Annotated in this window: 95 protein-coding genes and 1 pseudogene (1 of these 96 cut by a window edge); 51 read left to right on the forward strand and 45 right to left on the reverse strand. The window is 74.6% G+C overall.

The window, feature by feature from the left end:
• Together JOE68_RS27145 and JOE68_RS27150 are read left to right on the forward strand one after the other, a co-directional pair.
• Positions 1-514 carry the 3' portion of an iron-containing redox enzyme family protein gene (locus JOE68_RS27145; RefSeq protein WP_204845219.1) on the forward strand. It extends 503 nt beyond the left edge of the window, so the window shows 514 of its 1017 coding nt (coding positions 504-1017); its start codon lies beyond the left edge, outside the window; the stop codon is at positions 512-514.
• A gap of 67 nt (positions 515-581) precedes the next feature.
• Positions 582-1787: an MFS transporter gene (locus tag JOE68_RS27150; protein ID WP_204845220.1), complete on the forward strand. Its 1206-nt coding sequence runs from the start codon at positions 582-584 to the stop codon at positions 1785-1787.
• Positions 1788-1907: 120 nt separating this feature from the next.
• Here JOE68_RS27150 and JOE68_RS27155 read toward each other — a convergent pair whose 3' ends face one another.
• The 5 genes from JOE68_RS27155 to JOE68_RS27175 all read right to left on the reverse strand — a co-directional run bounded on the left by JOE68_RS27155 (position 1908) and on the right by JOE68_RS27175 (position 6214).
• Positions 1908-2261, reverse strand: coding sequence for a DsrE/DsrF/TusD sulfur relay family protein (locus JOE68_RS27155; RefSeq protein ID WP_204845221.1), 354 nt, complete (start codon positions 2259-2261; stop codon positions 1908-1910).
• 71 nt (positions 2262-2332) lie between these two features.
• Positions 2333-3244, reverse strand: coding sequence for a phosphonate ABC transporter, permease protein PhnE (gene phnE / locus JOE68_RS27160; protein WP_307819923.1), 912 nt, complete (start codon positions 3242-3244; stop codon positions 2333-2335).
• Positions 3241-3981: a phosphonate ABC transporter ATP-binding protein gene (locus tag JOE68_RS27165; protein ID WP_204845223.1), complete on the reverse strand. Its 741-nt coding sequence runs from the start codon at positions 3979-3981 to the stop codon at positions 3241-3243. Before JOE68_RS27165 ends, phnE begins: the two co-directional genes overlap by 4 nt.
• 57 nt (positions 3982-4038) lie before the next feature.
• Positions 4039-4944, reverse strand: coding sequence for a phosphate/phosphite/phosphonate ABC transporter substrate-binding protein (gene phnD / locus JOE68_RS27170; protein ID WP_204845224.1), 906 nt, complete (start codon positions 4942-4944; stop codon positions 4039-4041).
• A gap of 574 nt (positions 4945-5518) precedes the next feature.
• Positions 5519-6214 (reverse strand): ArsR/SmtB family transcription factor, encoded by a 696-nt coding sequence (locus tag JOE68_RS27175; RefSeq protein WP_307819925.1) that lies wholly within the window; start codon positions 6212-6214, stop codon positions 5519-5521.
• 190 nt (positions 6215-6404) lie between these two features.
• On the opposite strand from JOE68_RS27175, the gene epsC reads away from it, so the two are divergent.
• From epsC to JOE68_RS27190, 3 genes are all read left to right on the forward strand, one after another.
• A complete protein-coding gene (epsC, locus tag JOE68_RS27180) occupies positions 6405-7001 on the forward strand; it encodes a serine O-acetyltransferase EpsC (RefSeq protein WP_307819926.1) in 597 nt (198 codons plus the stop codon).
• Positions 7002-7039: 38 nt separating this feature from the next.
• The gene (gene cysK / locus JOE68_RS27185) at positions 7040-7966 is read left to right on the forward strand and encodes a cysteine synthase A (protein WP_204845225.1); all 927 of its coding nucleotides are present in this window, start codon (positions 7040-7042) and stop codon (positions 7964-7966) included.
• A gap of 351 nt (positions 7967-8317) precedes the next feature.
• Positions 8318-9586, forward strand: a complete 1269-nt coding sequence (locus JOE68_RS27190; protein WP_204845226.1) for an MFS transporter — start codon at positions 8318-8320, stop codon at positions 9584-9586.
• A 205-nt stretch (positions 9587-9791) separates the two neighbouring features.
• Here the strand turns inward: JOE68_RS27190 and JOE68_RS27195 are convergent, their stop codons facing one another.
• Positions 9792-10307: a mycothiol transferase gene (locus JOE68_RS27195; protein WP_204845227.1), complete on the reverse strand. Its 516-nt coding sequence runs from the start codon at positions 10305-10307 to the stop codon at positions 9792-9794.
• Positions 10308-10540: 233 nt separating this feature from the next.
• On the opposite strand from JOE68_RS27195, the gene JOE68_RS27200 reads away from it, so the two are divergent.
• From JOE68_RS27200 to JOE68_RS27210, 3 genes are all read left to right on the forward strand, one after another.
• Positions 10541-10849, forward strand: a complete 309-nt coding sequence (locus JOE68_RS27200) for a DUF3140 domain-containing protein (protein WP_204845228.1) — start codon at positions 10541-10543, stop codon at positions 10847-10849.
• A gap of 124 nt (positions 10850-10973) precedes the next feature.
• Complete coding sequence (locus JOE68_RS27205; protein ID WP_204845229.1) at positions 10974-13301, forward strand: phosphoketolase family protein; 2328 nt, start codon at positions 10974-10976, stop codon at positions 13299-13301.
• A complete protein-coding gene (locus JOE68_RS27210; RefSeq protein ID WP_204845230.1) occupies positions 13298-14389 on the forward strand; it encodes an acetate/propionate family kinase in 1092 nt (363 codons plus the stop codon). The genes JOE68_RS27205 and JOE68_RS27210 overlap by 4 nt, the downstream gene beginning before the upstream one ends.
• A gap of 100 nt (positions 14390-14489) precedes the next feature.
• Here JOE68_RS27210 and JOE68_RS27215 read toward each other — a convergent pair whose 3' ends face one another.
• Positions 14490-15716, reverse strand: coding sequence for a cation:proton antiporter (locus JOE68_RS27215; RefSeq protein WP_307819927.1), 1227 nt, complete (start codon positions 15714-15716; stop codon positions 14490-14492).
• 437 nt (positions 15717-16153) lie between these two features.
• On the opposite strand from JOE68_RS27215, the gene JOE68_RS27220 reads away from it, so the two are divergent.
• Together JOE68_RS27220 and JOE68_RS31990 are read left to right on the forward strand one after the other, a co-directional pair.
• Entirely contained in the window at positions 16154-17224 is a 1071-nt protein-coding gene (locus JOE68_RS27220) for an L-dopachrome tautomerase-related protein (protein WP_307819928.1), read from the forward strand.
• Between the two features lie 224 nt (positions 17225-17448).
• A complete protein-coding gene (locus tag JOE68_RS31990; protein WP_204845231.1) occupies positions 17449-17910 on the forward strand; it encodes an STAS domain-containing protein in 462 nt (153 codons plus the stop codon).
• Here JOE68_RS31990 and JOE68_RS27230 read toward each other — a convergent pair.
• Both JOE68_RS27230 and JOE68_RS27235 read right to left on the reverse strand, forming a co-directional pair.
• Positions 17835-18146: a DUF6766 family protein gene (locus JOE68_RS27230; protein WP_204845232.1), complete on the reverse strand. Its 312-nt coding sequence runs from the start codon at positions 18144-18146 to the stop codon at positions 17835-17837. The genes JOE68_RS31990 and JOE68_RS27230 overlap by 76 nt on opposite strands.
• Positions 18143-18382, reverse strand: coding sequence for a hypothetical protein (locus JOE68_RS27235; protein WP_204845233.1), 240 nt, complete (start codon positions 18380-18382; stop codon positions 18143-18145). Before JOE68_RS27235 ends, JOE68_RS27230 begins: the two co-directional genes overlap by 4 nt.
• Positions 18383-18565: 183 nt before the next feature.
• Here JOE68_RS27235 and JOE68_RS27240 point away from each other — a divergent pair, with 183 nt between their 5' ends.
• Positions 18566-19108: an HPP family protein gene (locus JOE68_RS27240; RefSeq protein ID WP_204845234.1), complete on the forward strand. Its 543-nt coding sequence runs from the start codon at positions 18566-18568 to the stop codon at positions 19106-19108.
• 99 nt (positions 19109-19207) lie between these two features.
• Here the strand turns inward: JOE68_RS27240 and JOE68_RS27245 are convergent, their stop codons facing one another.
• Positions 19208-19753: a copper chaperone PCu(A)C gene (locus JOE68_RS27245; protein ID WP_204845235.1), complete on the reverse strand. Its 546-nt coding sequence runs from the start codon at positions 19751-19753 to the stop codon at positions 19208-19210.
• Between the two features lie 237 nt (positions 19754-19990).
• Entirely contained in the window at positions 19991-21796 is a 1806-nt protein-coding gene (locus tag JOE68_RS27250; protein WP_204845236.1) for a glycoside hydrolase family 15 protein, read from the reverse strand.
• Between the two features lie 385 nt (positions 21797-22181).
• Here JOE68_RS27250 and JOE68_RS27255 point away from each other — a divergent pair, with 385 nt between their 5' ends.
• Together JOE68_RS27255 and JOE68_RS27260 are read left to right on the forward strand one after the other, a co-directional pair.
• Positions 22182-22397 (forward strand): hypothetical protein, encoded by a 216-nt coding sequence (locus JOE68_RS27255; protein WP_204845237.1) that lies wholly within the window; start codon positions 22182-22184, stop codon positions 22395-22397.
• 347 nt (positions 22398-22744) lie between these two features.
• Positions 22745-22969: a hypothetical protein gene (locus tag JOE68_RS27260; protein ID WP_204845238.1), complete on the forward strand. Its 225-nt coding sequence runs from the start codon at positions 22745-22747 to the stop codon at positions 22967-22969.
• 128 nt (positions 22970-23097) lie between these two features.
• On the opposite strand, the gene JOE68_RS27265 is transcribed toward JOE68_RS27260, so the two are convergent.
• Positions 23098-23646 (reverse strand): DUF3040 domain-containing protein, encoded by a 549-nt coding sequence (locus JOE68_RS27265; RefSeq protein ID WP_204845239.1) that lies wholly within the window; start codon positions 23644-23646, stop codon positions 23098-23100.
• Positions 23647-24091: 445 nt separating this feature from the next.
• Between JOE68_RS27265 and JOE68_RS27270 the strand changes: the two genes are divergently transcribed.
• The 6 genes from JOE68_RS27270 (at position 24092) to nhaA (JOE68_RS27295) (ending at position 29908) form a co-directional block, all read left to right on the forward strand.
• Positions 24092-24949: an SAM-dependent methyltransferase gene (locus JOE68_RS27270; RefSeq protein ID WP_307819929.1), complete on the forward strand. Its 858-nt coding sequence runs from the start codon at positions 24092-24094 to the stop codon at positions 24947-24949.
• 66 nt (positions 24950-25015) lie between these two features.
• Complete coding sequence (locus tag JOE68_RS27275; protein WP_204845240.1) at positions 25016-26197, forward strand: PucR family transcriptional regulator; 1182 nt, start codon at positions 25016-25018, stop codon at positions 26195-26197.
• Between the two features lie 146 nt (positions 26198-26343).
• Positions 26344-26793: an NfeD family protein gene (locus JOE68_RS27280; RefSeq protein ID WP_204845241.1), complete on the forward strand. Its 450-nt coding sequence runs from the start codon at positions 26344-26346 to the stop codon at positions 26791-26793.
• Positions 26778-27803 (forward strand): SPFH domain-containing protein, encoded by a 1026-nt coding sequence (locus JOE68_RS27285; RefSeq protein ID WP_204845242.1) that lies wholly within the window; start codon positions 26778-26780, stop codon positions 27801-27803. The genes JOE68_RS27280 and JOE68_RS27285 overlap by 16 nt, the downstream gene beginning before the upstream one ends.
• A gap of 315 nt (positions 27804-28118) precedes the next feature.
• Positions 28119-28664, forward strand: coding sequence for an anti-sigma factor antagonist (locus JOE68_RS27290; protein WP_204845243.1), 546 nt, complete (start codon positions 28119-28121; stop codon positions 28662-28664).
• Between the two features lie 5 nt (positions 28665-28669).
• On the forward strand, positions 28670-29908 hold the full coding sequence (gene nhaA / locus JOE68_RS27295; protein WP_204845244.1) for a Na+/H+ antiporter NhaA: 1239 nt from the start codon (positions 28670-28672) through the stop codon (positions 29906-29908).
• On the opposite strand, the gene JOE68_RS27300 is transcribed toward nhaA (JOE68_RS27295), so the two are convergent.
• The 4 genes from JOE68_RS27300 to JOE68_RS27315 form a co-directional block, all read right to left on the reverse strand.
• Positions 29905-30495 carry an acyl-CoA-like ligand-binding transcription factor gene (locus JOE68_RS27300; RefSeq protein WP_204845245.1) on the reverse strand — a complete coding sequence of 197 codons (591 nt, stop codon included), beginning with the start codon at positions 30493-30495 and terminating at the stop codon, positions 29905-29907. The two genes, nhaA (JOE68_RS27295) and JOE68_RS27300, sit on opposite strands and share 4 nt — an antisense overlap.
• Positions 30492-31886 carry an FAD-dependent oxidoreductase gene (locus JOE68_RS27305; protein ID WP_204845246.1) on the reverse strand — a complete coding sequence of 465 codons (1395 nt, stop codon included), beginning with the start codon at positions 31884-31886 and terminating at the stop codon, positions 30492-30494. The genes JOE68_RS27300 and JOE68_RS27305 overlap by 4 nt, the downstream gene beginning before the upstream one ends.
• 28 nt (positions 31887-31914) lie before the next feature.
• On the reverse strand, positions 31915-33207 hold the full coding sequence (gene nhaA, locus JOE68_RS27310; RefSeq protein WP_307819930.1) for a Na+/H+ antiporter NhaA: 1293 nt from the start codon (positions 33205-33207) through the stop codon (positions 31915-31917).
• A gap of 257 nt (positions 33208-33464) precedes the next feature.
• Positions 33465-34004 carry a hypothetical protein gene (locus tag JOE68_RS27315; protein ID WP_204845248.1) on the reverse strand — a complete coding sequence of 180 codons (540 nt, stop codon included), beginning with the start codon at positions 34002-34004 and terminating at the stop codon, positions 33465-33467.
• Positions 34005-34117: 113 nt separating this feature from the next.
• On the opposite strand from JOE68_RS27315, the gene JOE68_RS27320 reads away from it, so the two are divergent.
• Positions 34118-35164, forward strand: coding sequence for a sensor histidine kinase (locus JOE68_RS27320; protein ID WP_204845249.1), 1047 nt, complete (start codon positions 34118-34120; stop codon positions 35162-35164).
• Positions 35161-35796 carry a response regulator gene (locus tag JOE68_RS27325; protein WP_204845250.1) on the forward strand — a complete coding sequence of 212 codons (636 nt, stop codon included), beginning with the start codon at positions 35161-35163 and terminating at the stop codon, positions 35794-35796. The genes JOE68_RS27320 and JOE68_RS27325 overlap by 4 nt, the downstream gene beginning before the upstream one ends.
• A 32-nt stretch (positions 35797-35828) precedes the next feature.
• Here the strand turns inward: JOE68_RS27325 and JOE68_RS27330 are convergent, their stop codons facing one another.
• Positions 35829-37070, reverse strand: a complete 1242-nt coding sequence (locus JOE68_RS27330) for an acetyl-CoA hydrolase/transferase family protein (protein ID WP_204845251.1) — start codon at positions 37068-37070, stop codon at positions 35829-35831.
• Between the two features lie 504 nt (positions 37071-37574).
• On the opposite strand from JOE68_RS27330, the gene JOE68_RS27335 reads away from it, so the two are divergent.
• Positions 37575-39191: a GAF domain-containing sensor histidine kinase gene (locus JOE68_RS27335; RefSeq protein ID WP_239564890.1), complete on the forward strand. Its 1617-nt coding sequence runs from the start codon at positions 37575-37577 to the stop codon at positions 39189-39191.
• Here the strand turns inward: JOE68_RS27335 and JOE68_RS27340 are convergent, their stop codons facing one another.
• Together JOE68_RS27340 and JOE68_RS27345 are read right to left on the reverse strand one after the other, a co-directional pair.
• Positions 39192-39845, reverse strand: a complete 654-nt coding sequence (locus tag JOE68_RS27340; protein WP_307819931.1) for a response regulator — start codon at positions 39843-39845, stop codon at positions 39192-39194.
• A 116-nt stretch (positions 39846-39961) separates the two neighbouring features.
• The gene (locus tag JOE68_RS27345) at positions 39962-40426 is read right to left on the reverse strand and encodes a hypothetical protein (RefSeq protein ID WP_204845254.1); all 465 of its coding nucleotides are present in this window, start codon (positions 40424-40426) and stop codon (positions 39962-39964) included.
• Between the two features lie 3 nt (positions 40427-40429).
• Between JOE68_RS27345 and JOE68_RS27350 the strand changes: the two genes are divergently transcribed.
• Entirely contained in the window at positions 40430-40990 is a 561-nt protein-coding gene (locus tag JOE68_RS27350) for an adenine nucleotide alpha hydrolase family protein (RefSeq protein ID WP_204845255.1), read from the forward strand.
• A gap of 256 nt (positions 40991-41246) precedes the next feature.
• Here JOE68_RS27350 and JOE68_RS27355 read toward each other — a convergent pair whose 3' ends face one another.
• Positions 41247-42404, reverse strand: a complete 1158-nt coding sequence (locus JOE68_RS27355; RefSeq protein WP_204845256.1) for a cation:proton antiporter — start codon at positions 42402-42404, stop codon at positions 41247-41249.
• A 6-nt stretch (positions 42405-42410) separates the two neighbouring features.
• A complete protein-coding gene (locus JOE68_RS27360) occupies positions 42411-42890 on the reverse strand; it encodes a cation:proton antiporter regulatory subunit (RefSeq protein ID WP_204845257.1) in 480 nt (159 codons plus the stop codon).
• A 184-nt stretch (positions 42891-43074) separates the two neighbouring features.
• On the opposite strand from JOE68_RS27360, the gene JOE68_RS27365 reads away from it, so the two are divergent.
• The 3 genes from JOE68_RS27365 (at position 43075) to JOE68_RS27375 (ending at position 52081) form a co-directional block, all read left to right on the forward strand.
• A complete protein-coding gene (locus JOE68_RS27365; RefSeq protein ID WP_204845258.1) occupies positions 43075-46896 on the forward strand; it encodes a WD40 repeat domain-containing protein in 3822 nt (1273 codons plus the stop codon).
• 62 nt (positions 46897-46958) lie between these two features.
• Complete coding sequence (locus JOE68_RS27370) at positions 46959-48914, forward strand: WD40 repeat domain-containing serine/threonine protein kinase (RefSeq protein WP_204845259.1); 1956 nt, start codon at positions 46959-46961, stop codon at positions 48912-48914.
• Between the two features lie 293 nt (positions 48915-49207).
• Positions 49208-52081, forward strand: coding sequence for a hypothetical protein (locus JOE68_RS27375; RefSeq protein ID WP_204845260.1), 2874 nt, complete (start codon positions 49208-49210; stop codon positions 52079-52081).
• Between the two features lie 57 nt (positions 52082-52138).
• Here the strand turns inward: JOE68_RS27375 and JOE68_RS31995 are convergent, their stop codons facing one another.
• The 5 genes from JOE68_RS31995 to JOE68_RS27400 all read right to left on the reverse strand — a co-directional run bounded on the left by JOE68_RS31995 (position 52139) and on the right by JOE68_RS27400 (position 56361).
• The gene (locus tag JOE68_RS31995) at positions 52139-52762 is read right to left on the reverse strand and encodes a methyltransferase family protein (protein WP_204845261.1); all 624 of its coding nucleotides are present in this window, start codon (positions 52760-52762) and stop codon (positions 52139-52141) included.
• A 108-nt stretch (positions 52763-52870) separates the two neighbouring features.
• On the reverse strand, positions 52871-54136 hold the full coding sequence (locus tag JOE68_RS27385) for an MAB_1171c family putative transporter (protein WP_204845262.1): 1266 nt from the start codon (positions 54134-54136) through the stop codon (positions 52871-52873).
• Positions 54137-54159: 23 nt separating this feature from the next.
• Entirely contained in the window at positions 54160-54687 is a 528-nt protein-coding gene (locus JOE68_RS27390) for a hypothetical protein (RefSeq protein WP_204845263.1), read from the reverse strand.
• A 52-nt stretch (positions 54688-54739) separates the two neighbouring features.
• On the reverse strand, positions 54740-55525 hold the full coding sequence (locus tag JOE68_RS27395; protein ID WP_204845264.1) for a hypothetical protein: 786 nt from the start codon (positions 55523-55525) through the stop codon (positions 54740-54742).
• Between the two features lie 458 nt (positions 55526-55983).
• Positions 55984-56361 carry a hypothetical protein gene (locus tag JOE68_RS27400; protein ID WP_204845265.1) on the reverse strand — a complete coding sequence of 126 codons (378 nt, stop codon included), beginning with the start codon at positions 56359-56361 and terminating at the stop codon, positions 55984-55986.
• A 301-nt stretch (positions 56362-56662) separates the two neighbouring features.
• Between JOE68_RS27400 and JOE68_RS27405 the strand changes: the two genes are divergently transcribed.
• Together JOE68_RS27405 and JOE68_RS27410 are read left to right on the forward strand one after the other, a co-directional pair.
• Positions 56663-57001: a hypothetical protein gene (locus JOE68_RS27405; protein WP_204845266.1), complete on the forward strand. Its 339-nt coding sequence runs from the start codon at positions 56663-56665 to the stop codon at positions 56999-57001.
• Between the two features lie 45 nt (positions 57002-57046).
• Positions 57047-57943, forward strand: coding sequence for an AraC family transcriptional regulator (locus JOE68_RS27410; RefSeq protein WP_204845267.1), 897 nt, complete (start codon positions 57047-57049; stop codon positions 57941-57943).
• Between the two features lie 81 nt (positions 57944-58024).
• Here JOE68_RS27410 and JOE68_RS27415 read toward each other — a convergent pair whose 3' ends face one another.
• Positions 58025-58435 (reverse strand): peptidase inhibitor family I36 protein, encoded by a 411-nt coding sequence (locus tag JOE68_RS27415; RefSeq protein WP_204845268.1) that lies wholly within the window; start codon positions 58433-58435, stop codon positions 58025-58027.
• Between the two features lie 387 nt (positions 58436-58822).
• Here JOE68_RS27415 and JOE68_RS27420 point away from each other — a divergent pair, with 387 nt between their 5' ends.
• The 5 genes from JOE68_RS27420 (at position 58823) to JOE68_RS27440 (ending at position 63884) form a co-directional block, all read left to right on the forward strand.
• The gene (locus JOE68_RS27420) at positions 58823-60106 is read left to right on the forward strand and encodes an ATP-grasp domain-containing protein (protein ID WP_204845269.1); all 1284 of its coding nucleotides are present in this window, start codon (positions 58823-58825) and stop codon (positions 60104-60106) included.
• 18 nt (positions 60107-60124) lie between these two features.
• On the forward strand, positions 60125-61399 hold the full coding sequence (locus tag JOE68_RS27425; RefSeq protein ID WP_204845270.1) for a 3-dehydroquinate synthase family protein: 1275 nt from the start codon (positions 60125-60127) through the stop codon (positions 61397-61399).
• Positions 61399-62163 carry an O-methyltransferase gene (locus JOE68_RS27430; RefSeq protein ID WP_239562369.1) on the forward strand — a complete coding sequence of 255 codons (765 nt, stop codon included), beginning with the start codon at positions 61399-61401 and terminating at the stop codon, positions 62161-62163. The genes JOE68_RS27425 and JOE68_RS27430 overlap by 1 nt, the downstream gene beginning before the upstream one ends.
• 158 nt (positions 62164-62321) lie before the next feature.
• Complete coding sequence (locus JOE68_RS27435) at positions 62322-63209, forward strand: hypothetical protein (RefSeq protein ID WP_204845271.1); 888 nt, start codon at positions 62322-62324, stop codon at positions 63207-63209.
• A 237-nt stretch (positions 63210-63446) separates the two neighbouring features.
• Complete coding sequence (locus JOE68_RS27440) at positions 63447-63884, forward strand: hypothetical protein (protein WP_204845272.1); 438 nt, start codon at positions 63447-63449, stop codon at positions 63882-63884.
• 54 nt (positions 63885-63938) lie between these two features.
• Here the strand turns inward: JOE68_RS27440 and JOE68_RS27445 are convergent, their stop codons facing one another.
• Positions 63939-64790, reverse strand: coding sequence for an ATP-grasp domain-containing protein (locus tag JOE68_RS27445; protein WP_204845273.1), 852 nt, complete (start codon positions 64788-64790; stop codon positions 63939-63941).
• 417 nt (positions 64791-65207) lie between these two features.
• Between JOE68_RS27445 and JOE68_RS27450 the strand changes: the two genes are divergently transcribed.
• Positions 65208-66629, forward strand: coding sequence for a HEAT repeat domain-containing protein (locus JOE68_RS27450; RefSeq protein WP_204845274.1), 1422 nt, complete (start codon positions 65208-65210; stop codon positions 66627-66629).
• A gap of 142 nt (positions 66630-66771) precedes the next feature.
• Here the strand turns inward: JOE68_RS27450 and JOE68_RS27455 are convergent, their stop codons facing one another.
• The gene (locus JOE68_RS27455; protein ID WP_204845275.1) at positions 66772-67476 is read right to left on the reverse strand and encodes a hypothetical protein; all 705 of its coding nucleotides are present in this window, start codon (positions 67474-67476) and stop codon (positions 66772-66774) included.
• Between the two features lie 271 nt (positions 67477-67747).
• Here JOE68_RS27455 and JOE68_RS27460 point away from each other — a divergent pair, with 271 nt between their 5' ends.
• Together JOE68_RS27460 and JOE68_RS27465 are read left to right on the forward strand one after the other, a co-directional pair.
• On the forward strand, positions 67748-68038 hold the full coding sequence (locus JOE68_RS27460) for a DUF6301 family protein (protein WP_204845276.1): 291 nt from the start codon (positions 67748-67750) through the stop codon (positions 68036-68038).
• A 2-nt stretch (positions 68039-68040) separates the two neighbouring features.
• Positions 68041-68520 (forward strand): TY-Chap domain-containing protein, encoded by a 480-nt coding sequence (locus tag JOE68_RS27465; RefSeq protein ID WP_204845277.1) that lies wholly within the window; start codon positions 68041-68043, stop codon positions 68518-68520.
• Positions 68521-68567: 47 nt separating this feature from the next.
• Here the strand turns inward: JOE68_RS27465 and JOE68_RS27470 are convergent, their stop codons facing one another.
• Complete coding sequence (locus JOE68_RS27470) at positions 68568-69671, reverse strand: serine hydrolase domain-containing protein (protein WP_204845278.1); 1104 nt, start codon at positions 69669-69671, stop codon at positions 68568-68570.
• 233 nt (positions 69672-69904) lie between these two features.
• Between JOE68_RS27470 and JOE68_RS27475 the strand changes: the two genes are divergently transcribed.
• From JOE68_RS27475 to JOE68_RS27490, 4 genes are all read left to right on the forward strand, one after another.
• Positions 69905-70702, forward strand: a complete 798-nt coding sequence (locus JOE68_RS27475; RefSeq protein ID WP_204845279.1) for a polysaccharide lyase family 7 protein — start codon at positions 69905-69907, stop codon at positions 70700-70702.
• Between the two features lie 154 nt (positions 70703-70856).
• Positions 70857-72638, forward strand: a complete 1782-nt coding sequence (locus tag JOE68_RS27480; protein ID WP_239562370.1) for a serine/threonine-protein kinase — start codon at positions 70857-70859, stop codon at positions 72636-72638.
• Between the two features lie 50 nt (positions 72639-72688).
• Entirely contained in the window at positions 72689-73444 is a 756-nt protein-coding gene (locus JOE68_RS27485; protein ID WP_204845281.1) for an FHA domain-containing protein, read from the forward strand.
• Positions 73445-73784: 340 nt separating this feature from the next.
• Positions 73785-74525, forward strand: coding sequence for a glycine-rich domain-containing protein (locus tag JOE68_RS27490; protein WP_204845282.1), 741 nt, complete (start codon positions 73785-73787; stop codon positions 74523-74525).
• A 403-nt stretch (positions 74526-74928) separates the two neighbouring features.
• On the opposite strand, the gene JOE68_RS27495 is transcribed toward JOE68_RS27490, so the two are convergent.
• The 4 genes from JOE68_RS27495 to JOE68_RS27510 are packed head-to-tail and all read right to left on the reverse strand — an operon-like array spanning position 74929 to position 80415.
• Positions 74929-75939 carry a C40 family peptidase gene (locus JOE68_RS27495; protein WP_307819932.1) on the reverse strand — a complete coding sequence of 337 codons (1011 nt, stop codon included), beginning with the start codon at positions 75937-75939 and terminating at the stop codon, positions 74929-74931.
• A gap of 23 nt (positions 75940-75962) precedes the next feature.
• The gene (locus JOE68_RS27500; RefSeq protein ID WP_204845284.1) at positions 75963-76448 is read right to left on the reverse strand and encodes a poly-gamma-glutamate biosynthesis protein PgsC/CapC; all 486 of its coding nucleotides are present in this window, start codon (positions 76446-76448) and stop codon (positions 75963-75965) included.
• Positions 76445-78217: a poly-gamma-glutamate synthase PgsB gene (pgsB, locus tag JOE68_RS27505; RefSeq protein WP_204845285.1), complete on the reverse strand. Its 1773-nt coding sequence runs from the start codon at positions 78215-78217 to the stop codon at positions 76445-76447. Before pgsB ends, JOE68_RS27500 begins: the two co-directional genes overlap by 4 nt.
• A complete protein-coding gene (locus tag JOE68_RS27510; protein ID WP_204845286.1) occupies positions 78214-80415 on the reverse strand; it encodes a HAMP domain-containing protein in 2202 nt (733 codons plus the stop codon). The genes pgsB and JOE68_RS27510 overlap by 4 nt, the downstream gene beginning before the upstream one ends.
• Before the next feature lie 237 nt (positions 80416-80652).
• On the opposite strand from JOE68_RS27510, the gene JOE68_RS27515 reads away from it, so the two are divergent.
• The 3 genes from JOE68_RS27515 (at position 80653) to JOE68_RS27525 (ending at position 85726) form a co-directional block, all read left to right on the forward strand.
• The gene (locus JOE68_RS27515; RefSeq protein ID WP_204845287.1) at positions 80653-81504 is read left to right on the forward strand and encodes a hypothetical protein; all 852 of its coding nucleotides are present in this window, start codon (positions 80653-80655) and stop codon (positions 81502-81504) included.
• A gap of 19 nt (positions 81505-81523) precedes the next feature.
• A complete protein-coding gene (locus tag JOE68_RS27520; protein WP_204845288.1) occupies positions 81524-83992 on the forward strand; it encodes a CapA family protein in 2469 nt (822 codons plus the stop codon).
• Positions 83993-84256: 264 nt separating this feature from the next.
• Positions 84257-85726: a hypothetical protein gene (locus JOE68_RS27525; RefSeq protein WP_204845289.1), complete on the forward strand. Its 1470-nt coding sequence runs from the start codon at positions 84257-84259 to the stop codon at positions 85724-85726.
• Here JOE68_RS27525 and pelF read toward each other — a convergent pair.
• From pelF to JOE68_RS27545, 4 genes are all read right to left on the reverse strand, one after another.
• The gene (gene pelF, locus JOE68_RS27530; RefSeq protein ID WP_204845290.1) at positions 85678-87366 is read right to left on the reverse strand and encodes a GT4 family glycosyltransferase PelF; all 1689 of its coding nucleotides are present in this window, start codon (positions 87364-87366) and stop codon (positions 85678-85680) included. The two genes, JOE68_RS27525 and pelF, sit on opposite strands and share 49 nt — an antisense overlap.
• The gene (locus JOE68_RS27535) at positions 87363-89456 is read right to left on the reverse strand and encodes an Agd3-related carbohydrate-binding protein (protein WP_204845291.1); all 2094 of its coding nucleotides are present in this window, start codon (positions 89454-89456) and stop codon (positions 87363-87365) included. Before JOE68_RS27535 ends, pelF begins: the two co-directional genes overlap by 4 nt.
• A 911-nt stretch (positions 89457-90367) precedes the next feature.
• Entirely contained in the window at positions 90368-91198 is an 831-nt protein-coding gene (locus JOE68_RS27540; RefSeq protein WP_204845292.1) for an aminoglycoside adenylyltransferase domain-containing protein, read from the reverse strand.
• A 176-nt stretch (positions 91199-91374) separates the two neighbouring features.
• Complete coding sequence (locus JOE68_RS27545) at positions 91375-92784, reverse strand: M20/M25/M40 family metallo-hydrolase (protein ID WP_307819933.1); 1410 nt, start codon at positions 92782-92784, stop codon at positions 91375-91377.
• A gap of 510 nt (positions 92785-93294) precedes the next feature.
• Here JOE68_RS27545 and JOE68_RS27550 point away from each other — a divergent pair.
• Positions 93295-94317, forward strand: a complete 1023-nt coding sequence (locus JOE68_RS27550) for an LLM class flavin-dependent oxidoreductase (protein ID WP_204845293.1) — start codon at positions 93295-93297, stop codon at positions 94315-94317.
• A gap of 825 nt (positions 94318-95142) precedes the next feature.
• Positions 95143-100977: pseudogene (locus JOE68_RS27555) on the forward strand (type I polyketide synthase); the annotation flags it as partial.
• A gap of 27 nt (positions 100978-101004) precedes the next feature.
• On the opposite strand, the gene JOE68_RS27560 reads toward JOE68_RS27555, so the two are convergent.
• The 3 genes from JOE68_RS27560 to JOE68_RS27570 all read right to left on the reverse strand — a co-directional run bounded on the left by JOE68_RS27560 (position 101005) and on the right by JOE68_RS27570 (position 104409).
• Positions 101005-101496 carry an HDIG domain-containing metalloprotein gene (locus tag JOE68_RS27560; protein ID WP_204845295.1) on the reverse strand — a complete coding sequence of 164 codons (492 nt, stop codon included), beginning with the start codon at positions 101494-101496 and terminating at the stop codon, positions 101005-101007.
• Positions 101497-101732: 236 nt separating this feature from the next.
• Positions 101733-103577 carry an FG-GAP-like repeat-containing protein gene (locus JOE68_RS27565; protein ID WP_204845296.1) on the reverse strand — a complete coding sequence of 615 codons (1845 nt, stop codon included), beginning with the start codon at positions 103575-103577 and terminating at the stop codon, positions 101733-101735.
• A gap of 118 nt (positions 103578-103695) precedes the next feature.
• Positions 103696-104409, reverse strand: coding sequence for a hypothetical protein (locus tag JOE68_RS27570; protein WP_204845297.1), 714 nt, complete (start codon positions 104407-104409; stop codon positions 103696-103698).
• A 494-nt stretch (positions 104410-104903) separates the two neighbouring features.
• Here JOE68_RS27570 and JOE68_RS27575 point away from each other — a divergent pair, with 494 nt between their 5' ends.
• Together JOE68_RS27575 and JOE68_RS27580 are read left to right on the forward strand one after the other, a co-directional pair.
• Positions 104904-105956 carry a hypothetical protein gene (locus JOE68_RS27575; protein ID WP_204845298.1) on the forward strand — a complete coding sequence of 351 codons (1053 nt, stop codon included), beginning with the start codon at positions 104904-104906 and terminating at the stop codon, positions 105954-105956.
• A gap of 36 nt (positions 105957-105992) precedes the next feature.
• Positions 105993-106484 carry a hypothetical protein gene (locus tag JOE68_RS27580; protein WP_204845299.1) on the forward strand — a complete coding sequence of 164 codons (492 nt, stop codon included), beginning with the start codon at positions 105993-105995 and terminating at the stop codon, positions 106482-106484.
• 46 nt (positions 106485-106530) lie between these two features.
• On the opposite strand, the gene JOE68_RS27585 is transcribed toward JOE68_RS27580, so the two are convergent.
• The 4 genes from JOE68_RS27585 to JOE68_RS32490 all read right to left on the reverse strand — a co-directional run bounded on the left by JOE68_RS27585 (position 106531) and on the right by JOE68_RS32490 (position 111043).
• The gene (locus JOE68_RS27585) at positions 106531-108057 is read right to left on the reverse strand and encodes an NHL domain-containing protein (protein WP_204845300.1); all 1527 of its coding nucleotides are present in this window, start codon (positions 108055-108057) and stop codon (positions 106531-106533) included.
• 338 nt (positions 108058-108395) lie between these two features.
• Positions 108396-108989 (reverse strand): hypothetical protein, encoded by a 594-nt coding sequence (locus JOE68_RS27590; RefSeq protein ID WP_204845301.1) that lies wholly within the window; start codon positions 108987-108989, stop codon positions 108396-108398.
• 11 nt (positions 108990-109000) lie between these two features.
• Positions 109001-109684, reverse strand: coding sequence for a DUF7224 domain-containing protein (locus JOE68_RS27595; RefSeq protein ID WP_239562371.1), 684 nt, complete (start codon positions 109682-109684; stop codon positions 109001-109003).
• A gap of 192 nt (positions 109685-109876) precedes the next feature.
• Positions 109877-111043, reverse strand: a complete 1167-nt coding sequence (locus JOE68_RS32490; RefSeq protein WP_372443371.1) for an ATP-binding cassette domain-containing protein — start codon at positions 111041-111043, stop codon at positions 109877-109879.
• A 175-nt stretch (positions 111044-111218) separates the two neighbouring features.
• On the opposite strand from JOE68_RS32490, the gene JOE68_RS27605 reads away from it, so the two are divergent.
• From JOE68_RS27605 to JOE68_RS27620, 4 genes are all read left to right on the forward strand, one after another.
• The gene (locus JOE68_RS27605; RefSeq protein WP_204845302.1) at positions 111219-111998 is read left to right on the forward strand and encodes a PIG-L deacetylase family protein; all 780 of its coding nucleotides are present in this window, start codon (positions 111219-111221) and stop codon (positions 111996-111998) included.
• A gap of 258 nt (positions 111999-112256) precedes the next feature.
• Positions 112257-112949, forward strand: coding sequence for a B3/B4 domain-containing protein (locus tag JOE68_RS27610; protein WP_239562373.1), 693 nt, complete (start codon positions 112257-112259; stop codon positions 112947-112949).
• 18 nt (positions 112950-112967) lie between these two features.
• On the forward strand, positions 112968-113105 hold the full coding sequence (locus tag JOE68_RS27615; protein WP_275584965.1) for a BTAD domain-containing putative transcriptional regulator: 138 nt from the start codon (positions 112968-112970) through the stop codon (positions 113103-113105).
• A 141-nt stretch (positions 113106-113246) separates the two neighbouring features.
• On the forward strand, positions 113247-113636 hold the full coding sequence (locus JOE68_RS27620; RefSeq protein ID WP_204845304.1) for a hypothetical protein: 390 nt from the start codon (positions 113247-113249) through the stop codon (positions 113634-113636).
• The last annotated feature ends 1707 nt before the right edge of the window (positions 113637-115343 follow it).

The raw sequence follows: 115343 nt of genomic DNA on the forward strand, positions 1-115343 counted from the left end.
GAAGCACCTGCTCTCCGAGTACCTCAGCGAGGAGTACAACCACGCGTGGATGGCCCGGGACAGCCTCGTGCGCATGGGGTTGAGCAAGGCCGAGGTCGAGAACGCCCACCCGCTGATCGGCACCTGGTCGCTGGTGAACAACCTGTGCGAGATCGCCCGGCAGGACACCCTGGGCTACCTGGCCTGCACCAAGCTGTTCGAGGCGCGCGGCGCCGAGTCGCTGGAGGGCGCCTCGACGCTGCAACGGCTCGCCGTCGAGTACGGCTACCCCGAGGACTGCCTGCAGCCGCTGGTCTCCCACGTGGAGGAGGACGTCGAGGCCAACCACACCGGTCTGCTGGAAGAGGCGCTGGAGGGCCGCGGCCACGTCGCCGCCGACCGCGCGCACCGGGCCGTGAACAACCTGCACGACCTGAAGCACTCGTTCGACCAGTACAGCGACAACATCATCCTGTACTACTCCGACATCTCCAACTACATCCCCCGGCTGAAGGTCGACTACTTCAGCCTGTGACGCCACCTCCGCCGGTCGGCCCCGCCGCCGGGGAGGCCGACCGGCCCCGCCTCGGTATCGGAGCAGGATGGGAACGCGGTTCTGGCGCGCGTTCGGCGCGTACTCGGTCAACGCGGTGGGCGACGAGTTCTACGCCCTCGCCCTACCGCTGGTGCTGCTGGGGATCGGCTACTCCGCGGCGTCGGCCACCTTCCTCCGCGCGGTCGTCGTGGGGTCCACGGTGGCCGCGGGCTTCCTGATCGGGTACGTGGTGGACCGGCACGCCCCCGACCGGCTGCTCACCGCGTCCTACCTCGGCTCGGCGGCGGCCTTGGGCGCCGCGGTGGCCGCCATCGCCGCGGGGGCCGACGGGTACCTGGTGTGCCTGTTCGCCGGCGGGGCGCTGGGGCTGATGGCCGCGCTGTCCGCGGCGGGGATGGACGCGGGCGTCCCCCGGCTCGTCGGCGCGCCCGACCGGGTGCCGCGGGGCTACTCGCTGGTGGAGTCGGCCCGCACGGCCGCGGTGATCCTCGGTCCGGCCGCCGCCGGCGTGGCGGCGGCCTCGCGCGACCTCGCGGTGGTGGTCGGGATCGCGGCCACCGCGTTCGCGCTGGCCGCGGGACTGGGCTGGAACCGGCGTGCGCCCGCGCCCGCGCGGCGCTCTCCCGCCCCGGCCTGGCAGCAGATCGCGCAGGGACTGCGCGCCGTGGTGCGCCGGCGCAGGCTGCGCCTCGGTATCACGCTGAGCCTGCTGGTCAACGTGACGCTCGGGGCCGAGCAACCGCTGTTCCTCGCCCGCATGGTCCAGGACTTCGCGCTGTCCCCGGCCACGACGTCCGCGGTGGTCGTGACCGCGGGCGTCGTGGCCGTTGCCGCTTCGCTCGTGCTCGCGCGGTGGGCGACCACGACATCGCCGCGGCGCGTGATGCTCGGCGCGGTGGCGGTCATCGCCCTGTGCGCGATCGGCGTCGGGGCCGTCGACCACCCCTGGGTGGTCGCGGCCCTGTACTGCGCCCTGTCGGCCGCGACCGTCTGCTACACCGTGCACTGGCGGACCTACCGCCAGGGCATCGTGGAACCCGAGCTGCTCGGCCGGGTCTCGGCCACTTCGCGGAGCCTCGCCTACTCGGGCGTGGTGGTCGGAGCGGTCGTCGTCGGCGCCCTCCAACAGGGCGGGGCGGCGACCGGCGCCCTGCTCGTCGCCGGAGGCGTCCTGTGCGCTGCCGGCGTCGCCGCCGTCACCGTCGCCGTTCAGCGTGCGGACAGGGCCGTCGCACCGGGCAGTGCGGCATGAACCGGTGGAACGCCGCGGTACGCGGACGACGAGCGCTGCCGGCCCATGACGAGGCGCCCGGGTGACGCGCGGGCGCATCACCCGGGACGGTCTCCGGTCCAGGCCGCGGGCAGGGCGACTTCAGACGCTGATGACCTTGTCCGCCCACAACGTCCACTCGGTCAGCTCCTTCATGGACGACCGGTGGGCGCCTTGCACGATCCGGTCCTCGCCCAGGCCGCGGGCGTCCATGCAGCTGCCACAACACCCGACTTCCCCGCCCTGGCGGACCAGCGCCGTGGTCATGCTGGCGGTGTTGTAGTAGCCGTTCGGCGTCTTCTGGCCATCGGCGACGGTCGAGACCGCGTCACCGAACAAGAAGACCTTGACCTCGGTGCCTTCCCGGCGCGCCACGTGAGTGGCCCACCGGAGTCCGTTGTAGACGCGCTCGGTGCCGTAAGGCGGGTCGTGCAGCACGAAGAGGACCTTCATCATTCTCCTATCCACCGGTGTTCGGGACGATGCGGGGTCGGCGTCGCGTGCGCGGGTCCGAGCAGCGCTCGACCTCAGCGGGTGGCGGCGCCCATGCGGCCGCGCAGGAATCGGGATATCCGGTCCACGCTCAGGACGAGCACGAGCAACGCGATCATCAGCGTGGCCAGCTCCTCGTACCGGAACAAGCGCATGGAGATGCCCAGCGCCTGGCCGATGCCGCCGGCGCCGACGAAGCCGATGATGGCGGAGCCCCGGATGTTGCACTCCCACTGGTAGAGCACCAGGGACGCGATGTTGTTGCGGGCTTGGGGGACGATCGCCAGCACCGCGGTGGCGAGCTTGGTGGCGCCGGTCAGCCGCACCGCCTCGACGGGCGCCGCGTCCACGGCCTCCAGCTGCTCGGAGACCAGCTTCGCCAGCAGGCCGGCGGCGTGCAGCGAGATGGCGTACACGCCCGCGGCGGGCCCCAGCCCCACCGCGGCGACGAAGACCAGTGCCCACAGCAGTTCCGGGACCGAGCGGAAGACGGTGGCGGTCCAGCGCGCGGGCAGCGCGAGCCACGCGGGCGCGCCGATGTTGCCCGCCATCGGCAGGGCGAGGGCCAGCCCCATGGCGGTGCCGAAGAAGAGGGCCGCGATCGAGATCTGCAGCGTCTCGACCACGGCGGCGCCGACCGACCGCAGCAGTTCCCCGTCGGTCCGCGGCGGGAACAGCCCGGCCAGGATCTCCCGGGCGTTGCCCCACCCCTCGACCAGCGAGGCCGCGCTGACGCCCGTGCCGTGCAGGGACCACGCGACCGAGGCGACGGCCAGGACGAGCACCGACCACAGCGTTTTCGAGCGGTGGCGCCGGACCGCGATCCGGTCGACGCCCGCGGGCGATCCGGTGTCGGGGTCGCCGCTCCGGGTGCCGGCGTCCGCGGTGGCCCCCGCCGCGGCATCGGACCCCGAACGCGCGTGGAGGTCACCGGGTCCGGAGTTCACGGCCGCGCCTCCGCCCCCTCGTAGACGGCCTCGGCGTCGCGGTCGGACAACTCGGGGCCGTCGAAGCAGACCCGGCCGTCGCGCAGGGCGATGACGCGGGGGAACTGCCGGGCGATGGCCAGGTCGTGCGTGCTGACCACCACCGTCACCCCGTCGGCCGCCCGCAGCGTGCGGATGGCGGCTCGGGCGGTGGCGGGGTCCAGCCCGGACGTCGGCTCGTCGGCCAGCAGCAGGCGCGGCTCCGAGAGCACCGCCCGCACGAGGGCCACGCGTTGCCGTTGCCCACCGGACAACCTCTCCACCGGGTACCGGAGGAAGGGTCGGATGCCCTGGGCGTCCGCGAGCGCCTGCACGCGCTGCGCGTAGCGCGTGGGCATGCGACCGCGCAGCACGGCGAACCAGTCCCGCACGCCCCAGTCGGCCGACGTGCCCAGAACGGCGTTCGTCTGCGCCGTCAAACCGTGCACCAGGTCGTTGCCCTGCCGCACGACACCGGTGCGGCGGCGGATGAAGCGCAACTCGGAAGCCTTCGCCGGGTCCTTGCCGCCCACGCTCACGGTGCCCGAGGCGGGGGTGACCGCACCGAGGACGGACCGCAGCAAGGTGGTCTTCCCGGAGCCGGAAGGTCCTAAAAGGACGACGTGCTCGGCTTCCCCGATGGTCAGGGTGACGTCGTCGAGCGCCGGGTCCGCGCGGCCGGGGAACGTGGCGGACACGCCGGTGAGTCGGATCTGCATGGCACCGCTACCTCTTCGGGTGGACGACCGACACGGGGAGCATGGGGCGTCCGCGCCTCACGCGGAGAGCAGCCCGAGTTCGACGGCGTTCCTCTCCACCGACGCGTAGTCCGCTTCGGTCACCTGCTGGTAGCCGGTCGTCTGCATCAGGTCGAGCAGGTCCGGCCGCCCCATCTCCAGGAACGCCGCGGTGACGGCGGCAGCGGCCCGCTCGCCCAGCGCCGCCCGCATCGCCCACGGGTAGCCCATGACGCGCTCGCTGCCGACCACCCGCAACCGGTCCTTCGGCAGCTTCCCCTCGTCCTCCAGTCGGTGGAGGATCCGCAACTCGACGCCCCCGGCGTCGGCCGACCCGTTGGCCACGGCCTGCGCGGTCGCATCGTGCCCACCGGTGAAGGCGACCTCGTCGAAGGGCGGGCACCTGTCGACCGCCGACGCCGAGCACTCGGCGCCGGCGGCGTTCAGCATCAGCCGCGGGTACAGGCTGCCGGAGGTCGAGCTGACGTCGCCGAAGGCGAAGGTGCCCCTGCCCGCCACGACGTCGCCGACGCTGCGGTGGGGCGAGTCGCTCCGCACGACGATGCCGGACAGGTACTCCCTGGTGCCGGTCTCGCGGTCGACCTCGGTCACCAGGGGGCGCAGGTCCACTTGGGCCTCGGCCTGCACGTAGGTGAGGCCACCCAGGTACGCGACATCCACCTTCCCCGCCGCGAGCGCGGTGACGACGCCCGCGTAGTCGGTGGCCGCGAACAACTCGACCTCCACGCCGAGCTCCGTCGCCAGGTAGTCCCGCAGCGGCGCGTACCGCGCGCTCTGCTCGTCCGGCGCCGTGTTCGGGATGATGGCCACCCGCAAGGTCTCCGGGACGCCTCGGTCGTCGACGCCCGTCGGCGTGGCCGCCGAACCGCAGGCGGTCGTGCCCAGCAGCGCCAGCAGAACCGCGGAACGGGGAAGTCTTCTCACGGGCTGCACCCTTCACGATTGCGGAAGTGCGGACAGGCGCGACTCCCCGGGCGGTCGGGGCGCGATTCGGCCACCCGGCGGGAATGGGCGCCGGGTGGCCGGAGTTCGGACTCGGGTGCTGCACCCCGGCGGTGTCGTGAACCGGTGGACCGCGTGGCGGGAACTGCGAGCAGGGGCACCGGAACGGTTCTGGTCGTGCCCCCGCACGCGGGTGGCGGGAGGGCTGCGCACGACGTGGTCCCGCTGCCACGGACCGGCTTCAGTCTCAACCCGACATGGCATCCCCCCAGGTCAGCGCGCTTCTCCAAAATTACATTGAACAGTGGTAGAGCGCAAGGTTTCCGGCAGGGGGCGCCGGGCGTGCCGTCTGCTCGACGCGCGGCAGCCCGCCGACCGGTTCCGATTCACGCTTTTGCCACGAGCACAACCGAGACTTCCTCGATTGTTCTCACGCGGGTCGGAAGAACCGATCAGCCCACGTTCGCCCGCGCCGGGTGAACGGCGTCGTCATCGTTTTCCGCAATGCCGAACCGGTGTTCTCGGACGACCGCGCGCCGTGGTCGGCCCGGCCGGCTCACCTCGGCGGTGCGACCTCGTCGCGCTGCTCGGGGATGCTCTGGACGGGCTCGTCCCAGAGGCGCCACTCGATCATGCCGTAGTCGAGGCGGGTGGCTTCCCGCCCGCTCGCGTGGAGCAGCCGCAGGGCCAGCGGCGCCAGCACGCAGTGCTCGTTCCGGCAGTAGGCCACCACGCGCACGTCAGGGGGCAGCTCGGGCAGCCGCAACTCCAGCTCCGCCAAGGGGATCGACACCGCCCCGGGGATGTGCCCGGCGGCGAACTCGTCCCACGGGCGCACGTCGAGCACGACGACCGACCCGGACCGGGCGCGGGCCAGCAGTTCCTCGCGGCTGAGCTCCTCCACGTCGCTGTCGGCGCCCGCGCCGGGGTGCGACTGCGCCCGTTCCCCGTCGACGATGTGGCTGTGGCCGACCTTCTGGAGCAGGACGTACAGCGAGGCGACGTCGTTGCCCGCCAACGCGTAGTAGATGGACGTCTCCACGCGGCGGGTGACGACCAGCCGCGCGCGCTTGAGGACCTGGAGGTGCGCCGAGGTGGTCGACACCCCCATCCCCGTCAGCTCGGCCAGGGTGCCGACCGTGCGCTCCCGCTGGGCGATGAGGTCGATCAGCTCCAACCTCTTCCCGCTGCCCAGGGCCTTGCCGACCAGGGCGAACTGGTCGAGCATCGACCGGCGCTCGTCGTTCGGCACAGACCCTCCTCAAGTGTTCCTTGGAATAGCATAGTAGTGCATGTAGAGTCTGGCGGCGTACCCACCGACGTGGTGCCAGAGCGCTTCCACCTGCGGTATCGACGTTACGCCGCAGGGTCGTGCGGGCCCCCCGGGAGGTGGCATCGGTTTGCGGCGCATCGAGGCGCCGCGGGCACGGGGGTAGCGCATTGTGCTTGACGACGTGATCGTCGCGCGGGAAAAAGACCCCTCCTTGCGCGGCAGGCGAGGTGTCGAAGTCCTCGTCCACCCGGGCGTCTGGGCGCTCTGGGCGTACCGACTCGCCCACCGCCTGCACGAGCGGGGGGTCCCGCTGCTGCCGCGGCTGATCTCCCAACTCGCCAGGGTGCTGACCGGGGTCGAGATCCACCCCGGCGCGGTCATCGGGCGCAGGTGCTTCATCGACCACGGCACGGGGGTCGTGATCGGCGAGACCGCCGAGCTGGGGGACGACGTCACGATCTACCACGGCGTCACCCTGGGCAGCAAGGGCTGGTGGACCGACGGGGACCGGGTGGACAAGCGCCACCCCACGCTCGGCGACCGCGTGGTCGTGGGCACCGGCGCGAGCATCCTCGGACCGGTCACCGTGGGCCGTGACTCGGTCGTCGGCGCGCACGCGCTGGTGCTCCGGGACGTCCCCGCCGGGTCGGTCGTCCGCGCCCCCCGGTCGGAGGTCGACGCGCGGTCGGGGGTCGACGCGCGCTCGGAGGTCGGCGCACGGGTCGGAAGGCCGCCGGAGCACCAGGTGGTGGAGTTCTGCATCTAGCGGGGCCGCACCTTTCCCGACTACCCGAGGAGAACACCGTGAGCGACTTGCACGCCTCTGTGACGGACCTGATCGGGCGCACCCCGATGGTGGAGCTCCACCGGTACGGCCAGGGCGTCCCCGCCCGGCTCATCGGCAAGCTCGAATCCCACAACCCCGGCGGCAGCGTCAAGGACCGCATCGCCTTGGCGATGATCGAGGACGCCGAGGAGCGTGGCGCGCTCAAGCCCGGCCAGCACATCGTCGAGCCCACGAGCGGCAACACCGGGGTCGGCATCGCGATGGTCGCCGCCGCCAAGGGGTACCCCGCGACCTTCACGATGCCGGAGAGCATGAGCGTGGAGCGCAGGGCGCTGTTCCGGGCCTACGGGGCCAACGTCGAGCTGACGCCCGCCGCCGAGGGCATGCGGGGGGCGATCGCGCGCGCCGTGGAACTGGAAGAGCGCAACGGCTGGTTCCGGTTGCGCCAGTTCGAGAACCCGGCCAACCCCGAAGTGCACCGGCGGACCACCGCGCAGGAGATCCTCCAGGCCACCGCGGGGCAGGTCGACGTCTTCGTGTCCGGGGTCGGCACCGGCGGAACGGTGACGGGCGTCGGCCGGGTGCTCAAGGAGAAGAACCCCGACACCACCGTGGTCGCCGTCGAACCGGTCGAGTCCCCGGTGCTGGCCGGTGGCGCGCCGGGGCCGCACGGCATCCAGGGCATCGGCGCGGGTTTCGTGCCCGAGGTCCTCGACACGGCGGTCTACGACCGGGTCCTGGGCGTCTCGGTCGACGACGCCCGCGCCACCGCCCGCCGCCTGGCCAGGACCGAGGGGATCCTCGCCGGGGTGTCCTCGGGAGCCGCCCTCCACGCCGCCACGGCGTTGGCGCGCCTCCCGCAGCACCGGGGCGCGGTGATCGTCGTCATCCTCCCCGACACGGGCGAGCGCTACCTCAGCACCCCGCTGTTCGAGGACCGGTGATCCACCGCCACCGGTCGGCCGGGTCGTCACCGACCCGGCCACCGAAGACCTTTCCCCCGTGCGGCAACGACAACGCCGCCACGAGGGCCGGCCGGCGACGGGCCGCCACCGGTGACACCCGCTGCTCGCGCGCGATCCGGTCGGTCGGGGACCTCCCCCCGAACACCACCGGGACGCCGCGCCGATGCCGTGTCCGCCGCCTGCCCGGCCACGGCGCCTCACCCGCGCAGGGGTGTGACACCTGTGGATGACGCGGTCCGGTCGTCGGCCCGTTCGTCAGTCGCCCCAGGGGTTTTCCGCCGGCTGCCCGGTGGATGACCCCTGGTGCGACCACCACAAGGGAGAAGTCGCGTGCCAGCCAACGCAGTGACCATCGACGTCCCCGCCGTCCAACGGCGCACCATACGAGTGCTGCTCGGCACTCAGGTCATCTTCGCGGTGGTGATGGCGATGGCCTCGCCGGTCACCGCCCTGCTCGTCCAGGACTTCACGTCCTCGCCGGCGCTCGCCGGCCTGGCCCAAGCCGCCACCATCGCGGGCGGGGTCCTCGCCGCCGTGCCGCTGGCGGAGCTGACCGTTCGCCGCGGCCGTCGGGTCGGTGTCGTCTCCGGCTACCTGGTCGCGGGCATCGGCGCCGTGCTCGTGGTCCTCGGCGGCGTGGCCCAGGTGTTCGCCATGGTGCTCGTGGGCACCACCCTGGTCGGCGCCGCGGTCGCGGCCGGCCTCCAGGCCCGCTTCGCGGCCACCGACCTGGCCGAGCCGCGACACCGCGGGCGCGCCATCGGCATCGTCGTCTGGGCGTCGACCTTCGGCGGGGTCGCCGGGCCGCTGCTCGCCGGACCGTCGGACAAGGTCGCGCAGGCGATCGGCCTGCCGGTGTTCACGGGGCCGTTCCTCGTCATCGCCCTCGGGCTCGCGCTCTCCGGCGCGGCCGCGTTCGCGTGGCTGCGCCCCGACCCGCTCCTGCTGGCCCGCTCGCTGGCGAGCGGCGACCCCCAAGCGCACCGGGCGAGTCGGCTGCTGCCCACCCTGCGGCTCCTGGTGCGGACCCCCGAGGCGCGCCGGGCCGTCATCGCCGTGGCGGTCGTCCACGCGGTCATGGTCTCGGGCATGAACATGGCTTCGCTGCACCTGCACCACGGCGGCGGGTCGCTCGACGTCGTCGGCTTCGCCATCAGCGCGCACCTCGCGGGCATGTTCCTGCTGTCACCGCTGTTCGGCTGGCTGGTGGACCGCTTCGGGGCACGGGCGGTCCTGGGCCTGGGACTGGCCATGCTCCTGCTGTCGTGCCTGATCCTCCAGGCGACCCACGGCCACGCCGTGACCGGGATCGTGATCGGCCTGGTGGTCCTCGGGCTCGGGTGGTCGGCGGGCTTCGTCGCGGGCTCGGCGCTGCTCACCGAGTCGGTGGACAAGCCCTCGCGGCCCCACGCCCAAGGTGTGTCGGACCTGCTGATGCAGCTGGCCGCGGCACTGGCCGCCTACCCGTCGGGCGCCGTCCTCGACGCCTGGGGCTACCCGTGGCTGGCCCGCCTCATCGCCGTCCCGGTGGTCCTCGTCGCGGTGCACCTCCTGCTGACCAGCCGGTCCAGGTCGCGGCAGCCGGCCGGGCAGACCTGATCCCGCGGTCCGGGCCCCTCCGGGTGGGGCGGAGCCGGCCCTGCCCCACCCGGAGAGGACGCCATCGGGCAACCGCTGCCCCGGAACGGTTTCCGCCGATCGGCTGTTCCGGGCCGTCCCCGCGGGCCGGAGCCCCGGGAGGGCCCGGGAGCGCGGCGACGGCCGGCGGCCCGCGCCGCCACGCCGCCGTCGGAGCGGGCACGGGTCAGGCGCCGGGCAGGGTTCCGCGGACGAAGGCGGCTTGGCCGACGTGCTGGAGGTCGTCCTCGATGACGCTGAGCAGCCGCACGGCCAGGGTGACGGGCGGGTCCCACGAGTCGTCCACGACCCGGGCCAGGTCCTCGGCGCTCAGACCGCGCACGTACGAGCCGGTGCGCTCGTGCACCGCCCGGTGGTAGCCGAGCAGCAGGTCGGCGGGCGCGGTGACGGCGGCTACCTGGTTGCCGTCGTGCCCGTAGCCGGTGTCGCCGGTGGGCAGCGGCAGGTCGAAGCGCTTGGCCCAGCCGTCGGCGGTCCAGAGCTGCTCGGCGCCGGCGACCTCGGCCACGTGGTCGTCCTGCACGCGGGTGAGGTGCCAGACCAGCCAGGCGATCGGGTTGGCCGTGCCGCCGACCCGGTGGGTCAGCTGTTGGGGCGTCAGGCCGTCCAGCACGCGTTCCGCGGACTCGCGGACCCGCCCGAACCCGTCCAGCAACACGTCGACCGCGGTGACCTCGTCCATGGGCGCCCATTCTCCAGCGATCCGGCCCTCCCCGCCCGCGCAGGCCCGCGCCGGGCGGCTGCGCGGCACGCGGTGGTCGCGACCACCCCGCCGGGTGAACATCGCGCGCGGCGCACCGGATCGGCGGCCCACCGTCGTGCAAGGCCGGCCGTGACGGCACAGACTCCTCGCATGGGTTCAGCGGAAGGGCCGCGACGCCGGGCTCGCGGCGGGGACGTGGCGGGGGAGGGGTCGTGAGCGGCGAGTTCGACGAGGCCGTGAACATGACGGCGGCCGAGCTGGAGCGGTGGCTGGGGACCGACGAGTCGAAGTCGGTGGGCCAGTCCGACGGCGGCGAGTCGGTCGGCCACGAGTCCGGCCGGCGGATCGTGGAGCTGCTGCGCACGAAGAAGGGCGACCTGACCGAGGACGACCAGGCGCACATGCGCAAGGTCGTCGGCTACGTCCACCGGCACCTCGCCCAGCGCCCGGACGGGGACGTCGAGCACACCAAGTGGCGCTACTCGCTGATGAACTGGGGGCACGACCCCCTGAAGGACTGACGCCGCACGGACTTCGCGCAGTCCCCGCCGCATCGCCCGTGGATCCCCGGGCGCTCCCGCTGCGATCCGCGCTCCTTCGCCCTCGCCGTGGTGTGCCACGGGTGACCTCGGGGAATCCGGGCGCATGACGACCACGCAGACCCGCGAAACCGAGGCCGTCCAACGCTACCGGCGGGCGTGCGACTACGCCGCGGCGGCGATGATCTACCTGAAGGACAACGTGCTGCTGCGCGAGCCGCTGCGGCGGGAGCACCTCAAGCCGCGGCTGCTGGGCCACTGGGGCACGTGCCCCGGCATCACCTTCCTCTACGGCGGCCTCAACGGGCTGGTGCGGCGGACCGGGCAGCGGACGCTGCTGGTCACCGGCCCCGGCCACGGCGCGCCCGCCGTGCACGCGAACCTGTGGCTGGAGGGCACGCACGCGCGGCTGGATCCCGCGTTGAGCCGGGACGGGGCGGGGCTGGCCGAGCTGGTGCGCCGGTTCTCCTGGCCCGGCGGCTTCCCCAGCCACCTCTCGCCGGAGGTGCCGGGCGTGCTCCACGAGGGCGGCGAGCTGGGCTACGCGCTGGCCACGGCGTTCGGCGCGGCCCTGGACAAGCCGGACCTGCTGGTGGCGTGCCTGGTCGGCGACGGGGAGGCCGAGACCGGTCCCACGGCCGGTTCGTGGCACGCGAACAAGTACCTGTCCCCGCGCACCGACGGCGCGGTGCTGCCGGTGCTGCACGTCAACGGCTACAAGATCTCCTCGCCCACGGTCTACGGCTGCATGTCCGACGAGGAGCTGGTCGCCTACTTCCGCGGCGCGGGCTGGTCGCCGCACGTGGTGGACGTGACCGCGACGGACGACCCGGACGGGTTGCTGGCGGAGGCGCTGGACCTGGCGCACGGCGGGATCGCCGCGGTGCGGGAGCGGTGGCGGCCCGGTGAGCGGGCGGTGTGGCCGATGCTGGTGCTGCGCTCCCCGAAGGGCTGGGGCGTGCCCGCGCGCGACGCCGGGGGGAAGCCGCTGGAGGGCACGTTCCGCGCGCACCAGGTGCCGCTGGGCGGGGTGCACGAGGACGACGCGGAGTTCGCGCTGCTGGAGCGGTGGCTGCGGTCCTACCGGCCCGAGGAGCTGTTCGACGCCGACGGCCGCCCGCACGAGGACCTGCTCGCCGCGTTGCCGCCGGAGGAGCTGAGGTTGGGGCGGGCGCCCGAGGCCAACGGCGGCCGGCTGCGCCGGGACCTGCCGCTGCCCGACCTCGCGCCGTTCGCGGTGGAGGTGGCCGAGCCGGGCGGCGGCACGGCGAGCCCGACGGGGGTGGCGGGGCGGTGGCTGGCGGAGCTGGTGCGGGCCACCGAGGACCGCCGCGACTTCCGCGTGGTCTGCCCCGACGAGTTGGAGTCCAACAGGCTCGGCGCGCTGCTGGAGGCCACCGACCGCGGGTTCACCTGGCCGCTGCCGGGCACGGCCGAGCACGTCGCGCCGGGCGGGCGGGTGCTGGAGGTGCTGTCGGAGCACCTGTGCCAGGGCTGGTTGCAGGGCTACCTGCTGACCGGGCGGCACGGGCTGTTCCCGTGCTACGAGGCGTTCGCCCCGATCGTGGACAGCATGGTCAACCAGTACGCCAAGTTCCTCAAGGTGTCCGGCGAGGTGGCGTGGCGGGAGCCGGTGGCGAGCATGAACCACCTGCTGACCAGCGAGGGCTGGCGGCAGGAGCACAACGGCTACAGCCACCAGGGCCCGGGGTTCCTCAACAACCTGCTGACCAGGAAGGCGTCGACCGCGCGCGTCTACCTGCCGCCGGACGCGAACACGCTGCTGGTGACGCTGCGGGACTGCCTGGCCTCGACCGACCGCATCAACCTGGTGGTCGCGGGCAAGAACGCGGGCGCGCAGTGGCTGGACCTGGCAGCAGCCGAGCGGCACTGCGCGGCAGGCGCGGGCACGTGGGAGTGGGCGGGCCACGGCGACGGCGACCCGGACGTGGTGCTGGCGTGCGCGGGCGGCATCCCCACCGTCGAGGTGCTGGCGGCGGCGTCGATCCTGCGCGAGCGCGCGCCCGACCTGACCGTGCGCGTGGTCAACGTCGTGGACCTGCTGTCCCTGGCGCCCGCCGACCGGCGCCCGCACGGCCTGGCCGACGAGGACTTCGCCGCGTGCTTCCCCGAGGGCGTCCCGGTGGTGTTCGGCTTCCACGGCTACCCCTCGGCGGTGCACGAGACGCTGCACGGCCGGCCCGACACCGAGCGGTTCCACGTGCACGGCTACCTGGAGGAGGGCACCACCACCACGCCGTTCGACCTGCTGGTCGGCAACGGCATGAGCCGGCACGACCTGGCCGCCGACGCGCTGCGCCGCACCGGCCGCGACGACACCGCGGTGCTGGCCGAGCGCGACGAGCTGCGCGAGGCCGCCCACCGCGACGGCGTGGACTCCCGGGAGATCACCGAGTGGCGGTGGGGCGCGTGACCGCTGTCCTGACCGTCAACGCCGGGTCGAACAGCCTCAAGGCGCACCTGGTCGACGCCGGTTCCGAGGAGGTCGTGGGCTCCGTCGACGTGGAGGGCCCGCCGGACTCCGACGACACCCGCCGCGCCCTGGACGAGCTGTCGGCCGACGCGGACGGCGTCGTCGCGGTCGGCCACCGGCTCGTGCACGGCGGCCCCGACCTGCGCGCGCCGACCGTCGTCGACGACGCCGCGGTCGGGGCGGCCCGGCGCGCCGAGGCGCTGGCGCCGCTGCACGTGCCGCCCGCCCTGCGGCTGCTGGACGTGCTGCGCGGGCGGCTGCCCGACGTGCCGCACGTGCTGTGCCCGGACACCGCCTTCCACGCCGACCTGCCCGAGGTCGCCGCCACCTACCCGCTGCCCGCCCGGTGGCGCGAGCGCCACGGCCTGCGCCGCTACGGCTTCCACGGCCTGTCCTACCGGTGGGCGCTGGACCGGGCGGCGCGGATCCTCGACCGGCCCGCCGACGGGCTGAGCGTGCTGATGACCCACCTGGGCGGCGGCTGCTCGGTGTGCGCGGTGCGCGGGGGCCGCAGCGTGGACACCTCGATGGGCTTCACGCCGCTGGAGGGCGTGGCGATGTCGAAGCGCTCGGGCAGCGTCGATCCCGGGATGCTGCTGTGGTTGCTGCGCAACGGGGTCGACCTGGACGCCCTCGAACACGGCCTCAACCACGAATCCGGCCTGCTGGGGCTGTCCGGCGGCCGGTCGGGCGACACCCGCGACCTGGTCGCCGCCGCCGGGGAGGACCCGGCGGCGGCGCTGGCGCTGCGCGTGTTCGCCCACCGCGCGCGGCGCGAGCTCGCCGCCGCGGCCACCTCGCTGGACCGGCTCGACGCCCTGGTGTTCACCGGCGAGATCGGCTGGGACCAACCGGAGGTCCGCGCCGACGTCGTGGCCGGCCTGTCCCTGCTCGGCGTCCCCGGCGACCTGACCACCCCACCGGACGGCGACGGGCCGGTCAGCCCGCCCGGCGCCGCCGTGCCGGTGCTGGTCGTGAAGCCGCGCGAAGAGCTGCAGCTCTGCCGCGACACCCTGAGCGCGCTGTGAGCACCGGTCCCGGCGCGAGGTCCTGATCGAACCGCCGGAAAGCGTCGTGGCGGTCGCCCGGGGCGGCGGGCACGGCGCCCGGTGGTGATCCGGGGGCCGGTCAGGTCGCGTCCGGCGAGGGCCGGGTCGGGCCGCCCGACCCGCCGGCCGGCAGGTCGTCGGGCGGTTCGATGCGCAGCGCCTTGGCCACCGGGACGTCGGAGGAGGAGTGCAGGACGATCGACAGGGCGATGGTGACGGCGACCAGGTCGAACACGTGCGCGGCCTCGGGCAGCCCGGACTGCAGGACGAGCAGGCCGTAGACGACCGAGGCGAACCCCTTGGGGCCGAACCAGGCCGCCGCGGCGCGTTCCCGCCCGGTCAGCCTGCTGCGCAGCAGGGAGACGGCGATCGACAGCGGTCGCACGAGCAGGATGGCGACCACGGGCACCAGCCAGTCGCCGGGGCTGAGGTGGGAGAGGCGTTCGGGGGTGATCAGGGCGCCGAAGACGAGCAGGGCGGCGAACTTGGTGGTTTCCGACAGCAGGTCGCCGAAGTGCTCGAACCGCTGGGCGGCGGCGGGGGCGAGCGTGGCGATGGTGGAGCCCGCGGCGAACGCGGCGAGGTAGGGGTTGGCGTGGGTCAGGTCGGCCGCGGCGTAGACCACGATGCCCACCGACAGCGGGCCCAGGGCTTGCAGGCGCGGTTCCGCGCCGAGGAGGGGCAGGCGCAGCGCCAGCGCGACCAGCGCCGGGACCGCGACGCCGAGCAGCAGGCCGAGGGCGAGTTCGAGGGCGATGGTGCCGGGGTGGGCGGTCTCGTGGGAGGCGGCGGCGAGGAAGATCAGGACGAAGGGCAGGGCCAGGCCGTCGTTGAGGCCGGACTCGACGTTGAGCAGGCGCCGCAGCCGCAGGGGCACGTCGGCGCGGCCCACGATGGCGGAGGCGAACACCGGGTCGGTGGGGGACAGGATCGCGCCCAGCAGGAAGGCGGTGGGCCAGTCCAGCCCGGCCAGGTAGTGGGCGGGCAGCGCGATGCCGACCATGGCCAGCGGCATCCCGATGCCCAGGGCCTTGCCCGAGCTGCGCCACTCCTGGCGCAACGCGGGCAGCCCGGCGCGCTGCCCGTCGGTGAACAGCACGGTGAACAGCGCCAGGTCGGCCAGCGCGGACACCACGCCGCTGTCGGAGGGGATCTCGACCAGGCCGAACCCGCCCTGGCCCAGCAGCGCGCCGGCGAGCAGCACCATCAGCGCCGTCGACAGCACCGTGCGCGCCGCCAGGCCCGACAGGGCCACGCTGACCAGCATCACCACGCCGAAGGCCAGCACCAGGCTCACTACGGGCACCCCTCCTCACTCGGGACCGACGCCGGCGGAACCGATCCCGGCAGGGGGTCCGACCGCCGTACCCGCCCTCCCTCAGCGGCTGGGGGTGGGCGGTTCGGGCGTGGTCGGGTCGGGCGGGTTGGGCGTCGGCGGAACCGGCGGTTCCGTGCCCGGCGTGGGCTGCGCGGGCTGCGGGGACGTGGGTTGCGGTGGGTTCGGTCGTGCCATCGCTCTCCTCCTCGGGCCGGGCGGGTTCCGTGGGGATACCCGAACGCGGGCGGATCGCACCTGCCGCCACGACCCGCCGGGGTTGGCCCGCTCCTGCCGGGGTAGGTGGGAACCGTGACCGACGACGGGGGCCGGCTGCCCGCCCACGGCGGGCCGGCGAGCGACGCCGCCCACTCGGCGCGGTCGCCCGAACAGTCCCGGCGCCTGCCGGCGCAGTGAGGAGCGTTCCCGTGGAAGAACTGGAAGTGGTGCACGAGTTCACCGGTCCGATGCCCACCGGGGTGAGCGTGTCGCACACCGGGCGGATCTTCGTGAACTTCCCGAAGTGGGGCGACGAGGTCCCCGCGACCGTGGTGGAGCTGCGCGACGGCGCCGAGGCGCCGTTCCCCGACCAGGCGTGGAACTCGCCGTCGTCCGACGACGACCCGCACGCGTTCGTGTCGGTGCAGAGCATCGTGGTCGACCCCGCCGACCGGCTGTGGGTGCTCGACACCGGCAGCCCGCTGTTCCGGCCCACGAAGCCGGGCGGCCCGAAGCTGGTGCGCGTCGACCTGGCCACCGACACCGTCGCCCAGGTGATCACCTTCCCGCGCGAAGTGGCCCTGGAGACGACCTACCTCAACGACGTGCGGTTCGACCTGCGCCGCGGCGAGGCCGGGGTCGCCTACATCACCGACTCGGCCGACTCCGGTCCCAACGGGATCATCGTGGTGGACCTGGGCAGCGGCGAGTCGTGGCGCAGGCTGCACGACCACCCCTCCACCAAGGCCGAGCCCCTGGAGGGCTTCCGCCCGGTCGTGGAAGGCGCGCCGTTCCTGGAGCGCCCCGCCGAGGGCGCGCCGGAACCGGTCACCATGGGCGCGGACGGCATCGCGATCAGCGCCGACGGATCGCGCCTGCACTACTGCCCGCTGGCCTCGCGCCGCTGGTACAGCGTGCCCACCAGCGCTCTGCTGGACCGGTCGCTGCCCGACGACGAGGTGGGCGAGCAGGTCGTGGACGAGGGCGACAAGGGCGGCGGTTCCGACGGCCTGGAGACCGACGACGCCGGCCGGCTCTACCTGACCGACTACGAGCACGACGCCGTGCTGCGCAGGCTCCCGGACGGCACGTTCGAGGCCGTCGCCCACGATCCGCGCCTGCTGTGGCCGGACACGATGTCGGTCGCCGACGGCCACCTCTACGTCACCGCCAACCAGCTCCACCGCCAGGCCAAGTACCAGGGCGGCCAGGACCGCAGGCGCAAGCCGTACCACCTGTTCCGCGTGCCCATCGACGCAGGACCGGTCCGGCTCCGGTAGCCCGCGCCCCGCGGACGGGAAGTGGCCGCCCGACCGCGCGGACGCCTGCCGAACCCCGGGAAAGTCGGATGTGCACGTCCCCGAGCCGTTGGTGTGGTGGGTCACGTGGCGGCGATGGCGGGAATCCCGCGGTGGGAACCGGTCGTTGCCGTGGTCGGTGCGTTCGCGCCGGGGTTGAGCAGCCAGCCCGTCGTCGTGGGATCGGGTCTTCGGAAGGTTGTCCGGTGGGTCAAGACGAATCGGCTGTGAACGTGTCGGTGTCCGCCGGGGCGCGGGGTGGCGTGCCGTTGCTGCGCGTCGCGGGTGAGATCGACATGGCGACCGCGCCCGGTGTGCGCGCCGAGGTGCTGGGGTGGCTGGAGACCGCCGTGCCGGTGGCCGTGCTGGACCTGACCGGGGTGTCGTTCCTGGCGTCCAACGGATTGGCGTTGTTGGCCGAAGCCGCTCAACACGCCCACGAGCGCGGTGCGGTGTTCGCCGTCGCCGCCGACCACCACGCCGTGCTCAAGCCGTTGGACATCACCGGGATGCGCGAGGTGCTCACGGTGCGCCCGGACGTCGACCGCGCCGTGGCGGCGGTGCGCGGCCTGGCAGCGGGCCCGGTCGCCGATCAGCCGTTCTCGTCGGTGTCGGTGTGCGGGCTGCCCACCGGCTTGGACTGGGAGGACCCGCGCCGGCGCAGGTAGACGCTGAAGACCACCATCGAGCCGATGGCCAGGAACTCCGACTGCCAGTTCTCCGCGACGTCGACCGCGAAGTCCGAGGACAGCACGTAGGCCCCCAGGCCGATCGGGTCGCCGCCGTCGGTCAGCCGGCGCTCGTTGAGGTCGGCGTTGCCGGCGAACGCCTGGCCGACCAGCGACGCCGGGAACAGCAGGCCGAAGAACAGGCCCAGGCCGTTGTCGCGCAGGAACCGCTTCACATGCCCACCAACCCGATCACGCCGAAGCACACCAGCAGGACCGACACGCCGACCAGGTAGGCGTGGAACATCCCGCGCTGCGTCACGGCCCGCCCACCCCGCACCTCGACCTGCTCCACCGGGCCGCCCGGGACCCCCAGGGCGGCGCAGTCGGCGTTCTCGCGGGCCTGCTCGGTGAGCAGCCCGCAGGCCCGCGCCCCGTCCCCGTCGGAGACCGCAGAGGTGAAGTCCTGCACGGCCCGCTGCCCCCGGTTACGGTGGGGAACGCGGTGTCGACCGGCCAACGGACCCCGCCCCGCACCCGAACGCGGGTCCGCGCAGGAGGGCTGAACCATGCACCTGGCCACCTACCCGGGACTGCCGCGCACCCGCGTCGGGCAGGCCGCGCCCCCGGCCCCCGGCGCGGCCGGGCGGGCGGCGTGAGCGAAGGACCCGGTGGCGCGCTGGGAGCCGCCGAACGGCGAGCGGGCCGCCTCGGCGCCGCCGGCTACGCCTTCGCGCTGTGCCTGGCGGTCCTGGCCGCCGTGGGCGGGATCGCCCTGCTCGTCGAGCAGCCCTACCTGTTCCCCAGCCTCGGCCCGACCGTCATGCTGTTCTTCGAATCGCCCCGGCAGCGGTCCGCCGCACCCCGCAGCAGCCTGATCGGGCACGGCGTGGCGATCCTCGCGGGCGCCGGGTGCCTGGCCCTGTTCGGCCTGACCGACCACCCACCGGTCACCCAGGAGGGCGTCACGGGCGCCCGCGTCGGCGCCGCCGCCCTCTCGGTCGCCCTGACCGCCCTGGTCCTGCGGCTGCTGGACTGCCCGCACCCGCCGGCCGGGGCGACCACGCTGATCGTCAGCCTGGGCCTGCTCACCTCGACCCGCGAACTGCTCGCCATCGCGGTGGGGGTGCTGCTGGTGACCGTGCTCGGCGTGGCCCTCAACCGCCTGCTCGGCGTGCGGCAACCGCTGTGGCGGTGACGGCGCGCCGAGGGCACGCCACCGCCGGGTCGGCGACCTCGTCGGCGGTCGGCCCACCGCGGCCGCCGGGGCGGTGCCGCGCGGGAAGCGCTCCTGCCGTCAGCTCCCGGTGGCCGTGGCGCAGCGGGTGGGTGGCGGCACGTCGCCGTCGTCGACGGCCTCCACCATCGCCTCCACCGTGACCTCGCCCGCGTTCTCGAAGTCGAAGGTCAGCGGAACGGTGGTGCCGGCCTGGACTTCCTCGGAGAAGTCCACGACGCGCAGGTGGTAGGCCAGGTCCACGCCGCCGGGCTCGCCCACGGCGCCCTCGGCGGGCACGGGGATGCGCGGCACCGTCTCGCTGGAGCCGTCGCAGTCGGCATCGGAGCGCAACTCCACCGCGCCCGCGCTCCGCGAGCGCACGCCCAGCAGCGCGTCCGGCCGGTCCGAATCGCTGAACATCGCCAGCCGCACCACGGCGTCCTCACCGGGCCGGTAGGAGCTGTCGCCGGGCGCTTGGACGAACACGTTGCGCAGCACCACGTCGCCGACCTCGGCGTTGGTGCCCATCGTGCCGCTCTCCAGCACCCGCTGCGGTTCACCGCACGACGCGAGCACCGCGGCCACCGCCGCGGTCGTGATTCCCAGAGTGCCGATCCTGTTCATGCCCCTCGGCTACCCGGCACGCCCACGGCGGAGCACGTGTGACGGCCTCGTCAGGCGATCGCAAGCTCCGGGACGCGCGTGGTGAACGCGACCCCGCCAAGCCGACCCCGCCGTCCTCCTCGCGTGGCGACGCCGCAGCGTCCGAGCAGGCCCGAGGGCACCCGACCTCGGCCGCGACCGGAATCCCGGACGCCGGGAGGGATCCGCCGCCACCGGGTCAGCCGGCGGGCGGCGCCGTCACAGGGCCTGCTCGTCCTTGCCGGCGGAGGTGCGGGTGGAGGCGCCGGCGAGCCGGCGAGCGGTGTTGACCAGACCTTCCATGCTGAACGCCTGGGGTGTGTTGCCCATGTGGCGCCCGGTGGTCGGGTCGTACTCCTCGCTGAGCAGGCCGACGTCGTTGCGCAGGTCGAGCAGGCGTTCGAACAGCTCCCGGGCCTCGGCCGCGCGGCCGGTGCCGTGCAAGGCGTCGGCGAGCCAGAACGTGCAGGCCAGGAACGCGCCCTCGGCCCCGGGCAGGCCGTCCACGCCGCCGTCGGCGTCGGTGCGGTAGCGCAGCACGAACCCGTCGAAGCACAGCTCGCGGCGCACCGCGTCCACCGTGCCCCGCACGCGCGGGTCGTCCCAGGGCAGGAAACCGACGCGCGGGATGAGCAGCAGGGACGCGTCCAGGCCCTGCGAGCCGTAGAACTGGGTGAAGGTGTTGCGCTCGGGGTCGTAGCCCCGGTCGCAGACCTCGGCGTGGATGCGGTCGCGAACCTCCCGCCACCTCCCGATCGGCCCGGGCAGCCCGTGGTGCTCGACCGTGTGCACGGCGCGGTCGAGCCCGGCCCAGGCCATGACCTTGGAGTGGGTGAAGTGGCGGCGCGGGCCGCGCACCTCCCACAGGCCGTTGTCCGGGTCGGACCAGTGGCCCTCCAGGTGGTCCAGCAGCGCCCGCTGGAGGTCCCAGGCGGTGTCGGTGGCCGGCAGACCGGCCTCGCGGGCCAGGTGCAGGCCGTCGAGGACCTCGCCCCACACGTCGAGCTGGAACTGGTCGGCCGCGGCGTTGCCCACCCGGACGGGCGAGGCGCCCTCGTAGCCGGACAGCCAGGGCAGCTCCGCCTCCGGCAGCCGGCGGCTGCCGTCCAGGCCGTACATGATCTGCAGCTTCGCCGGGTCGCCCGCCACCGCGCGCACCAGCCACTCGCGCCAGGCCCGTGCCTCGGCGACGTACCCGGTGCCCAGCAGCGCCTGGAGGGTGAACGTGGCGTCGCGCAGCCAGCAGTAGCGGTAGTCCCAGTTGCGGGGGCCGCCCCACTGCTCGGGCAGCGAGGTGGTGGCCGCGGCGACGATGCCCCCGGTGGGGGCGTAGGTCAGGGCCTTGAGCGTGACCAGGGCCCGCCGCACCGCGTCCCCCCACGGGCCGCGGTAGGTGCAGCGGCCGATCCAGGCGGCCCAGAAGTCCTCGGTGTCGCCGATGGCCCGCGCGGCGTCGACGGCGTGCGGGCGGGGCAGGTGGGAGGCGGTGTGGGTGAGCACGAACGGCACGCGCTGCCCGGCGCGCACCTCGAACTCGGCGGTGGTGGTCAGGTCGTGGCCGTGCACCGGGACGCCCGCCTCCAGCCACACCGCGTCCGGCCCGGCGATCGCGGCCAGCGCCCCGTCGTGGTGGCGGACCCAGGGCACGACGTTGCCGTAGTCGAAGCGCAGCCGCAGGTCCATGCGCATCGGCACGCTGCCCGACACGCCCTCCACCACGCGCACCACGTCGGCGGCCTCGCCGCGCGGCGGCATGCAGTCGACCACGCGCACCGTGCCGTGCGGGGTGTCCCACTCCGACTCCAGCACCAGGGAGTCGCCGCGGTAGCGCCGCCGGGTGGCCGGGCCGCCGGTCGCCGGGGCGAGCTGCCAGCGCCCGGCGTCCACGTCGTCCAGCAGCGCGGCGAAGCAGGCCGGGGAGTCGAACCGGGGCAGGCACAGCCAGTCGACGCTGCCGTCCCGGCCGACCAGGGCGGCGGTCTGCAGGTCTCCGAGCAGGGCGTAGTCCTCGATCGGCGAGGGCATCGGTCAGCGCCTCCCGGCGGGCTCGACGACGACCACCGCGCCGCCGGGTCGAACCCGTCGATCCCGCTCCGGCGCGGGATCGACGGGTTCGACCGACTGCGGTGACCCCGTGGTTGCGGGGACGACGGTTGGCGCGCACATGCCTCGGGACTACCCCCGATGCCCCGTCCCATGTCACGAACCGCACGAACCGCACGAACCGCGCCGCACCGGGCACGGACCCCGGCGGGCCGGAGGAGGGCGCGCGAGCACCCGCCCACCGGCGGGGCCGGCCCGTGAGCGGCACCCGCCCGGGACGGCCGGCTCCATCGTCAGCCAGTCGTCAGGTCGGGCCTGCCACGACGGAGGCATCCTGGGAGCAGACACCACGAGCGTTGGAGGTCCCGTGCCCACCCAGCAGGAGCAGCCGGACCAGTACTGCCTGGAAGCCGTCGGCAGGCTGACCGCCGAGTTCGGCGGCGCCCTGTCCCGGGAGGCGGTGGCCGGCACGGTGCTCGCCGCCCGCCGCGACCTCGAGGGCCAGGTCGTCCGCGAAGCCCTCGCCGAGATGCTGCACCACCTCGCCCGCCACCGCCTCGACCGGCTGCTGGTCGACGCCTGACGCCGCCCGGCACGCGCCGGGCGCGCGGGTGACCGTCACGATCACCCGGCAGGGCGAGGGAACCCGGGCCGAGGTCGTGAACGACGCCGTCGCGGGCCGAGGTCGGCCGGCGGGGCTCCGGGTTCGGGGTCGCCGGGCGGCGGGCGCGGGACGTCGACCGGCCGCGCCCGCACCGGCAGCGGTGACACGGCGGGCGGTGGGTGGTCGGGTGCGCTGCGGTAGCGCGAGGTCGCCGGGGGTGGCCGTCGCAGCGCCTGGTCTGTTCGGGGCATGGGCGGACTAAAGCGGCATATAACCCGATAGGGTGGGGAAGTCCATGATCGACTACCCGTGGAGGGGTACCACCTGTGGCTGTTTCCGTGAACCTGGACAAGCAGCTGGACAAGGCTTACGAGGGCCTGGGCGTGTCCGAGGTGCTCGACGCGCCGGTGGCCGCGCTGGCCGGGGTCAGCGGCGCTGACGCGGAGAAGCTGGAGTCCGCCTTCGGCATCAAGTCCGTCCGCGACCTGGGCACGAGCAAGTACTTCGCACTGGCCGCGGCGCTGGTCGAGTTGGAGAAGGCCGCCGAGTGAGGCCGGCGCCGGTCCGCGGGCGGCAGCCCCGCCCGCGGACCGGCGCCCGCGGCGGTCCGGCCGGGCCGCGGCCACCGGCGCTCGTGGCCGGGCGCCTGCGGCGCCGCGCCTCCCCCGTCGTGGAGCGGTCATACCGGCGCGCCCCGGTCGTGGCCGTGCGGTGGTTCGTCGTCGGGCCCGGACGCCGGGTCCCGGGGTCGTCGCGCGGACAGCAGCAGTCGGACGCCGAAAGCCGACACGGTGATCAGCAGGCCGATCAGGGCCAACGGCGGGTCGGACAGCAGGCCGACCACCACCAGCACCACCCCGAACACGGCCACGGCGGTGAGCCGCCCGTCCGCCCGGTGACCCGGCAGGCCCGGGGTCCTCCGGAGGCGTTCGGCGAACTCGGGGTCCTCGTCCTCCAGCGCCCGCTCGATCGCGCGCAGCCGGCGTCGCTCGTGCGGGCGGAGCCCGGTGGGGTCGGCGCGGGCCGCGGCGTGGACGGCACGTGGCCGGTCCTCGCCCCCGCGGTGGTAGAGCAGCCGGGTCCGACACCGGTGCCGCGCGCCGTACCCGACGCCCAGCAGGCCGACGGCGAGCACGGTGAGCAGCACCAGGTCCCATCGCACGGCAGCGGTGGAACCCGACACCGCCAGCAGCAGGGCGGCCGACACGAGCCACAACAACCATCGCACGCCGACTCCTTCCGTCAACCTCGGGCCGGCGTCGCCACCGGCCGGGTGGGCGGTCCCCGCCATGGTCGCCCGCCGGGCGGCGGGCGACCAGGTGCGGAGCAGGTGGGCAAGAGCCCGGTTGCTTGCCGGAGGTCGGCAAGTCGGGGGCCGGTCGCCGCAGGCGTCCCGGCCCTGCGCACCCGGATGTGCGACCGCCGCCGCCGAGCGGGAGTCCACTCGACACGGATCCGCGCGTCGGGGGCGCTACGATCGTCATCGGTGTGCCGGGAAGCCTGGTCGGCGGGGAATCCGCTGTCGCCCGGGAACGGAGGCCACCCATGGCCGCGCACGTCGCCGCCTGTCGCGGGGCAACCGGTCGTGACCGCTCCCGCACCCCGCCGGAGGGGGATCGGCGGCGCGACACGGGCGCGGGCCGCCCGCGCCCGACCGGTGAGGAGCGCCGGCCGTGGTGAGCGGAGCGGCGGGCACCGCCGCCGGACCCATGGTGATCGCGGCGGTGGAGCAGCACTACCCGCCCGGGCGCCGCCTGCTCGACGACCCGCTGGCGGGTTCGGTGCTGCCCCCGGTGTCGCGGTGGGTGGCGGGGTCGGCCCGCCACCCCGTGCTGCGCGAGTGGCTGATCAGGCTCTTCGAGGGCGCCGCCCCCGGTGTCTGGGGAGGCGTCGCCTGCCGCAAGCGCTACATCGACGAGCAGGTGGTGCGGGCGCTGGGCGACGGCATCGGGTGCGCGGTCGTCCTGGGGTCCGGCCTGGACACCCGTGCGCACCGCCTGGTGGCCCCCGCGGGCGCGTCGGCGTTCGAAGTGGACCTCGCGGCCAACGTCGACCGCAAGCGCAGGCGGCTGGGGGCGTGCGAGCGCGTGACGCTCGTGCCGGTCGACTTCGACACCGGCGACCTGGGCGCCGCGCTGGTCGCCCGCGGCCACCGGGTCGGGCAGCGGTGCCTGTTCGTGTGGGAAGGGGTGACCCAGTACCTGACCGAGGAGGGCTTCCGCCGCACCTTCGACTTCCTGGCCGGCGCGGCGCCGGGCAGCAGGCTGGTGTTCACCTACGTCCGGCACGACTTCATCGACGGCAGCGACGCGCACGGGGCCGCCGCGCCGCACCACCGGTTCGTCACCCGGCAGCGCCTGTGGCGGATCGGGCTGCGCCCGCGCGACGTGGGCGCCCTGCTGGCGCGGTACGGCTGGTGGAAGGTGGAGGACGTCGGGGCCGAGGAGTTCCGGGCGCGCTACGTGCGGCCCACCGGCCGCGAGGTGCCGGTGTCGCCCTGGGAGAGGACGGTGTTGGCCGAGAAGCCGTGAACAACCCACCCCGGCGCGGACCACCCGCTGCGCCGACCCCGACCGACGACTGCGGAAGTGGGACACATGGCACGAGCCAGAAGGCCGGGGCCCGCGCGCGGCGACACCGCTGAGCTGTGGGCCGGTGTTGCCGGGCGGGCGAGCCGGCAGGCGCACGGCGTGCCCGTCGAACTGCTCGACGGCTACCTCGCCGACCTGGACGAGGTCAGCGCGTCCGGTCGCCCGTCCGGACCGGACCGGCTGCGGGTGCGCCACGACGTCGGCGCCCGCGCGGCGGCGCAGGGGGTGCCCCTGCGCGGGGTGATCGACATGTACCTGAGCGCCACGTGGCTGGCCTGGCCGCTGCTGTCCGGCGTGCGGCGGGCGAGGAACCCGGACGTGCTGCGCGAGCTGGGGGAGGCGGTGTTCAAAGCGGCCGACGCGGCGGTCATGGCGGTCGCGGAGGGCTACGAGAAGGCGCAGCGCTGGTCGGTGCGCCAGGAGGAGTCGTTCCGCCGGGAGTTCGTCGACGACCTGCTCGACGGGCGCAACCTGGGGCAGTTGGCCGAGCGGGCGGAGCGCTTCGGGCTGCGGTTGGCGGGCAGCAACGTCGTGGCGGCGGCGCACTGCCCGGAGCCGGTGGTCGACGGCGGCGAGGTGGCCAGGGCGGTGGAGACCTCGCTGCACCTGCGCCTGGACTCCCGCGACGTCCTCATCACCACCAAGGCCGGCCTGCTGGTCTGCGTCGTCCCGGACACCATGGCCGGCGTCCTCGACGAGTTCACGCGGCAGGTGGCCGCGGCCCTGGGGGACGCCTCGACGTGGTGGGTCGGTGTCGGTCGCGCCCAGTCCGGGCCGGGCGGCGTGGTGCGCTCCTTCGAGCAGGCCAGGCACGCGCTGGACATCGCCGAGCGCCTGGCGCTGCCCGGCCGCGTGCACCGGGCCGACGACCTGCTGGTCTACCAGGTCCTGCTGCGCGACAGCGCCGCCCTGGCCGACCTGGTGTCGGTGGTGCTGGAACCCCTGCGCGAGGTGCGGGGAGGGGCCGGCCCGCTGCTGGCCACGCTGTCGGCCTACTTCGCCGCCGGGCAGGTGGCGGCGGCCTGCGCACGGGAGTTGCAGGTGGGCGTCCGGACGGTGACCTACCGCCTGCAGCGCGTCCGGGAACTGACCGGCTACTCGGTGGAGGACCCGTCGCAGGCCCTGTCGCTGCACGTCGCGGTGCTCGGGGCCAAGCTGCTCGACTGGCCGCCGGCCGCGGCGCCGTGACCGACCCCGGTTGCCGGGAACCGGCAACCGGGGCGGTTCCGGGTCGGCCTGGTTCACGCGTTGTCCCCCCAGTCCGGTCGGGAGAGCATAAAGGCAGGTCAAAGGCACGAAGTCGAAGTCGCTGCCAGTCGTGGAGGAGGTGTCGCGTGCACGCTTGGCTCGTGTGGTCCTCGATGGCGTTGTTGCTCGGGGTGGTAGAGCTGTTCAGCCTCACCGGCGCGCTGGGCGTCCTCGGCGGCGCCGCGTTGCTCACCGCCGGGGCCGCCGGGATCGGCCTGCCCGTCGCGGCGCAGTTCGCGGTGTTCGCGCTCGCTTCGGTCCTGGGCCTGGTGCTGCTGCGCCCGCTCGCCCGGCGCCACCGGCGCGCAGCCGCGTCCGCGCGCTTCGGCGTCGACGCGCTCGTGGGCGAGTCCGGTCCCGTGCTGCGCGAGGTGACGCGGCACGGGGGCCGGGTGCGGATCGCGGGGGAGGAGTGGACGGCGCGGCCGTTCGACGACGCCCTGGTGATCCCCGAGGGCGCCACCGCGGAGGTCCTGCGGATCAGCGGCAGCACCGCGTACGTCTACCCGGGGAGTGGGTCGTGGAAGCTTCAGTGATCGTCGGTGTGCTCATCGCGCTGCTGGTGGTGCTGGTGGTGTTGAGCGCGGTGCGGATCGTGCCCCAGGCGCGGGCGCGCAACGTGGAGCGGTTGGGGCGGTTCCAGCGCACGCTGCAACCCGGGCTCAACGTGGTGATCCCGTTCATCGACCGGGTGCACCCGGCGATCGACCTGCGCGAGCAGGTGGTGTCGTTCCAGCCGCAGCCGGTCATCACCGAGGACAACCTCGTGGTGGAGATCGACACGGTGCTGTACTTCCAGGTGACCGACCCGCGGGCGGCGTTCTACGAGATCGCCAGCTACCTGCAGGCCGTCGAGCAGCTGACCGTCACGACGCTGCGCAACGTGGTGGGCTCCATGGACCTGGAGAGCACGCTGACCTCCCGCGACACCATCAACAGCCAGCTGCGGGGCGTGCTCGACGACGCCACCGGCAAGTGGGGGCTGCGGGTCAACCGGGTGGAGATCAAGGCCATCGACCCGCCGCGCACCATCAAGGACGCGATGGAGAAGCAGATGCGCGCCGAGCGGGACAAGCGCGCCGCCATCCTCACCGCGGAAGGGCAGCGGCAGTCGCAGATCCTGACCGCCGAGGGCGACAAGCAGGCCGCCGTGCTGCGCGCCGAGGGCGAGCGGGCGGCGGAGATCCTCAAGGCCGAGGGCCAGTCGCGGGCGATCGACCAGGTGTTCCAGGCCGTGCACCGCAACGACCCCGACCCGAAGCTGCTGGCCTACCAGTACTTGCAGACGCTGCCGCAGTTGGCGCAGGGCGCCGGCAACACCTTCTGGGTCATCCCCAGCGAGGTCACCTCGGCGCTCCAGGGGATCTCCCGCGCCTTCACCGAGACCCTGCCCAGGGTCCCGGCCACCGGACCCGCCGCCGGCCCGGCCGACCACGCCGCGGCCCAGGCCGCCGACGACGCCAACCGCGCCGCGGAAGCCGCGGCCGAGGCCGTCGCCGACGCCGAGATCGCGAGCCGGGCGCCCGCGGCGCCCGCCTCCGCCTGACCCACCCCCGATCAGGGGCGGTCCCCGCACGGGGGCCGATCACCGCACCGGAGCGCTGCCGACCAAGGCGTGCTCCGGTGCGCTCGTCCGCCCCGCGGGCGCGTTCGCCGCTGTGCCGTCACCGCGGGTGGACCGGCCCGGACGGGAAGCCGCGCCCCGGGCCTGTCCCGGCCGCCGCCAGGTGGCGCCGTCCCGGGAGTCCTCACCCGGGAGCCCTCACCCGGGAGTCCTCAATGGACAGCAACCGCCGAACAGCCGCATGTGCCCCGATAACCGGCGACAGGGCGCACACCACGACCATCGGAGCCCACAACCATGCCCACCCGGCACGACACCGCGTACGACGTCCTCGACAGCCGCCCGATCACCACTCGTGAGGCGCCCGCCCTCACCGTCACCGTCACCGACGTGACCGGCCGCCGCATCGACGAACGCGTCGGCGGCGTCGAGGGTCCCCGTGCCGCTCGCGGTCACGACCGCATGCGGCACCCGCCGGCCCGACGTGCGCAACCCGGCGCCCGGCACCGCCCGGCGGGCGCCGCGGTCGTGGTGCGTGCCGTCGGCGAGGTCGACGCGGCCACCGCGCCGGTCCTGGCCGCGGGGCTGCGGACGGGCCGCGCCGCGGCACGCCCACCGTGGCCGCTGGTGGTCGACTTGACCGGCCTGCGGTTCCTCTCCGCCGCCGGCCTGACGGCGTTGGCCGCGACCCTGCGGCGGTGCGACGAGCACCGGGTGCCCCTGCGGGTGGTCGCCGCCCGGCGCGACGTGCTCCGGCCCCTCCGCCTCACCGGCTTGGACGCGCTCCTCGACATCAGGGCCACGCTCGCCGAAGCCCTCGGTCCGGGCGCGGGGCCGCGGTGAGCGCGGTGGGCGCCCGACCGCGGTGGGGCCGTCGCCTGCGCCGGCTCGTCCACGACGAAGCGGCCGGGGGCGTGGTGCTGCTGGTGGCCGCGGTGGCGGCGCTGGTGTGGGCCAACAGCCCCGCGGCGGCCGGCTACGAGGCCCTGTGGCACCTCCGGCTGACCGTCGGGCCGGGCCCGGTGTCGGTGACCGAGGACCTGCGGCACTGGGTCAACGACGGGTTGATGGCGCTGTTCTTCTTCGTCGTCGGCTTGGAGGTCAAACGCGAGCTGGTGGTGGGGGAGCTGCGGGACCGGCGCGCGGCGGCGCTGCCGGCGCTGGCCGCCCTGGGCGGTGTGGTGCTGCCCGCCGTGCTGTTCCTGGCCGTGGTCGGTGGTGGACCGGAGGCGCGCGGGTGGGGCGTCCCGCTGGCCACCGACATCGCGTTCGCCGTGGGCGTGCTGGCGCTGCTGGGGTCGAGGGTGCCGGCCGGGGTGAAGCTGTTCCTGCTGTCGGTGGCGATCGTCGACGACATCATCGCGGTGGGGGTCATCGCGGTGGCCTACACCGACGCGCTGGAACCGGGGTGGCTGCTCGCGGCGGCGGGCGGGCTGATCGCGGTCGCGGTGATGCGCCGGTCCGGCGTGGGCCCGGTCGCCGCGTACGTCCCGGTGGGCGTGTTCGTCTGGTACGCGACGCTGCACTCGGGGCTGCACGCCACGATCGCCGGCGTCGTGCTGGGCCTGATGACCCCGGCGCGCCCCGTGGGCGGGCGCGCCGTCCTCGACGACCTCCAGCGCCGCCTGCACCCGATCACCGCGTTCGCCGTGGTGCCGCTGTTCGCGCTGGCCAACGCCGGGGTGGACCTGCGTGGCGGGGCCGTGGGGGAGGCGGTGGGCAGCCCGGTGGCGTGGGGGGTCGTGCTCGGCCTGCTCGTGGGCAAGGTCGTGGGGATCGGCGGTGCGACGTGGCTGGCGCTGCGCCTGCGGGTCGGCGTGCTGCCCGCCGGGGTGCCGCCGCGGCTGGTGTGGGGGGTGGCGGCGCTGGCCGGGATCGGGTTCACGGTCTCGCTGTTCATCACCGACCTCGCCTACACCGATCCGGCGCTGGTCACCCAGGCCAAGGTCGGCATCTTCACCGCGAGCGCCGTGGCCGCCGCCCTGGGCAGCGCGCTGCTGCTCGCGTCGACCCGGCGCGACCGCCGGGCGCGCGCCGCGCCGGGCGGGCCGGGCGGGCCGGGCGACGGCGCGGACCGGCGCGCCTAGCGCCCCGTGCCCAGCGCCGCGAACGCCTGGTCGACCAGCGAACGGAGGTCGTCGGCCCGCTCGCCCTCGACCCACGCGGTGAGGGCGGTGGTGATCGCCGTGGTGGCCGCCGCGGCGATCACGCGCAGCCGCAGGTCGACCGGTCGCCGTTCGCGGTCGGCGAGGGCGGCGGCGAGCAGGTCGCCGGTGGCGGCGGTGTTGCGCCACTGCCGTGCGTGCAGGGCGGGGGTGGTGACGATGAGCCGGGCGCGGGCGTAGACGGCGTCGTGGTCGGTGTCGAGCACCGCGTCCAGGCCGGCGCGCAGGGCGGCGCGCAGCGCTTCCAGCGGGCTCTCCCCGGCGGGGCGGGCGCGGACCAGGTCGGCGATGAGCGGATCGTAGTCGTCGTCCTCCACCACGGCTTCCTTGGTGGGGAAGTAGCGGAAGAAGGTCATGTGCGACACGCCCGCCGCGGCGGCGATCTGCTCGACCGTGGTCTGCTCGTAGCCCTGGTCGAGGAACAACCGCAGCGCGTGGTCCTGGATCATGCGGCGGGTGCGCGCCTTGCGCTGCTCGCGCACCCCACCCGGCCCTGCCTGGTTCGTCACCGGTCAAGCATGACCGCCAGCGCCCGGCGCAGCGCCGCCGGCTCCGGCTCGCCGCGCCAGGCCAGGTGGCCGTCCGGGCGCACCAGCAGCGCGTCGCCGGCGCGGTGCACGTGCCGGACGTCGCCGAGCGCGTCGCGGGCGACCGCGGCGCAGCCGCCATCGCGCGGTGCGGCGAGGGTCCAGCCGAACCGGTCGGTCGCCGCGAACTCCGGCACCCGGTCGCCGACGCGGGGCCGCCGGCCGAGCGGCGAGCGGGCGTAGCCGGTCCTCAGCTGCGACGCCCGCTCCCAGATGAGCCTCTCCACCGGCGGCAGGCCCAGCAGGGGGAACAGCACGCGGTCGCGCACCAGCCGGGCCGCCGGGGACTCGCCCAGCACGAGCCTGGTGAGGCCGCTGGTGGCGCCCAGCACCTCCTCGGCGACGGGGCGGCGCTCGGCCTGGTAGCCGTCCAGCAGCCGGTCGCCGGCCCGGCCCGAGGCCACCAGGGCCAGCCGCCAGGCCAGGTTCTCGGCGTCACCGAGGCCGGTGTTCATGCCCTGTCCGCCGAACGGGCTGTGGATGTGCGCGGCGTCGCCGGCCAGCAGCACCCGGCCGCTCCGGTAGGTCCCGGCCAGCCGGCGGTGGATGCGGAACACCGAGGTCCACGCCCAGCCGTCGTCCGGCAGGCCGCGCACGCCCGCGTGCCGGTGCGCGGCGCGGGCCAGGAACCCCGCGACGTCCCCCGGCGCGGTGCCCGGGGCGGGGGCCATGAACCGCCACACCCCTCCGGGCAGCGGGAAGGCCGCGAACACCTCCCCGCCGCGCACCCACACCCCGACCGAGTCCCGCGGCAGCGGCAGCTCGGCCCGCACGTCGCCGAGCACGAAACCCTCGACCAGCGGGACGCCGGGGAAGCCGATGCCGGCGGCCTTGCGGACCGCGCTGTGCGCGCCGTCGCAGCCGACCACCCAGTCGGCCGCCACCGGGCCGGCCGCGGTGGACAGCACCACCCCGCGCCCGCCCTGCTCCAGACCGGTGACCTCGGCGCCCCACTCCACCCGGACCCCCAGGTCGGCCAGGCGCGCCCGCAGCCCGGCCTCCACCTCGGCCTGCGACACGAGCAGGCCGGGGCGCCGGACCAGCGCGGTGGGGCGGCCGACCCGCAGCTCACCGCAGCGGCGGCCACCGACGTGGACCACCACCCGGCGGATGCCGACCGAACGGGCCGGCAGGTCGCCCAGGGCCCCGAGCCGGTGCAGCACCTCGCTGCCGCGCGGTTGCAGGCCCAGGGCGCGCGAGGTGGTCGCCGGCCGCGCCGCCGCGTCGACCACCCGCACCCGCACGCCGTGGTGGCGCAGCGCGCACGCCGCTGCCAGACCGGTGGGACCCGCGCCGACGACCACTACGTCCATGAACCGTAGTGTTAGCCACTAACAAGTGTTAGTCAATAACCTTTTTCTGGTGGACGTCCGGGATGCCGTCGTGGTCCTCGTCCCGGGTCTCCTCCTCGTGGATGCGCCGGTAGACGCGGTTGCGCGCGCGCAGGATCGCCGTGGCGACGAGCGCGGACAGCAGCGAGCCGAGCAGGATGCCGATCTTGGCGTCGTCGTAGGGCCGGGTGCCCTCGCCGAAGGCCAGCTCGCCCACCAGCAGCGACACGGTGAACCCGATGCCGCCCAGCACGGCCAGGCCGACCACGTCCACCCAGGCCAGGTCGCCGTCCAGCTCGGCGCGGGTGAACCGCGACACCAGCCAGGTGGCGGCGGTGATGCCCACCAGCTTGCCCAGCAGCAGCCCCACCACGATGCCGATGGTCACCGTGTCGGTCAGCGACGAGGTCAGGCCGTCGAGCCCGCCGATGGCCACCCCGGAGGCGAAGAACGCGAACACCGGCACCGCCACCCCGGTCGACAGCGGCCGGAACCGGTGCTCGAAGTGCTCGGCCAGCCCCGGCCCCTCGCCGGGCGTGCGGCGGATCACCGGCACGGCGAAGCCCAGCAGCACCCCGGCCACGGTCGCGTGCACTCCGGAGGCGTGCATGAAGCCCCAGGTCAGCGCGGCCAGGGGCAGCAGGAGCCACCAGGAGCGCACCCGTCGCTGCACCAGCACGGTGAACAGCGCCAGCGGGACGGCGGTCAGCAGCAGCGGCGTCACCGCCAGGTCGTCGGTGTAGAACAGCGCGATGATCACGATCGCGATCAGGTCGTCCACCACGGCCAGGGTGAGCAGGAACGTCCGCAGCGCCGTCGGCAGGGACCGGCCGATCACGGCGAGCACGGCCAGGGCGAAGGCGATGTCGGTGGCGGTCGGGATCGCCCACCCGGACGTCGCCTCCGGCGAGCCGAGGTTGACCAGCAGGTAGAACACGGCCGGCACCGCGACCCCGCCGAACGCGGCGGCCACCGGCACGGCGGCCCGCCTCGGGTCGCGCAGGTCCCCGGCGACGAACTCGCGCTTGAGCTCCAGGCCCGCGACGAAGAAGAAGATCGCCAGCAGCCCGTCGGAGGCCCAGTGCCCGACGCTGAGCTGCAGGTGCAGCTGGGCGATGCCGAACTCGAAGTCGCGCAGCGCCTCGTAGGTGGGCGCCCACGGCGAGTTGGCCCACACCAGGCCCAGCGTCGCGGCGACGAGCATGATCACCCCGCCGACGGTCTCCAGCCGGAGGATGTCGGCGATCCGCTTGGCCTCGGGCCAAGTGCCCCGGTCGAACAACTTGACGGCACTGCGCTGCACGGGCGGCTCCCTGGGTCGGCGGAACACGACGCCGACCAGGCTTCCCGGCACACCATGCCCGCATGCGGGCAACATCCCGACCGTACCCGGTGGTGGGTGCCGGCGCACGGATCCGGTGATCACATCGTCGTGAACGTCCGGTGCCTTTCGTCACCCGAAGGGGCGTCGCCCGGTAGCGCGAACCCACCGGCCACCCCCCGACGCGCCGTGCGCGGGCTCCAGCGGTCGCACCCGCGGGGGCGGGACCCGCCCGGCGGTCATCGGCGACGCGGGTGCACCGACACGGCGAGCCACACCAGCGCCCCGCCGACCACGACGTGCAGCGCGCTGGTCAGCGGCGTGTCGGGCAGGCGGGCGGCGAGGGTGAACACGGGCAGGGCGACCAGGTAGGCCCACACGGGCGCCTTCGGGTGCACGCCGGCGCGCAACATGCCGATCGCGAACCACACGCACCCCACGGCGAACAGCAGCGCGCCGGCCAGCAGGACGGCCCTGGTCGGGGCGGCGGGGGCGGCGCCGAGCGGGAACAGCACGACGTTCAGCGCGTACGCCGCCGCGCCGAACAGGCCGAGGCCGACGAAGTTGACCGCGTACCCGGTGGTGGCCACGCGGTCGGCGGCGTGGCGCTGGGCGAGGTGCAGCGCGGTGAGCAGCGGGGCGGCCAGGGCGGGGGACACGCCGATGACCAGGCTGGTCGCGAGGGTTTCCCCGGTGAACGCCTCCAGCGCCCCGGGCAGGGCGAGGAACAGGCCGGACAGGGCGCCGCAGACGGCGCCGAAGCGCAGCAGGAAGCTCATGGCCGGGGACGCTAGGAGCGGGCCGGTCACGGCGGTGAGTGCCGGTCGGGCCGGCCGCGGTGGTGCCGATCGGCACCTCGCCCGCGGGCCCGCGGCGGAAGTAGCCTGCGCTCGTGCGCCCGGTCGCGTGGTTGTCGCCCCTGCTCTACGGCGCCGTGCTGCTCGCGGGCGGTTACGCCGGGCTGGCGGGGCTGGGGGAGACCCGGTTCGGCTGGTTCGCCGGCGGGCTGGTCGCGCTGGTGGCGCTGGACCTCGCGGAACCCCGGTTCTCGGCGGCCGGGGTGTTCCTGGTGGCGCGAGCCGCGCTGGTGGTGCTCGTGGCGGCGGCGGACGGCTCGGGCATGGCCCGGGTGCTGTTGCTGCTGCTGCCCTTCGGCGCGTACTTCGCGTTCGGCCGGGTGGTCGCGGTCGCGCTCGGGCTGGGGTGCGCCGGGCTGGTGGTGGTGTCGTTCAGCGTGACCGCGCCGGGCTGGGCGCACGACGTCGAACGGGTGTCGGACCTGCTGATGTTCGCGGTGGGGCTGGTGGTGACGCTCGCGGTGGCCGCCGTGGCGGTGGAGGAGCGGCGCGGGCGGGCGCGGCTGGCGGAGCTGTCCGCCGCCGCGGAGCGCAGCCGGGTCGCGCGCGACATCCACGACGGGCTCGGGCACCACCTCACCGCGGTGTCGGTGCTGCTGGAGAAGGCGTCGGCGTTCCGGGAGCGCGACCCCGAGGCGGCCGACCGGGCGCTGGCGGACGCCCGCGAGTCGGCGCGGCGGGCGTTGGAGGACGTGCGGCGGTCGGTGGGGGCGTTGCGCGAGCCGTTCCGGTTGGCGGCGGCGCTGGCGGAGTCGACCCGGGGGTTGAAGGTGGACGTGCGGTGCGGCGGCGACGAGGACGGGTTCGACCCCGCCGTGCTGCTGGCGGTGTACCGGGCGGCGCAGGAGGGCGTCACCAACGCGCTGCGGCACGCCGACGCCGGTTCGGTGTCCGTCCGGGTCCACTGCGGGCCGGAGGCGGCGGAGCTGGTGGTGCTCGACGACGGGCGCGGGTTCTCCGCGGCGCAGGAGGGTTTCGGGCTGTCGGGGATGCGCGAGCGGGTCGCGGCCCTGGGCGGCGAGGTGGACGTGCGCGGCGCGCCCGGCGCGGGCACCCGGCTGACCGTGCGGATCCCGCGGTGACCGCCGTGCGCGTGCTGGTGGCGGACGACCAGCGGCTGATCCGCGAGGGCATCGCGTCCCTGCTGGACATCCAGGACGGCATCGCGGTCGTCGGCACGGCGGGCGACGGCCGCGAAGCCGTCGACCTCGCCGTGGCGCTCGTGCCGGACGTGGTGCTGATGGATGTGCGGATGCCGGTGGTGGACGGCCTCGACGCGCTGGCGGGGATCCGCGCCCGCGTGCCGTCGTGCCGGGTGGTGATGCTGACGACGTTCGACGACGAGGACTACGTGGTGCGCGCGTTGCGCGGCGGCGCGGGCGGGTACCTGCTCAAGGACCGGCCCGCGCGCGAGCTCGCGGCGGCGGTGCGGCTCGCGCACGACGGCATCGCCCAGTTCGACCCGGCGGCGGCGGCCAGGATCGCCGACGCGCTGTCCGCCGGGCCGCCCGCGGTCGGCGGCCACTCGCTCACCGGGCGCGAGGTCGAGGTGCTGCGGCTGGTCGCGGCCGGCCGCACGAACCGCGAGATCGGCCGCCGCCTGCACCTCGCCGAGGGCACGGTGAAGAACCACCTCTCGCGGGTGCTGGGCAGGCTCGGGCTGCGCGACCGGACGCAGGCCGCGCTGTACGCCCGTGACCACGGGCTCCTCTAGCCGACCCGGGACCCCGCCGGTCGGGGCGCCGATCAGGCCGGTGGCCGCAGCGGGAAGCCCAGGCCGCGGCCGGCCTCGGTGAGCTCGTCGCGGACCCGCGGGTGGGCGACGTGGTCGATGATCTGCTGGGCCTGCTCGCCGGCGTCGTGGCCCCAGATGGTCGCGGCGCCCTGCTCGCTGACGAGGCAGCTGTGCTGGAACGAGGTGACCGGGCCGGTCAGGCGGGGCACCACGGTGGACACGTCGGCCTTGGGGTGCCAGGAGGGCAGGGCCACGATCGCCCGGCCGCCCGGGGAGTGCAGCGCCCCGACCACGAAGTCGGTCTGCCCGCCGAACCCGGAGTAGATGGCCCCGCGCACCCGGCTGGCGTTGGCCTGCGCGTACAGGTCGACCTGCAGCGCGCTGTTGATCGAGACCAGCCGCCGCCGGCGGGCGATCAGCCCCGGGTCGTTGGTCTTCTCGGTGCGCAGCAGCCGCACCCGCGGGTTGCGGTCCACCCAGTCGTACAGCTCCTGGCCGCCGAACACGAACGACGCGGTCACGGGGGTGTCCGGGTCGAGCGCGCCCGCCCGTTCCAGGCCGAGCACGCCGTCGCTGAACATCTCCGACCACACCGCCAGGCCCCGCCGGGCGGTCAGCGCCGCCAGCACCGCGTCCGGGACGGCGCCGATGCCGGTCTGGAGGGTCGCGCCCTCCGGGACGAGCGCCGCCACCCGCTCGGCGATCACCCCCGACACCTCGCCGGTCACGCGGGGCGCGGGGGAGGTCAGCGGCTCGTCGACCTCGATCGCGCAGTCCACCTCGTCGCAGGACAGCACCCCGTCACCGTGCGTGTACGGCATCCGGGGGTTCAGCTGGGCGATCACCAGGCCGCCCCGGGCGCGGACCGCCTCGACCGCCGCGGGCAGGACGTTCACCTCCGTGCCCAGCGAGACGCAGCCGTCCACCGGGGTGGAGGTGTGGACCAGCACGACGTCGGGCGGCAACGCCTGCCGGAGCAGGTGGGGCACCAGCGACAGCCGGGAGGGGAAGTACCGCAGCGCCCGCTTGCCGCGCATGCCCGGCCCGACGAACGGCGTCTCCAGCACCACGCCCTCGCGGTCCGGGATGCCCGGCTGGGCGTTCAACGCGAACAGCCGGTACTCGGCCACCGCCTTGTCCAGCACGTCCAGCGCGCGGTGCGGGGTGGCGTGGTTCCCGCTGACCACCACCCGCGGGCAGGTGGGCACGGCGGACAGCACGGCGGCCAGTTGGGACTCGGACAGGACTCGCATGGGATGGATCACCCGACCGGTTCGGAGGTTGCGGTGCGGCGTTGTCGGGCGCGGCGGGCCCGACGGGACGCGGCCCGGTGGGTACCCGGCGGACCCCGGGGACAACCCCTGTGCCCTTCCGGTCGTCACGTGCGGCTCATCGCGGCTCGTCACGGCCAGGCGCGGTCGGGAACCGGTCCGCCGGCGGCTCGGGCTACGTTGCCGTGCCGGACGAAGCGCCGTCAAGAGCCGGCCCGGGGTGCGCGTGGTCGGCTCGCACATACGCATCGCGGTCGGGAACCGGCCGTGGTCCGCGTCCAGCCCGTGCACGCGCTGCCGGAGGCCGGGTGCGACGCCTGCCCCCTCGTGGTGGGCAGCCACGGTCGGGGCGGCCACCGGGCGGTCGGCGGCCTGGGGTTGGCCCCCGGCAGCCGGGGGTGGAACGCTGGATCCGTGGTTACTTCCGAAGGTGGGACGCCCCATCGCTTGCTGGGCGGTCTGCGCCTGGACGAGCTGCTCGACGAGATGCGTGAGCGGTTGACGGAGATCGGGTCGACGCGGGACAAGATGCAGGGCCTGTTGGACGCGGTGCTGGCCGTCGGTGCGGGTTTGGAGTTGGACTCGACGTTGCAGCGGATCGTGCAGGCGGCTGTCGGGTTGGTGGGCGCGCGTTATGGTGCGCTGGGCGTGCTGGGCGCGCGGGACAACCTGTCGCAATTCGTGTACGTGGGCATCGACGCGGAGACCCGTTCGCGCATGGGGCATCTGCCGGAGGGCAAGGGTCTGCTGGGGTTGTTGATCAGGGATCCGCGGGTGATCCGGTTGCACGACCTGTCCGAGCATCCGGCGTCGGTGGGTTTTCCGGCCAATCACCCGCCGATGCGTGGTTTTCTGGGTGTGCCGGTGCGGGTGCGTGATGAGGTGTTCGGCAACCTGTACATGACGGAGAAGGTCGGTGGTGCGGATTTCACCGCGGATGACGAGGTGGTGTTGACGGCGTTGGCGGCTGCGGCGGGTGTGGCGGTGGAGAACGCCCGGTTGTTCGAGCGGTCGCGGATGCGGGAGCGGTGGTTGGAGGCCACCGCGGAGGTCAACGCGGAGTTGTTGGGCGGGGCGTCCTCCGGTGACGCGCTGCACCTGATCGCCCAGCGGACCAGGGAGCTGTCCGGGGCGTCGCTGTCGCTGATCGTGCTGGCCGAGGGCGTCGGGGAGCGGCGGTTGCGGACGGCGGCCGGCGCCGGTGCGCAGGCGGAGGGTCTGGTCGGCACGGCGTTCGCCGAGGCGGCGTCGTTCGTCGGCGAGGTGCTGGATTCGGGCGCGCCCATGCTCATCGAGGACCTGGACGGCCGGCTGGGCGACGCGTCGGTCGACGTGGGGCCCGGGGTGGCGGTGCCGTTGCGCGCCGGGACGTCGGTGACCGGTGTGCTGTTGGTGGCGCGGGGCAAGGGCGGCGCCCGGTTCGGTGCGGAGCAGGTGCCGCTGTTGGCGTCGTTCGCCGATCAGGCCGCGGTGGCGTTGGAGTTCGCCGAGAACCAGCGGGCGCGGCGGTTGGTCGACGTGCTGGAGGACCGTGACCGCATCGCGCGCGATCTGCACGACCACGTCATCCAGCGGCTGTTCGCCACCGGGATGAGCCTGCAGGGCGCGCTGGGCGCCATCGGGGAGCCGCGGGTGCGCGAGCGGGTGCGGAAGGCGGTGGTCAGCCTGGACGAGACGGTGTTGGAGATCCGCACCTCGATCTTCGACCTCCAGGCGGCCGACGACGCGCCCGGTCTGCGCCGCCGGCTGCTGGACCTGGTCTCCGAGCTCACCGCCGACGTCGCGATCACCCCGACCGTGCGGATGAGCGGCACGGTGGACAACTCCGTGCCCGACCACGTCGCCGAGCACGCCGAGGCCGTGGTGCGCGAAGCGGTCGGCAACGTGGTGCGCCACGCCCGCGCCGGCGAGGTGGTCGTCACCGTCGAGGCGGCCGACGCGCTGGTGATCTCGGTGGTGGACGACGGGGTCGGGATGCCCGAGCACGTGGCGCGCAGTGGGTTGCGCAACCTGGAGCAGCGGGCGGTGGGGCTTGGCGGTTCGTGTGCCGTCCTCGCCGAGCCCGGTGGCGGCACGCGCCTGACGTGGCGGGTGCCGTTGTGATCACTCCTCGTCGGAGGGGGTGGGTTTGCGCAGTCGGGTGGCCAGGACGGCGGCCTGGGTGCGGCGTTCCAGGCCGAGTTTGGCCAGCAGGTGGGAGACGTAGTTCTTGACCGTCTTCTCGGCCAGGAACATCCTCTCGGCGATCTGGCGGTTGGTCAGGCCCTCACCGATGTGATCGAGGACCGCGCGTTCCTGCTCGGTCAACGACCGGGTGGGATCGCCCTGCTCACGCTCCCGGCGGATGCGGCTCAGCAGGGCCGAGGTGGAACGGGCGTCGAGCAGCGACTCGCCGGCGGCGACGGTGCGCACGGCGTTCTGCAGGTCGTGGCCCAGGATGCGCTTGAGCACGAACCCCGACGCACCGGCCATGACAGCGTCGAACAGGGCCTCGTCGTCGGTGAACGAGGTCAGCATCAGGCACTTGAGCTCCGGCATCCGGGAACGCAGCTCACGGCACAACTCGATGCCGTTGCCATCGGGCAACCGCACGTCCAACACCGCCACCTCGGCACCGCTGACCGGCACCAGGGCCAACGCCTCGGCCACCGACCCGGCCTCACCCACCACCTCCAGACCGCCGTCATCGTTGAGCAGTTCGCGGACACCGACCCGGACGACCTCGTGGTCATCCACCAGGAACACGCGCGCCACCACAAGGCCACCCTTCCCTCATCACCCTCCGGGAACGACGTTCTCCCACGGCCGGCTGCGGGGACAGGGTCGTAAGCCCCTGTCGGACAAGGGCGAACCGGGTGCGGGGGTCCCGGCCGTCAGGGGGCGTCGACCGCCTCCGACAGCAGGTCCACGGCCGCGCGGCGCGGGGTGGGCGGGACCGGTGGGCGGAACCCGACGCGCAGCACGGCCTGCGGGACGACCCCGCCGACCGAGCGGCGCAGCTCTTCGCGCACCGACCGCGCCTCGGCCGCCCGCGACAGGTCCGTCGCGGACAGGCCCAGGTCCGCCGCGGTCAGCAGGACGCGTTGCAGCGCCTGCCCGGCCCGCAACTCCGCCAGTGGTCCGTCGGAGAACGAGCAGAGCACGACGACCAGCGGGTCGGGATCGTGGTCCTCGCCCGGCGGGCGCTCGGCGGCCCGGGAGCCGCGCGGCACGCCGTCGTCGTGTCGCGGGCAGGCCCACCGGCCCGGTTCGGCCCGCACCGCGGGGGCCCGGCCCTGGACGCGGTGCGCCCCGGCCACGAGGCCCGGCACCCCGGCCCGTTCACCGCGGTCGGTCACGACGTGCAGCCAGGAGCGCTCCCGCTCGGCCGCCCGCACCAGCGCGTGGCGGTGGGCGGCGGGGACCGGGACGTCGCGGGAGACGTCGCGGAGAACGAGGCGTCCCTGCGGGGAGCCCCGCTCACGGCGGTCATCGCCTGGAACGACTTCCTGGTCGACAGCGCCTGCCACTCCCGTTTCACCGTCGACTGGGCCGAGGTGGAGCAGGTGCGCGTGCCGGCCGAGCGCCTCGCGGGCCGGCAGGAGAAGTACCCGGACGTGCGGGTCCACCGCGCGATCGTCCACGACCGCCCGGTGCGGGCGCTCGCCCTGGCGGGGCAGGGGCCTGACGCGCCCGGTCCGCCGACCGACTGGCCTGGCCCGGCCGGCCGCGTCCGGGCCGCAGGGATCCGCGGGCTGAGGGCCGAAGGCCCCCGCGCCCGCAGGACCCGCCCCCGGTCTTCGCCGCCGGAGCCCGGAGCAGGGCACCGAGGAGGAGAGGGCGGACGACAGGATCGCGGTGGGTCGGAAGCCGTGGCCGACCGCGAGCCGGCCGCCGACGTGGTGAGCCCGCGCGCCGTGTGAGTCGTCCGGCGCGAAGGGCAGGCCGAGCGTCGCGGTGAAGGCTGCGAGCCCTCGACGTCGCGGCCGGGTCGTCGGTCAGCTCCGCCACCAGGACGAACCTGTCCCGCATCGGTTTGCCCGGGTCGGCGGGCGATCGCGGCGGCGCCACCTTGCCGCCGCCTCCACCGCCCCGGTTGCCCGCCCTGCCCGCGATCACCGCGCTGCCGACCACGGTGGGCCCGCCCTCCTCCGCCGCGACACCGCGTGACCGACCCCGCTAGCGGGGCGCTGCGGTGGTGCTCCCCGCCGGCGCGCCGAGCCACCGGGTGATCAGCGGTCCGGAGGTGGCCAGGACGAGCACGTAGGCGGTGATCAGCGGCCCCAGCCCGGGGTGGGTGGCGCCGACCAGGCCCGAGATCACGACGGAGAACTCGCCGCGGGCGATCAGGGCGGTACCGGCGCGCAGGCGGCCGCGGCGCGCGGAGCCGTCGCGCCGGGCGGCGTACCAACCGGTGGCGACCTTGCCGGCGGCGCCGACCGCGGCCAGCGCGAGTGCGACGGGGAGGCCGGGCAGCAGTTCCGCCGGGCTGACGGCGAAGCCGATCGCCAGGAAGAACGCCGCGGCGAACAGGTCGCGCAGCGGGCTGAGCACCCGGCGGGTGCGTTCGGCGGCCTCGCCGGTGAGCGTGAGGCCGACGAGGAAGGCGCCGACCGCAGCGGAGACGTTGGCGAACTCGGCCAGGGCGGCGACCACGAGGGTGACGCCGAGCACTCGGAGCATGAGCTGTTCGGCGTCGGGGTGGGCCAGCCACCGGTTGACGTGCCGGCCGAAGCGGTGGGCCACCAGGAACGCGCCGGCGACGGCGGTGACGGCGACCAGGACGCCCAGTGCCGCCTGCCACCACGTGCCGCCCGCCACGAGGACGGCCAGCACGGGCAGGTAGACGGCCATGGCGAAGTCCTCCATGACCAGCACGGCCAGCACGGCCGGGGTTTCACGGTTGCCCAGCCTGCGCAGGTCGCCCAGCAGGCGGGCGATGACACCTGAGGACGACACCCACGTCGCACCCGCCAGCGCGAGGACGCCGACGGCGTCGAGGCCGAGCAGCCACCCGGCCACCGCGCCGGGCCCGGCGCCCAGCAGCAGGTCCAGTGCGGCGGAGGGGACGTGGCGGCGCAGGCTGTGGGTGAACTCGGCGGTGGAGAACTCCAGCCCCAGGGTGAGCAGCAGCAGCACGACGCCGATCGAGGCGCCCGCCTCGACGAACCCGCCGGCCGCGGGCGCCGGCGCGATCCCGCCCTCGCCGAGTGCCAGGCCCGCGACCAGGTACAGCGGGATCGCGGGCAGGCCGAACCGGCGGGCGGCCGTGCCCAGCGCGCTGAGGGCGACCAGGATGAGGCCCAACTCCAGCAGCAGGGCCAGCGAGGTGTGCACGCCGGTTCAGCCCCCGACGATGCGGCGGACGCCCCCGATGCCCTCGGCCGTGCCGATCACGACCAGCACGTCGCCCGGAAGGATGATCTCCGCCGGAGTGGGAGAGGTGATGACGCCGTCGCCGCGCACGATCGCGACCACCGACACACCGGTGCGCGTGCGCGCCCGCATAGCCCCCAGCGGCCGGCCGGCGTGCGGTGACCCCTCCGGCACGTCGACCCGGTCCGACACCAGGCCCGGCACTTCCCGCGACAGGTCGGCGAACCGCTCGGCGATGCGCGGTGCGCCGAGGATCTCGGCGACGGTGTCGGCCTCCTCCCGCGTCAGCCGGAGCAGCGGCCGGCCCTCATCCGGGTCCTCCGGCGGGTAGGACACCAACTCGAAGCCACCCTCGCGGTGGGCGATCACCCCGATCCGGGCACCGTCGGCGTTGGTGAACTCGTAGCGCAACCCGACACCCGGCAACAACACCTCGTTGACGTCCACCGCGACATCATGCCCCGAGGAAGCCGGTCGCTATCAGGCTGCCGGCTCGGCGGGTGCGGCTGAAGGGCGCGCGGGGTTCCCGGACCCGCGCCACCGAATCGCCGGACCCGCACTAGGGCGGACATCGCGACCTCGGCCACTGCCACACTGCCGGTGCGGACGATCGAGGGCGGCGATTGGCACGATGAATTCCGGAGAGGATTCGGCGCCGGTCTTCCCGAACGGGGGAATTCACCAGGAGGGGCGGGCTTCCCACGGGGGTACCGTCAACCAGGCCGGCAGGGACCTGAACTTCTACCACGGCGACGGGGTGAACACCCGTCGGCGCACGGTGCCGCACCACGTCGTGGACGAGTGCCCCTACCCCGGGCTGGCCTCGTTCGAGCCGGAGCAGGCGAAGTGGTTCTTCGGCCGGGACGGGCTGGTGACCGAGCTGAACGCCCGCTTGGACCTGCGGCTGCGCGAAGGCGGGATCCAGGTCGTGGTGGCCCCGTCGGGCGCGGGCAAGTCGTCGTTGCTGCGGGCGGGTCTGCTGCCCAGGCTCGACCAGGGCTCGCTGCCCGGCTCGCGCAAGTGGCCCAAGCTGCTGTTCACGCCCACCTCGGACCCGCCGGCGGCGTTCGCCGACGCGATCGCGCGGTGGTCGGGGGACGACCGGGAAGCGGTGGCCGCCGAACTCGCCGACGGGCGGCTGACGACCTTGGGGGATGCGCTGCGCGGCCCCGACGGCGACCTGGGCGCGCGGGTCGTGGTCGTGGTGGACCAGTTCGAGGAATTGTTCACGTTGTGCTCGGACGAGCACCGGCGACGCGCTTTCATCGATCTCCTCGTGGAAATCGCCGATCCCGCGGCAGGCCCGCCGGGGCTGGTCGTGGTGGGCGTGCGGGCGGACTTCTACGCGGCCTGCGCCAACCAGCCCGCGATTCGCGCGGCGTTGCAGGACTCGCCGCTGGTCGTCGGCCCGATGTCGGAACCGGAACTGCGCGAGGCGATCCGCTACCCGGCGCAGGACGTCGGCTTGGACGTCGAACCCGGCCTGGTCGAGGTGCTGCTCCGCGACCTCGGGGTGGCCACCGAGGGCTACGAGGCCGGACGCCTGCCGCTGCTGGCCCACGCGCTGAGGGTCAGCTGGCAGCAGCGGCACGGTGCCACGTTGACCGTGCAGGGCTATCGGGACACCGGCGGCATCGAGCACGCCATCGCCACGACCGCCGAGCGGACCCACACCGCCCTGGACGACGACGGGCAGCGCGTGGCGCGGTGGCTCTTCCGACGGCTGATCAGGATCGGGGACGGCACCGAGGACATCCGGCGCCGCGGTTCCCTGGCCGAGCTGGTGGACGCCGCCGGCCCCGATCACGCGACCGTTGCGGCGGTCGTGGAAGCGTTCACCGGTGCGCGGCTGCTCACCCGGCAGCAGGACAGCGTGCAGATCACCCACGAAGCCCTGCTGCACAGCTGGCCCAGGCTCAAGGGATGGATCACCACCGACCGCGTCGGCCGGTTGACCCACCAGGGCTTGGAGGAAGCTGCCACGGCCTGGGACCGCGCGGACCGCGACTCGTCCCTGCTGTTCTGGGGCAGCCGGCTCAACACCGCGCAGGCGTGGGCCGACAGCGCGCTGCCCGGCGAGCTGAGCCCGCTCGGGAAAGCCTTCCTCGCGGCCTGCCTGCGGGCGCGACGCCGTGCCGCGCGGCGGCGGACCAGGCTGGTAGCCGTGCTCACCGTGCTCACCGCGGTCGCCTCGACCGCGGCTTTCTTCTCCTTCCAGCAGCAGCACGAAGCCGTCCGGCAGCGCGACCTCGCCGTCTACAACCGGGTCCTCGCCGAAGCCGATCAGCTCCGCGGCTCCGACGTGTCGTTGTCCGCGCAGCTCCACCTGGTGGCGCACCGGATCCGGCCCGGTGACGAGACCGCCACGCGGCTGGTCACCGCCGCGAGCGGGCCGCTGTCCACCCCGCTGACGGGTCACACCGACCGGGTCACCGCGGTGGCGTTCAGCCCGGATGGACGCACGCTGGTCACCGGCGGCATGGACAAGACCGGGTCCGTGCGGGTGTGGGACGTTTCCGATCCCACCCGGCCCGGGGCGTCGGGGCGATCCGGCGGCGACCCCTCCGACGCGGCCCACTCGTTGGCCTACAGCCCGGACGGGCGCACGGTGGCCACCGGTGGTCTCGCCGGGGTGGTGCAGTTGTGGACCGTCGCCGACTCGACCCGTCCCGTGGTGTTGCGCGGCCCGTTCAGCGAGGAGAACGGCTGGCGGGGTCAGGTGGGCACCATCGGTGCCCTCGCGTTCAGCCCCGACGGCCGCTTCCTGGCGGCGGCCAGCGAGTCCGGGACGGCGCAGGTGTGGAACGTCGCCGACCCCGCGCTGGCGCAGTCGCCCAGCGAGGTCGTCGGCCACGGTGATCCGGTCGGGGCGGTGGCGTTCAGCCCGGACGGGCGCACGCTCGCCACCGGCAGCGACGATTCCACCGTCCGGCTGTGGGACGTCACCGACTACGCCCGCCCTGTGCTGGTGGGAACGACACCGCGAGGCCACGCCGGCGCGGTGAACTCGCTCGCGTTCAGCCCGGACGGGCGCATGCTCGCCAGCGGCAGCGACGATTCCACCGTTCGACTGTGGAACGTCGCCGATCCCGCCGCGGTCACCACGATCGGCGCCTCCCCGCGCAGCCACCTCAGCACCATGGCCAGCTCCGTGGCCGCGGTGGCGTTCAGCCCGGACGGGCGCACGCTGGCCGGCGGCAACAGCGATTCGACGGTGCAGTTGTGGAACATCTCCGACCCCGCTCGACCCAAGGTCCTCGGCAACCCGCTGAGGGGGCACCTCGGGACCGTCAGCGCGGTGGCGTTCAGCCCGGACGGACGGACGCTGGCCACCGGCAGCATCGACCAGGCCGTGAGGCTGTGGAACCTCCCGGGCACGGCGCTGACCGGTGCGGCCACCACCACCTACTCGGTGGCGTTCAGCCCGGACGGGCGCACGCTCGCCGCCGGCACGGGTGATCCCGACGTGCGGTTGTGGGACTTGTCCGACCCCGTCCGGCCCGCGGCGCTGGGCAGTCCGCTGACCGACGTGGGCACAGCCGTCGGTTCGGTGGCGTTCAGCCCGGACGGGCGCGTGTTGGCCGTCGGCAGCGACGATGCAGCGGTGCGGTTGTGGAACGTCGCCGAACCCGCCCGGCCGAAGCGGCTGGGAGAACCGCTGGTCGGGCACGAGCACTCCGTCAACGCGGTGGCGTTCAGCCCGGACGGGCGCGTCCTGGCCACCGGCAGCAGCGATTCCGCGACGCGCCTGTGGGACATCTCCGACCCCGGTAGCCCCGCGCTCATGGGCTACCCGCTGGCCAAGGACAGCGACGTCACCCGGATGTCCGGTCGCAGCGACGCCATCTTCTCGGTGGCGTTCAGCCCGGACGGGAACGCCCTGGCCACCGGCAGCAGCGACTACACGGCGCGGCTGTGGAACGTCTCGAACCGGGCACGGCCCGTGCCACTGGGCCCGCCGTTGACCGGCCACACCCAGATGGTCTTGTCGGTGGCGTTCAGCCCGGACGGCCGCACCCTCGCCACCGGCAGCGCCGATTCCACGGTTCGGTTGTGGGACCTGTCCGACCGTGCTCGGCCGGTCCCGCGGGGGTCGCCGTTGACCGGCCACACCCAGATGGTCTTGTCGGTGGCGTTCAGCCCGGACGGCCGCACCCTCGCGACCAGCAGCGCCGATTCCACGGTTCGGTTGTGGGACCTGTCCGACCGTGCTCGGCCGGTCCCGCGGGGGTCGCCGTTGACCGGCCACACCGACGCCATCCGCGCGCTGGCGTTCAGCCCGGACGGCCACACGCTGGCCACCGGCAGCAGCGACCTGTCGGTACGGCTGACGGGGCTGGACGTGGAGCGCGGCGTCGAGCGGATCTGCGCCGTCACCGGGAACACGCTCACCACCGGGAATTGGGAGCGTTACGTCGGCGGTGACCTCCCCTACGACCCGCCCTGCGGCTGAGTCGGGACGAACCCGGTGGACCACGAGTTCAGCGCACGAGCACGTCGTCGGAGGAGGTGGTCATGAAGCCGCTGGGGAGTTCGGACCCGGCACGGGTCGGGCCGTACCGGGTGGTGGCGGAGCTGGGGAGGGGCGGCCTGGGCCGGGTGCTGCTCGGCGTCGGCCCGGACGACCGGCTGGTCGCGGTCAAGCTGGTCCGGGCGGAGTTCGCCGAGGACTACGGGTTCCGGGCGCGGTTCCGCCGTGAGGTGGAGGCATCCCGCCGGGTGTCGGGCGCGCACACCGCCGCGGTGGTCGACGCGGACGCGGACGCGCCGATCCCCTGGGTGGCATCGGAGTTCGTGCGCGGTGTCCCGCTGCGCGAGGCGGTCGACGCCGCGGGCGCGCTGCCGGAGGAGGCCGTGCTGCACCTGGCCGCCGGGATGGCCGCCGCGCTGGTGGAGGTGCACGCCGCAGGGCTGGCGCATCGGGACCTGAAGCCGTCCGACGTGCTGCTCACCGCCGACGGCGTGCGGGTGGTCGACTTCGGGATCGCGCGAGCCACCGACAGCGGGACCACCCACGTCGGGTGGTCGGCCGATTCGCCCGGGGCCACGTCCCCCGAGCAGGCGCAGGGCCGACCCGCGGCCCCGGCCGGCGACGTGTTCTCGCTGGGCTGCGTGCTCATCTTGGCGAGCACAGGCGCCGGGCCGTCCACACCGCGCGCCTTCCACGACGTGGTTCACGCCGAACCCGACCTCAGCGGCGTGCCCGCGGTGGTGCGGGGGCTCGTCGAAGGGTGCCTGGCCGGGGACCCCGCCGCACGGCCGTCACCCGCCCACCTGCTGGCCGAACTCTCGCCGCACGTCGACGCGTCCCCGGCGCCGTGGCCGTCCGAGGTGCGGGAGCTGATCGCCCGGCAGGACGCCGAGGTGGGCGAACTCGTGGGCACGGCGGAGGAACAGGCGGTCGAACCCGGTGGTGCGGCCTCCTCCGAGCCGGACCGCCGGCTCGTCCGGCGTGTGGCGGTCGCCGGCCTCGTCGTGGTCGTCGGCGTCCTGGCGTGGACGTTCCGGCCGGCGCGGGAAACCCCGAGCGCCACGTCGGAGGCAGGCTCGGCGGGGCAGGGCGGTGTGGTGTTGACGCCGGTCGCCGAACTGGCCGGGCACGCCGACACCGTCACCAGCGTGGCGTTCAGCCCGGACGGGCGATCGCTGGCGACGGCGTCCGGGGACCGGACCGTCCGGCTCTGGGACCTCGCCGACCACCAGCTGGTCGGCCGGCCCTTCGAGGCGACGCCGGTGTCCGCGCTGGCGTTCAGCCCGGACGGGCGCACCCTGGTCACCGGTGGCGCGCTGGGCACGCGGCTGTGGGACGTGGCCAGTCGCCAACAGCTCGGTGAGGCGCTGCTCCCGGTCGGCGGCTTCATGTCGAAGCCCGTGCTGGACGTCGCATTCAGCCCGGACGGGAAGGTGGTCGCGGACGGCGGCATGATCTCCGGCACGCGACTGTGGGATGCGGGGAGCCACCGGCAGATCGGCGAAACCCTGCCCGAGAAGTCCGTTTTCGCCCTCGCGTTCAGCCCCGATGGCCGCACCCTGGCCAGCGGTGGCATGGACGGCGCGTGGCTGTGGGACACAGGGACCCGGCAGCGGGTCGGGGAGCCGATCACGCAGCAGGGCATCGTGTTCGCGCTGGCGTTCAGCCCGGACGGCCGCACCCTGGCCACGGCCGGCGATCCCGTGGCCAACGCGGTGCGGTTGTGGGACGTCGCCACCCGACAGCAGATCGGTGAGCCCTTCGCGGAGGGTGTGTCCGGCCTGGCGTTCAGCCCGGACGGCCGTCACCTGGCGACGGTGGGCGGCAGCGCCGGCGGGCCGGAAGTGGTGCGGCTGTGGGACACGGCCACCCGGCAGCAGGTCGCCGAGGCTCCGGGCGAAGGGGCGCTCAGCGTGGCGTTCAGCCCGGACGGCCGCCACGTGGCCGCACCGAGCAACGACAACCTCGCCCGACTGTGGAGCCTGACGGGCGGGGGCTGATGACATCGGACCCGTCCGCCACCGTGCCGACCTCGCCGCGTCGCCCCGGTCCACCCCACGAACGGCGCCCCGCCGGCACCACGCACTGGCACCCGGTGGGACGCAGCCCACCGGCATGGCGCCGGATGCCGGTTCCGGACACGGGTGGCAGCGGGCGCCAGGGCCGTGTTGTGCGGCACTTGCGCCGGACAAGGTGTTGGTGGGACACGGCTTCCGTTCCTCGGCGACGCTGTTCTGCCGTGGTGCGGGGAAGAGGGGGGCGTTGCCGGTGACTTGTCGCGGGAGTCGGGGGCATGGGGATCCAGACGCGGGACCAGGGCGCGCTGCGCGACACGATCACGGTGTTGTCGGGGCTGGGCACCCGGCTGTCGGACGCCTTCGCCGCGGGCCTGGCCGACCTCGTGGAACCACCGCCCGCACCGGGGGACCCGCCCCTCGGCCACCCCGTCACCGGGGCCGAGATCGCCGAGTTCCGCGCCGCGTGCGAACGCGAACTGGCCACCACGACCCGCGCGCTGGACGTCGAGCTGGCCCGCACCACCCTGCTGGACTGCCTGTGCCTGGCCGTGCTGTTCGGGCAGGGGGACGACGGCGTGCAGCTGGGCACGGCCAACCCGTTCACCCACGAGATGGAGTTCCTGGCCTCCTGCCAACCGCGGGTCGGCTCGCCGGACCCGTTCAGCCGCGGCAACCTCAAGGCCGCGCTGCGCGCGCTCGTCCTGGCCCGGCGGCACGACGTGCTGGACGGCCAGTTGGCGCTGACCGACGGCTGGACCGACGGCGGGGGCGCCCTGGTCGCGCCGGGCGAGTGGTGGCAGGCGCACGACCAACTGGCCTGGGCCTGGCGGTCCGAGCACGGCGCGTTCCCGACCCGCTACGACTGGCAGTACTCGCTGCGCCTGGCCCGGTGGATCCGGGACCGCGGCGGCGACCACCCGGACCTGACCGTCCTGCTGCGGGCGCACATGTTCGTGCTGTCCAGCTGGGGGGACCTGCTCCGGGAGTTCCACGGCACGGTCACCGACCCCGCGCTGCGCACCCTGCTGCGCGAGCGCACCCTGCTGCACCTGCCTGCCGACCTCACCCTGCCCGAGGCGACGGCGAACGACCTGGCCTCGGCCGGGAGCAGGCTCCTGGTGCCCTGGTCGCTGCTGACCGGAGCGCTGGCGGAACCGCAGCGGCGGGAGGCCGACCGGTGGCGCGCGTTGCTCGCCGCGGACCCGGCGGCGCTGGGCCGCAACACCGCCCGCAGGCACGTGTTCGACTCGCCGCTGGCCACCACCCCGCTGATCGAGGTCGGGGACCTGGTGCTGTTCAGCCTGCCGCACCTGGTCAGCTCGGACCTCTCCCGGCTGGTCGAGCGGGTCTTCGCCCGGCTGCCCGACCTGCTGTACCACCGGGCCCGCGGCGAGGTGGTGGAGCAGGCCGCGCTGGACCACCTGGCCGGCGTGTTCCCCGGCGCCCGGGTGCTGCGCGGCGGCAAGTACCCCGGCACGCGGCCCGGCGAGCTGATCGAGGTGGACGGCGTCCTGGTGTGGCGGGACGTGGTGCTGGTGGTGGAGGGCAAGGGCGGGTACCTGAGCACGCGGTCCCGGCACGGCGACCCGGAAGCCGCCGCCACCGAGCTGCGGCGCACCGTCGGCGACGGGTTCTTCCAGGTGGCCCGGCTGGTCCGCGCGCTGGACCGGGACGGCCGCGTCGCGCTGACCGGTGGGCGCGGCGAGTCGCTGACGCTGGAGCGCAGGGCGGTCCGCCGGGTCTACGCCGTGGTGCCGACCGCGGACACCTTCGACCCGCTGTCCACCGTGCTCGGCCTGCTGTGGCGGCGGCAGGTGCTGCCGGACGGGGCGCTCCCGGTGATCCTGCCCGTGCCGGAACTGCACCTGCTCACCGATCTGCTGCCCACCCCGCCGGAGCTGCTGGCCTACCTCGAATACCGGGAGGAGCTGCTGGCCACGCCGCAGCTGCGGACCGGCGGTGAACTCGAACTGCTGGCCACGTTCACCGCGACGATGGACGTCGTCGGCGCGTTCCGCGAGCTGGACGTGCCCAGCGGGACGCTCGGCACCGACCACCAGGAGAAGTACCTCGACCCGTGGCTGCAGGACTCCTTCCACGCCTGGCTCAACGGCCTCCCGCCGGTCCCGCCCCCGCGGCGGCACGTCCGGGCGCACCGCGCGAAGATCGAGCGGTTCCTGGCCGCCACGCGCGACACCGCGTCGGCCGTCGTCCTGCACCAGCTCACCGGGGCCCAGCTCGGCGTGGCCGAGTTGCACGCCGGGCGCGTGCCGCGGCTGCGCCGCGGCACGCTGTCCCCGCACAGCGCGGGCGAACTGGGCATCGTGGTGTCCAGCCCGCTCGACCCGATCGACGTGGTGCGCGCGGTGCGACCGGTGCGCGAGCTGCGCGCCCGCAGCCGGTGGGTCGTGCACCTGACGCCGGGGGTGGACGGGGCCGAGTTCCGGCTCGCCGAACGGGGCGGTGCGCACGTCTTCGGCTGCGACGCGCCCGCGTCGCTGGCCCGGGAGTCCCGGCTGGGCGCGCTGGCGGACTGGTTCGACCGGGCCGCGGCGCGGCGGCACGGCACGCACCGGCCGATGACCGCGGCCGACCGGGAGGACGTCGACGCCCTCGTCCGGGCCGGGGCGCCGCGGACCATGGCCCTGGGCCTCACCCGGCTGGGCCTGACCGCGGCCGTGCTCGACCTGGTCGACCACGACCCGGGACTCGGCCTCACCCGGGCCGCCGACTTCTACCTCACCCACGTCCGCCGAGCGGCCGACTCGCTCGACGTGGCAACGGCCGACCTGGCCCTGCCCACGTCCGCCGCGCGCGACGTGCTGCGGCTGGTGATCGGCGGCCGGGTCCACCCGCGGGACGCGGCGGCGCTGGTCGAGCGGGCCGTCAGGAACCCCGCGGAGCCCCCGGAGTCGCTGGCCCGGTCGGCGGGCCTGCTCACCGACCGGGACGGCGCCCGCCTGGCCGAAGCCCTCCGAGCCGCGCTGGACGCCCTGGACCTGGCACCCGAGCGGATCCGGCTCAGCCGGGGCAGGGAACGCCGCCGCACCCGCGACCGCCTGCTCGGCGCGATCCGCCGCGAGCACCCCGACCTCGACCCGCGCGCCGCCGCCGAGCACGTCGAACGGCTGTGGGAACCGCCCGGGTGATCGGGGAAGGCCCGTGGTCACGGCCCCGGTGGCGCCGTGCCTGCGAGGTGGCCGCCTTCAGCGAGGCGGGCGGACCGCGTCGCGGCGCAGCCGTCCGATCCCCGGGAGGAATCGCCCGACCCGGCGTGCGTAGGCGAGGTAGTCGGCGCCGTGCAGGCTGATGAGGTGCGGCTCCTCCACCTGGCGCACCAGGACCGACACGGTGGCGTACAACAGCAGCAGCCCGCCGAAGGACACGACGTTGGGCACCGCGAAGGACAGGCCGAGGCCGGTGAGCAGCATCGAGCTGAAGATCGGGTTCCGCACCACGCCGAACGGGCCGGTGGTGACCAGGTCGGTGCGTTCGGCGGCGTCCACGCCGATGCGCCAGGAAGGTCCCATGGACAGCTGGGCGTACAACGTGGCGGCAACGCCGGCCAAGGCGGTGACCGCGCCGAGGGCGCGCAGCGGCAGCTGGTCGAGCGGGTCGATCCGGGGCAGGACGCCGAGCAGGTCCAGCACCGGGTTGGTCAACCCGACCAGGCCGATCACCCCGAAAGCCGCTTCGCCTCCCCACTGCACGGGGCCGGAGATCCGCATGCCCGAGTCCCGCCCGCCCGTGCGCCGCCGCATGGCGGTGATCGGCACGCCGAAGGCGAGGGCCAGCCAGAGCACGTACGTCCCCAGGGCTACGAGGGTCACCCGGCGCCTCCCTGGGAAGACGCGGGCCTGGGACGGGGATCGGGGTTCGGGAGAGGGTGCATCTCAGGTCTTTCGTCCGGGGAGCGCGGGTGGTGTGGTCGAGCGGCGTCAGGGGAGGTCGGCGCCGGTGACGGCCGGTCGGAGGTGCGGTCGGGCCACCGAGTCGACCAAGGGGGACCGGTAGGCGGCGGCCAAGCGGGTCAGTTGGGAGACCTCGGCGACGTAGACGGCCTCGGTGACCCCGGTGGCGATGGAGTCGGTCTCCTCGGGCACGGCGATCGGGGAGGTGGACCACGGTTTCGTCGCCACCAGCACCCTGATCTGACAGGCCAGGACCAGGTCCTCCAGGCGGGACCCGGCCAGGCCGGCGGCGCGGCCCAGGCGTTCGGCGTCCCGGGCCACCGCGGGGCTGTGGTAGGGGCGTATCACGGCCAGCCAGTCGTGGATCTCCATGACCTGGCGGATGACCCGCCACCGCACGCTGAACCTCTCCTGGCGGGCCACGGTCTGCACCGCGCTCGGGTTGACGGGGTGCAGGGCCGCCCACAGCGGCTTGAGCAGCAGGTGGGCGCGCAGTTCCCAGAGGTACGCGCGGACCCGGCCGGGGACGCGGGCCAGGGGCTGCCCGTACGCCGGCAGCAGCAGGCCGATCAGGAAGCCCAGCAGGCCGACTTGCGCCGACAGCACCGACAACGGCAGCGCGAGCGCGTCGATGTCCAGGCCGAACCACCGGGCGGCCATGGCGAGGAACCGGGCCGCGGAAAAGCCCATCGCGCACACAGCGGACACCGCCACGGTGCGAAGCCCGCGCCGCAGCCACGGGTGTGCCGCGACATGGCTCGAACGCGACCAGTTCAGGCACAGGCGGGCCACGCCCAGGTGCACGACCCCGTAGGTGATGAGGTACAGGCTGCTGTACGCGGCCACAGCGGGCTGCAAAGCGTAGTACGACTCGAAGTCCACGGGGCGCTCATCGGGCACGTCGCCGGCCGCGAACAGCCCGATGAGGACGACCCCGACCGCGGCCAGCGTCCAGAGCCTCCAGCGCACCCGGGGTCGTCCTTCCCGGCTGCCCGCCGACCACAGCAGGAGGAGGACCTGCACCGAGGCGGCCAGCGCGATGATCCCCAGGTGCACGATCGGCGCGGCCAGGTTGGGGACGCCCGACACCCGGTTGATCCGGACCACGACGGGCGGCGCCGCCAACCCCGCAGTCAATCCCCCCAACGCCGTCACCACCGCGATGGTCAGGCGCACCGGGCGCATTCCCCTGGACCGCGGGTCCGAGGAGGCGCGCAGCGCCTGGCAGACCTTGACGGCGCTGATGGCGAACGCCGTCCCGGCGAAGGTGTAGGCGATCACGTGCTGCGACATGGCTTCCCCCCGAATCCCGAGCCCTACTCCAGCGAACCCGCTATCCGGCGCAGCTCCGCCGGAGCCGTGGCGGGCAGCGGTTCCCTGCCGCGCGTCGCGGACCACGCGAACAGCGCTTTGTGCAGCGTCGTGGCCAGTCGTTCCGCGTCGTGCTCCTCCTGCTCGGTGAAGTCGGTCCGCCCGGCGATCAAGCGCTCGGCCTGGGGGGTGAGGTAGCCGAACAGCCGAGGGCCCTCACTCGTGTCCACGACGGCCTCGTGCTTCAGCAGCCGGTGGGCGATCTCGTGCAGCAGGACGCCCAGGCGGTAGGTCCAGCTCGGTCCGGGCGAGACCGCGATGGCGATGGGGCCCGCGTCGTCCTGGGAGACCCAGGTGCAGCCACTGAGCCCCATCGGCCTGACGTCGATGAAGGCCAGCTTGACCGGTCGCTTCTCCCAGTCGCTGAGCACCTCGCACAGCCGGTGGCACAGCTGTTCCGTCGTCATCGGGCGCGTCGCCCCGAGGGCCTCGACCAGCCTGGCCGCGATCTTCTTGCGCTCGCTGTGTCTCATGGGGGCGGTCTGCGATCCCTCTCGTGCTCTCCAGACTGCTTCTTCCACGTCGTCAGGGGCTTCCCGGGTCGGCCGCGGCGGGTCCCGGGCCGTCCCGGTCCGGGTCCTCGTCGCGGTTGTCCACGGCGAGCAGCCGCTCGACCTGGTCGGCCTTCTCCGGGAAGAACGCGCGGGTCATCCGGGCTATGACCGAGCCCACCACCTGCGGGTCGACCTGCCGGGCCCGGTCGCCCGCGAAGCTGCGCGCCACGACGGCCCGCACGTCGAGCTCCAGCACCGTGGAGATCCTGATGGCCGTGGCCTCCGCGTCCGCCCGGCGGGCGTAGTCGTCGTCGAAGAAGTACCACGGCTCCACGCCGAACACGGCGGCGATCACCAGCACCTGCCGCAGGCTCGGGTTGTCGTTGTCCCCCTTGCAGAGGTCGGCCAGCGTCGGCGCGGACAGCGTCCACCCCCGGCCGGGCAGGGCGGCCGTGCACTCGGGGACCCGGCTCACGATCTCCCGGATGCTGTACGGGTTCCCGCCGGCCGGGCGGATCGACTCGAACAACCGGCGGAGCCTGGCGGTGAAGCCGTCGGAGGTCACCGACCCGTGCGCGCGGTCGCGGCGGCCCCCGACGAACCACGCGGGGTGCACGCCGAGCACCTGCCCCAGGGCGTGCAGCAGCTTGTAGTTGGGGTTGTCCTTCTTGCCCGACCTCAGCGCCGACAGGTACTGGGGCGTGACCTGGTGGCCCGCTTCCGCCAGCGCGGCGGTGAGGTCGGCGGTGCTGGTGCCGCGCTCCCGGCAGAGTTCGTCGAGGAGTCGCCAGAACCTGAGGTGATCGGTGTCGCTCATGGCCTCCTCTCCCCGGGTCGGGCGCTTCGACACCCTGCTTCTCGTTGCTCCGCAACGGTTAGCAACCAGTTTTTAGCACAGGGCGTCTTGCTGAACAGAACTGGTTGACGACCCGTCGGGTAGGCCGCTATTCTCTACGGAGTGTAACGGACCTGTCGCACATCGGTGGCGGGTTCCGTGCCGGTCGGGCCGGGGTCCCGACCCGCTGTCGTGGTTCCGGCGAGGGGGAGTGCGAGCAGGGCATCCGGAGATCGACCATTCGAGGGGTGTGGTCGATCGCCCCGGACTGCGCTGCCGCGATGGGCGATGGACGGGGGGTCGTGTCGGCGCTGTCCTCCGGGTGCCACCGCTCGGCGGTGCCCGGGGTCGTCGTGACGTCGACGTCACGACGCCGTCGCCCACCCCGGTTCGTGCCGGGTTCCGGGGAGCCTCCTCCCCGGAACCCGGCACGAGCGGTGTCACCGCAGGGTCGTCAGTGTCACGGTGAGTTTGCGGATCCCGGCGGAGCCGGGGCAGCTCACCGTTATGGGCGAGCCGTACCGCGCCGGGTCGCTGTGCACCATGCTCCCGTCGCCGCACTGCGCACTGACGCTGAAGTACCCGGCGGCCCCACCGTTGCCGTAGCACCTCACCGACGCCAACGCGCGCTCGCCGTAGGCGTAGGTGAAGAAGCAGATCGCGGCCCTCGCCTCGACCCTGCCCGAGCTGGACAGGTCCGGGGTGAGCGGAATCGTGATCTCCTCCCGGATCTCGCTCGCCGCCGCGGTCGTGGACCAGCCTGCCAGCGCTCCGAGCGCCAGCAGCGCGGCCATCACCAGACGAACCGATTTCGACATGTCTCTCCCGTCGTGTCGCGGGGAACGGGTGGGGCGCGGTCACGCCCACCCGTGACGGAACACCCGACGACGACCGGATCACGCTGCCGCCCCGCGAATACGCAACCGTGGAAAAAGCGGCTGGACGCACCAGCGGGGTGGTGACGACGCCCCACCGCCGCGCCGCGAACAGCCGTACGCTGATCCCGGCGCCGGCCCGATCGGCGGAGGTCGCCCGGCCGCCGGTCGGCGGCACGCCGGCCGAGGCGCGGACTCGAGCCGGCGTGGAGCGTGGACGGGGGTTCCCGGAGTGGTGGTGGTGATGCCCGACCTGCGTCGAGCCGACGGCCCGGACGAGTGCCGGCTCCTGCGCGACGTCGTGGGTGGGTGGCGCCCGGCCCTGCGCCGCCGCGGCCCGGCCGGAGCCGGGGCCGAGGTCGAGGTGGAGATCGACCAGGACGTCCTGCTCGTCGCCGGCGCCGAGGGCCGGGTGTGGCACCTGTACTTCGCGTTGGCCGGCTCCGCCGACTTCTTCGCCGAAGCGCTGACCAGGGCGCCGTTCGACACCTTCGTCTTCACGAATGACGCCGGCTACTTCGAGCTCCACGTTCCCCGGGAACGCGTGCCGGAACACGTCCTCGACGAAGCGGGAAGCGCTTGACCCGGTGCGGCCGGGTGGCCGCCGCGCCGGGTGGGAAGGGGTGCGATGAGGGAGATCGGGGGGCCGTCGACCGGCTACGACGGCGATTTCTGGAGGAGCCGGGTGCCGGACCGCCGCTTGGCGCGCTGGGTCAGCTTCTACTTCGCCTACCGCCGGACGACCGAGGTGCCGCAGCGGCGCAGCCTGGCCGCGCTGAACTCGGTCGTGCTGGTCATCGACCTGGACACGCCGGTCCGGCGCCGGGTGGTGGGGTCCGCGCCGGCCGTGGACTCGCCGGTCACCGGGTTGTCGGACCGGCCGACGGTCTACGAGATCGGGGGCCGGGAGCACGCGGTCGTCGTGGAGCTCACCCCGTTGGGGGCGCGGGCACTGTTCGCCGTGCCGCCGCGGGAGCTTGCGAACACCAGCGTGGCGTTCGGCGACCTCCTCGGCGCTCGCGCGCGCCGCCTCGCGGAGGAGCTGTCGGGCGCCCGGGACTGGGATCACCGCTTCCGGATCCTGGACCACAGGTTGGCGACCTGGATCGCGGACGGCCCGGGACTCGCCGTGCCGTTCGACGCCGGCTGGCGGAGCCTGACCGCGGCGACCGGGAACCTCGGGGTCCACGACCTGGCGCGGCGCTCGGGCCTGAGCCGGCAGCGCCTGAGCACCGGCTTCCACCGGGAGGTCGGCCTGCCGCCGAAGACGGTCGGGAGGATCGCCCGGTGCCACCGGGCGATCCGGCTCCTGACCGGCCCGGACCCGTTGCCGCTCTCAACCGTCGCCCAGCTGTGCGGGTACGCCGACCAAGCGCACCTCAACCGGGACTTCCGCCTGCTGGTCGGGTGCTCCCCGACCACGCTGCTCCGCCCCGGCAACGCCCGGACCGACCTCTTCCTCGGCAACCTGCTCAGGCTGCGCCCTCCGGCGGACGGCGCCCGGCCGGGGCCCGGGGCACGGTAGGGCCGCACCGCGCGTCGGGCCGCGCCGCGGGAACGGCCTGGCCGGTCGACCCGGCCAGGCCACCACCCCCCTCGGCGACCGCTACCGGCACACGTCGCCTTCGACGTTGCCTGCCAGTCCGATCGCGTCAGCGCGGTCGTTCGCGTTGGGCACGACGTTGCCCTGGAAGCCCGGCCGGTACGTGCCGAGGTGGATCCAGCACTCCCGGTCCCGGTCCCAGTCGTACAGCCGGCCCGTCCACGGGCTCCTGTTCCAGACCGACGTCGCCTTGTCGCCCCTGCCCTCGTTCCCGATGTTGGTGAAGTTCGCCGCGGTGCCGCGCAGCAGCGTTCCCCCGTTCACGTGCCAGAACACGCAGAACAGCCCGGCCTGGCACTCGTCCCACGACCGGACGGAGACCTCGGCGCGGGCGGCGCCGGTCTGGACCGCGACCCCCAGCAGGGCGGAGACCGCGAGAGCGGCCCCGATCCTTCGAACCCCGGTTGCGAACATGGTCGTTCTCCCCTCGACAGATCCGTGTGAAGGCTGCTCGCGGGCACCGGTGCCGCCAAGCGGGTCCCCGCCTGCCGTGGTGACCGCGAACCGCGAGGTCGAAGCTATCGGCGGGCCGTGGCCGAGTCTTGGAAAAATGTCGCCCGCGATCACCCGTTGAACGCCCCCGACGCGCCCGTCGAGGGACGACCCGGCCAGTGCCCGCCATGACCGGGGACGAAACAACTCCGCCCGGATGCCGCGCACCGACGCCAGACACCGAACACCTTGTCGCTGCGTCACCACCACCCTCGGTCACCAGGACACGTACGGGTGATTCGGTCGGTGCGGCGGTTGTCGGAAACCGCTCGGGGCAGCCCCGGAACCACAGGTCTGAGAGGTGGTCCGGTGACGTCGTTCCTGCCCGGCGTGCGCGGTGTCGCGCTGCTGACCGCGCTGGTCGTCACGGCTCCGGTGACGGTTCTGGTGTGCGGTGTGGCGCACCTGCTGGCACCGCGCCGGCCTTGCGGCGCCCGCACGACGGTGCTGATCACCACCACCCACATGACCAAGAGCCTCCTGCTGGCCAGGAAGTTCCACGAGGCGGGCCACCGCGTGGTGGCCGTGTCGACACCCCGGCACAGGTGGGGCCCGTTGCGGTTCTCCCGCGCCTGCTGCGCGTTCCACCCGGTCGCCGACCCCGCCCTGGACCCCGTCGGCTACGTCCGGGACCTCGTCGCGGTGATCCGGGCCGAGGGCGTGGACACGGTCGTGCCGGTCATCGACGAACCCGGTCTCTCGCAACCGACCTCCGACGCCGTGCCCGTGCTGGCCGGGTTCTGCTCGGTGCTGGCCAACGAGCCCGGCGTGCACCGCCGGCTCAACGACAAGGCGGGTTTCGCCGAGCTGGTGCTGGACGCGGGGCTGCCCGGCCCGGAGACGCGGCGGATCACCGACGTGCGGCAGGTGCGCGACGCCGACTTCGCGGGCCGCCAGTACGTGCTCAAGCCGCCCGAGTGGACGTCGATGGCGTCCGACCACCGCGTGGTCGTGGTGTCCGACCCGGCGGCCCCACCGGCCGACCTGCCGATCGGGCCGGACCGGCCGTGGGTGCTGCAACGGCGTGTCACCGGCCGCGAGTACTGCGCTCACACGACGTGCCGCAGTGGGCGGATCACCGCGTACACGTGCTCGGAGTCCTCGGCGCTCCAGCTCAACTACCGCCACGTCGAGGTGCCCGCGATCTGGCGGTGGGTGCGCGACTTCGTCGCCGCGCACCGGCTGGAAGGCCAGGTGTCGTTCGACTTCATCCTCGGCGACGACGGCGTGCCCTACGCCATCGAGTGCAACCCGCGGCCCCACTCGGCACTGGTGGCGTTCCACGACAGCCCGGACCTGGCCGCGGCCTACCTCGACCCCGCCCACGACGGCGTCGCCCGCCCGCTGCCCGGCTCGCCGGCGGTGCACTGGCTGGGCGCGGAACTGGGCCGGCTGCGGCAGGTGCTGCGTCGGCGGGAACTGCGGGCGTGGCTGCGCGGGCTCGTGCGCGGCAAGGACAGCGTGTTCGACTGGCGCGACCCCTTGCCGTTCCTGGTGATGCACCACGTGCAGTTCCCCGTGCTCGTGCTGCGCGCGCTGGCCGCGCGCAAGCGGTGGGAGCGCGTCAACTGGGCCACCGGAAAGCTCGTATGACACCGAAAGGGACATCCGATGACGGACTCGCTGGACAACGGCAAGTACGCCACCTCCGCCCACTACACCGGGTCGGGGCACATCCGGTGCGGCCCCGGTGGGCGGTCGTTCACCGTGGACGCGACCTTCGGCCTGCGCAGCGAGGTGCGGCTGGTGAACCGGGTGTTCGACCCCGCGACCCCCGACCTGGCCGAGGTGTACCGGCCCGCGGGGCGGTGTGTGGCCATCGTGGACGCCACCGTGGACCACCTGCACGGCAACGCCCTGCGGGAGTACTTCACCGCGCACGGCATCCCACTGGTGACGATGGTGTGCCGGGCGCTGGAGGCGGACAAGACCCTCGACACCGTGTGCCGCATGACCGCGTTCCTGGGCAGCGACGGGTGCGACGTCGCCCGCGGCGAACCGGTGCTGGTCGTCGGCGGCGGCGTGCTCACCGACACGGCCGGCCTGGCGTGCGCCCTGCTCAACCGGCGCACCCCGTACGTCATGGTGGGCACCAGCATCGTCTCGGCGGTCGACGCGGGCCCGTCCCCGCGCACGTGCGTCAACGGCACCCTGATGAAGAACGCCCTGGGCGCCTACCACCCGCCGGTGCTCACCCTGGTGGACCGGGCCCTGTTCAGCACCCTGGCGCCCGAGCACCTGCGGCACGGCGCGGCCGAGATCGTGAAGATGGCGGCCGTCGACGACGAGGCGCTGTTCACCCTGCTCCAGCGGCACGGCCGCGCGCTGCTGGACACCCGGTTCGCCACCACCGGCGACGACCCGGACCTGGCGGCCGTCGCCGACGAGGTGCTGTTCCGCTCCCTCCACGCCTACATGCGGCACGAGGGCACCAACATGTTCGAGACGCGGCAGGACCGCCCGCACGCCTACGGCCACACCTGGAGCGCGAAGTTCGAGCCGGTCGCGGGGCTGCTGCACGGTCACGCGGTGGCGGTGGAGATGGCGCTCACCGCGACGCTGGCGACCCTGGTGGGCTGGTTGGACGAGGACGGCCGCGACGCGCTGGTGGCGGTGTGCCGCGACCTGGGCCTGGCCGTGCACCACCCGGTGATCGAGGACCTGGCGCTGATGAAGGTCGCGCAGGACACCATGCGGCGCAAGCGCGGCGGCTCGGCGCTGTGGGCGGTGGTCCCGCGCGGCGGCCTGGGCAAGTGCGACTACCTGGACGACGTCGAGGACGCGCTGCTGGCCGAGGCGGTGGACCGGCACCGGGCGCACTGCGACCGGTTCCCCGACGGCGGGAGCGGGCTGGGCATGTACCTGCGCGACGCGAGGTGGACGTGATGCGACCGGTGACCCCGCTGGCGATCCTGGCCCACGAGTTGGAGCTGCTCGACCGGCGGCAGCCGTCCGCGCGCCTGGACCGGGCCCGCGCGCTGGCCTCGCGGCTCGACGACTACCTCTCGGCGATGACCGTGCCGGAGTCCGACCGGCTCGCGGCGGTGAACCGGCGGACCCTCGGGCACCCGTGGGCCCGCCCCGGGGGCGCGGTGGCGACCCTGGAGCCGGAGATGCTGTCCGGCCACGTCGAGGGGCAGCTGCTCAGGTTCCTGGTCGCGGTGTCCGGCGCCCGCCGGGTGCTGGAGATCGGCACGTTCACCGGCTACTCGGCGCTGGCGATGGCGGAGTCGCTGCCCGCCGACGGCCGCCTGGTCACCTGCGAGGCGGATCCGGGCGCGGCGGCGATCGCCCGCGACGCGTTCGCCGGCTGCGACCGGATCACCCTGGAGGAAGGTCCCGCCCTGGCGACGCTGGAACGGCTCGCCGACGCGGGCGAGGTGTTCGACTTCGCCTTCGTGGACGCCGACAAGACCCAGTACTGGGACTACCTCGACCTGGCCCACCGCCGCGGGCTGTTCGCCCCCGGAGCCGTGGTGGTGGTGGACAACACCCTGTACCAGGGCGAGGTCTACCTGGACCCGGCGCACCGGTCGCCGCGGGGCGAGGCCGTCGCCGGGTTCAACGCGCGGGTGGCCGCGCACCCCGCGTTCGAGCAGGTGCTGCTGCCGCTGCGCGACGGGGTCACCCTGATCCGGGTCCTGACCTGACCGGTCCCCCGCGAGGCGGGCTCCCGACCGGGCGCGGCCCCCGCGGCACGGCGGGCCGGTGCGCGGCCCCGCCGCCGAGCTGGGACGATGTGGCGGGCAGCCCGCACGGTCCGGGCTCGCCACCACCGCACCACGACAGACTGGCAGGGACTGACACCGTGGCATTGCCCTACGGACCCGATGACGACCACGCGGCGAACCGGTTCGTCAACCTCGCGCTGCGCAACCGCGACGCCGAGGAGTGGCGGCTGCTGGCCTCCGACGCCTACGTCGAGCAGACCGACCGGGTGCTGCAGGGGATGCTGGACCGGATCGCGGCGGACCGCGCGCACCGCGGCGCCGAGCGGGAGGCGGCCCGGGCGCGGCTGGCCGAGGGGGAGATCACCCGGGTCGAGTACGAGCGCGCGGTCGCCGAGAGCGGCGAGCGGGCCAGGAAGACCTCGCACTTCGAGGCGCTGGTGCGGGAACGCCACCGGCTGATCGCGGCGCAGGTGCGCCGGCTGCGCGGCGAGGACGTCCGCGACGAGCTGATGAGCCTGGTGGTCGCCCTGGGCGAGGCGATCGGCGCCCACCGGGCCGCCGTGCTCGGCGGTGGCGGCGGGGCCACCGCGGCCGACCGGGCGCTGTGGGAGCGGCTGACGGCCCTCGACGTGCCCGGCCCGACCGGTCGCACGTCGTTGGAGGCGCTGGTCGGGCAGCGCTCGGCGCAGCAGGACGGGCACGGGCGGGTGCTCGCGGGGATCGTCCTGGACCTGGCCGGCGACGCGCCGTCCGTCGCGCGCGCCGACCTGCTGGACGTGTGGAAGAAGGAGGTCGCGCGGACGCTGACGGCCGAGGAGCGGGCGGAGTTCGCCGCCAGGGGCAAGGGCTCGCTGGTGACCGACAAGCTCCGCAAGGCGATGGGCCTGCTGGAGCGCCGCGGCCTGGTCGCCCGCTCCGGCCCGCAGGGCGACCAGCGCGTCGACCTCCTCGACCGCGCCGGCCTGGTGGCCCTGGCCGAGGCCCCGGAGCGGCCGGCCGACGGGGAGCACCCGGCCGACGGGTGAGGCGCGGTCGGCGGGTCGGGTGCGGTCGGCGGGCGGGGCGCGGTCGGCGGGTCGGGTGCGGCCGGTTCCGGCGCGGCGCCGGGGGCGCGCACCGCCGTGATCACGGCCGAGGCGTCGCTTCGAGCCGCCGAACCGGGCGGGCGCCCGCTGCGCGTGCTCCTCGAACACGGCCGATTCGTCCTTCCGGGTCTGCCCGGCACAACGCGCCGCGCCGACCATGGAGCGGAGGAGGCCCTGATGCACCAGTACTGGCGGCCGGGGTGGCCGCGCCACCGGATCGCGCAGGCGGTCGTCGCGGTGGCGGTCGCGGTGGGTGTTTCGCTGCCCTGGGACCGCCACTCGTTCACCGCCCGGGTCGCGGCGAACGAGTGGTGCTGGCTGGTCCTGTGCGCGGCGGCCTTCGGCTGCGGCTCGATCGTCCACCACCTGTCCGCGAAGCGCGTGCTCACCGCCATGGCGGCGGTGAGCCTGGTGCTGTTCTCGCTGCTCTCCGGTCCCGCGTGGTGGACGGTCGCGGGGTGGGTGCTCGTGCTGTGGCTGTCCATCGCGTGCCCTAGGGAGCACCGGCTGGACGAGATCATCGCGCCGGACCACGGCACGGTCCGACCGACGGCCGCGGAGCTGATGGCCCACTGGCGGGGAAAGCGGGAGCCGGGGTCGGAACGGCGGAGCTGAGGGGGCGCAGGGCCGCACGACGACGCCGGCTGCCCTCGGTGCTCGCGCACCCGGTCACCCGCCCGGTCCCAGCAGCGCGGCGATCAGCTCGTCGGCCGCGACGGTGCCCGGTCGGTCGCTGACCTGCCCGTCGCCGAGTTCGACCAGCCGCCAGGAGCCGTCCTCGCGGCGGGCGAAGTCGGCGGTGGCGAAAGCCAGCCCGAGACCGGCGATCAGGGGCGCGGCGGCGAGGTCGGGCACCTCGCCCGGCTCGTCGCGCGGGGTGTCCGGGTGCGCCCCGACCAGCCGGCAGTCGCCGTCGACCCACCACGTGCGGACCTCGGCGGAGACGAAGGTCTCGAAGCGGCGCAGCACGAACCCGCCGACCAGGTCCTCGCCCCGCAGCTCGCGGAACCGGCGCGCCACGGCCCAGGCCGCGTCGGCGTCGGCCAGGTCCGGGACGAACATCGCCTCGTGCCACCGGTGCTTGAGGGACTTGGTGTGGTCGCGCAGCACGGCCGGGCCGGCGCCGAGCTCCTGGCGCGCGGCGTCGAAGGCCGCGCGGTCGACGCCGGTGGTCCACACCGACCGGGGCGTCAGGGCGGCCAGCCGGTCGTACCAGCCGGGCAGCTCGTGGGCCCGCCGGTAGCGCTCGGCGTCGGTGCGCAGCTCGACCCCCCGCCGGCGCAGCGCCGCGTCGAACGCCCGGTACTGCTCGCCGCGCAGCATCCAGCCGCGGTAGATCGCCGCACCGCCGCCGGTCACGCGCCGCACCGCCCGGTCGGCGTCCAGGCCCCGGGACAGCGCGTCGTGGTCCACCAGCGCCACCGACATGCCCGCGGCGCGGGCGGCCCGCGCCTCCGCGGCGAAGTGCTCGTCGGCACGGTGGGGGTGCAGCACGTCGGAGGGGACCAGCAGCCACGTCATGAGCCGGATCGTGCCGCACCGGACCTCCCGGGCACCACGCGTTTCCACCGCCGCGACCACGGCCGAATCCGACACCGGCCGCTGCCCGCGGCGAACGGGACGAGCGTCCAGCCGGTCCGGTACTCGGGGACACGTGCGTCGCACGCCCCGCGGCCGCTACGACCAGTGGTGCGGCGTGATGTCCACCGGCATCGGCGGTGGAAAACCGTGTGCGCGCGGCTGTGCCGGTTGGGAGCATGGGCGGCCGTGGGCGTCATCGGTCTGTTCAGGCGACTGCGTGGGCGCTACGACCGCAACTCGGTCGCGGTGCCCCTTCCGGACGCCCCGGCAGCGGAAGTTCCCGACCCGGGGCGGCTTGAGCGCGCTGTCGCCGGTGCGGCCGGCGGGAAGTTCGATGCCGCTGACGACCTCGCGTCGATGCTGCTCGTGGTGGGTCGTCACGGCGGGGCCGACCTGATCGCGCACGCGGCACGGGTGCTGGCTGCGGCGGACCCGCGGATGTGGCTCACGGTGGACCTCTCCGCCCGGCGCGGCCCGTGGAACGCTGCCCGGTGGACCGGCGCCGCGGCCCGCCTCCTCGCCGCCGGCCGCGCCGGACCGCTGGAAGTGCTGCTCGCCGCCTGCCACCCGGACGGTTTCGTCCGGGAAGCGGCCGTGGCCGTGCTCGGTGAGCGCGACGACGCCACCGCGCTGCCCGTGCTGGCGCTGCGGGCGGCGGACTGGGTCCCCGAGGTCCGCGACCGGGCCCGCCGGGAGTGCGGGCGGCGGCTCGACCGCGCGCCGGCCGAGGCGGTCGCCCTCCTGTCACCGGTCGCGCTCGCCGTGAGTGCCCGGCACGAGGGCCGTTGGCTGGCCGACGCCCTGGCCGACGTGCTCCGCGACGGTCCGCCCACGGCCCTGGCCGCCGCCTTGGCGGCCGAAGACCGGCGCACCAGGCGACTTGCGCACGCCGTCGGCCTGGACACCGGTCGGCTCGATGCCGACCGCGTGCTCCGCGCGGCGAGGACCGATCCCGACCTGCCGATCCGCAGGATGTGCGCGCAGGCGGCCATCCGCGCGGCGAAGGCCGGCGGCGACCACGACGTGCTCCGCCGACTGCTCGCAAGCGGGACGGCCTCGGTCCGCGCCGACGCCGTCCGCGCACTGGCGGGCGCAGGTGGAGCCGTCGCCACCGAGGCGCTGGCCGACCGCAGCGCGCTGGTGCGCGCGGCCGCGCAAGCCGCCGTGCTCCGCGCCGGCACGGACCCGGCCACGCGGTACCGGGCGCTGCCGGCAGACCAGCGGCCACCCCGGCCCTCGGTGATCGCCGGCCTCGGTGAGACCGGAAACCGCTCCGACACCGACCCGCTCCGCCTGTGGTTGGCTCACCCCTCGTCACGCGGCCGCGCCGAAGCGGTCCGCGCGCTGCGACGCCTCGGCGACACCTCCGCGCAGCCGCTCCTGCCCCTGCTCACCGATCCGGTGCCCTCGGTGACCCGGCAGGTCCTGCTCTCCCTGCTCCGGCAGCCGGGCACCGTCGCCGAGCACTCCCTGCGTCCGCTGCTGCGCCGAGCACATCCGCCACACGTCCAGCGGGCGGCTTACCGCCTCCTGCGCGCACAGGGCACCCGGACCAGGATCGGCGTCGACCTGGAACTGGCCGACGAACCCGGACACCCCTTGCACGCCGATGCCCTGGCCGACCTCGCCGACTGGCCGGCCCACGACGCCGCGACCGCGTACTCCACCCCCGCGGGATCACACGCGGCCGAGTTGTCCGCGCTGATCACGCGGGCGGAGAGCGCCCTCGGGCCCGGCCGGGCCCGCCTTCTGCGTTTCCACCTCGGACTGACGACCTGACGGGCGCCGGAACCGCCCGCCGCGCGCACGGCGCCCGCGCACGTAGTGGCGCACCGCTACGAGGACCGTCGGCGGGTGTGCCGCCACCCCGGAGCCACCGGCAGGTCGCCGCACCCCCGTTCGGGCGGAGTGGTCGGACTGGTCACAGGCGCGGGAGGTAGGCGGCGACCTCGGCGACGGCGTCGAGGCTGTCGTGGTCGAACCGGCCGCCCGGGGCGTTCTCGGCCTCGGCGACGGTGACGGCGGCGCCGTCGCGGTCGCTGCCGTAGCGCAACCCGGTGAACTCGACGTGGCCCAGCTCCGGCAACGCCCCGCCGAGCGGGGTGATGTCCCCGCTGCCGTGGACCTCCATGAGGTTCTCGAACTCCCGGGCGTCGCGAGTGCTGCCCAGACCGATCCAGGCCACCGACACCACCGCGGTGTTGCCGGAGTCGTCGGCCACCGCGAACAGCACCCGTTCCAGGTGGGTGCAGCGGTGGGTGGTGAAGAACTGCCGCACCTGCCCGAACGAGGCCGCCACGCACTCGGTCTGCTGCTTGGCGCTGCGCTTGACCTGCCGCAGGCCCATCCGCTGCCACGCGCCGTCGGGGCCCTCGCGGCGCGCCGCCTTCTGCCCCTCGCTCTTGCGGGCGCGCAACTGCCCCGGCGAACCGCCCAACCGCACCGAGCCCGCCCCGGCCTCGGCTGCCGTCCCGGCGGACCCCGCCCCGGCCCCGGCCGTTCCCACTGCTCCACCGGAGGCGAAGATGCCCAGCGCGGCCACCCCGGCCACCACCGCCCCGACACCGCCCTTCTTGCCGCTGATCGGTCTGACCCGCCCTTGGCCGTCGGTGAAGAACTCCGGCATGCGCCACCCCTTGACGTGTTCACCCGACCGGTCCTGTGACCGATCGTGCGCTCAGCGTAGCGACAGGGACCGACAGATGGTCGTATGCGACAAGCAAGCCCTGGTCAGGGTGTGCCGACGCTGCACCCGCACCACACCACGGCAGCCACCCCCGCAAACGCGGCGCCGCGCCTCGCCACCGACGCCAGTCGTGCGACGACCTGGTTCGAGCGCGAACCCGTCCCGGGCCGGGATCACTCCGGGGCGGAATCGCGCCGCGGTAAAATGCGCCGTGCGGTGGAAGGCGATGGCCCCGGCCGAGGTGTGGGAGGTCATCGACTTCCGGGTCGGTGTGCCGTGGCCGGTGTCGCGGGCCTTCCTGGGGGACCTCTTCACGCCGGCGGTGCGCGAGGGGGCGGCCCGGTGGGGGCGGCCGGTCCTCCGGCGGCCTCCCGATCAGACCAGTGCGACCCGGGGCCTGCCCGGCGGTTGCCGGGCCTCCGTGGCCTTAGGATCGAAGTCGGTGGTGGCCTGCTTCCTCACCCCGCAGCAGGACGAGGCCGACCGGGAAGAGGGGTGCTGAAGGTGTCCGGGTGGACGGAGTTCGGCGGGCGTCTCACCAAGGCGCTGCGGAACGTGACCGACCGGGTTTTCCTGGTCGTCTTCCTGCAGGCGGACCGGAAGGTGTACGTGCAGTTCGCCGGCGGTCAGGACGAGCTGCACGCGCAGGCGGCGGGGCCCGAGGTGGTCCCGTGGGCGGAGTCCGGCGGCATGGCCGCGGCGGGGTGGGTCGCGCCGTCGGGCATCGACCCGCCGAACTGGTCCTTCTCGCTGCCCCTGCCTGCGTCGACCGCCGAGTACGCCGCGCTGGCGGAGCGCTGCGTGGTGGCGTTGCGGGACGCCTACGGGCTCTCGGGGTCGGACGGGTTGGTGTACAAGGCTTGGCGCGACGGGGAGTACCCGTTGGCGGGGGAGTCGTGGTCGCCCGAGCGGATGGCGGCGCGGGACAGGGGCGAGGACCCGGTGGTGATGCCCTGGTTGGGGCTCCCGACTGCCCGGGGGTAGCGGATCCGTCCCCGGCCGGCCCCCGGCCCGTGCCGGTGGTCGCCGCTCTAACGGCAGAACGCCGCCACGCCCACGGCGACGACCGCTGCGGCGGGCGGGTCCTGTTCGTAGGGGTTCAGCGACAGGACCAACGACCTGCCCTGCCCGTCGGTCAGGGCGAAGGTCAGGTAGCCGATCAGCTGGCCGGTGTGCCCCCACACCGGCTTGGGCCCGTCGGCGCAGGGGAGGGTGAACTCCTGCAGCCCCAGCCCGTAGCGGAACAGCGGGTCGGCCGAGGTCATCCGCCGCATCTCCGCCAGGCTCGCCCGGCTCGTCAGCCGGCCCCCGATCAGGGCCGTGACGAACGTCGCCAGGTCCCGGGTGGTGGAGACCATCTCGCCGGCTGCCCAGTCCAGGGAGGGGTCCATCCTCGTGGCGTCCACGATCGTCGGTGGTTGCGTCGGCAGCGGCTCGTAGCCACGGGCGTGGGGAGCGGGCAGGGACGCGCGGTGGCCGGGCACGGTGGTGTGCCTCAGGTCGAGCGGGCGCAGGATCCTCCGCTTCACCTCCTCGCCGTACGGTCGGCCGGTCAGCTTCTCGATGAGCAGCCCGGCCACGATGTAGTTGGTGTTCGAGTAACGCCAAGGCTCGCCCGGCTCGTCGTCCCGGTCCGCGGTGAACGCGACATCGAGCAGTTGCTCCGGCGTGTAGTCGTCGAAGCGCGCTTCGCCGCGCCAGCGGTTGGTGGAGTGGCCGGGGTGGCTCATGTAGTCGTGCAGGAGGCTGGTGTGCTGCAGGACCTGCCGGACGGTGATGCGCTCGCCGCCGGGTACGACCCCCGGCAGGTGTCGCTCGATCCGGTCGTCCAGGGCCAGCCGTCCGTCGTCGACCAGTTGCAGGAGCACTGTGGCCACGAACGTCTTGGTGACGCTGCCGATCCGGAAGTGCCCGTCGGCATCGGCCGGTTTCCGCGTGATCAGGTCTCTCACGCCCACCGCGCCCGACCAGTGGTCCTCGCCGTCCTGGACGCGGATCAACCCGGCCGTGATGTGGCGGTCCTCCACCAGGCCGATCAGCCGGTCGCGCAGCCCCGCCGCGGGTATGTCCGATGTGGACGGTGCGGCGACGGGGCCGATGGCGAGGGCGGCGGACAGGATCGTGTTCAGGAGCATGGCCACGACGCTATGCCCGGCCGGTTCGGCGAACCATGAGGACGACCACGTGATCGACCTGTGGAAAACCACACCGTCGGTGCGGGCGGCAAGGCGAGGACCGCTGTCCGCCGAACACGAGCACGGCCCGCGTGCTCCTCGGCCGCCCGCGGCGGGGGACCGGTCCCGGAGCGGCCGAGTAGCGTCCCCGTCGCATATGCGCTGTGGGCGGCGAGCGGGAAGCGGGGAAGCGCATGGAATTGCGGAGGTTGACGGTGTGCGCCGCCGTCGTGGCGTTATCCCTCGGGGTGGCGCCGTGGCCGGTGGCGTCCGCGGCGGTCCGCCGTGCGCCGGACCGGGAAAGCGCGCCCGGGTGCTTCCACCCCGGGCGGGTATTGGACCTGCGGAACTGGAAGATCACGCTGCCGGTGGACGACCCGCGTCGACCCGGCGCGCAGCCCCTGGAAGTGGAACAGCCCCTGCTGCGCCGCTACGCGCTGCCGCCGTGGTTCGTCGCGAACCGTTCCTGTGACGGCGTCCGGTTCCGCAACGCCGTCACCGGGGTGCACACGCCGAACAGCAGGTACGGCAGGTCCGAGTTGCACGAGATGGCCGATCACGGCGCCGGCGGGATCAGCTGGTCGCCCGTTTCCGGGAAGCACACCATGGTCATCGACCAGTCGATCGACCACTTGCCCAACGACAAGCCGCACGTGGTGGCGGGCCAGATCCACGACAGCAGCGACGACGTCACCGTCTTCCGGCTGGAGGGCAGGGAGCTGTACCTGACCGACGGGGACGACACCCACTACAAGATGATCACCGACGACTACGTGCCGGGCACCCGTTTCCAGGCGAAGTTCGAGGTGGCGGGCGGCCGGATCAGCGCCTACTACAACGGGGTGCTGCAGGCCACGCTCCCGGCGACGTTCGAGGGCGCCTACTTCAAGGCCGGGGCGTACACGCAGGCCAACTGCTCCAATTCCACGCCGTGCGACGAGTCCAACTACGGCCAGGTGACCATCTACCGGGTCACCGTGACCCACAGCTGAGCCGCCGTGCAAGGCGCGCGGTAATCAATGCCACGTCAGTTGGAATGGAATCCGCATCAGGGCGGAAAGGGTGAGCGCGCCGGAATGGGTGGCCGCCGCGAACTCCGCACCGCGTTTCCCGATTCCCGATCGACCTCTGGCCGTACCGGGCGAAATGGCTACACTGCGACATGTGCGGACGGGAGATGTGGTCGACGGGCGCTATGAGCTCGGAGACGTCCGCGGTTCGGGGGCCGGTGGCGTCGTCTGGACCGCCTTCGACCGGAAGCTGAAACGAACGGTGGCGCTGAAAAGGCCGCACGCGGTGGCCAGCCAGGCCGACCGGCTGCGGTTCCGGCGGGAGGCGGAGACCGCGGCGCGGGTGCAGCACCCGAACGCGATCTCGGTCTTCGACACCGTGGACGGCGACGACTGCTGGCTGGTGATGGAGTACTCGCCGGCGGACGGCCTGGACGGGGTGCTGGCGGCCGGCGGTCCGCTGACGCCGGAGCGGGCCGCCCGCGTCGGTGTGCAGGTCGCCGCCGCGCTGGCCGCCGTGCACGCGCACCGGATCGTGCACTGCGACGTCAAGCCGGGCAACGTCCTGGTCACCGCCGACGGCTGCGCGAAGCTGACCGACTTCGGCATCTCCGTCTGGCACGAGGTGACCCGGACCGAGGACGGGGCCTTCTGCGGCACGCCCGGGTACACCGCGCCCGAGGTCGTGGCCGGCCGGCCGGCCACCGAGGCGTCGGACGTGTTCTCGTTGGGCGCCACGCTGTTCGCCGCGGTGGAGGGCTTCCCGCCGGCCGGCGCCGGTGGTCCCGGCGAGGCGCCGGCACGCGAAGGCGGGCAGCGGGAGGTCGCGCCGGCGCGGCGCGCCGGTCCGCTCGCGCCGCTGCTGCGCGAGATGCTGGACCCGTGCCCGGCCAGGCGGCCGACCGCGGACGAGGCGCGGCGGCGGCTCGGGGAGTTCGTCGGCGAGTGGGAGCCGCCGTCGTGGCCCGCGGCGGCCACGCCCGACCGCGGACCGCTGTGGCGCCGCCCGCGGTGCCGGGCGGCGGCCGTGGCGCTGACCCTCGCGGTCACGGCCGCGGTCGTCGTCGTGGCGGCCTCGCGTTCGCAAGCCGACGTGTTCGGCGCGGAGCTCGTCGGCGACGAGCGCACCGCCGACCCGTGCGCGCTGCTCGACCGGGCCGCGCTGGCGCCGATGGGCGCGACCCGGCTGCACACCGCGAAGGGCAACTTCAACCGCTGCGACGTCGTGGTCGACGTCGCAGCCGGGAAGGAGCTGGACGTCGAGGTCCAGCTGCTCCTGCGCAAGCGGCACCCCGTGCAGGGGCAGCCGTTCGAGGACGAGGACCCGCCCGCGAACAGCCGGGACGAGTGCCACCGCGTCGTGATGCTGGGCGAGGAGTACGGCATCCAGGTGGCGGCGAAGATGCGCGATCCCGGCGTGGACCTGTGCGCCGTCGCCGACACCGGGCTGGACACCGTCAAGCGGGTGCTCCGCCGGGGTGCGCTGCAGCGCCGGGGCACGGCGCCGCCGCCCGACTCGCTGGCCCACGTGGACGCCTGCGGCCTGCTCGACCGCGCCGAGCCCGCCGCCCTCCCCCCGGCGGACGCCGCCGGCCGGGCGAGGGGGTTCGGCGACTGGTCGTGCAAGTGGTACAGCACAGCCGACCGGGTCGGCATCCACCTCCGGTACGACCAGCACGCCGCGATGTCCCCGATCCGGGGCGACCCGGTCCGGCTGGGCGACCACGAAGCCTACGTCGAGCCCGACCCCGCGCGCGCCGAGTGCAAGGTCACCGTGCGCCACCGCCCGCGCAACCCCTCGCCGCGCCCCACGATCGACCTGGTGGTGCTCAGCGCGCGGGGCGACCGGCCCGGCGGCGACCACTGCGCGACGGCCTCCCGCCTGGCGGTCGTGGCCGCCGATGGGCTGCCCCGCTGATCGGGAGGGGTCCCCGGCGCGATCGCGGACACTGCGGGAGAGGAGGACGGATGGACCACGAAACCCTTGCCCGCGGCGTTTTCCCCACCGCCCCGGGCGCGGTGGTCGCGCTCACGCTCACCGGGCGCGTCACCGCGGAGCCCGCCGAAGGCCGCGCGATCCGCTTCGGCCGCAACCGACCCGAGGTCGACGTCTGCGTGGGCGAGACCGACCTGCGGGTCAGCCGCCGGCACGGCGTGCTGACCCGTCGCGGCGGCTACTGGTGGGTGGGCAACACCGGGCGCCTGCCGATCCGCCTGCCGGGCACGCGGTGGTTGTTCAGGGACGAGGACCCGGTCCCGCTGCCGGTCGGCTACACGCCGCTGTTCATCCGCGGCTCGCGCGACCGGGAGCACCTGCTGGAGCTGTACGTGGCGGGCGAGGACGGCGGGCAGCCCGCCGCCCGGCACGGCGCGCCGACCCAGCCGCCCCGGCGGTGGCGGCTGACCGAGGACGAGCGCCTGCTGCTGGTCGTGCTGGGGCAGCGCTACCTGCTGCACGAGGCCGGCCCGCAGCCGGTGTCGCGCCAGCAGGCCGCGGAGGTGCTGGCCGAGCTGCAACCGGAGGCGAACTGGAGCGTCAAGCGGGTCGAGCACATGGTCCACGACGTCCGCGCGCGGTTGTCCGCGCAGGGGGTGCACGGGTTGCGCCGGGACGAGGTCGGCGAGCCGGTGGGCAACGCGCTCAACGAGAACCTGCTGCGCGAACTCGTGCTGTCCACGACCCTGGTGCCGCCCGACCTGGCGCTGCTGGACCAGTTGCCCTGACCGGTCGGTCCATTCGTCCGACTCGCCGGTTCCCAGCGGCCCGGCCGTGCCGAGTCGGCTGGTGGAGCAGTTCGACGCGTGAATGTGAATTTCACCTTGTTGAACCTGTTGCGCTGAGCGGCCTGCGGGTACGAAGGACGGATCGCCTCGACGAGCCTCCGCGTGAGGGGAGTCCTACCGTGACGGCTTCCGCGCAGCGCACCCGCCACTGCCCGTGGTGCTGGACGGCGCCGCTCGCCGCGGTGGAGGACTTCCCGCCCCGGAACCGGTTCTCGTTCCGGACGGCCGTCGTGCACGACGTGAAAACCGAACTCCGCCATCACCGGTCCGAGGAGGACTCATGTCATCCGTCGACTCATCAGGTCGTTCCCGCCCCCGAAGAGGGCTCGTCCGCGCGGCGTTGACGGCGCTCGTGCTGCCCCTGGCCACGGTGACGCCGGCCCACGCGGCCTCGGTCATGGTCTACACCAACCCCGGCAACCCCACCTTCACCGTGCCGGCGGGGGTCACCGCCGTCACCGTGCACGTCGTCGGGGCCGGTGGCGGGGGCGGCGGCAGCGGGTGGGGTTTCTTCCCGGTTCCCGGGCCCGGCGGTGGCGGCGGTGGGGGTGGCGCGAACGCGACCTGCACGCTGAGCGTCTCCCCGGGCGCCGTCCTGAAGGTCTCGGTCGGCGCCGGTGGCGCCGGCGGCGGCCCGCGGGAGGGTGTCTACCAGGCCAAGGCCGGTGCGACGGGTGGGAGTTCCAGCATCGCCATCGGTTCGACCGTGCGGGCCAGCAGCGGTGGCGGGGACGGCGGGCGCGGCTCGCTCGGTGACAACACCGGCGGCGCCGGGGGCAACGGCAGCAGTTCGGTGGGCTGCTCGGGGACCGTGGCCACCACCACTCCCGGCGCGAACGGCGCCCTCGGCGGCAACGGCGTCCTCAGCAGCGGCGGGGGAGCGGGCGGCGCGCCCGGCGCGACCGTGCCGGCCGAGTGCGCCGCCGGCACCGGGCGGGGCGCGAACGGCGCCAACGGCGGTGTGTTCAACGGGTTCACCGGTGACGCCGGCAGGAACGGCTGCGTCGTCATCCGGTACTGACCTGCTCCCGTCCGGTCCGGGCCGAGCCGCCGACGCAGGCGGCTCGGCCTCCCCGCCTGCCGGCGCCCGGCCAAGCCCGCGGGGAAGGCCGGCGGCAGGGCCGCTCGCGTTCACCAGGGCTCGACACACCTGCCCCGGGCGCGCCGCCGGCAGGCGACCGGCTTCGCCCTCGGGTTCCTACCAGGAGCCACCGCTGCCCAGGTGCCGGCACTGATCGCGGTGTGGTTGCTTCGCGGTTCCTGGGCGGGTGCCACGGCGAAGCGCGACGCTTTCGCCTGCACCGGAACCGCTCCGCGTCAGGGGTGAGTCCACTGTGGTCGGTCGGGTCCGGACGGGCCGTCCTGTCAGGGCGGTGGGCCGGAGCGTCAGGGCAGTGGGCCGGAGCGGCTGACCACCCGGGGCCTCACAGCCGCCGGGCCGAGCGCCACGCCGTCGAGTAGAACCCGCCGTCGTCCAGCAGGGACGTGCCGCCCACGTCGCCCAGGGTCGGGCCGTTGATGCGCTCGCGGCTGGAGATGAAGCGGTGGTGGCCGGCGTCGTCCAGGCCGAGGTAGATGCCGACGTGGTCGAGGGTGTCGGGGTCGTCCTCCACCTCGAAGAAGACCAGGTCGCCCGGCTGGAGGCGGCCGTAGTCGACGGCGCGCCGGCGCTCGTTGGGCACCAGCTGGACGCCCGGGCCGAACTCCGAGATCGCGTAGGCGCGCCGGGGCAGGCCCGGGCCGGCGGTGTTGGTGCCGAGCAGGGGCATGCCGAGGCGGTAGCCGAAGACGAGGCGGACGTAGCCCGAGCAGTCGACGGCGCCGTAGCGGCCGGGCTCGGGCTCGGGGCGGGGGCCGTCGGGGAACTGCCAGGGCACGCCGAGGTAGTCGTAGAAGTCCGACTGCTCCTGGCGCCCCGCGCCCGACGCCTTCACCGGCCCGAACGAGGCGTCGCCCCGGAAGCGCACGCCGGCGGCGTCGGCCTCGTCGGGCGCGTCGATCAGGTACTCGGTGGCGATGGCGAGCACGTCGGGGCTGGTGTCCTGGCGGGCCCGGGGGAACCACTCGGCGAACCACGCCTCCCCCTCGGCCCCGGCCCGCCACGGCTGCGGCAGCAGCCGGACCCACGAGGAGGTGTTGACGGTGGCCCTGGTCGCCTGCGGCTCGCTGAACGACCGGCGCGGCCCGGTGAGCACCGCGGTGCGCGCGGTGTCGGTGAGCACCGCCACCACGTCGCCCGCCTGGCGGACGACGGTGCGGGCCGGGTCGGTCAGCCGCTCGTAGACGTACTGCTCGGCCCGCGCCTCGACCTGCGAGGAGGCGGGGGCGGGGCTGCTGTCGGCCGGCGCTTCCGGCCACAGCGCGACAGCCGCCACGAGCGCCGCGACGATCACCGCCGCCGTGGCCGACATCCCCAGCACAGCTCTTCCCGCCACCGCACCCCACCGCCCCGAACGTCTCACACCGTGGGCACCAGACCGATGAGCACCCCACTGGCCAGCACCCCGTAGCCGGCGGCACTGACGGTACCCGTCGCCAGCGCGGTGACCAGGGGCGGCTGCCGCACGAGCTGGTAGGCGATCAGGCCCGGCACGACGAAACCCAGCGTCTGGTGCGCGAACAGCAGCGGGAAGTCGCTCTGGATGAGCAGGAACAGGGTGGTCTGCAGCAGCACGCCGGTGAGCACCACGGCCGCGAACAACCGCTTGCCGTAGAGGATCACCACGCGCTGCAGCAGCTTGACGGCGCCGAAGGTGACACCGCTCATGACGAAGACCAGCAGGGCCCGCCGGTAGTCCTCCACGAGGGTCAGGGCCAGCCAGCCCGGGGTGATCATGCCGCCGGGGGAGAGGTTGGTGGTCAGGTAGCAGGCCAGGGAGAACACCAGGCCGATGGCGAGGCCGAGGGTGGCGACCTCGGGCAGGAGGAGGGATCCGTTGGTCACTGCTGCTCCGGGCGTCGGGGTGCGGGGCGGTCGTCCGGTCGTCGCGGTCCACCGCGGTCGGGTGGCTCGGGCCGCCGGGGCTCGAACAGGTCACCCCGCACGGCAGGGGGGTGGTCGGGCTGCGGGCGCGGCGGCCGGGGCGCGGTGCGCGGGTCCGGGCGGTTCGCGTCCGCGCGGCTCGGGTCCGGGCGGTTCGGGTCCGGGTACCTCGGGTCCGCGCGGTGCGGGTCCGGGCGCCTTGGGTCCGGTCGCTGAGGTTCCGGGCGGCTCGGGTCGAGGTAGCGGGTCTCGGCCGCCGCGCCGCCGGCGTCCGGGGGCAGGCGGCGCGGCCGGTCGGCCGGCTGCGGGCGTCCCGGCTGCTGCCGCACGCGCGCCGGGTCCGGGGCGGGTCGGGGCGGGCGCCGCCCGTGCTCCACCGGCGCCGCGCGCGGCGGCCGGGGGCGGGCCGGGTCGGCGCCGGGCCGGGCGGCGGGGGGACGCGGCGGGGCCGGGCCGGTCGCCGCGGCCCGCGCCGCCCGGTTGTCGGGGCGGTCGTCGCCGGCGGGTCGCGCCGGTCGGGCGTCGGGGCGCTCGTCGCCGGCGGCCTGTTCCGCCGGGGGTTCGGGCAGGTGCTCGATGGCTTCGAGCAGGACCTCGCCCTGGCCGTGGATGTTGCCGATCGCCACCAGCGACGCGGTGGAGTCGACCTCCGCCAGGATCGCGTCCAGCAGCTCCTGCGGTCCCCGGGCGCCGCCGAGGTCGGTCACCCGGTCGCGCCACTGCTCGTCGACGGTCGACAACGCGCTGCGCGTCGGGTCGCCGATGAGCACCACGCGGTCCGGGTCGATGCGCGCGACGAGCGCGCCCATCTGCTTGTTGCGCTCCACGCGGTCCGGGCGGCAGTTGACGACCACGTGCAGCGGACGGGCGATGGCGCCCTGCTCCAGCAGGCGCTCGATGTTCATGAGCGTGGACTCGGGGTCGTTGGCGGCGAAGACGTTGGCGAGCTTGATCCGCTTGTCGCCGGCGGCCCGGGTCTGCACCGACAGCACGCCGGGGTCCGGCGGCGCGGTCCACATGCCGTGCAGGGCGGAGCGGCGGTTCACGCCCAGCAGCTCGGCGACCTTGAGCGCGATGGCGACGTTCTCCTTGAACGTCACCCACGTGAAGCCCGCCATGTCCTCGTCGGCGACCTCCTCGGGGTCGACGGCGATCAGCTCGCAGTCCCGCTTGGCCGCCTCCTGCTCCAGGATGTGCAGCCGGTCCTTCTCCGCCGTCACGCACACCCCGCCCACGGGCATGGACCGGCTCAGCGAGCGGGCCACGTCGTCCAGCGTCGGGCCCATCTCCGCGAGGTGGTCCTCGCGGACGTTGCACAGGACCCCGATGGTCGAGCGGATCAGCTTGCTCTGGTTGATCTCCTGCAGGTCGGGCATGACGGCCATGCACTCGATGACCAGCACGTCGGACCGGTAGGCCGCGGCGCGGCGCACGATGCCGATCTGCTCGACGACGTTGGCGATGCCCCACTTGCGGTAGACGGGTTCCTCGCTGCCGTCGGGGTGGATGAACCGCGCCGCGGTGCCGGTCGTCTTGGCCGTGGTGACCAGGCCGCCGCCGCGCAGGGCGCCGGCGCACAGCCGGGTGATCGAGCTCTTGCCGCGGATGCCGTTGACCAGGACCCGGTGCTCGATGGTGGCGAGCTGGGCGAGGTGGCGCCGCTGCTCGACGACGCCGGCGGCGAGGGTGCCCAGCGTCAGGACGACGAACACGGTGTAGAGGTAGGTCACCGGGCGCCCTTCCCGGCTCGGGCGGGCGCGGTGCGCGCCGGCGGGCGGCGGGTCGCGGGTCGGGGCGGCTCGTGCGGCGCGGGCGCCTCGACCGGCTTCATCAGCCTGGTGGGGTCGGTGGCCGCGCCCTGCGGCCGGCGGACCTCGCCGAGCCGGTCGGGGCCCTGCGTCACGGCTTGGCGGCAGATCTCCAGGCACGAGGCGATCGTGCCGACCTCGTCGTGCCGCTGCGGGTAGATGACCGACTTCAGGTCGCCGCGGACCAGCTGGTCGGCGGCGCGGGCGACCCGGCGCAGCGGGCCGAGCGCGGAGAAGGTCAACCAGCCGTAGCCGAACAGCGCGATCAGCGCGGCGATGAGCGCGACCAGCTGCGCGTGGCGGCGGGTCTGGTTGACCGGCAGGGCCAGTTCCGCGCCGGGCTTCTCCGACACGACGGTCCAGCCGAGCCGGCCCACCTCGCCGCCGAGCACGGCGGCGGCGGTGAGGATGGCCGGGCCGTCCTCGCCGGGCCGCGCCTCGCCGACGGCGACGCCGAGCCGGGCGCGGGCCGCGCTGTCGCGCAGCGCCTGGCCGGAGACCTCCTCGAAGGCGATGAACCCGTCGGTGGCGCTGATGGTGCGGAAGTCGGCGTCGACCAGGCGCGCGTCGCCGGGCACCTGGCGCAGCAGCCCGCCCAGGTGCTCCAGGTCGTACTCGCCGATCAGGGTCGAGCCGTCCTTCAGCGGCACCTCGGCGAAGATGACCGGCACCCGGCCGGTCTGGTTCTGCTGGCGCAGCCCCGCGCTCCTGGCCGGGGGCTCGCCGATGCGCAGCGGGGGCCGGCCGAGGACCCCGTCGGGCCGGCCGGAGGGGTCGACCGGGTACAGGCTGCGGTAGCGGGTCTGGTTGGCCATCACCTGCTCCAGCGCGGGGCGCAGGGACTCCCGCGACCCGTCGCCGGCGGCGGCGACCGCGGCCAGGTCGGCCAGGCCGTCGTTCATGCTGCGCCGCAGGGCGTCGGTCGCCTTGGCGGTCTGCGCGCGCACGCTGGCCACGACCCCCTCGGGGATGTCCACCTCGTCCGCGCGGTAGGCGAAGAGCATCCCGGCCGACCAGCCGAACACCGACGCCGCGAGGACCCCGGCGGTGGCGCGCGCGGTCGGTCGGCGGCCGGTGACCGGCCGGCCCTCGCCCGCCCCGCCGGTCAGGCGGTCCCGGCACAGCTCGGCCGCGGCGACGACGCGCGCGACCTCGGCGGTCCGGGCCGGGCGGATCCCGGCGTCGAGGTCGCCGGAGGCGAGCGAGAGCAGGTCGGACCGCGCGGCGAGCACCGGGGCGGTGACCACGCGGCGCACGACCGCGAAACCGGCGACGGCCAGCAGCGCCAGCACGGCGGCGGGGACGATGCCCGAGGCGCCGGACGAGCCGCTGGACAGCGGGCCGTCGGCGGTGGCCACCACCGCGAGGTCGAGGCCCTCGGGGCTGCCCGCCGGCGACACCCGCGCGTAGGCGAAGGTGGGCTGGACGCGGTCGGCCCGAGTGCCGAGCAGGGCTCCCGGTTCCCCGGCGGCGGCCGCCTCGGCGGCGTCGGCGACCAGGCGGTCGACGGCCTGGCCGCGGTCCTGCGCCAGCGGCCCGACCGCGCCGACGACCCGGCCGGACAGCGTGGTCAGCAGGAAGGACTGCCGCAGGGACGGGTCGGCGTCGGGCTCGGGCAGCCGCACGGCCGCGGTCGCCACGAGCAGGCGCCCGTCCGGCAGCGCCGCGGCGGCGATGAGCACCGGCTCGCCGTTGGCCGCGACCGCGGAGGTCACGGCGGCGCCGTCGACCCGCGCCGGGACGGCCTGCACCGGCACCTGCTCGCCGCGGGCGGCCAGCAGGGCGCGGTCGGCCCCCGCGAGCACCGCGGCGCCGCGCCACCTGCGGTTGCGCACCAGCGCGTCCAGCACCTGTCCGGGGTCGCCGCTCGCGCCGGCGGTGGCGGTCCGCAGGTCGCCCACGCCCTGGGTGGCGCTCGCGCCGATCGACCGGGCCGCGCCGGCGGCGATCTCCTGCTGCGAGTCGAGGAACGCCGCCGGCACCTCGTCGCCGTCACCGCCGCTGAGCAGCACGCCGGTGGTGGCGGCCAGGGCCAGCAGGAGCACCAGCAGGACCGCGGGCAGGGACTTGACCGTCGCCGGGAACCCGCCCTCGGGAAGTTGATCTTGCAAGCGTCTCAACCGGCTGTCACGATCCGTAGCCGTTTTCTCGCGCACGTGGCAGTCTCCGACCATCACCTGATGAGGAAGGTCGCGCCCCCCGAATGCGCTACCTACGTTGATGCAACCCGTAGATTGTGCACCAGAAGGTCATCGAATGAGACACCAGTAGGGGCGACCAGTGGGTCAAACGAGTGAAGCTGGCTACCTTAAGTGACAAATTCCCGGTCGCACCGCCATTGTCGGTTTGTTGTCGCCGTGATCAGCATCTCGCTCGTCGGATGTCACGCCGGGAGCCCCGCGGACGATGTGCCGCCGCCCGCGGAACTCGGCGAGCGGATGCGCGCCCACGCCGCCGCGCTGCGCGAGGACGCCCCCTACCGCCCGCCCGACGCCGAGCAGCGGCGGGCTTTCCCCGCGGCGCTGGCGGGGCTGGGCGCCACGCCGTCGCGAGCGGACGACCGGTTGCGGGAACTGGGGTTCACCGTGTCCCGCGCGGTGGACGGGCGCACCGGTCGCCCCTACGCCCTGGCCGCCACCGAGCCCGGCGCCGAGCGCGCGTGGGGCCTGTACGTCGTCGACCTCTCGCAGCCCTCCCGCGTCGCGGTGCAGGTGCCGCACCCGGCCAACGACCTGCGCACCGCCGACATCGGGTTGGCGCTGTTCCGCAGGCTGCCGGGCGCGGTGCTGGCCGTGGCGGGCACGCACCGCCGGGCCGCCGCGGGCGCGGGCGACATGGCGCACCGCACCGACTCGATGTTCCACGCCCTGGCCGAAGCGCACTCGCGCGAACGCCTGCCCCAGGTGCAGGTGCACGGGTTCGACGACGACAGCCTGCCGTCGGCCGACCTGGTGCTCTCACCCGGCGCGGGCGACGGCGGCCCGCTGCTGGACCGCGTCGCCGACGACCTGGACGGGTCGATGCGCGTCTGCCGCGCCTGGGCGCGCGACTGCGGGGACCTGGAGGGCAGGCGCAACCGGCAGGGCGGGGTGGCGGCCGAGCACGGCGCGTTCTTCGCCCACGTCGAGATCAACCGCACCACGCGCGAGTCCCCCGAGCGGTGGGACGAGGTCGTCCGCGCCCTGGGCGAGGCGTTGACCGGAACATGACCGTTGTGAAAGGACTCCAGTGCGCATCATCGGCACTCTGAGACGTCGGTGGCCGTGGGTCGCCATCCCGCTGGTCGTCGCCCTGACGGCCGGGGCGGTGGTGTACGCCGTCAGCGACGCCGACTGCGACGGCTGCCTGCGACCGGCGGGCGGCGGCGACATCGCGGTGTCGTTCAAGGTGGTCGACGACTCCGGCGACCCGCTGGAGAACGCGGCGGTCACCGTGCACTCGCCGCTGGCCGACCCGGTCCGGCTGACCACCGACGACGACGGCGTGGCCGAGGCGCCCGGCCTGCCCGGCCCGGCGATGGCCGTGGTCACCGCCGACGGCCACCTGGCCGAACCCGTGCCCGTGGGCTGGTCCGACTCCGGCAAGCGGGTCGACGTGCGGCTGTTCTCCCGCGCCGGCGGCAGGTTCGCGGTGCACTCCGCGGGTGACGCGATGTTCGGCAGGCGCTACGCCGACCCCGCGCAGGAGGAGTCCAGCGGGCGCTCGGAACCCCTGATCCCCGACGGCGACGCGGCGGCCGGCGCGGAGAGGGTGGTCTCCGCCATCGCGCCGGCGTTCGCCGCCGCCGACTTCCGCACCGTCAACGTCGAGACCGTGCTGAGCGACAAGCCCGACGACGCCGCCTACCCCGGCAAGCGCTACATCCTCCGGTCGGCGCAGCCCACCGTGGCCGGCCTGAAGGCCCTGTCCGCGGACCTCGCCGTGCTGGCCAACAACCACTCCCGCGACCTGCTCGACGCCGGTGTGGCCGACACCCGGGCGGCCCTGTCCGGCGCGGGCATCGCGATGGTCGGCGCGGGCGCGAACGCCACCGAGGCGGCGGCGCCGCACCGGCGCGACGTCGGCGGCACCGGTGTGGGCGTGCTGGCCTACACCAGCGTGGAGGGCTCGTTCGTGAACGAGAGCTTCCCCGGGGCGGACGTGCGGCAGCCCGCCGACGTGGCCGAGGCCGACCGCTGGCAGTACGAGGCCCGGACGTGGGGCTACCCGGAGGGCGGCGTGCCGGTCGCGCCGCGCCGCATCCGCGAGGCGTGGGAGCGGTTCGACGCCGCCGAGTCCCGGCTGCCCGCCGACCGGGTGGCCGCGATGTGGGCGTCGATGGCCGAGGTGTACCCGGAGGTGCAGGACTGGGTCGCGCGGCGCGGGCACGGCGGCGCGGCCCTGTGGGAGGACAAGGGCTCCACCGCGCAGATCCGCGCGGCGGCGGAGGCTTCCCCGCTGGTGATGGTCCAGCTGCACGCCGGTTTCCAGTTCCAGGACGCCGCGTCGGACAACATCCGCGAGGTCGCGCGCAAGGCGATCGACGCCGGCGCGGACGTCGTGGTGGCGCACCACCCGCACGTCCTGCAGGGCCTGGAGTGGTACAAGGGCAAGCTGATCGCCTACAGCCTGGGCAACTTCGTGTTCGAGCAGAACTTCCTCGCCACGTTCGCGAGCGCGTTCCTGCGCACCGTCTGGGAGGGCGACCAGCTCGTCGAGGCCAGGCTGTACCCGCTGGAACTGGTGGACTACAAGCCCGTGCCGGTCACCGACTCGGCGGCCGAGCGCGTGCTGGCGCGCGTGTGGGAGCGCAGCCTGCTGCCGCTGGAGTCCTACCGCACCGACTCCGGGGACGTGCGGACCAGGCCGCGCGAGGCGGGGACCCCCGCGCAGGTCGTGCTGGAGCGGCACACCGGCCGCCTGGTCACCGACGCCACCGCCGCCGAGAGCCGGGAGCAGGACATCGCGCCGGGCGCGGTCGTGGACCTGCCAGTGCCCGCCTCCGCCCTGGTGAAGCCGACCGGCGGCGACGGCGTCGACATCGGGCGCGACCTGTACGGCTGGGGCCACTTCGAGGACGAGACGGCCGACGCGGCGATCAGCGACGCCGTGCACTGGAGCGTGAACAGCAAGCGCGAGGGCGCCCGGCCCGGCGACGCCGCCCGGGGGCTGCGCAGCCTGCGGATGGAGGTGCGGGACGGCGACTCGGTGCAGACCAGGCCGATCGCGCGCATCCCGCTGCCCCGGCACCGGGCCTACGAGGAGAAGCGCGGCAAGGCCGTGCCGACCGACCCGCAGCCGTCCTACTCGCTGGTCGCGAAGGTCCGCCGCTCCGCCACCGCCACGCCCGAGGTCCGCTTCGACGTCTACCACTTCGACGACAGCAACCCGGCCGAGGACCCGACCTCGGACGTCGTGGCCACCTTCACCAGGAAGGTCGACGTCCCCGCGGACGGCCAGTGGCACCAGGTCGTCATCGACCTGGCGCTGTCCGATCTGGACAGTGGACCGTCGAAGGGCAACATGGTGATGCCGTACTTGAAGATGACCGACTCGGCCAACCGGACCGGGTGGCTCGACGTGGACGAGCTGCGCTTCGTCGAGTGGCGCGAGGCGAAGGGCTCGACCGCCTTCCACGGCGCCTACTCCATGGCCCGCAACCGGAGCGGCGCGGCGGCGGCGCTGCCCTACGACGTGCTGCTGCCGAAGGCGCCCTGAGGACCGGGGGCGGGTCGGGCGGGCTGCGCCGTTCCGGCGCGTCGCGGGGGCCGTCAGTCCCCTCGCGCGGCGCCGGGGGCGGTGGGTTCGCCCGGCTCGCGGTCGGTGTGGTCTACGCGGTCGGCGGGGTCGTCGTCCAGCACGTCCAAGCCGAGGGCGCGCGGCTGGGCGGCGAACTCGGCCGGCGGGACCTGCCGGGCAGGTGGCGGCGTGGCGGGCGGTGGTCGCCGGCGCGCACGGCGAACCCCTCGCCGGTCTGCGGTAGTGGCGGGTTTCGCCGACACTCGTGCGGAGCGTCGAGAGCATGAGCAAGCACAGAACGGCGCCGCACAACAGGAACACGGGCACGTGGGGGTGGGGCGTCCACACGTCGGCGACGACGAGCTCGGCCAGGGCGACGTCGGCGCCCAGCACTGCGGCCAGCACGACCAGCAGCCGCGGCAGGCGGCCGGTCCGGATCAGGACGAACCCGAGGAAGAACGCGCCGCCCAGCACGATGTGCGCGTCGACCAGCAGCACACCGCGCGGGGTCAGCAGACCCGCCGCGTGCAGGCAGGCCAGCAGGACCAGCGCGAGCGCGCCGAGGACCACCAGGCAGTTGACCAGCTCGCGCAGCAGCACCCGCCACGCGGCGTCGCGGAACCAGGCGGTGGGCCGCCGCTCCCGCAGCAGTTCGGCGGCCTGCTCGAAGAACCGGTTGGCCCGCCACTCCGCGACGCCCATGCCGAGCGCCAGCGGCGCCGCCGCCACCGCCAGGTCGAGCCCGCCGCCGATGAACCGGACGTCGGTGTAGAGCAGGAAGGCCGCGCACAGCGCCGTGTGCCCGACGACGGGCAGCGACCCCAGCACCAGCGCCCGCGCGGCCGGCGGTCGGGCGCCGGGTGCGTCCTCGCCGCGCAGGGTGGCCAGCAGCGCCAGGCCGAACGTCGCCGTCGCGGAGGAGAGGCCGAACAGCAGCACCGGGACCAGCAGGGCGTCGGCCAGGCCCGACACCAGGTACCCCGCCCCGCCGAGCACGACCGGCAGGGCGGCGAGGAAGACCAGCGCCTCCCGGCGGTGGAAGACCAGGATGCCCGAGGCGACCTGGTGGCCCGTCAGCGCCACCACGAACAGCACCGCCCCCGGACCGCCGCCGGGGGAGCGCAGCACGAGCGCGGCCACCGCCGCCAGCGCCACGCCCCCGACCGCCAGCGCGCGCAGCAGCCGGCCCGCCACCGCGCCGGCGCCCGAGCGGAGCACCTGGTGCGCCACCCAGATGGTGCCCGCCCCCCAGAGCCAGCCCACGGTCGTGGCGACCACCAGGGCGCGGACCACCACCGGGCCGCCCAGCGCGGTGAACACCGCCGGGTAGACCGCCGCGGGCAGCAGGTACAGCGGGCCGTGCACCACGTCGCGCCACGAGCGGTGGCCTGCCCCGCGACGGCAAGCCCTGTGGTGGCAAGCCCTGTGCCGGCAAGCCCCGGGGTGGATCACGTCGGGGCGACCCCCGCCGGAGCGGTCGGGGTCGCCCGCGCGCGGCAGCCGGTCGTGCACCCGCCGGGCCAGCTCGAACACGTCGGCCGCCCGGTACACCTCGACCGCGACCCGGTCGGTGACGCCCAGGCTCTCCAGCACCGCCGCCACCTGCAGCTCGTCCACCGGGTCGGGCAGCACCCGGCCGACCCGCCCGGTCAGGTCGGCGACGGTCACCCCGGCCGCCCGGCGAAGGCCAGTTCGGCGTACCTGGCGCGGTAGCCGTCGTTCCACCTCTGGAGGGTGAACTCCTCCAGCACGCGCTGCCGGGCCAGCCGGCCCAGGCGCCTGCGCAGCTCGCCGTCGGTGAGCAGCCCCAGGCACGCGTCCGCGAACGCCGCGTGGTCCCGCGGCGGCACCACGATCCCGGCGTCGCCGACGGCCTCGGGCACCCCGCCGACCTCGGTGCACACCGGCGGCCGGCCGGTCGACATCCCCTCCATGAGGCTGAACGGGAAACCCTCCGACACGCTGGTCAGCGCGACCAGGTGGCCCTGGCCGAAGGCGTCGGCCTGGTTGGGGACCACGCCCTCGAAGACCGCCGACCCGGCCAGGCCGAGCCGGTCGACCAGCTCCAGGCAGCTGGTGTGGTAGCGCTGGTTGACCGGCGGCACGGGGCCGAACATCCGCAGCCGGGCCTCGGGCAGCTCGCCGCGGATGATCCGGAACGCCCGGATCAGGGTGTGCAGGTCCTTGAGCGGGTCGACCCGGCCGACGAAGACGACCGTCGGCTCGTCCGGCTCCGCGCCGGCCGCCGGGAAGACCGCGGGGTCGATGCCGTTGTACATCGTCCTCACGCGCCCCTCGTCGGCGCCGTTGCGCAGCTGCCAGCGCCGGTTGTAGGCCGAGTGGGGCGCCAGGGCGTCGCAACAGCGGTACGCGGCGCCGGCCAGCGCGCGGTGGAAGCCCAGCAGCAGCCGCCCGACCGCGTGCGACCGGCGGTCCCCGAGCGCGGAGAGGTACTGCTCGCGCAGGTACACGCCGTGCTCGGACATCATCAGCGGCGTGCCGTGCGCCCACTTGGCCGCCATCCCCACGAGCGCGCTGGGCCCGTTCATCGCCAGGTGGCACACGTCGACCCGGATCGGCGGGTGCGACAGCGGGCGCAGCAGGTGCTCCAGCAGGTCGGTGGCGGTGATCGCGTCGCGCAGCGACAGCGGGTGCCCGGCCTCCGCCGCCACGGCCCTGAGCCGGTCCACGGAGTCGTTGGCCACCAGCGCCGCGCACACGGCCGAGCGCTGGGCCAGCTCGAACAACCGGCGCAGCGCCGCGAGCACGGCGTCCGCGCCGCCCTCGGTGAAGGGGATGAAGGACCGCAGGAACGCCTCGTGGGCGGCGGCGAACCCCCGCGGCCGGCCACGGGGTTGGCGCGGGGGACGGCCCCACAGCGGGAGGTTCACCACCTCCGCGTTCGCCGGGACCGGCCAGGTGGGGCGCTCCGAGCCGTCGACGGTCAGCGCGACGACGGTGAAGGCGTGCCCCGCCGCGCCGCGCACGAGCTGGTCGATCCACAGGCTCACACCGCCGGCGCTGTACGGGTACGAGCCCTCGGAGACCAGCGCGACCCGCAACGGGCGGGTCGCGCCGGCAGGTCGTCGGGGGCCGGTGGGGGACCCGCCCCCGTGATCGCGCCGCAGGCCGAGCCGGGCCACCACGCCCGACCCCCGGGTCCCGGGCTCGTCGGGAGCGGACGGGTCGGCTCCGGCGCCCGGTCGGTCACCGGAGCCGGGTGCCCGGTCCCGCAACGCTTCCCGGCGCGCGCCGCGGGAGGTGTCGCTCGGCCGCGGGTCGGTCGCGGTGCTCGTGGTCGCGGCGAGGGCGACGGTCGTCAGCGGGGTCCGCGGCCCGACGCCCGGGTTCATGCGCGGGGGGTCGCGGTGGCCACGAGCGCGACGCCGGCCGCGATCGGCACCGAGGTGACCTTGTCCGTGCCGTAGGCGTCGACCACGCCTGCCTGGGCGGTCACGCCGGTGAAGAACAGCCGGCCGGTGGTGGCGGGTGTGTGGGTGACGGCGTTGGAGTGCTTGTCCCACACCGCGTCCCGGCCCGACCCCAACTCGGCGAAGTGCGCGGTGCGCTCGTCGGCGTACCGGGCCAGGGAGGGCCAGTCGGGGGTGCGCAGCGGCACCCGGTGGGTGGCGGAGTACTTCTCCACGACCGCTCGCAGCCAGTCGAACGTCAGGCTGCGCAACCGCGAGTACTGCCGCAGGTTGCCCTGGTGCAGGGTGTGCGCGTACGCCGAGCCGGTCGTGACGTGCCGGAGCGCGACGTCGGACTCGCGGTCGACGACCTCGGCGTAGGTGAGGTCGCGCTCGTGGGGGAGGAGCCCGCCGCTGCGCCTGTGGAGGCTGTTGTAGAAGTAGGTCTGCTCGGCCGGGGTGGTGACGTGGTAGCCGATGTCGGTCGGCCAGTCCGGCACCACCATGACGCTCGGTTCGAGCGGGTGGCGGATGCCGCAGTTGAAGCAGCCCGGCCGGTGGCTCGCGAAGGACATGTTGCCGTGCAGGTACCGCACGCCGAGGTCGCGGGAGGCGTCCAGGAGCGCCTTGTTGGACGCGGCCAGCCCGAAGTCCGTCGGCGGGTCGGTGGGCGGCGCGCCGGGGTCCGGGTGGTACACGCCCAGCCCGGAGTAGGCCGGGGTCTTGAGCACCTCGGTCGGCACGGTCAGCCCGGCCTGCCGGGCGATCGTCAGGTTGTCCGCGATCTCGGCCCTGGTCTCCGCGTAGGCGGTGGAGTTCAGCTCCGGGTGGCGCACCGTGTGGTTGAGCCACCGGAACTCACCGGCCAGGCAGCGGGAGTAGCTGGTCAGGGCGTCGCCGGTGGGCGGCGCCGCGCACCGCGCGGGCGCGGCGGGGTCGAGGCCGCCGCCGTTGTAGGGCAGGTTCAGGGCGAAGTCCCCGGCCACCGGGTGGTCGGCGCGCAGGTCGCGCTGCTGGGCGGCGACGCCCGCGGCGTCCGGCCCGCTCAGCCGGAAGCCGGGGTCGGTCTCGACGTGGCCGTCCGCGTGCAGGTGGTGACCGGTGTTGAACCAGTCGTCCACGTCCACGTTCAGCCAGTGCCTGGACTCGCCGACGAGCACGCCGCGGGTGGCCCAGCGCAGCAGCCCGTAGCCGAGCAGGTCGCTCTGCGCCAGGTGCTCGCCGGAGGAGAAGGTCAGGGCGGCCCGCTCGCGACCGTCCGCGGAGGCGCCGACGACCCCCATGACGTGCTCGCCCAGGGTCAGCAGGGGCCGCGCCGCGCAGCCCGGGGCGAGCGCGGACCGATAGGCGTAGGAGTGGGCCACCGGGACGCGCGCGGCCGGCTTGAGGCGGTCGAAGAACTCCGCGCCGGCCCCGGTGAGCGCCAGGTGGACCGGGGAGGTGATGCCGCCCTCGGTTCCCGGGCGCAGGCAGTAGTCCTCCGGGAACGTGCCCCAGGACGTGTAGAGCGAGACCTGGCGGACTCCGCGGGTGCGCTCGTAGGCCCACAACGCCTGCCACTCCGCGTCGTCGAGCGCGCTGACGTGGCCGCCGGCGCCGTCGGGGTGCAGCAGGGCGTTGTGGGTCAACAGGATCGCGTTGTAGCGCCCGACGCCGTCGGGGCGGACCAGCCGGTCCGCGGTCAGCGGCTCGGTCCTGGCCGACAGGACGTCGTAGGGCGTGCCGACCCGGTCGAGCACGGCTTTCCACGTGGACAGGCCGAAGTCGGCGGAGTCGACGGCGACCACCAGGGGGCGCAGCGCGACCCGGCCGTCCGCCGCGGCTCCGGCCGGCGGCGCGGCCGGGGCGAGCGCGCCGTCGGCGACGGCCAGCCTCGGCGGGGCCGGGGTCGCGTGGCGGCCGGGGATCCCGGGTTCCCGCGCCCGTCCGCCGACCACCGCGTCGACCGGCGCGGTGGGGGGAGCCGGGGCGGTGATGACGAGCAGGGCCAGGAAAGCGGTGAGCAACCTCGCGCGCGCACGGGGAATCGCCATGGCTCTATCCCGATCGGGAAGGCCGGCGCCCTCGCCGGCAGGGTCTTCTCGGTGGCCCCGGGAACGGACCCGCGCGGCGGCGTCGTCCCGGGAGGGCGCCCGGTCGCCGGGCGGTTCGCCGGCGTTGTCGGGTGGAGCGGTGACGGGGAGGAGTACCGCACGGTCACCGCCTTCCTGTCGGGCTCGGCACAGCATAGGTTCGCCGGGGGAAGTCGGCGGCGGAACACCGCGGCGGGCGGCGACGCCGGATGACCCGCTGTGCCGGGTCCACAGTGGAATCACCTCCGTGTGGTGACCCGACCGGGCCGCGGCGCCCTCGGCCGACACGTCAGGTCCGCGTACTTCCCGGGGTCGGCGCGGTGCGGTGCGGTGCTCGGGCGGGCCCGCGCGAAGATCCCGCGCGGAGCGTGCTCCCCCCACGCGTGCCGCTCGGCGCCCGGGTCGGCGCGGGTGGCCGGTCGTGAGCGGGCTTCGGCTCCCGCGGTCCTCCGATCGTGGTCATCCCAGGTTCACCTGCCCGAACGACCCCGTCCTCGGCGGACCTGCCGGGACGACGCCGGCGGGGCCGCGCGACGTGATGGCGACCGGTCCGAAGGCGGGGCCCGATCCGCGATCCCACCGCACCGGCGTCCTCCTGGACCTACCGGCGAGGCCGTGGCGGGTGGCCCGGTCGGACCGGGCACCTCCCGCCGGCGCACCGGTGAGGTGGAGAACTCCTCGTACTCGGCGTAGCTGTCCACTACGTGCCGCAGGTGTCGGCCCGGCACCCCGGACGCGACCCGCCAGCGGGTCGTCGGCGACCCACCGCGCTGGAGCGTGATCCGGCGCATGGGGCCATCATCCGTCCGACCCGCGCGACCTCGCGCCCCGGGTGACGGCTGACCGGCTCGGCAGGTGGCGCTGGTCGGGGTTCATGGTCGTTTCTCGGCGTCGGCGACGACTTCCAGGGTGAACTCGCCCGCCATGCGGATGAGTCCACCGGGCGTCGGGGAGTCGGGCGCCGGTCGGCCGTCGCGTTGGGCGAGGGCCGCGCGGAGGAGGGGGCGCCAGCGGTCCCCGAAGGTGTCGAGCGCGTACTGGGCCGCGGCTTCCTTCGAGATCACTTCGCCCGTGGTGATCGTGTGGTGCAGGCGTGGTGGGCCCAGGACGCGGGAGAGCGCCAGCCGGTGGGCCGGCACCAGGGGTTTGCGCCGTGCTCTGCCGGTCAGGAGCGCTTGGGCCCAGCCGCGCCAGTGGCCGCGCAGCTGGTCGAGGTTCCAGTCGCGCAGCCGGGCCGGCTCCGGGTCGAGCCCGAGCTGGTCGGGTCGCGGTCCGCGCAGGGGGATGCCGTTGTCGCGCAGCACTTTCCACATCACCGGGTTGACGTCGAAGCCGCGGCCGGGGGCGAAGGTCCAGCCGCTGTGCGAGGCCAGGGGGCGGATCCTGGTCACCGGTCGGTCGAGGTCCGCGGCGGGGACGAAGGCTCCGTTCACGGTTCCGGGCAGGGTCGGGTCGGCCGTGGCGACGGCGCGCCCGGCAGCCGGCAGGTTGCCGACGACGTGCAGGACGCGCAGCAGGCGCAGCAGCCGGTCGTCCGGACCGCCGTCCACCACGGCGATGAAGTCGATGTCGCTGCGCTTCGGCCGCCAGGCGCCCAGGGCCGCCGAGCCGACGAGGTGGAAACCGGTGATCCTCCCCGGCAGCAACCGGTCGGCGACCGCGAGGTAGCGCGCAGCGGTGCGGGCGAGGTCGTGGTGGAGCACCCGCCGAGTCTCGCACCGCGCGCCGACCCGGGTGCGGCGGGGTTCGTGCCGCGTGGCACTCGCGCCCCTCCCGGGCGAGGACCCGCGGCCTGGAATCCCCTTCCCGGGCACCGGGTTCGCCGCGGTCGGAGCGCGCGAGGCCCACCGGCGTCGGACCACCGCGGCCGGGAACCCGATCAGGTGGCGGTCGGGTCGCCGACGTCCCGCGGGAGGGCGGCCAGTCGCAGCCACAGGTGGGCCAGGGTGGCGGCCCCCGCGAGCAGCACGTCGACCGACACCCGCTCGTCGCTGTCGTGCCACCGGTCCTCGGGCAGGCCGGTGCCGAAGAACACGACCGGCGCGCCCAGGCTCCGCCCCAGCAGCTCGGCCGGTCCGCCGCCCGCGTTGCCCATGCGACCGGGGGACGTGCCGAACCCGTCCCGCACGGCGCCTTCGAGCGCGGCGAGCGCGGGGAGGTCGTCCGGGGTGCGGTACGGCTCCTGGCCGATCTCCTCGGCGATGGTCAACTCGTAGTGGACGCGGTCGCCGATGTTCTCCGCGACCCAGCGCCGCAACTGCTCGGCCACGGCGGCGACCTCCTGGTCCGGCACCGTGCGGATGCCCAGGTCGGCGCTGGCGACGGCGGGGATGGCCGACCTCGACGCGCCGACCGGGTCGCCGGCGACCACGGTGAGCACCTCGGCCGCGGGCCGCGCCCACAGCCGTTCCAGCACCGTGTAGCCCCGCTCGCCGCCCACGCTGCGGGTCTCCGACCGGTGCAGCCAGTCCTCCTCGCTGAACGGCAGGGCGGCCAGGTCGGCCCTGAACCGCTCGGACGGCTCGACCACGTCGTCGTAGAAGCCCGGCAGGGTGATGCGCCCCTCGTCGTCGTGCAGCCGCCCCAGCAGCCTGCACAGCTCCTCGACCGGGTTGGGCGCCGGGCCGGACACCGCGCCGCTGTGCACGTCGCGCAGCGGGCCGTGGACCTCCAGGTGCGCCATGAGCTGACCACGCATGCTGGTGCAGACCGCGGGGTGGTCGGCGCGCCACAGCAGGTTGTCGGAGAAGACGACCAGGTCGGCGCCGAGCCGGTCGCGGTTGTCCTCGATCAGCCCGGCGAAGTGCGGTGACCCGGCCTCCTCCTCGCCCTCGACCAGCACCTTGAGGTTCACCGCGGGAGCGGTGCGCCCGGTGGCGGCCAGGTGCGCCCGGACCGCCCACACGTGGGCGAGCACCTGCCCCTTGGCGTCGGAGGCGCCGCGCCCGTAGAGGCGGCCGTCGCGCAGGGTCGGTTCGAACGGCGGGGTCTCCTCCCACTGCTCGTCCTTGGCGGCGCGCACGTCGTGGTGGCTGTAGACCAGGACCGTCGGCGCGTCGGGCGCCGCGCACCACTCCGCGTAGACCGCGGGCGGGCCCTCGGTGCCCCACACCTCCACGGTGGGGAACCCCGTGTCCCGCAACGCCCCGGCGAGCCAGTTGGCCGACCGGAGCAGGTCGATCTCGTGCTCGGGCACCCCGGCGACCGAGCGCAGGCGCACCCAGCCGACGAGCTCGTCGACGATCCGGTCCCGGTGGTCGGCCAGGTAGTCGTGCACCGGGCCGCTCACCTCGTGCCCTCCACGCCCGATCGCACCGCGTCGCCTGCCGACCGCACACCCGTCATCGGTTCCTCCTCGCCACTGAACCACCGGCTACCCGGATGCCGGATTCCCATGTGCGGCGCGTGCGCCGGATTGCGCTTTCGCAGCACTTACAACGCGATCGGACGCGGCCGTTCGTTACCCTGCCCTCGGCCTGAGCGTTGTTCCAGGCGTGGTATCGGTCGTGGCGCCTTCCGCTTTCCAGGACGGCAGGGGGATGTGGGCGTTGGCGGTCTGACCTTCGCCGTGGCCGGTTGCACCCCCAGCACGAAGTCGAGGTCTTCGCGCCCCCTTCCCCGAACCGCCTGTCCACACCACGGCATCGGCACGGGCGGGCCTTCCGGATCCGTCAGCGACCTCACGCGCCCTCTTCCCGTGCGCGACCGACCGCTGCGCGGACTCGTCCTGCGGCAGGAGCGCTGCCGCGGCGCCGAGGTAGTTGAGGAATCAACCAGCGCGGCGGGGCGTTCCACGAGCGTGAAGAAAATCGGATTCCTGTCCTTCGGGCACTGGTCGGACAGCCCGCACTCGCGGACGAGGACGGCGGCGGACACGCTGCTGCAGTCCATCGACCTCGCGGTGGCGGCGGAGGAGCTCGGCCTGGACGGCGCGCACTTCCGGGTGCACCACTTCGCCCGCCAGCTGGCCTCGCCGTTCCCGCTGCTGGCCGCGGTCGGCGCCCGGACCGAGCGCATCGAGATCGGCACCGGCGTGATCGACATGCGCTACGAGAACCCCCTGTACATGGCCGAGGACGCCGGCGCCGCGGACCTGATCGCCGGCGGCAGGCTCCAGCTCGGCCTCTCCCGGGGGTCGCCGGAGCAGGTCGTCGACGGGTGGCGCTACTTCGGCTACCGGCCCGACGAGGGCGACACGGACGCCGACATGGCCCGCAAGCACACCGAGGTGCTGCTCACCGTGCTCAAGGGCGAGGGCTTCGCCCAGCCCAACCCGCGCCCGATGTTCCCCAACCCGCCGGGGCTGCTGCGCGTCGAGCCGCACTCGCCGGGCCTGCGCGACCGGATCTGGTGGGGCGCGGGCTCCAACGCCACCGCGGTCTGGGCGGCCGAGCAGGGCATGCACCTGATGAGCTCGACGCTGAAGAACGACGAGGGCGGGGCGCCGTTCCACGTGCAGCAGGCCGAGCAGATCCGGGCGTTCCGCAAGGCTTGGGCGCAGGCCGGGTGGCAGCACGAGCCGCGCGTCTCGGTCTCGCGCAGCGTCTTCGCCCTGACCACGGACCTCGACCGCGCCTACTTCGGCGCCGACGGCCACAGCACCGACAAGGTCGGCTACATCGACGCCGACACCAGGGCGGTCTTCGGCCGCACCTACGCCGCCGAACCGGACGTGCTGGTCGACCAGCTGGCCGGGGACGAGGCCATCGCCGAGGCCGACACGCTGCTGCTGACCGTGCCCAACCAGCTCGGCGTCGACTACAACACCCACCTGCTCGACAACGTCCTCACCCACGTCGCCCCCGCCCTCGGCTGGCGCTGAGCCCCCGCCGCGGTGCGGCCCGGTGCCCCGACGGGTGTCCCGGTCGCCCTGCCGGACCGGTCCGCCGCCGGGGCCTCCCGCCCGCGGCCGGCGAGGTGGCGCCCCAGGCCGGCGGTCGGGACACCGGCGCGCGGTGGCGGCGCGTGCCGCCACCGCGCACCGCTCGTGGGGTGGGCGAGGGCACCCCCGATAGGGTTATCGACAGGCGCCGCGACGTACCGGGCAAGACGTGACGCACCATCACCGCGCCGTGTGCTGATTCCCCCGGAAGTGGTTGTCGGATTCGGCGAACGGGAAAAGGCGACCACGGTGCGCACGCGAGTCGGCATCCCGGTCGTGAGCCGATTTGACGGAAAGCGATTCACCTCCACCTCCTCCCCGCCGTGACGGCCGCGCCGCCGGCCGCGCCGCCGAGCGCTGGGCGCGGGACGACCCGGGATCGGCCCTCGGCCTGGTGAACCCGGCCGGCGCCGGCGAACGCGCCCTGATCCGGTCGGCGTCGCGATGCCGCGCGCCCGGCCCTCCCGGCGGGCTCCGCCGCGCGCCCCGGCGCGACCGGCTCCGGAGGGTTCGCACCACCATCACCCGTCCGACGGATCCCCCTGGGCGGGTGGGGTGACAGCGGGTCCTGCGCACGTGCGGCGCGCCTCGGAACCCGGCCGGATACTACTGCGATCGACAGCACAGTGATCGGCTTCCGGGAGGCTCCGGTGCGGGTGGCAGGTCGACGGCGCGCTCCAGGATCGTCGTGCTCGGCATCGAGGGGGTCGGCGGCCGGTGGCGGGCGCGGCGCACCGACCCGGGGCGCGGTGAGGACGTCGGGCCATGCGTGAGCTGAGCGAGATCAGGCGGTCGTCGCCCCGGTGGGCGGGTGAGCCCCGCGACGCCTGGCGGCGCCGGCTCGCCGCCGTGCCGGCGCCCGCCCAGCGGGAACTCCTCCTGGGGCTGATCGGCGACCACGTCGCGGCGGTCACCGGGCGCGGCGGTGCGCACGGCGTCGACCGCCTGGCGCCCTGGCGCCGCCTCGGCGTCTACCGGCACCTCGCCGACCGCCTGCGCGCGCGGCTGACCGCGGCCGTGGGGCTCAGCCTGCCGGTCACGCTGCTGTTCGACCGCCCGACGCCGGACGCGCTCGCGGCCCACCTGCGCGCGCGGCTGCTGGGCCTGGACGAGAATCCGGCCGAGGACCCGGCCGACACCCCACCGCGCCACCTCCCCGGCGGGGACGACCCGGTCGCGATCGTCGGCATGGCGTGCCGCCTGGCCGGCGGCGCGGACAGCCCCGAGGCGCTGTGGGAGCTGGTGCGCGAGGGCCGCGACGCGGTGGCGGGCCTGCCCGCCAACCGGGGCTGGGCGCTGGACGGCCGCTACGACCCCGACCCCGAGCGGCCCGGCTCCGTCTGCACCCGCCACGGCGGCTTCCTCCCCGACGTCGACCGGTTCGACCCGGCCTTCTTCGGCATCGGACCCCGGGAGGCCAAGGCCCTCGACCCGCAGCAGCGGCTGATGCTGGAGCTGTCGTGGGAGGTGCTGGAGCACGCCGGCATCGACCCCGGGACGCTGCGCGGCAGCACGCGGACGGGCGTGTTCTCGGGCGTGTCCCTCCAGGACTACGGACCGCCCTGGCACCAGGCGCCCGCCGAGGTCCAGGGCCACCTGCTGACCGGCAACGCCCTGGGCGTGGTCGCCGGCCGCGTCTCCTACACCCTCGGCCTGGAGGGGCCCGCGCTCAGCGTCGAGACGCAGTGCTCGGCGTCGCTGGTGGCCCTCCACCTCGCCGGCCAGTCGGTGCGCTCCGGCGAGTGCGACCTCGCCCTGGCGGGCGGCGTGACGGTCATGTCCACCCCCGGGATGCTGCTGGAGTTCAGCCGCAAGCAGGGCCTGGCGCCGGACGGGCGGTGCAAGGCGTTCTCCGCCGACGCCGACGGGACCGGCTGGGCCGACGGCGCGGGCGTGCTGCTGCTGGAGCGGCTGTCGGACGCGCGCCGCCGCGGCCACCGGGTCCTGGCCCTGCTGCGCGGCAGCGCCGTCAACCAGGACGGCGCCAGCAACGGCCTGACCGCCCCGAACGGCCTGTCCCAGCAGCGCCTGATCCGCCAGGCCCTGGCCAACGCCCGCCTGTCGCCCGCCGACGTGGACGTGGTGGAGGCGCACGGGACGGGGACGGCGCTGGGCGACCCGGTGGAGGCGGCGGCCATCATCGCCACCTACGGCCGGGGTCGCCCCGCCGGCCGCCCGGTGTACCTGGGGTCGCTCAAGTCCAACATCGGCCACGCCCAGGCCGCGGCCGGGGTCGCCGGGGTCGTCAAGATGGTGCAGGCGATGCGGCACGGCGTGCTGCCCCGGACCCTGCACGTGCGCGAGCCCTCGCCGCACGTGGACTGGTCGGCGGGCGACGTCGCGCTGCTGACCGAGAACCGGCCGTGGGAGCGCCCGGGCGGTCGTCCGCGCCGCGCGGGCGTGTCGGCGTTCGGCGTCAGCGGCACCAACGCCCACGTGATCCTGGAGGAGGCGCCCGAGGAGCCGCGGGCCGCGGCCGGGGGCACGTCGCGGGCCGCGGCCGGGGGCACGTCGTCGGCCCCGGTGCCGGTCGTCCTGTCGGGCCGGACGGAGGCGGCGCTGCGGGCGCAGGCCGCGCGCCTGGCGGAGCACCTGGCGCGGCACCCGGCCGCCGATCCGCTGGACGTGGCCTTCACCCTGGCCGGTCGCGCCCGCTTCGAGGAGCGCGCGGTGGTCGCGGTGCCCTCCGGGCCCGACGGGCGCGAGGAGCTGGCGCGCGCCTTGCGGGCCGTCGCCGGTGGCCGCGCCTCGCGCGCGGTGGTCCGCGGCTCCGCCGGCCCGGCCGCGGTCGGCACGACGGCGGTGCTGTTCACGGGGCAGGGCAGCCAGCGCCCGGGGATGGGCCGCCTGCTCTACGACGCCCACCCGGTGTTCGCCCGGGCGCTGGACGAGGTCTGCGGGGCTTTCGAGCCGCACCTGCCGCGCCCGCTGCTGCCGGTCATGTTCGCGCCCGCGGGCTCGCCGGGCGCGGAAGCCCTGGACCGCACCCGGTACACCCAGTGCGCGGTGTTCGCCTTCGAGACGGCCCTGTTCCACCTGGTGCGGTCGTGGGGCCTGGACCCCGGCGTCGCCCTGGGCCACTCCGTCGGCGAGCTGACCGCCGCGCACGTCTGCGGGGTGTGGGACCTGGCCGACGCGTGCGCGCTGGTGGCCGCTCGCGGCCGGCTCATGCAGGCGTGCCGGCGCGACGGGGCGATGGTCTCGCTGTCCGCCGGCGAGGCCGAGGTCCGCGAGTCCCTCGCCGGGTTCGGCGACCGGGTCGGGATCGCCGCGGTCAACGGCCCGGCGGCGACGGTGGTCGCCGGGGACGCGGACGCGGTCGAGCGGGTCGCCGCCACGTGGGCGCGGCGGGGGCGCCCCGCGCGGCGGCTGGCGGTCTCCCACGCCTTCCACTCCTCCCACATGGACGACGCGCTGGAGGAGTTCCGCGCGGTCGTGGCCCGGGTCGCGCCCGCTGCGCCGTCGATCCCGCTCGTCTCCAACGTCACCGGCGGCCTCCACACGCCGCAGACGCTCGCCTCGCCCGACTACTGGGCGCGGCACGTGCGCGAGGCGGTCCGCTTCGCGGACGGCGTGCGCTGCCTGCACGAGCAGGGCGCGACGGCGCTGGTGGAACTGGGGCCCGACGCCACGCTCACGGCGCTCGCGTCGGCCTGCCCGCCCGGCCCGGCGGCGGGCGGCGACCCCGTGCGGGTCGCCGCCTCCCGCCGGAGCGGCCCCGAGCCCGAGGCGCTGCTGGAGGCCCTGGCCGAACTCGACGTGCGGGGCGTCCGCGTCGACTGGCGGGCCGTCCTCGACGGGCGCGGCGGCCGGCACCTCGACCTGCCCGCCTACCCCTTCCAGCGCACCCGGTTCTGGCTGGACGGGACCGCCCCGGAACCGGAGCCGGAGCCGGCGCCCGAACCGGAACCCGGCCGGCTGCGCTACCGGGTCGAGTGGGAGCCGGTCGCGGACGACGTCACCGCCACCGCCCTGGCGGCCCACCGGACCGGGACGCCGCCCCTGTCCGGCACCTGGCTCCTGCTGACCGCGCCGCACGGGGGCGGCGACGTGCTCGTCCCGCGCCTGGCCTGGGTCGTCGAGCGCCTCGGCGGCGAGGTGGTCCACCTGGCGGTGGACGAGGGGGGCGCGGACCGCTCCGACCTGGTCGAGCTGCTGTCGGACCGGGTGCGCGGGGGCGCGGTGGGCGGCGTGGTGTCGCTGCTGGCCCTCGACGGCACGCGGCACCGCCGCCACCCCGCGCTCACCGACGGGCTCGCGCTGACGGTGGCGCTCGCCCAGGCGCTGCACGACCTCGGGGTGGGGGCGCCGTCGTGGTCGCTGACCCGCGGCGCGGTCTCCACCGGCCCGCACGACCCGGTCACCGCCCCGGAGCAGGCGATGGTGTGGGGCCTGGGCCGGGCGCTCGCGCTGGAGCGCCCGGGGCGCGGGGGCGGCCTGGTCGACCTGCCCGCCGAACTCGACGACGCCGCCCTGGGCGGGCTCGGCTGCGCGCTGGTCGGGCCCGGCGGCGAGGACCAGTTCGCCGTCCGGGACCGCGGGCTGCTCGTCCCGCGCCTGGTCGCCGCCGGACCCGCCGCCCCCGCGCCGCCGTGGCGGCCGAGCGGGACCGTCCTGGTCACCGGCGGCACGGGAGCCCTCGGCGCGCACGCCGCGCGGCGGCTCGCCCGCGACGGGGCGCGCCGCATCGTGCTGGCCGGCCGCCGCGGCCCGGCGGCGCCCGGCGCGGCCGAGCTGGTCGCCGAGCTGTCCGGGCTCGGCGCGCGGGTGCGCCTGGCGGCCTGCGACGTCGGTGACCCGGACCAGGTCGCCGCGCTGGTCGGCGAGCTCGCCGAGGCCGGCTCGCCGGTCACGGCGGTCGTCCACGCGGCGGGCGTCGGCGGCCGGACCGCCCCGCTGCCCGAGTGGGACCTCGACGAGTTCGCCGCGGTCCTGGGCGGGAAGGTCGCGGGGGCCGCCGCACTGCACCGCCTGCTCGACGGGACCCGCCGCGCCGAGGAGCCGGGGCTGGAGGGGTTCGTGGCGTTCTCCTCCATCGCGGCGACGTGGGGCAGCGGCGGCCAAGCCGCCTACAGCGCGGCCAACGCCTACCTCGACGCGCTGGTCTCCCACCGGCGCGACCGCGGTCTGGCCGCCACGTCGGTCGCGTTCGGGCCGTGGGCCGACGCCGGGATCGCCGCCCGGCCCGCCCTGCGCGACCACCTGCGCGGTCGCGGCCTGCGCCACCTCGACCCGCAGGTGGCCGTCGCCGCGCTGGCCGAGGCGGTCGCGGCGGACGAGGGGGCCGTCACCGTCGTCGACGTCGACTGGGACCGCTTCCTGTCCTCCTACACCGCCGTGCACCCGGGCCGCGTGTTCGACCGGCTGCGGGCGCGGGCCGCCGACACGCCCACCGGGGACCCCGACGACGCCCGCGCGCCGGTCGACTTCGCGGCGCTGCCGGAGGACCGGCGCGTGCGCGCCCTGCTCGACCTGGTGCGGGCCGAGGCGGCGGCGGCCGTCGGGCACGCCTCGCCCGAGGACGTCGACCCCGCGCGGCGCTTCCTGGACCTGGGGTTCGACTCGCTGGCGTCGGTCCGGATGAGCCGGCGGCTCGCCGCGGTGACGGGCCTGCCCCTCGCGGCGCCGGTCGTCTTCGAGCACCCCACCGCCGCCGACCTGGCCGCCCACCTCGGCGCGCTCGTCGCCGCGGCGGCGCGACACCCCTCGACCGCCGCCGACGGCGCCGCGGCGCCCGCCGGGCGCAGCGGGCCCGCCGGCGGCTCGGCCGGGGTCCGCGACCTCTACCGGCACGCGTGCTCCATCGGCAAGTTCGGCGAGGGCGTGGGCGTGCTCAAGGCCGCCGCGAAGCTGCGGCCCACCTTCGACACGACCGCCGGGTTCGGCAAGCCCGTCACGCCGGTGGCGCTCGCCTCGGGGCCCGCGCCCACCGCACTGGTGTGCGTGCCGTCGATGGTCGCGCCCTCGGGGCCGCACAACTTCGCGCGCCTGGCGCTGCACCTGCACGGCCTGCGCGCCGTCCACGCGCTGCCGCTGCCCGGCTTCGGCGACGGCGAGCTGCTGCCGGCCGAGTCCGGCCTCGTCATCGACCTGCACGCCGACGCGGTCGAGCGGGGGTTCCCCGACGCGCCCGTCGCGCTGGCCGGGTACTCGTCGGGCGGGTGGCTGGCGCACGCGATCGCCGCGCGCCTGGAGGAGCGCGGCACGCGGCCGGTGGCGGTGGTGCTGCTCGACACGTGGCTCCCCGGTGACCGGGTCCCGGAGGCGGACATCGAGGAGGAGTTGCGCGGGATCGCCGTCAACGACCAGGCTTTCGCCCTCATGACCGAGGAGCAGGTCACCGCCCAGGGCGCTTACCTGGACCTGTTCGAGGGCTGGCAGCCGAGCGCCGCCACCGCGCCCGTCGTGCTGGTCCGCGCCCGCGAGCGGATGCCCCAGCAGCCCGACGACGGGGGGAGCGGTCACTGGGCGGCGGAGTGGGAGCTCGACCACGAGACCGTGGAAGCCTTCGGCAACCACCAGACGATGATGAACGAACACGCCCGGTCCACCGCCCGCGTGCTCGACGACTGGCTCCGCGAGCGGGAGCGGCGCCGCTGAACCGGGCCGCCCCGCGCCTCGTGGAGTCTATTGTGGACTGTCCTTCTGGGACAGTCGGTGCTCGACCCTCTCGACGGCGGCGATCAGCAGGGGCGCGCGGAGGTGGTGGACGCGGGCGTTGGGGGAGTCCGGGCCGTGCCGGCGGAGCATGTCGGCCAGCCGGTCCTGGACGGTGACCCGGTGGCCCCGGCTGTCGACCGTCTGGTCGGCGCAGGTGAGGGCGTCCGCCACCGGCCCGGTCTCCTGCGGGTGGGCGGCGACGCGGTCGGCCAGGCCCAGGGCGCCGGCCACCAGGCGGGCGCCCGAGTGGTGGGCCACCAGGGCGCTGATCCGAGGCGGCCAGCCGAGCCGGTCCAGGTGCCGCGCGCCGTCCAGGGGGTGGAAACCGGTGTCCGCCAGCGCTTCCGCGTAGCCGATGTCATGCAGCCAGGCGGCGCGGACGAGGACGTCGCGCTCGGCGGCGGGCACCGTCACCGACAGCTCCTCGGCACGGCGCGCCACGCTCGCCGTGTGGCTCAACCGGCTGCCCAGACCTCGCAGCAGGCTTTCCGCCAATTCTCGCGCGTCTCGGACACCGTGGGACCCGTGCAGCTCTGCGACCACGTGGCGGGGTTACCCGGTGGAGCGCGGCAGCGGGCGAAGGCGGGGAGAACCCCAGGTGAACGCGCGGTGCACCGGGTGGCGTGCGCCGGGCCGTCCGCCGGGTCGGGCGCGTCGTCGCGACACCGCCCGCGACGGACGGCTCCGGGCGGCGGTCACCGGGTCATGAACCGGCGCGCCAGGTTGCGGGCCACGTACACGCCCGGACCGCCGAACCCGACGATGTCGAGGCGCCCGTCGCCGGTGACGTCGGCGAGGTACCGGGGGTGCCGGTCGACCCGCCACCCGCCCGCCCCGTCGTCGTGCCCGAACCCCCTGCACACTAGCCGGGCCTGCTCGAAGTCGCCGCCGCCGCGGCCGCGCGACACCCAGACCCCCTCGTCGCCGAACCCGACGACGTCCGGGGCGCCGTCGCCGGTGGTGTCGGCGAGGAGCCGGACGTGCTTCCCGCCCGTCCACCCCTGGGCGCCGCCGAAGTCGTTGAGGACCAGCCGCGCCTCGCCGAACGTGCCGTCGCCCCGCCCGCGCGCCACCACGACCCCCTGCGGGCCGAACCCGACGACGTCCGGCGTCCCGTTCCCGGAGGTGCTCACCAGGAACCGGGGGTGCTCCTCGGCCGAGGTCCACCCCTGGTCGACCCCGAACTCGTCGAGGACGAACAGGGGCTCGGCGAACACCCCCTCCTCGTCCTGCGACGACACCCAGACACCGTCGTCGTGGAAGCCGACGACGTCGACCCGGCCGTCGCCGGTGGTGTCGACGAGGAAGCGGGGGTGCCGGTCGACCCGCCACCCCCCGGCCTCCCGGCCGTGCCCGAACGCCCTGAGCGCCGGCTCGCCCCCCACCGGCGCGAACTTCCCCTTCCCGTCCTGGAGCGAGAGCCACAGGCCGTCGTCGTGGAAGCCGACGACGTCGACCCGGCCGTCGCCGGTGGTGTCGACCAGGAGGCGGGGGTGCCGGTCGGCGCGCCACTGCCCGGCCTGCGCGGCGTGGCCGAACGCCCGGAGGGCCGGCTCCGCGCCCAGCGGCGCGAACTCGCCGGTCCCGCCCTGGAGCGAGACCCGGACGCCGTCACCGCGGAACACGACGGCGTCCAGGCGGCCGGCGCCGGTGGTGTCCACAAAGGACCAGATCTCCTCGCGGCGCGCGTCGTCGGGCGGAGTCGTGAACCTGTGCAGGAAGCGCTCGGCGTCCTCGAACGTGCCGTCACCCCTGCCGGAGGAGGTCACGACGCCCCGCGCGGGGTCGAGGCCGACGAGGTCCACCCGGCCCGTTCCCGTGATGTCGGCGAGGAACCGCGGCCCGGACCCGAGCCGCCCGCCCGCCGCACCGGACGTGGGACCGCCCTGCCAGCGTCCGGCGCCCTCGTCGCACCCGAACCGCGGGAGGACCAACCGCAGGTCGCTGAAGGAGGGCTCCGCGTCGGGTGTCGGCCGCAGCGCGGTCGACCGGACCAATCGCCAGGACTGACGGCCGTTCCAGTGGCTCACGGGCGCCCACCGCAGCACGGGGTCGCCACTGCGCTCGGGCCCCGCCGGGACGAACCGCCACCGCTGGTCCCGCGCGCTGTCGTCGTGCTCGCGCAGGACGGCCGGGGCGCCCTTCCCGTCCGAGGGGTCGGAGGGCGCCAGGACGCCGCCGTCGCCCACGCACTCGATGCGGTGCAGGTCCGCCTCGCCCTCCACGGGGACGACCAGCCACTGCTGGCCCTTCCCGCCGGCGGCGGCCCACTGGCGGACCTTCCGGTCCGCGGCGGCGGGGTTGTCGAGCACCTTGCCGCTGCTCGCGTGGTGGATCACGTACACCTGGTCCTCGTGCGCCGGCCCGCCCCCGGCGGCTTTCACGGGCACCAGGCGCCACCGCTCCGGTCCGGGCCCGTCGTCGGGCGAGGCGCGGACGACCAGGGCCCCGTTCGCGCTGGGCGGCGCTTCCGCGCCGAGCGCCTTCCCCGTGGCGGCGTTGACGATCGCTACTTCGAGCTGTTCCTTGGGCACGGGCATCCTGATGCCTCTTCCGGGTGGTGCGGTCGTTGTTCCGCGCGGTCGCTGTTCTGGGCGGGTCGTTGCGGGTCGTTGCGGTCGCTGTTCTGGGCGGGGGCGGGACGCCGACGCGCGCGGCCTACGTGAAGACGTGGTGGTAGGGGACGTTCCACTCGTTGGGCAGCCGCGGGTAGAACGTGTTGATGACCGTGCCCGTGAAGTCCCCGCCCCAGTTGTAGGTGACGCGGACCTCGCTGGTGGCCGTCACCGCGTGGTCCTTGAACCCGAGGATGGCGTCGGGGTGGGTGATCGGCACGAAGGTCACCCCGCCCCAGGGCGTCACCGTGACGACCCAGAGCTGGGTGTCCTCGGGCGCGCCGTTCTTCCCCCGCCACTTCTCGCCGACCTTGCCCGGCAGCCCGACCTGGACGGTGTCCGCCGGGCTCTTCGGGGCGTCCTGGTGCACGGTGATGCGCCGGCGCTTCGGCTTGGGCGCGCCGTCGTCGCCCTGGCCGCCGGCGCTCGCGCCGGCCGGCTTGTCCGGCGCCTGCCCGGCGGCGCTCTCGATGAAGTACAGCGGCCGCTGCCCGAAGAAGCCGCCGGGGGTGATGTGCCAGAGGTGGCCGCGCCGGTCCTTGGTGTCGGGGTCGAGCGCGGTGGCCAGCTGCACCCCCTTGTCGTGGCTGCCCTCGGTCAGGTCGACGGGCCGCAGGTACCCGCCGTTGAAGGCGTGGACGAGCATGACCGGCCGGTTCTTGACCAGCGCGGCCACGATGGCGTTGTCGTAGCTGTTGACCGGCACCGGGCCGCCGACCACCAGATCCGCCATCGGCGTGCGTTCTTGGGTGTACACCGCGGATACCTCACCTGTTCTGGATGTGGAGCGCGACGCGTCGAAGCCGCTCGGCGCGGGACCGGAGGGGCGGTGCGTCGAGGACTTCGCGCGAGTGCGGTCCGCCGAAGCCCGACACGTCGAGCAGACGTCACCAGGTATACCGCACGGCATTGCCGCCCGCCGGTCCGCTACTCGATCGGCGCGAAATCACAGGCGAATGGCCGCAGCGCGCGCGGGAAGTTTACGCAAACCAGTAGTCGAGGCCGCGGAGAATGACCCGACAAGCCGCTGGGGCGGCCGGTGGCCGGCCCTTCGCGGTGACAACGCGTAGTAACACCAGGATTCGGCGGTCGACGCCGGGAACCGTGTCGCCCCAACGGGTGTGGGCCCGAACCGGGGCCTGGCCGCGCACCGGGGTCCGTGCTAGCGTCGGCCGCGGGTGGGGGAAACCCCGGTTATTCTTTCGAGCGCGGTTCCTGCGCACGTTCCACCACATCGGGCGAGGACGAGGAATGCCTGCGAGCACGTACAACCTGGAACAGGTCAAACGCCGGCCGCTGACCAAGCGGAACCTCCGGGAACTCAACATCGAGCAGTCCTGGCAGTCCATCCTGGACCACCCCGGCCTGGTCTACGTGGACCCGAGCGGCGCGCAGCACAAGCCCGTGGGGTTCTCCGTGAACAAGTCGAGCTTCGGCGCTTTCCCGGGAACCGCCGCCGAACTGGGGTGGTTGGCCTACCTGCACCTCGGCGAGCCGCTGGTGGAGGAGCGGGGGAACGTCGAGCAGCCCCCTCCGGACACGTTCTCCACGCGCTCCTACGTCAACCGGAGCCAGACCTCGACGCTGAAGTTCTCCGACACCGTCAACTTCACCGTCTCCAACGCGGTGACGTGGACGCTCCAGGGGCAGTCCCAGCTGACCTTCGGCGGCAAGGCGAGCGCGTCGCTGCAGCTGCAGCTGCAGAACCAGCTCCAACTGCAGCTGCAGAACAACATGCAGAACAAGAACTCCAACACCGTCACCAACAAGAACAGCAAGGACTCGGTGGGCGTGGACAACGCCAACAACACCGAGACGGCCACGACGAACGCGGTGACGAACGGCACGACGTTCACCACCCAGGGCAGCGCCACCGGCGCGGCCGAGCTGCACGCCCAGCTGATGCTGGGCATCACCGCGTCCGTCGGCGGCAACCTGACCACGAGCTGGGGCTCCACCTCGCAGATCTCCGGCGACGTCCAGCCGAACTCCCGGGTGCAGACCACCGCCACCCAGCGGCGGACCCGCAGGCAGTACACCTACGAGATCCCGGTGACCTTCTCCGGGTTCCTCGCGGTGCGCTACGACGTGCCCGCGGCCGTCCTGTCGCCCCCGCAGCCGGCCGGCTACCCCGGCCTGGAGCACGTGGTGGCCCGGGACATCAACGACCTCGACCTGACCGCCGGCGGCCCCTTCCGCCTCAAGGGCTGGGCGGAGATCGTCTCCGCCCTCGACGTCCAGCACACCGTCTTCGACGGCGAGAGCCTGACCAACAGCCCGCGAGCGCTCCACAAGGGACCCTGACCGAGCGGCCGACCGCCGCCAGGACAACGAACAGGGATGACGACCATGGTCTTCGACAACATCTTCGGCTTCGCCGACAACGGGGCGGGGATCTTCTCGGTGAACCGCGACGGCGCGAAACCGCGGCCGGGCGAGGACGTCGACTTCGAGGACGCCGACGACGACACCTACGACGACACCCACGGGAGCCTGTTCACCAGCGCCCTCCACGGCGCCTCGACCCGGGCGAAGGTCGTGCGGGAGCAGTCGCCCGAGGCGCGGGCCGTCCTGGGCTTCCTCGGCGCCTTCATCGACACCGCCCGGACTTCCGCCGCCGAGCAGTCCCGGTACGCCGGCAACCCGGGGTCGGTGTCCGAGGCGGCGTCCGCGGGGATGCGGGAGTCGAGCACGACGGTGACCGGGCACAGCGGTCTGCAGAAGGACGAGGACCTGGCGGACCGGCCCAGGAAGAGCGACTACACCTCAGCGCCCAAGGCGCCGAAGGCGAGCGCCGAGACCCCGCCCCGCGGTTCCGAACCCGGCCGGTGACGGCGGTCCGGCCGGTGACCGGCCGGACCGCCGAGGGCTCACCGCCCTACACCGGGACCAGCTGCCACTGCTGGTCCCGGTCGTCGTCCCGCGCCCCGAACTGCTTGACCGCCGTCCGGGCGTTGGTCCCGACCCCCAGGAACAGCCCGCTGTTCCGGTTCACGATCCGGTACGCCCGCGGGTCGGCGGCCTCGGAGCCGACCGGCTCCAGCCGCCACTGCTGGTGGCGCGCCCCGGCACCGCCGTAGGTGCGCTGCACGACCACCACCCCCTCCGCCACCTGCGCCCCGACGACTTCGAGCACCTTGCCGCTCTTGACGTTCTCGATGATGTACAGGTCGTCCCCGCCGTCCCGGCCCACCACGGTCAACCGCCACCGCTGGTGCCCCCTGGCGGCGGGGAGGGACTGGTGGACCTCGGCGCCCTCCCCGGTGGACTCGCGGAAGACCTCCAGCCGCAACCTGCTCCGGGCGTTGACCCACGTGACCACCGACCCGGAGGAGGGCAGCCCGGCCGCGGGCGCCGCCGTGACCTTCCGGATCCGGTGATTGGCGCGGTCGGCGACGTACAGGGACCCCGCGCCGTCCACCGCCATCGAGTACGGGCAGTTCAGCCGGGCGGAAGCGGCCGGACCGCCGTCGCCGCCGAACCCGGCGGCCCCGGTTCCGGCCGCGGTGGTGATGGTCCCGTCCTCGGCGACTTTCCGGATTCGGTGGTTGTTGTAGTCGGCGACGTAGAGGTTCCCGGCGCCGTCCACCGCCACCCCGATCGGGTGGTGCAACCGGGCGGAGGCCGCGGGGCCTTCGTCGCCGCCGAATCCGGCGGCTCCGGTTCCGGCCGCGGTGGTGATGGTCCCGTCCTCGGTGACCTTTCGGATTCGGTGGTTGTTGTAGTCGGCGACGTAGAGGTTCCCGGCGTCGTCCACCGCCACCCCGGTCGGGTTGTTCAGCAGTGCGGAGGTGGCGGGGCCGTTGTCGCCGCCGAAACCGGCGGCCCCGGTTCCCGCAGCCGTCGTGATGGTCCCGTCCTTCGCGACTTTCCGGATGCGGTGGTTGTTGTAGTCGGCGATGTAGAGGGATCCCGCGCCGTCCACCGCCACCGTGTACGGGTAGTTCAGCCGGGCGGAGGTGGCCGGGCCGCCGTCGCCGCCGAACCCCGCGGTTCCGTTTCCGGCTACGGTGGTGATGGTCCCGTCTTTTGCGACTTTCCGGATGCGGTGGTTGTTGTAGTCGGCGATGTAGAGGGATCCTGCGCCGTCCACCGCCAGCCCGACCGGGTAGCTCACCCGGGCGGAGGTGGCCGGGCCGCCGTCGCCGCTGAACCCCGCGGTTCCGTTGCCCGCCGCGGTGGTGATGGTCCCGTCCCTCGCGACTTTTCGGATCCGGTGGTTGTTGTGGTCGGCGATGTAGAGATCCCCGGCGCCGTCCACGACCACCGAGAGCGGGTAGTTCACGTGGGCGGAGGTGGCCGGGCCGCTGTCGCCGCCGAACCCGGCGGCCCCGTTCCCCGCCACGGTGGTGATCGGCAGGGTGGAGGTGTGCGGATCCGCGGCTGCAGCCTGAGCAGTGCTCATCATCATCCTTCGTGGTCCTCTGGCGAAACGCTGCTAGCGGTCGACGGATGAACCGCGTCGGGCCGTGCGGGACCGAGGTCGGCGAATCCTCCTCGAACACGTCCCGCGGATCGACGCCACCGGCCGACGCACCCCACCCTGGCTCGACCACACCGCGCACCGGAAGCGATCCAGCACAAGATCACCACGACGGAGGAGAAGACCACCCCGTTCGGAACCACGGGGAATACCGACGGTGTGACCCGCCCACCGGCCGTGCGCCGACCGTGAACGCGCAGTGCGCGAGGACGCGACCCCTCCGGACCGCCTCACCCCGATCGGTTTCCGCTCGGTGTCGATCATTCCGGCGGCGCGGGTTCCTCCCGGGGCCCCAGGACGACGAACAGCGCCGCTCCCGCCAGGCAGCAGCCGACCGCGAAGGCCAGGGCGCCGCGGTGGTGGGCGGGGGCGATCGCGAAAGCCCACCACTGCGCGCCGCTCGCGGTTTCCGCGGTCGAGCGGACTCGCGTGCCGAACAGCAGGCACCCCATCAGGTAGGGCAACGGCAACGTCCAGCTCCGCGTCGCTCCGGCGAGCGCCGCTCCGGCCAGTGCCATTCCGCTCAACCCCAGGGTGTTGCGCAGTGCGGCCTGGCCGTCGGGGACCAGCAGGCACGTGGTGGCCGCCGTGACCAACAACGTGCCGACCAGCGCTGCGCGTTGCGCGAACGGGGAGCGGGGCGCCACGCGGAACAGCGATGTGGGCGCTCTGCTGTGCAGACCCACGGCGCAAGCGATCACCAGCGGGAGCAGTTGCGCCAAGGGCACGCTGAGCCTGCGGGTGGCGGTGAAGGAGGGCACCGGGACGCGTTCGCCACCCAAGAGGGCGCCGACCAACGCCACCGCACCGCAGGCCGCCACCAGCGTCGGCCAGCGGTGAGCGCGCAACCACAACCAGGCAACGGTCACGGCAGTGCCGGAGGGGGAGTGGCGCAGTCGTGGTGGGCTTCGACCAACTCCTCGTACCACAGGCGCTGCCGGTCGGCGGAACTGCCGATCAACCGTTCGAGCTGTGCCACCTGGTCCGGTGGGACCAGGTGAGCGGTCGGCGCGTCGGGACGCACCCGTTTGACCAGCCAACCGCTGAGCAGCGCCCGAGCGGTCGCCGCCGGGTAGAACCGGGATCCGCCTTCCACGGCGGCGCACCGGGGCGGCGGCGGGATGAGCGCCCGGGCAAGCGCTGTCACCAGGTCCGCCTCGGTCTCGCCAGGTCGAACGGGGCCGAGGCGCGGGGCGTCGGCCCCGGTGCGCAACCCGTTCTCCAGGTAGAGCCGCGGTTGCACGCCGAGGTCGGCGAAGAGCGCGTGGTACCTGCTCGTGGCGCCCAACCAGGTGTCGACGTCCCCGGCGTGTTCAGGCCACATGCACACCGTGACGTCGTCCCGGGTGCCGCACACCTCGCTGGCGGGAGGGCGTGCCTCGGTCAACCGCGCCCCGCTGCTCTGGATCAGGGTCACGGCCGCGACGGCCAGCGCCGCGGAGAGCACCGCCGGCGGCACGCCACGAGTCGGGCCCGACAGGGCGAGCGCGGCGACGCCTGCCACCGCCAGCGCGGCGATCCACAGCCACTGACCGGTCACGGCGATCACGCGAAACGTCCCACGCGGCAAGGGCCGCGGCCAGCGGCACCAGCAGCACGCCGTACTGCTGGAGCTGCCCGGACGCCCAGCCCCAGTCCACCGACCAGGCATCGCCGCGGCTGCCGGCATAAAGACCCAGGAGGATCATCGCGGGCACGGCGAACGGCGCGCTGCCGCGCCGCAGGGCGATCGACAGCGGCGTCATCGGTCGTCCCCCGACATCACCAGCGCTTCGTACGCCGAGTCGATCCGCGCGGCCCCGCTGCCCTCACCGCCGGTGAACTCCTCCACCGTGCCGTCGAAGCGCACCACTCCACCGTCCAGCACGACGATGCGGTCCGCCATCGCGGCCACGTCCTCGGTGAGGTGCGTGCTGAGGACGACCGCCCGGTCCCGGGCGAGTTCGGGGATCAGCTCGTGCAACCCGCGTCGTTGCCGAGGGTCGAGCCCGACGGTCGGCTCGTCGAGCAGCAGCAACCCGGGCCGGTTGACCACAGCCTGGGCGATCCCGACACGGCGGCGCATGCCACCGGAGAGCCGGGAGATCCTGCTGTCGCGCCGATCGGTCAGGTCGACCGATTCCAGGGCCGCAGGCCGTCGTCTGCCGCACACGGCGATCCCGGTCAGGGCTGCGGGCTTTTGCCTTCCAGCATCCGCTGGATGCCCGCGGAGAGCTTGGACGTGACGTCGGTGTTGTCGGCGGTGTGGTTGCCGGGAGCGGTGACAGCGTCGTGGAAGCCGGTGGCGTCGTCGCGGCGAACCTGGAGCGGGCCGCTGAGGGTGATCACGCCGTCGGTGGGCAGCCACTCGGGGGCGAGGTCCCGCAGGATCGCGCCGCGTCGGCCCAGGAACAGCACCCGGTCGCCGTGTTCGAGGTCGCGGTAGGGGAAGGCCCAGGCACGGGTCTCCACCAGCGGGGTGGTGACCTGTTCGGTCCGGCGCGCACCGAGCCAGGTGCGCCGCTGCACCCCGCCCCGGTGCTGCACCCGGAGGGGAGGCGCCTTCCGGCCCTGCTGCCGGGCGGTGGTGAGGAACAGGGCGGCCAGGGTCCGGTCGTGGCCGTCGGACAACCACGGGGGGCGGTGGCCCGCCACCGCCTCCACGGCCCGGGCGCCGATCGGGTGCTGCATGTTGGCGCCGTCCCTCCACGTGCCCAGCAGGGCGCACCGGACCGCCGCGCGGTCGCGGGAACCGCCCTCGGCGGCGCGCAGGGAGGCGGCCAGCGCCGCGACGGCCTCGGCGAGGACGTGCTCGTAGCAGGCCGGGCACAGCGAGAGGTCCTTTGCGTCCGCTCGCCCCCGCACCTCCAGCGCACGCCCGGAGAACCGCTCCAGGCGTCGCGGACCGACCAGCCCCCACTCCAGCCACCAGGTCACGGGGTCCGGGTAGTAGCGGCGGTGGCGGTGGCAGGTGGTCGCGCCGTCGCGGACGCAGCGGGCCGTCGCCGCCTGACCGCAGTCGCAGTAGTCCGCACTCATTCCAGGTCTATCGGACTTGCGGGAAGATCCGTTAACGACGTGGCGGTGTGCGGGAGGATGGGGGGATGTCGACCGTAGTCGCGTTTCACGCGCACCCCGACGATGAAGTGCTGTGGACCGGCGGCACCCTCGCGCGCGCTGCGGCGCAGGGGCACCGGGTTGTCGTGGTCGTGGCCACGGACGTCATGGGGCTGGTTCCCGAGGGTGGGTCGGTCCGTATGCGGGAGTTGCGGGCGAGTGCGGAGCTGCTGGGTGTGCACAGGGTGGAGCATCTGGGTTACGCGGGCAGCGGGCACGGTCCGGTGTTGCCGCCGGACCCGCCGGGGCGGCAGCGCTTCGTCCGGGCCGACGTCGGCGAGGCGGGGGAGCGGCTTGCCGCGATCCTCCGCGAGGAGGGCGCCGACGTGCTGCTCAGCTATGACGCCAACGGCGGCTACGGCCATCGTGACCATGTCAAGGTGCACGAGGTGGGTGCACGCGCGGCCGAGTTGTCCGGTGTCGGTTCGGTGTTGGAGGCGACGATGCCCCGCGAGGTGGTCGCGCGCCTGGTTCGCTGGGTGCGGCTGCTGCGCATCCCGTTCCACTACGACACCGAGGAGCTGCTTCGGTTGTTCAGCGCCCGGGCGGATATCACCCACCAGATCGATGTGCGGCCCTTCGCACGGCAGAAGCAGGCGGCCATGGCGGCGCACCGGTCCCAGCTGGGCGGGGGCAGGCTCGCGCCGGTGATGCGTGCGCTGGTCGGTATGCCCTCGTGGGCCTTCGCGAGGTTCGTCGGGCGAGAGTGGTTCATCGACCAGGCCCGCACGCCGGCCGGCGGGGTCCTGGGCGACATAGTCGACTGATGGGCGCAGGTGGCGGTGGCCGCCCCAGGGCGCCGGGCTCACCGGTCGGCGGGGGCCGAACAGCCGACCGCGGGGATCCGGTTGCCACCGGCAGCAGGTCCCGACGTGGCGCCCGCCTGCGGAATCCGCGCGACTCGTCGGCGGGCGCGGCCCACCAGCGCTCCCGGGAACGCGGTCGGCTCTAACATCTGCTCGCGGGCCCGCCCGCGGCAGCGCGCCCGACCGGCGCCGTCCCGTCCACGATCAGCGAGGTAGACCTTGCACTTCCAGCACTCACCCGGGATGTGGGCCGAGTTCCCCGAGCTGCGCGCGGGTGTCCTGCACGTCACCGGCATCACCCCGGACGCGTCGGTCCGGGAGCGGGTCGAGCACTACAGCGCCGTGGCCGAGCGGCGGTCGGCCGGCGGCGCCGAGAGCGAACTGCCCGAGATCCAGGCGTGGCGGCGCGCTTTCTCCCGGATGGGCCTCAAGCCCACGCAGTACCGCTGCGCGTCGGAATCGCTGCTGCGCAGGTTCCGCAAGGAGCGGTCGCTGCCGGCCATCCACCCCCTCATCGACCTGTGCAACGCCGTTTCCCTGGCCTACGCGATCCCCATCGCGGTGTTCGACGTGGCCGAGGTGGCCGAGCACGTCGAAGTGCGGCACGCCTCGGGGAACGAGGAGTACCTGACGTTCTCCGGGCAGGTCGAGCACCCCGAGCCGCGTGAGGTGGTCTTCGTCGACGCGCGCGACCGCGCGCACGCCCGTCGCTGGACCAACCGGCAGAGCGGCCTGTCCGCGGTGCGCGACACCACCGCCTCGGTGCTGGTCGTGGCCGAGGCCCTGCACCCCACCGCCGACACCGACGTGCCGGAACTGGTCGACGCCGTCGCTACCGAGCTGCAGCGCGCCTGGCAGGCCGACGCCACCCACGCCGTGCTGACTCCCGCAGCGCCGCGCTTCACCTTCTGACCCCTCAGTGGTCTGCTGCTGTGGCAGGGTCACGCCTTGGCTGGACTGGAAGACGACATGACCACCAGCATCGCCGTGGGACTGGAGGAACAGCGACTGCTCGCGGTGGAGAAGCTGATGTCGCTGCGGATACTCCTGGGGGCGCCGCCGTGGTAGGCGAACTCCGCCGCCTAATCGCGGGGCACCCGTGGTCGGTCTCGACCCGGGCTGAGAGCTGCGCTCGGTCAAGTCGTACCTGTCCTACGACGTCAACGACTTCTCGGGCGTTTCGCCGAACTAGACGAGCTGGGGCGAGCGGTGCGCGACGCCGGCTCGATGGCTCCGGTGATCCACCCGATCGATGGCATGGGCGGTGTCGGCAAGACGGCGTTGGCGGTCCACCCGGGGTACCTGGTTGCCGAGGACTACGTCGTGTTGCTGAGCGACAGTAGCCCTCGGAGTTGGTGCCGCCCACCATGCAAGGCCGCAGTCCGCTCTGGCGCGCGCATGGCGGGCAAGAGGGTCCTGCTCATCCTGGACTACGGTGTCGATGCCGCCCAGCTCCGCCCGCTGCTGCACCAAGGCTGTCGCCTCCAACCGGACCTCATGCGCCGCCTGCTCGATCAGGTGAAGCGGGCTCGGCTGCTCCAGGCGACGACCGCAACGCCATGGCGGTGCTCAGGTCACCTGTCCGCGGCACAGCAGTGAGTCTTCCGGCAACTGAGCTCGCACCCCGGCGTCGACTCCGACGCCCACACCGTCGCGGCGATGGTCGACTGCTCGCTCGTCGAGGCGGAACAGCGCCTGGAGGAGATGGCGGACGACAACCTCGTGCGACGCAGGAGCAACGGTCGTTTCACTTCCACGCCTGACGCCTCGGCCGCGTGGAACAGATCTTCAAGCAGGCCGTCGATCACGCCGAGTGGTACGGGGCGATCCGCTACAAGGCGCGCGCTGGACGGGCTGGCTCACGTGGCGTTCCGCGAGCGGACCGGACCGAGGCGACGAGGCTGTGGCGGGAGGTCGTGGCCCACTGTCCGGAGGACATGGCCAGGCGTCGTTTGCCCGCAGACACACCTGGTGCAGATCCACTCCGACGCTGTCTGCTTCCATTGAAACACTTCTGCTTCCACGGGCAAGCAGGCGAGCGCGGACGGCACTCCGCATCGCGGCTGACATCCCGCTTCGTCCCTACCAAGCGGGCAACGGCCCAGTGTGGGAGGCGGGCGGATGTGCCTCGCTGCCCGGTGGTTCGCCCTTCGGTACTCCCGGTAAGCCAGTGAGTAGCCGATCGGTAGGGACCCCTGCCAGCCTGTGCGGGCAGGTGCGGTGGCGGCGCGCCTACGACGGGAGCCGGTGAACGGCTCGGTGTCCGGGGCGGCCGCCGCACGCGATTCGTCGTGCAGGGGGAGAGGCTGTGAAGGGGAAACACGACCGGTGGGACGCGGTGGGCCACGTCGCGCCCGGTGACTGGGCAGGTGCCGACGCCTGTCGCCGACCCGAGGGCCGCGCTCCACCGCGATCCGTTGCTGCGCTCCTCGGGGCCCAGACGAGTGCTGCTCCGATGGCCGGCGATGACCTCGTTCGACCGGACGGCTTGAGAATCGCTCCTCGACCGGTTGCCCGCGTACGCGATGCCGCTGATCGCGCGGTGGGCCTGTCGGCCGGTGCCACCGGGAGTCATCGGGCGCCGAGCGGGCCCGCCGGCGAGGTCGGCGCCTCTGGCAGGTGGAGCTGGAGCGGGACTCCGCGATGCGCTTGGCAGCGGTGTGCAGCTGCTTACGCTCGCACTTGCCGGTCGGCCGCGATGGCGACGCTCTGCGCGTACTACTCCAGTAGCACGCGCAGAGCAGCGCTACGAGAGTAATGCGCCGAGTCGCACCCCTGGTAGGACGACCACGGCCCGCCTTTCGGTTAATTTCCTTCTCGACGGACGCATCGACCACCAGGCTGGCGGAAGGCATCGGATGACCAGTATTCTCCCGATGGGCGTTCCGGCCGGTTTCCGGAACAGGCCGGTCGCATCGCCGTCGGATTTCACCGGAGCGCCACCGACCGCGGGCCCCGGTGCCGTGCTGCCGGGGAATGCCCGCGGTCGTGATCCGGATCGTTCCACCGGCGGGTTTTCCGCTGAGCGGGAAAGCGTCCCGGCCCAGATCACGTCGGTATTCGCGCAGGGCGTTCCCGCCACTTGGCCGCCGACCACGCGGTTGCAGCGCTGACGTCGAGCAGGTCCTCCGCACCCCCACAGCGGAGAACGGGACGCGCACGACAGCTCGTTGATGGCTAAAGTTCCTGCGGCCTTGTCGAACCCATCCCCGCGTCGGAGTCGTCTTCACGCGCACCACGTCACTGCGGTACGGTTGGTATCCAGGTATCCACAGGCCGTAGTCGTTGGCGGGGTCGTCCGGTGGA

Origin of the sequence: Saccharothrix algeriensis, from assembly GCF_016907655.1 — a bacterium.
GTDB classification, from domain to species: domain Bacteria; phylum Actinomycetota; class Actinomycetes; order Mycobacteriales; family Pseudonocardiaceae; genus Actinosynnema; species Actinosynnema algeriense.

Excerpts from the sequence above, each read along its gene's own strand:
- JOE68_RS27150 (WP_204845220.1), top strand. The coding sequence starts at position 582 with ATGGGAACGCGGTTCTGGCGCGCGTTCGGCGCGTACTCGGTCAACGCG.
- JOE68_RS27155 (WP_204845221.1), bottom strand. The coding sequence starts at position 2,261 with ATGATGAAGGTCCTCTTCGTGCTGCACGACCCGCCTTACGGCACCGAG.
- JOE68_RS27165 (WP_204845223.1), bottom strand. The coding sequence starts at position 3,981 with ATGCAGATCCGACTCACCGGCGTGTCCGCCACGTTCCCCGGCCGCGCG.
- JOE68_RS27195 (WP_204845227.1), bottom strand. The coding sequence starts at position 10,307 with ATGGACGAGGTCACCGCGGTCGACGTGTTGCTGGACGGGTTCGGGCGG.
- JOE68_RS27205 (WP_204845229.1), top strand. The coding sequence starts at position 10,974 with ATGACGACCACGCAGACCCGCGAAACCGAGGCCGTCCAACGCTACCGG.
- JOE68_RS27245 (WP_204845235.1), bottom strand. The coding sequence starts at position 19,753 with ATGAACAGGATCGGCACTCTGGGAATCACGACCGCGGCGGTGGCCGCG.
- JOE68_RS27250 (WP_204845236.1), bottom strand. The coding sequence starts at position 21,796 with ATGCCCTCGCCGATCGAGGACTACGCCCTGCTCGGAGACCTGCAGACC.
- JOE68_RS27275 (WP_204845240.1), top strand. The coding sequence starts at position 25,016 with ATGGCACGAGCCAGAAGGCCGGGGCCCGCGCGCGGCGACACCGCTGAG.
- JOE68_RS27290 (WP_204845243.1), top strand. The coding sequence starts at position 28,119 with ATGCCCACCCGGCACGACACCGCGTACGACGTCCTCGACAGCCGCCCG.
- JOE68_RS27305 (WP_204845246.1), bottom strand. The coding sequence starts at position 31,886 with ATGGACGTAGTGGTCGTCGGCGCGGGTCCCACCGGTCTGGCAGCGGCG.
- JOE68_RS27315 (WP_204845248.1), bottom strand. The coding sequence starts at position 34,004 with ATGAGCTTCCTGCTGCGCTTCGGCGCCGTCTGCGGCGCCCTGTCCGGC.
- JOE68_RS27330 (WP_204845251.1), bottom strand. The coding sequence starts at position 37,070 with ATGCGAGTCCTGTCCGAGTCCCAACTGGCCGCCGTGCTGTCCGCCGTG.
- JOE68_RS27335 (WP_239564890.1), top strand. The coding sequence starts at position 37,575 with ATGCGTGAGCGGTTGACGGAGATCGGGTCGACGCGGGACAAGATGCAG.
- JOE68_RS27365 (WP_204845258.1), top strand. The coding sequence starts at position 43,075 with ATGAATTCCGGAGAGGATTCGGCGCCGGTCTTCCCGAACGGGGGAATT.
- JOE68_RS27370 (WP_204845259.1), top strand. The coding sequence starts at position 46,959 with ATGAAGCCGCTGGGGAGTTCGGACCCGGCACGGGTCGGGCCGTACCGG.
- JOE68_RS27375 (WP_204845260.1), top strand. The coding sequence starts at position 49,208 with ATGGGGATCCAGACGCGGGACCAGGGCGCGCTGCGCGACACGATCACG.
- JOE68_RS27385 (WP_204845262.1), bottom strand. The coding sequence starts at position 54,136 with ATGTCGCAGCACGTGATCGCCTACACCTTCGCCGGGACGGCGTTCGCC.
- JOE68_RS27390 (WP_204845263.1), bottom strand. The coding sequence starts at position 54,687 with ATGAGACACAGCGAGCGCAAGAAGATCGCGGCCAGGCTGGTCGAGGCC.
- JOE68_RS27395 (WP_204845264.1), bottom strand. The coding sequence starts at position 55,525 with ATGAGCGACACCGATCACCTCAGGTTCTGGCGACTCCTCGACGAACTC.
- JOE68_RS27400 (WP_204845265.1), bottom strand. The coding sequence starts at position 56,361 with ATGTCGAAATCGGTTCGTCTGGTGATGGCCGCGCTGCTGGCGCTCGGA.
- JOE68_RS27405 (WP_204845266.1), top strand. The coding sequence starts at position 56,663 with ATGCCCGACCTGCGTCGAGCCGACGGCCCGGACGAGTGCCGGCTCCTG.
- JOE68_RS27410 (WP_204845267.1), top strand. The coding sequence starts at position 57,047 with ATGAGGGAGATCGGGGGGCCGTCGACCGGCTACGACGGCGATTTCTGG.
- JOE68_RS27415 (WP_204845268.1), bottom strand. The coding sequence starts at position 58,435 with ATGTTCGCAACCGGGGTTCGAAGGATCGGGGCCGCTCTCGCGGTCTCC.
- JOE68_RS27425 (WP_204845270.1), top strand. The coding sequence starts at position 60,125 with ATGACGGACTCGCTGGACAACGGCAAGTACGCCACCTCCGCCCACTAC.
- JOE68_RS27430 (WP_239562369.1), top strand. The coding sequence starts at position 61,399 with ATGCGACCGGTGACCCCGCTGGCGATCCTGGCCCACGAGTTGGAGCTG.
- JOE68_RS27440 (WP_204845272.1), top strand. The coding sequence starts at position 63,447 with ATGCACCAGTACTGGCGGCCGGGGTGGCCGCGCCACCGGATCGCGCAG.
- JOE68_RS27445 (WP_204845273.1), bottom strand. The coding sequence starts at position 64,790 with ATGACGTGGCTGCTGGTCCCCTCCGACGTGCTGCACCCCCACCGTGCC.
- JOE68_RS27450 (WP_204845274.1), top strand. The coding sequence starts at position 65,208 with ATGCTGCTCGTGGTGGGTCGTCACGGCGGGGCCGACCTGATCGCGCAC.
- JOE68_RS27455 (WP_204845275.1), bottom strand. The coding sequence starts at position 67,476 with ATGCCGGAGTTCTTCACCGACGGCCAAGGGCGGGTCAGACCGATCAGC.
- JOE68_RS27470 (WP_204845278.1), bottom strand. The coding sequence starts at position 69,671 with ATGCTCCTGAACACGATCCTGTCCGCCGCCCTCGCCATCGGCCCCGTC.
- JOE68_RS27475 (WP_204845279.1), top strand. The coding sequence starts at position 69,905 with ATGGAATTGCGGAGGTTGACGGTGTGCGCCGCCGTCGTGGCGTTATCC.
- JOE68_RS27480 (WP_239562370.1), top strand. The coding sequence starts at position 70,857 with ATGGCTACACTGCGACATGTGCGGACGGGAGATGTGGTCGACGGGCGC.
- JOE68_RS27485 (WP_204845281.1), top strand. The coding sequence starts at position 72,689 with ATGGACCACGAAACCCTTGCCCGCGGCGTTTTCCCCACCGCCCCGGGC.
- JOE68_RS27490 (WP_204845282.1), top strand. The coding sequence starts at position 73,785 with ATGTCATCCGTCGACTCATCAGGTCGTTCCCGCCCCCGAAGAGGGCTC.
- pelF (WP_204845290.1), bottom strand. The coding sequence starts at position 87,366 with ATGAACCCGGGCGTCGGGCCGCGGACCCCGCTGACGACCGTCGCCCTC.
- JOE68_RS27535 (WP_204845291.1), bottom strand. The coding sequence starts at position 89,456 with ATGGCGATTCCCCGTGCGCGCGCGAGGTTGCTCACCGCTTTCCTGGCC.
- JOE68_RS27565 (WP_204845296.1), bottom strand. The coding sequence starts at position 103,577 with ATGCCCGTGCCCAAGGAACAGCTCGAAGTAGCGATCGTCAACGCCGCC.
- JOE68_RS27575 (WP_204845298.1), top strand. The coding sequence starts at position 104,904 with ATGCCTGCGAGCACGTACAACCTGGAACAGGTCAAACGCCGGCCGCTG.
- JOE68_RS27580 (WP_204845299.1), top strand. The coding sequence starts at position 105,993 with ATGACGACCATGGTCTTCGACAACATCTTCGGCTTCGCCGACAACGGG.
- JOE68_RS27585 (WP_204845300.1), bottom strand. The coding sequence starts at position 108,057 with ATGAGCACTGCTCAGGCTGCAGCCGCGGATCCGCACACCTCCACCCTG.
- JOE68_RS27605 (WP_204845302.1), top strand. The coding sequence starts at position 111,219 with ATGTCGACCGTAGTCGCGTTTCACGCGCACCCCGACGATGAAGTGCTG.